The sequence below is a fragment of the Stenotrophomonas sp. Steno-C15 genome (assembly GCF_056393265.1).
The window spans coordinates 112,376-225,745 of the sequence record NZ_JBWJPF010000003.1 but is presented as its reverse complement, the minus strand read 5'-3'; the positions used below and the strand labels follow the sequence as shown (position 1 = coordinate 225,745).

The 113,370-nt window shown below is 67.2% G+C and carries 100 protein-coding genes, 1 pseudogene and 1 riboswitch (2 of these 102 only partly in view); of the genes and pseudogenes, 45 read left to right on the top strand and 56 right to left on the bottom strand.

Features of this window, described 5'->3' with window-relative positions; all coding sequences use genetic code 11:
• Both AC06FB_RS04535 and purL read right to left on the bottom strand, forming a co-directional pair.
• On the bottom strand, positions 1-3,976 hold the 5' portion of the coding sequence (locus tag AC06FB_RS04535; RefSeq protein WP_478053425.1) for an ESPR-type extended signal peptide-containing protein. The gene continues 4,481 nt to the left of window position 1, outside the view; the window shows 3,976 of its 8,457 coding nt (coding positions 1-3,976); the start codon lies at positions 3,974-3,976; the stop codon falls past the left edge of the window.
• 441 nt (positions 3,977-4,417) lie between these two features.
• Positions 4,418-8,302, bottom strand: coding sequence for a phosphoribosylformylglycinamidine synthase (gene purL / locus AC06FB_RS04530; RefSeq protein ID WP_263177266.1), 3,885 nt, complete (start codon positions 8,300-8,302; stop codon positions 4,418-4,420).
• 780 nt (positions 8,303-9,082) lie between these two features.
• Between purL and AC06FB_RS04525 the strand changes: the two genes are divergently transcribed.
• Positions 9,083-11,182, top strand: a complete 2,100-nt coding sequence (locus tag AC06FB_RS04525; protein WP_053516938.1) for a glycosyl hydrolase family 18 protein — start codon at positions 9,083-9,085, stop codon at positions 11,180-11,182.
• A gap of 119 nt (positions 11,183-11,301) precedes the next feature.
• Here the strand turns inward: AC06FB_RS04525 and AC06FB_RS04520 are convergent, their stop codons facing one another.
• Entirely contained in the window at positions 11,302-12,093 is a 792-nt protein-coding gene (locus tag AC06FB_RS04520; RefSeq protein ID WP_065175338.1) for a DsbC family protein, read from the bottom strand.
• A gap of 101 nt (positions 12,094-12,194) precedes the next feature.
• Positions 12,195-13,172 carry a site-specific tyrosine recombinase XerD gene (gene xerD, locus AC06FB_RS04515; protein WP_053516940.1) on the bottom strand — a complete coding sequence of 326 codons (978 nt, stop codon included), beginning with the start codon at positions 13,170-13,172 and terminating at the stop codon, positions 12,195-12,197.
• A gap of 56 nt (positions 13,173-13,228) precedes the next feature.
• Here xerD and AC06FB_RS04510 point away from each other — a divergent pair, with 56 nt between their 5' ends.
• Positions 13,229-13,720 (top strand): RDD family protein, encoded by a 492-nt coding sequence (locus AC06FB_RS04510; protein WP_065175339.1) that lies wholly within the window; start codon positions 13,229-13,231, stop codon positions 13,718-13,720.
• 41 nt (positions 13,721-13,761) lie between these two features.
• Here the strand turns inward: AC06FB_RS04510 and lptG are convergent, their stop codons facing one another.
• Positions 13,762-14,868, bottom strand: coding sequence for an LPS export ABC transporter permease LptG (lptG, locus tag AC06FB_RS04505; protein WP_053516943.1), 1,107 nt, complete (start codon positions 14,866-14,868; stop codon positions 13,762-13,764).
• Positions 14,865-15,947, bottom strand: a complete 1,083-nt coding sequence (gene lptF, locus AC06FB_RS04500; RefSeq protein ID WP_053516945.1) for an LPS export ABC transporter permease LptF — start codon at positions 15,945-15,947, stop codon at positions 14,865-14,867. The genes lptG and lptF overlap by 4 nt, the downstream gene beginning before the upstream one ends.
• Before the next feature lie 104 nt (positions 15,948-16,051).
• Between lptF and AC06FB_RS04495 the strand changes: the two genes are divergently transcribed.
• The 4 genes from AC06FB_RS04495 to AC06FB_RS04480 all read left to right on the top strand — a co-directional run bounded on the left by AC06FB_RS04495 (position 16,052) and on the right by AC06FB_RS04480 (position 21,839).
• Complete coding sequence (locus AC06FB_RS04495) at positions 16,052-17,530, top strand: leucyl aminopeptidase (protein WP_053516946.1); 1,479 nt, start codon at positions 16,052-16,054, stop codon at positions 17,528-17,530.
• An 82-nt stretch (positions 17,531-17,612) separates the two neighbouring features.
• Positions 17,613-18,038 (top strand): DNA polymerase III subunit chi, encoded by a 426-nt coding sequence (locus AC06FB_RS04490; RefSeq protein WP_004154132.1) that lies wholly within the window; start codon positions 17,613-17,615, stop codon positions 18,036-18,038.
• A 72-nt stretch (positions 18,039-18,110) separates the two neighbouring features.
• Entirely contained in the window at positions 18,111-20,954 is a 2,844-nt protein-coding gene (locus tag AC06FB_RS04485) for a valine--tRNA ligase (protein ID WP_197600669.1), read from the top strand.
• Between the two features lie 63 nt (positions 20,955-21,017).
• The gene (locus tag AC06FB_RS04480; RefSeq protein ID WP_111186577.1) at positions 21,018-21,839 is read left to right on the top strand and encodes an EamA family transporter; all 822 of its coding nucleotides are present in this window, start codon (positions 21,018-21,020) and stop codon (positions 21,837-21,839) included.
• A 75-nt stretch (positions 21,840-21,914) separates the two neighbouring features.
• Here AC06FB_RS04480 and rimI read toward each other — a convergent pair whose 3' ends face one another.
• The 3 genes from rimI to pssA are packed head-to-tail and all read right to left on the bottom strand — an operon-like array spanning position 21,915 to position 23,676.
• Positions 21,915-22,412, bottom strand: a complete 498-nt coding sequence (rimI, locus tag AC06FB_RS04475) for a ribosomal protein S18-alanine N-acetyltransferase (RefSeq protein ID WP_053516950.1) — start codon at positions 22,410-22,412, stop codon at positions 21,915-21,917.
• Complete coding sequence (locus tag AC06FB_RS04470; RefSeq protein WP_262101501.1) at positions 22,409-22,903, bottom strand: hypothetical protein; 495 nt, start codon at positions 22,901-22,903, stop codon at positions 22,409-22,411. Before AC06FB_RS04470 ends, rimI begins: the two co-directional genes overlap by 4 nt.
• Positions 22,900-23,676: a CDP-diacylglycerol--serine O-phosphatidyltransferase gene (gene pssA, locus AC06FB_RS04465; RefSeq protein WP_053516952.1), complete on the bottom strand. Its 777-nt coding sequence runs from the start codon at positions 23,674-23,676 to the stop codon at positions 22,900-22,902. Before pssA ends, AC06FB_RS04470 begins: the two co-directional genes overlap by 4 nt.
• Positions 23,677-23,756: 80 nt before the next feature.
• Between pssA and AC06FB_RS04460 the strand changes: the two genes are divergently transcribed.
• From AC06FB_RS04460 to AC06FB_RS04445, 4 genes are all read left to right on the top strand, one after another.
• Entirely contained in the window at positions 23,757-24,134 is a 378-nt protein-coding gene (locus tag AC06FB_RS04460) for a DUF4124 domain-containing protein (protein ID WP_262101500.1), read from the top strand.
• A 348-nt stretch (positions 24,135-24,482) separates the two neighbouring features.
• Positions 24,483-24,626: a hypothetical protein gene (locus tag AC06FB_RS04455; RefSeq protein ID WP_478053424.1), complete on the top strand. Its 144-nt coding sequence runs from the start codon at positions 24,483-24,485 to the stop codon at positions 24,624-24,626.
• 28 nt (positions 24,627-24,654) lie between these two features.
• Complete coding sequence (locus tag AC06FB_RS04450) at positions 24,655-26,346, top strand: proline--tRNA ligase (protein ID WP_053516953.1); 1,692 nt, start codon at positions 24,655-24,657, stop codon at positions 26,344-26,346.
• Positions 26,347-26,568: 222 nt separating this feature from the next.
• Positions 26,569-26,949 carry an H-NS histone family protein gene (locus AC06FB_RS04445; protein ID WP_053516955.1) on the top strand — a complete coding sequence of 127 codons (381 nt, stop codon included), beginning with the start codon at positions 26,569-26,571 and terminating at the stop codon, positions 26,947-26,949.
• A gap of 54 nt (positions 26,950-27,003) precedes the next feature.
• Here AC06FB_RS04445 and AC06FB_RS04440 read toward each other — a convergent pair whose 3' ends face one another.
• Entirely contained in the window at positions 27,004-28,263 is a 1,260-nt protein-coding gene (locus tag AC06FB_RS04440) for a threonine/serine exporter family protein (protein WP_065182498.1), read from the bottom strand.
• A 92-nt stretch (positions 28,264-28,355) separates the two neighbouring features.
• Between AC06FB_RS04440 and AC06FB_RS04435 the strand changes: the two genes are divergently transcribed.
• Genes AC06FB_RS04435 through AC06FB_RS04420 form a run of 4 tightly spaced genes read left to right on the top strand, consistent with a single transcriptional unit; the run spans position 28,356 to position 31,874 of the window.
• Complete coding sequence (locus AC06FB_RS04435; RefSeq protein ID WP_478053423.1) at positions 28,356-29,477, top strand: ABC transporter permease; 1,122 nt, start codon at positions 28,356-28,358, stop codon at positions 29,475-29,477.
• Between the two features lies 1 nt (position 29,478).
• Complete coding sequence (locus AC06FB_RS04430) at positions 29,479-30,306, top strand: ABC transporter ATP-binding protein (protein WP_053516958.1); 828 nt, start codon at positions 29,479-29,481, stop codon at positions 30,304-30,306.
• Positions 30,307-30,309: 3 nt separating this feature from the next.
• Positions 30,310-31,236, top strand: a complete 927-nt coding sequence (locus tag AC06FB_RS04425; RefSeq protein WP_053516959.1) for an MlaD family protein — start codon at positions 30,310-30,312, stop codon at positions 31,234-31,236.
• The gene (locus tag AC06FB_RS04420; RefSeq protein WP_065182499.1) at positions 31,233-31,874 is read left to right on the top strand and encodes an ABC-type transport auxiliary lipoprotein family protein; all 642 of its coding nucleotides are present in this window, start codon (positions 31,233-31,235) and stop codon (positions 31,872-31,874) included. Before AC06FB_RS04425 ends, AC06FB_RS04420 begins: the two co-directional genes overlap by 4 nt.
• 8 nt (positions 31,875-31,882) lie before the next feature.
• Here the strand turns inward: AC06FB_RS04420 and AC06FB_RS04415 are convergent, their stop codons facing one another.
• The 7 genes from AC06FB_RS04415 to rfbB all read right to left on the bottom strand — a co-directional run bounded on the left by AC06FB_RS04415 (position 31,883) and on the right by rfbB (position 37,382).
• On the bottom strand, positions 31,883-32,470 hold the full coding sequence (locus tag AC06FB_RS04415; protein ID WP_053516962.1) for an alpha-ketoglutarate-dependent dioxygenase AlkB family protein: 588 nt from the start codon (positions 32,468-32,470) through the stop codon (positions 31,883-31,885).
• 48 nt (positions 32,471-32,518) lie between these two features.
• A complete protein-coding gene (locus AC06FB_RS04410; protein WP_065175345.1) occupies positions 32,519-33,151 on the bottom strand; it encodes a CoA transferase subunit B in 633 nt (210 codons plus the stop codon).
• A 1-nt stretch (position 33,152) separates the two neighbouring features.
• Positions 33,153-33,884, bottom strand: coding sequence for a CoA transferase subunit A (locus tag AC06FB_RS04405; protein ID WP_053516964.1), 732 nt, complete (start codon positions 33,882-33,884; stop codon positions 33,153-33,155).
• Between the two features lie 90 nt (positions 33,885-33,974).
• Positions 33,975-34,874 (bottom strand): dTDP-4-dehydrorhamnose reductase, encoded by a 900-nt coding sequence (gene rfbD / locus AC06FB_RS04400; protein ID WP_478053422.1) that lies wholly within the window; start codon positions 34,872-34,874, stop codon positions 33,975-33,977.
• A complete protein-coding gene (gene rfbC / locus AC06FB_RS04395; RefSeq protein WP_253120241.1) occupies positions 34,871-35,428 on the bottom strand; it encodes a dTDP-4-dehydrorhamnose 3,5-epimerase in 558 nt (185 codons plus the stop codon). The genes rfbD and rfbC overlap by 4 nt, the downstream gene beginning before the upstream one ends.
• The gene (rfbA, locus tag AC06FB_RS04390; RefSeq protein WP_193396183.1) at positions 35,425-36,312 is read right to left on the bottom strand and encodes a glucose-1-phosphate thymidylyltransferase RfbA; all 888 of its coding nucleotides are present in this window, start codon (positions 36,310-36,312) and stop codon (positions 35,425-35,427) included. The genes rfbC and rfbA overlap by 4 nt, the downstream gene beginning before the upstream one ends.
• Positions 36,313-36,326: 14 nt before the next feature.
• Entirely contained in the window at positions 36,327-37,382 is a 1,056-nt protein-coding gene (gene rfbB, locus AC06FB_RS04385) for a dTDP-glucose 4,6-dehydratase (RefSeq protein ID WP_065175347.1), read from the bottom strand.
• A 259-nt stretch (positions 37,383-37,641) separates the two neighbouring features.
• On the opposite strand from rfbB, the gene AC06FB_RS04380 reads away from it, so the two are divergent.
• The 5 genes from AC06FB_RS04380 (at position 37,642) to AC06FB_RS04360 (ending at position 43,689) form a co-directional block, all read left to right on the top strand.
• On the top strand, positions 37,642-38,388 hold the full coding sequence (locus AC06FB_RS04380) for an electron transfer flavoprotein subunit beta/FixA family protein (RefSeq protein ID WP_478053421.1): 747 nt from the start codon (positions 37,642-37,644) through the stop codon (positions 38,386-38,388).
• Entirely contained in the window at positions 38,388-39,329 is a 942-nt protein-coding gene (locus AC06FB_RS04375; RefSeq protein WP_065182502.1) for an electron transfer flavoprotein subunit alpha/FixB family protein, read from the top strand. Before AC06FB_RS04380 ends, AC06FB_RS04375 begins: the two co-directional genes overlap by 1 nt.
• 143 nt (positions 39,330-39,472) lie before the next feature.
• Positions 39,473-40,831, top strand: a complete 1,359-nt coding sequence (locus tag AC06FB_RS04370) for a phosphohexomutase domain-containing protein (RefSeq protein WP_053516973.1) — start codon at positions 39,473-39,475, stop codon at positions 40,829-40,831.
• Positions 40,832-40,845: 14 nt separating this feature from the next.
• On the top strand, positions 40,846-42,255 hold the full coding sequence (locus AC06FB_RS04365) for a mannose-1-phosphate guanylyltransferase/mannose-6-phosphate isomerase (protein WP_065175349.1): 1,410 nt from the start codon (positions 40,846-40,848) through the stop codon (positions 42,253-42,255).
• A 3-nt stretch (positions 42,256-42,258) separates the two neighbouring features.
• Positions 42,259-43,689 carry a UbiA family prenyltransferase gene (locus tag AC06FB_RS04360; protein WP_197572361.1) on the top strand — a complete coding sequence of 477 codons (1,431 nt, stop codon included), beginning with the start codon at positions 42,259-42,261 and terminating at the stop codon, positions 43,687-43,689.
• Between the two features lie 109 nt (positions 43,690-43,798).
• Here the strand turns inward: AC06FB_RS04360 and AC06FB_RS04355 are convergent, their stop codons facing one another.
• The 15 genes from AC06FB_RS04355 to AC06FB_RS04285 all read right to left on the bottom strand — a co-directional run bounded on the left by AC06FB_RS04355 (position 43,799) and on the right by AC06FB_RS04285 (position 62,841).
• Positions 43,799-44,935 (bottom strand): glycosyltransferase family 4 protein, encoded by a 1,137-nt coding sequence (locus AC06FB_RS04355; protein ID WP_478053420.1) that lies wholly within the window; start codon positions 44,933-44,935, stop codon positions 43,799-43,801.
• 2 nt (positions 44,936-44,937) lie between these two features.
• Positions 44,938-45,285 (bottom strand): EamA family transporter, encoded by a 348-nt coding sequence (locus AC06FB_RS04350; RefSeq protein ID WP_065182504.1) that lies wholly within the window; start codon positions 45,283-45,285, stop codon positions 44,938-44,940.
• A 61-nt stretch (positions 45,286-45,346) separates the two neighbouring features.
• The gene (locus tag AC06FB_RS04345; RefSeq protein ID WP_065175351.1) at positions 45,347-47,545 is read right to left on the bottom strand and encodes a hypothetical protein; all 2,199 of its coding nucleotides are present in this window, start codon (positions 47,543-47,545) and stop codon (positions 45,347-45,349) included.
• 94 nt (positions 47,546-47,639) lie between these two features.
• Entirely contained in the window at positions 47,640-48,542 is a 903-nt protein-coding gene (locus AC06FB_RS04340) for a GDP-mannose 4,6-dehydratase (RefSeq protein WP_277381375.1), read from the bottom strand.
• Positions 48,526-49,560, bottom strand: coding sequence for a GDP-mannose 4,6-dehydratase (gene gmd, locus AC06FB_RS04335; RefSeq protein ID WP_053516980.1), 1,035 nt, complete (start codon positions 49,558-49,560; stop codon positions 48,526-48,528). Before gmd ends, AC06FB_RS04340 begins: the two co-directional genes overlap by 17 nt.
• The gene (locus tag AC06FB_RS04330) at positions 49,557-53,237 is read right to left on the bottom strand and encodes a glycosyltransferase (protein WP_478053419.1); all 3,681 of its coding nucleotides are present in this window, start codon (positions 53,235-53,237) and stop codon (positions 49,557-49,559) included. The genes gmd and AC06FB_RS04330 overlap by 4 nt, the downstream gene beginning before the upstream one ends.
• Complete coding sequence (locus AC06FB_RS04325; RefSeq protein WP_111186691.1) at positions 53,234-54,655, bottom strand: FkbM family methyltransferase; 1,422 nt, start codon at positions 54,653-54,655, stop codon at positions 53,234-53,236. Before AC06FB_RS04325 ends, AC06FB_RS04330 begins: the two co-directional genes overlap by 4 nt.
• Positions 54,656-54,664: 9 nt before the next feature.
• A complete protein-coding gene (locus tag AC06FB_RS04320; protein WP_053516984.1) occupies positions 54,665-55,927 on the bottom strand; it encodes an ABC transporter ATP-binding protein in 1,263 nt (420 codons plus the stop codon).
• Entirely contained in the window at positions 55,924-56,718 is a 795-nt protein-coding gene (locus AC06FB_RS04315) for an ABC transporter permease (RefSeq protein ID WP_111186692.1), read from the bottom strand. The genes AC06FB_RS04320 and AC06FB_RS04315 overlap by 4 nt, the downstream gene beginning before the upstream one ends.
• 37 nt (positions 56,719-56,755) lie before the next feature.
• Positions 56,756-58,054: a glycosyltransferase family 4 protein gene (locus AC06FB_RS04310; protein ID WP_478053418.1), complete on the bottom strand. Its 1,299-nt coding sequence runs from the start codon at positions 58,052-58,054 to the stop codon at positions 56,756-56,758.
• 8 nt (positions 58,055-58,062) lie between these two features.
• Positions 58,063-59,235: a cystathionine gamma-synthase gene (locus tag AC06FB_RS04305; RefSeq protein ID WP_065175355.1), complete on the bottom strand. Its 1,173-nt coding sequence runs from the start codon at positions 59,233-59,235 to the stop codon at positions 58,063-58,065.
• A gap of 123 nt (positions 59,236-59,358) precedes the next feature.
• The gene (locus AC06FB_RS04300) at positions 59,359-60,729 is read right to left on the bottom strand and encodes a pyridoxal-phosphate dependent enzyme (protein WP_053516986.1); all 1,371 of its coding nucleotides are present in this window, start codon (positions 60,727-60,729) and stop codon (positions 59,359-59,361) included.
• 304 nt (positions 60,730-61,033) lie between these two features.
• The gene (locus AC06FB_RS04295) at positions 61,034-61,270 is read right to left on the bottom strand and encodes an HP1242/YdcH family protein (RefSeq protein WP_053516987.1); all 237 of its coding nucleotides are present in this window, start codon (positions 61,268-61,270) and stop codon (positions 61,034-61,036) included.
• A gap of 324 nt (positions 61,271-61,594) precedes the next feature.
• Positions 61,595-62,479, bottom strand: a complete 885-nt coding sequence (locus AC06FB_RS04290) for an OmpA family protein (RefSeq protein WP_053516988.1) — start codon at positions 62,477-62,479, stop codon at positions 61,595-61,597.
• The gene (locus AC06FB_RS04285) at positions 62,476-62,841 is read right to left on the bottom strand and encodes a DUF4398 domain-containing protein (protein WP_053516990.1); all 366 of its coding nucleotides are present in this window, start codon (positions 62,839-62,841) and stop codon (positions 62,476-62,478) included. The genes AC06FB_RS04290 and AC06FB_RS04285 overlap by 4 nt, the downstream gene beginning before the upstream one ends.
• A 121-nt stretch (positions 62,842-62,962) precedes the next feature.
• Here AC06FB_RS04285 and AC06FB_RS04280 point away from each other — a divergent pair, with 121 nt between their 5' ends.
• From AC06FB_RS04280 to AC06FB_RS04270, 3 genes are all read left to right on the top strand, one after another.
• Complete coding sequence (locus AC06FB_RS04280; protein WP_053516991.1) at positions 62,963-64,090, top strand: PilT/PilU family type 4a pilus ATPase; 1,128 nt, start codon at positions 62,963-62,965, stop codon at positions 64,088-64,090.
• Positions 64,091-64,221: 131 nt separating this feature from the next.
• Positions 64,222-65,505 (top strand): putative DNA modification/repair radical SAM protein, encoded by a 1,284-nt coding sequence (locus tag AC06FB_RS04275; RefSeq protein WP_478053417.1) that lies wholly within the window; start codon positions 64,222-64,224, stop codon positions 65,503-65,505.
• Positions 65,486-66,982, top strand: a complete 1,497-nt coding sequence (locus AC06FB_RS04270; protein ID WP_478053416.1) for a UdgX family uracil-DNA binding protein — start codon at positions 65,486-65,488, stop codon at positions 66,980-66,982. Before AC06FB_RS04275 ends, AC06FB_RS04270 begins: the two co-directional genes overlap by 20 nt.
• Positions 66,983-67,014: 32 nt before the next feature.
• On the opposite strand, the gene maiA is transcribed toward AC06FB_RS04270, so the two are convergent.
• Both maiA and AC06FB_RS04260 read right to left on the bottom strand, forming a co-directional pair.
• Positions 67,015-67,683: a maleylacetoacetate isomerase gene (gene maiA / locus AC06FB_RS04265; RefSeq protein ID WP_461290067.1), complete on the bottom strand. Its 669-nt coding sequence runs from the start codon at positions 67,681-67,683 to the stop codon at positions 67,015-67,017.
• 14 nt (positions 67,684-67,697) lie between these two features.
• Positions 67,698-68,687, bottom strand: a complete 990-nt coding sequence (locus AC06FB_RS04260; protein ID WP_065175362.1) for a fumarylacetoacetate hydrolase family protein — start codon at positions 68,685-68,687, stop codon at positions 67,698-67,700.
• A gap of 878 nt (positions 68,688-69,565) precedes the next feature.
• Between AC06FB_RS04260 and AC06FB_RS04255 the strand changes: the two genes are divergently transcribed.
• Positions 69,566-70,978, top strand: a complete 1,413-nt coding sequence (locus tag AC06FB_RS04255; RefSeq protein ID WP_065175363.1) for a DEAD/DEAH box helicase — start codon at positions 69,566-69,568, stop codon at positions 70,976-70,978.
• Between the two features lie 113 nt (positions 70,979-71,091).
• Here the strand turns inward: AC06FB_RS04255 and AC06FB_RS04250 are convergent, their stop codons facing one another.
• Both AC06FB_RS04250 and AC06FB_RS04245 read right to left on the bottom strand, forming a co-directional pair.
• Positions 71,092-73,686: a M14 family zinc carboxypeptidase gene (locus tag AC06FB_RS04250; RefSeq protein ID WP_478053415.1), complete on the bottom strand. Its 2,595-nt coding sequence runs from the start codon at positions 73,684-73,686 to the stop codon at positions 71,092-71,094.
• Positions 73,687-73,759: 73 nt separating this feature from the next.
• Positions 73,760-76,399: a TonB-dependent receptor plug domain-containing protein gene (locus AC06FB_RS04245; RefSeq protein ID WP_197600654.1), complete on the bottom strand. Its 2,640-nt coding sequence runs from the start codon at positions 76,397-76,399 to the stop codon at positions 73,760-73,762.
• A 193-nt stretch (positions 76,400-76,592) separates the two neighbouring features.
• On the opposite strand from AC06FB_RS04245, the gene queD reads away from it, so the two are divergent.
• Together queD and AC06FB_RS04235 are read left to right on the top strand one after the other, a co-directional pair.
• A complete protein-coding gene (queD, locus tag AC06FB_RS04240) occupies positions 76,593-76,955 on the top strand; it encodes a 6-carboxytetrahydropterin synthase QueD (protein WP_053518296.1) in 363 nt (120 codons plus the stop codon).
• Positions 76,956-77,070: 115 nt separating this feature from the next.
• The gene (locus tag AC06FB_RS04235; RefSeq protein WP_262101484.1) at positions 77,071-77,424 is read left to right on the top strand and encodes a phasin family protein; all 354 of its coding nucleotides are present in this window, start codon (positions 77,071-77,073) and stop codon (positions 77,422-77,424) included.
• A 622-nt stretch (positions 77,425-78,046) separates the two neighbouring features.
• Here AC06FB_RS04235 and AC06FB_RS04230 read toward each other — a convergent pair.
• Together AC06FB_RS04230 and AC06FB_RS04225 are read right to left on the bottom strand one after the other, a co-directional pair.
• The gene (locus tag AC06FB_RS04230) at positions 78,047-79,522 is read right to left on the bottom strand and encodes a sensor histidine kinase (RefSeq protein ID WP_065175368.1); all 1,476 of its coding nucleotides are present in this window, start codon (positions 79,520-79,522) and stop codon (positions 78,047-78,049) included.
• Positions 79,519-80,238 (bottom strand): response regulator transcription factor, encoded by a 720-nt coding sequence (locus AC06FB_RS04225; RefSeq protein ID WP_065182516.1) that lies wholly within the window; start codon positions 80,236-80,238, stop codon positions 79,519-79,521. The genes AC06FB_RS04230 and AC06FB_RS04225 overlap by 4 nt, the downstream gene beginning before the upstream one ends.
• Positions 80,239-80,381: 143 nt before the next feature.
• On the opposite strand from AC06FB_RS04225, the gene msrB (AC06FB_RS04220) reads away from it, so the two are divergent.
• The 4 genes from msrB (AC06FB_RS04220) to AC06FB_RS04205 all read left to right on the top strand — a co-directional run bounded on the left by msrB (AC06FB_RS04220) (position 80,382) and on the right by AC06FB_RS04205 (position 85,078).
• Positions 80,382-80,960, top strand: coding sequence for a peptide-methionine (R)-S-oxide reductase MsrB (gene msrB / locus AC06FB_RS04220; protein WP_053518289.1), 579 nt, complete (start codon positions 80,382-80,384; stop codon positions 80,958-80,960).
• A complete protein-coding gene (locus tag AC06FB_RS04215; RefSeq protein ID WP_197600652.1) occupies positions 80,960-82,729 on the top strand; it encodes a cytochrome c biogenesis protein DipZ in 1,770 nt (589 codons plus the stop codon). The genes msrB (AC06FB_RS04220) and AC06FB_RS04215 overlap by 1 nt, the downstream gene beginning before the upstream one ends.
• A gap of 14 nt (positions 82,730-82,743) precedes the next feature.
• Positions 82,744-83,481, top strand: coding sequence for a peptide-methionine (S)-S-oxide reductase MsrA (msrA, locus tag AC06FB_RS04210; RefSeq protein WP_197600651.1), 738 nt, complete (start codon positions 82,744-82,746; stop codon positions 83,479-83,481).
• A gap of 154 nt (positions 83,482-83,635) precedes the next feature.
• A complete protein-coding gene (locus AC06FB_RS04205; RefSeq protein ID WP_478053414.1) occupies positions 83,636-85,078 on the top strand; it encodes an aminotransferase-like domain-containing protein in 1,443 nt (480 codons plus the stop codon).
• Positions 85,079-85,112: 34 nt separating this feature from the next.
• Here AC06FB_RS04205 and bioD read toward each other — a convergent pair whose 3' ends face one another.
• Positions 85,113-85,799 (bottom strand): dethiobiotin synthase, encoded by a 687-nt coding sequence (gene bioD, locus AC06FB_RS04200; protein WP_262100753.1) that lies wholly within the window; start codon positions 85,797-85,799, stop codon positions 85,113-85,115.
• A 67-nt stretch (positions 85,800-85,866) separates the two neighbouring features.
• On the opposite strand from bioD, the gene AC06FB_RS04195 reads away from it, so the two are divergent.
• Positions 85,867-86,349 (top strand): GAF domain-containing protein, encoded by a 483-nt coding sequence (locus AC06FB_RS04195; protein WP_053518280.1) that lies wholly within the window; start codon positions 85,867-85,869, stop codon positions 86,347-86,349.
• On the top strand, positions 86,346-86,708 hold the full coding sequence (locus tag AC06FB_RS04190) for a TfoX/Sxy family protein (RefSeq protein WP_253119835.1): 363 nt from the start codon (positions 86,346-86,348) through the stop codon (positions 86,706-86,708). Before AC06FB_RS04195 ends, AC06FB_RS04190 begins: the two co-directional genes overlap by 4 nt.
• Before the next feature lie 15 nt (positions 86,709-86,723).
• Here the strand turns inward: AC06FB_RS04190 and AC06FB_RS04185 are convergent, their stop codons facing one another.
• Positions 86,724-87,302 (bottom strand): histidine phosphatase family protein, encoded by a 579-nt coding sequence (locus AC06FB_RS04185; protein WP_065175373.1) that lies wholly within the window; start codon positions 87,300-87,302, stop codon positions 86,724-86,726.
• A gap of 152 nt (positions 87,303-87,454) precedes the next feature.
• Positions 87,455-87,676: riboswitch (cobalamin riboswitch) on the top strand.
• Positions 87,677-87,792: 116 nt separating this feature from the next.
• On the opposite strand from AC06FB_RS04185, the gene btuB reads away from it, so the two are divergent.
• Positions 87,793-89,634, top strand: coding sequence for a TonB-dependent vitamin B12 receptor (gene btuB / locus AC06FB_RS04180; protein ID WP_478053413.1), 1,842 nt, complete (start codon positions 87,793-87,795; stop codon positions 89,632-89,634).
• Positions 89,635-89,661: 27 nt separating this feature from the next.
• Here the strand turns inward: btuB and gph are convergent, their stop codons facing one another.
• Together gph and AC06FB_RS04170 are read right to left on the bottom strand one after the other, a co-directional pair.
• Complete coding sequence (gene gph / locus AC06FB_RS04175; RefSeq protein WP_053518272.1) at positions 89,662-90,330, bottom strand: phosphoglycolate phosphatase; 669 nt, start codon at positions 90,328-90,330, stop codon at positions 89,662-89,664.
• Positions 90,331-90,392: 62 nt separating this feature from the next.
• Complete coding sequence (locus tag AC06FB_RS04170) at positions 90,393-91,322, bottom strand: LysR family transcriptional regulator (RefSeq protein ID WP_065175376.1); 930 nt, start codon at positions 91,320-91,322, stop codon at positions 90,393-90,395.
• A 109-nt stretch (positions 91,323-91,431) separates the two neighbouring features.
• On the opposite strand from AC06FB_RS04170, the gene AC06FB_RS04165 reads away from it, so the two are divergent.
• On the top strand, positions 91,432-92,070 hold the full coding sequence (locus AC06FB_RS04165) for an NAD(P)-dependent oxidoreductase (RefSeq protein ID WP_065175377.1): 639 nt from the start codon (positions 91,432-91,434) through the stop codon (positions 92,068-92,070).
• Between the two features lie 47 nt (positions 92,071-92,117).
• Positions 92,118-93,029, top strand: coding sequence for an MBL fold metallo-hydrolase (locus AC06FB_RS04160; protein ID WP_478053412.1), 912 nt, complete (start codon positions 92,118-92,120; stop codon positions 93,027-93,029).
• Between the two features lie 13 nt (positions 93,030-93,042).
• On the opposite strand, the gene dinB is transcribed toward AC06FB_RS04160, so the two are convergent.
• Positions 93,043-94,137: a DNA polymerase IV gene (gene dinB / locus AC06FB_RS04155; RefSeq protein ID WP_478053411.1), complete on the bottom strand. Its 1,095-nt coding sequence runs from the start codon at positions 94,135-94,137 to the stop codon at positions 93,043-93,045.
• A 190-nt stretch (positions 94,138-94,327) separates the two neighbouring features.
• On the opposite strand from dinB, the gene fabA reads away from it, so the two are divergent.
• Both fabA and fabB read left to right on the top strand, forming a co-directional pair.
• Positions 94,328-94,843, top strand: coding sequence for a 3-hydroxyacyl-[acyl-carrier-protein] dehydratase FabA (fabA, locus tag AC06FB_RS04150; RefSeq protein ID WP_053518264.1), 516 nt, complete (start codon positions 94,328-94,330; stop codon positions 94,841-94,843).
• Entirely contained in the window at positions 94,843-96,051 is a 1,209-nt protein-coding gene (gene fabB, locus AC06FB_RS04145; protein WP_478053410.1) for a beta-ketoacyl-ACP synthase I, read from the top strand. The genes fabA and fabB overlap by 1 nt, the downstream gene beginning before the upstream one ends.
• Before the next feature lie 30 nt (positions 96,052-96,081).
• Here fabB and AC06FB_RS04140 read toward each other — a convergent pair.
• The 3 genes and pseudogenes from AC06FB_RS04140 to AC06FB_RS04130 form a co-directional block, all read right to left on the bottom strand.
• Positions 96,082-96,762: pseudogene (locus AC06FB_RS04140) on the bottom strand (HAD family hydrolase); the annotation flags it as partial.
• Positions 96,759-97,460, bottom strand: coding sequence for a pseudouridine synthase (locus AC06FB_RS04135; RefSeq protein WP_414487738.1), 702 nt, complete (start codon positions 97,458-97,460; stop codon positions 96,759-96,761). The pseudogene AC06FB_RS04140 and the gene AC06FB_RS04135, both read right to left, overlap by 4 nt.
• The gene (locus tag AC06FB_RS04130; protein WP_414487739.1) at positions 97,457-98,521 is read right to left on the bottom strand and encodes a class I SAM-dependent methyltransferase; all 1,065 of its coding nucleotides are present in this window, start codon (positions 98,519-98,521) and stop codon (positions 97,457-97,459) included. The genes AC06FB_RS04135 and AC06FB_RS04130 overlap by 4 nt, the downstream gene beginning before the upstream one ends.
• A 159-nt stretch (positions 98,522-98,680) precedes the next feature.
• Here AC06FB_RS04130 and AC06FB_RS04125 point away from each other — a divergent pair, with 159 nt between their 5' ends.
• Complete coding sequence (locus AC06FB_RS04125; protein WP_053518254.1) at positions 98,681-98,944, top strand: hypothetical protein; 264 nt, start codon at positions 98,681-98,683, stop codon at positions 98,942-98,944.
• Between the two features lie 73 nt (positions 98,945-99,017).
• On the opposite strand, the gene AC06FB_RS04120 is transcribed toward AC06FB_RS04125, so the two are convergent.
• Together AC06FB_RS04120 and AC06FB_RS04115 are read right to left on the bottom strand one after the other, a co-directional pair.
• Complete coding sequence (locus AC06FB_RS04120) at positions 99,018-99,311, bottom strand: DUF3247 family protein (protein WP_053518253.1); 294 nt, start codon at positions 99,309-99,311, stop codon at positions 99,018-99,020.
• 44 nt (positions 99,312-99,355) lie between these two features.
• Entirely contained in the window at positions 99,356-101,341 is a 1,986-nt protein-coding gene (locus AC06FB_RS04115; RefSeq protein WP_065175384.1) for a hybrid sensor histidine kinase/response regulator, read from the bottom strand.
• A gap of 248 nt (positions 101,342-101,589) precedes the next feature.
• Here AC06FB_RS04115 and AC06FB_RS04110 point away from each other — a divergent pair, with 248 nt between their 5' ends.
• Positions 101,590-102,156, top strand: coding sequence for a DUF3016 domain-containing protein (locus AC06FB_RS04110; protein ID WP_053518248.1), 567 nt, complete (start codon positions 101,590-101,592; stop codon positions 102,154-102,156).
• 104 nt (positions 102,157-102,260) lie between these two features.
• On the opposite strand, the gene alr is transcribed toward AC06FB_RS04110, so the two are convergent.
• Both alr and AC06FB_RS04100 read right to left on the bottom strand, forming a co-directional pair.
• Positions 102,261-103,331, bottom strand: coding sequence for an alanine racemase (gene alr / locus AC06FB_RS04105; RefSeq protein ID WP_053518246.1), 1,071 nt, complete (start codon positions 103,329-103,331; stop codon positions 102,261-102,263).
• The gene (locus AC06FB_RS04100) at positions 103,310-104,614 is read right to left on the bottom strand and encodes a D-amino acid dehydrogenase (protein ID WP_053518245.1); all 1,305 of its coding nucleotides are present in this window, start codon (positions 104,612-104,614) and stop codon (positions 103,310-103,312) included. Before AC06FB_RS04100 ends, alr begins: the two co-directional genes overlap by 22 nt.
• 149 nt (positions 104,615-104,763) lie before the next feature.
• On the opposite strand from AC06FB_RS04100, the gene AC06FB_RS04095 reads away from it, so the two are divergent.
• Complete coding sequence (locus AC06FB_RS04095) at positions 104,764-105,243, top strand: winged helix-turn-helix transcriptional regulator (protein ID WP_053518243.1); 480 nt, start codon at positions 104,764-104,766, stop codon at positions 105,241-105,243.
• A 45-nt stretch (positions 105,244-105,288) separates the two neighbouring features.
• Here AC06FB_RS04095 and AC06FB_RS04090 read toward each other — a convergent pair whose 3' ends face one another.
• A complete protein-coding gene (locus AC06FB_RS04090) occupies positions 105,289-105,450 on the bottom strand; it encodes a lana protein (RefSeq protein WP_262100746.1) in 162 nt (53 codons plus the stop codon).
• Between the two features lie 167 nt (positions 105,451-105,617).
• Entirely contained in the window at positions 105,618-105,992 is a 375-nt protein-coding gene (locus AC06FB_RS04085; RefSeq protein ID WP_111186593.1) for a classical arabinogalactan protein 4, read from the bottom strand.
• Between the two features lie 140 nt (positions 105,993-106,132).
• Between AC06FB_RS04085 and msrB (AC06FB_RS04080) the strand changes: the two genes are divergently transcribed.
• The 5 genes from msrB (AC06FB_RS04080) to AC06FB_RS04060 all read left to right on the top strand — a co-directional run bounded on the left by msrB (AC06FB_RS04080) (position 106,133) and on the right by AC06FB_RS04060 (position 109,408).
• Positions 106,133-106,600 (top strand): peptide-methionine (R)-S-oxide reductase MsrB, encoded by a 468-nt coding sequence (msrB, locus tag AC06FB_RS04080; RefSeq protein WP_053518238.1) that lies wholly within the window; start codon positions 106,133-106,135, stop codon positions 106,598-106,600.
• 92 nt (positions 106,601-106,692) lie between these two features.
• Entirely contained in the window at positions 106,693-107,547 is an 855-nt protein-coding gene (gene motA, locus AC06FB_RS04075) for a flagellar motor stator protein MotA (protein ID WP_053518236.1), read from the top strand.
• A 3-nt stretch (positions 107,548-107,550) separates the two neighbouring features.
• Positions 107,551-108,489 (top strand): flagellar motor protein MotB, encoded by a 939-nt coding sequence (motB, locus tag AC06FB_RS04070; RefSeq protein ID WP_262100745.1) that lies wholly within the window; start codon positions 107,551-107,553, stop codon positions 108,487-108,489.
• Positions 108,490-108,615: 126 nt separating this feature from the next.
• Positions 108,616-109,119 (top strand): hypothetical protein, encoded by a 504-nt coding sequence (locus AC06FB_RS04065; protein WP_065175386.1) that lies wholly within the window; start codon positions 108,616-108,618, stop codon positions 109,117-109,119.
• Positions 109,120-109,132: 13 nt separating this feature from the next.
• Complete coding sequence (locus tag AC06FB_RS04060; RefSeq protein ID WP_111186594.1) at positions 109,133-109,408, top strand: DUF4031 domain-containing protein; 276 nt, start codon at positions 109,133-109,135, stop codon at positions 109,406-109,408.
• A gap of 46 nt (positions 109,409-109,454) precedes the next feature.
• Here the strand turns inward: AC06FB_RS04060 and AC06FB_RS04055 are convergent, their stop codons facing one another.
• Entirely contained in the window at positions 109,455-109,997 is a 543-nt protein-coding gene (locus AC06FB_RS04055; RefSeq protein WP_053520273.1) for a DUF6630 family protein, read from the bottom strand.
• A gap of 89 nt (positions 109,998-110,086) precedes the next feature.
• Between AC06FB_RS04055 and AC06FB_RS04050 the strand changes: the two genes are divergently transcribed.
• Positions 110,087-110,335 (top strand): DUF3297 family protein, encoded by a 249-nt coding sequence (locus tag AC06FB_RS04050; RefSeq protein ID WP_053520274.1) that lies wholly within the window; start codon positions 110,087-110,089, stop codon positions 110,333-110,335.
• Between the two features lie 62 nt (positions 110,336-110,397).
• Here AC06FB_RS04050 and AC06FB_RS04045 read toward each other — a convergent pair whose 3' ends face one another.
• The 3 genes from AC06FB_RS04045 to AC06FB_RS04035 all read right to left on the bottom strand — a co-directional run.
• Positions 110,398-112,041: a Na+/H+ antiporter gene (locus AC06FB_RS04045; protein ID WP_053520275.1), complete on the bottom strand. Its 1,644-nt coding sequence runs from the start codon at positions 112,039-112,041 to the stop codon at positions 110,398-110,400.
• Positions 112,042-112,156: 115 nt separating this feature from the next.
• The gene (locus tag AC06FB_RS04040) at positions 112,157-112,945 is read right to left on the bottom strand and encodes a dioxygenase family protein (protein WP_065182531.1); all 789 of its coding nucleotides are present in this window, start codon (positions 112,943-112,945) and stop codon (positions 112,157-112,159) included.
• Between the two features lie 31 nt (positions 112,946-112,976).
• On the bottom strand, positions 112,977-113,370 hold the 3' portion of the coding sequence (locus AC06FB_RS04035) for a DoxX family protein (RefSeq protein ID WP_053520277.1). Its footprint extends 17 nt past the window's final position; 394 of the gene's 411 nt are visible here — the last part of the coding sequence; its start codon lies beyond the right edge, outside the window; it ends in the stop codon at positions 112,977-112,979.

Here is a 113,370-nt window from a genome sequence, read left to right as displayed (position 1 = left end):
TGCCACCACCACCGACCGATACCGTGTTGTCACGGTCTGCAATCGAATCGGCACCCAGCGCGACGCTGTTGGCGCCGCGCGACTCGGCCGCATTGCCGAGCGCGGTGCTGTTGATGCCCGGCGACCATGCGCCACCACCGACGGCCGTGGAGTAGTTGCCGGACGCCTCGGTGGCGAGAATGCCGAACAACGAGCCGCCGACAGCGACACTATTGGTACCGGTGGCCAAGCTGCCCTGACCGGTGGCCGTGCTGTAGTCGCCGGAGGCTTCCGAGTCGCCGCCCAGCGCCACGCTGTTGGAGCCGGAGGCATTGGCAAAATTGCCGAACGCGGTGGCGTTGAACGCCGAGGCGCTGGCGAAACCGCCGATGGCGGTGCTGTAGCCACCCGTGGCTTCCGCACCGATGCCGAATGCAGCCGAGGCCGTGCCGCTGGCCACGCTCTCGCTGCCGACCGCCGTGGCCGCTTCACCACTGGCGGTGCTGAAGTAGCCCACCGCCGTCGCCTCTTCTGCGGAGGCTTCGGACAGCACGCCGCTGGCGGTGCTGCCGGCGCCACTGGCGATCGAGGCAGCACCGAAGGCCGCGCTCTGTTCACCGCTGGCTTCGCTTTCCGCGCCATGCGCGGTGGCGTACTCGCCAGTCGCCTGTGCGTTGGCACCGATCGCGCTGGCGTTGGCCGCGGTGGCCACGGCATTGAAGCCCAGCGCCTGCGCGTTGTTGGCCAGTGCGTTGGCGCCGCTGCCCAGGGCGATGGCGCCGTCGCCGATGGCGTTGGATGCCTCGCCGGCAGCCAGTGCGTTGTCCCCTTCCACGTAAGCGCCAGCATCGCTGTCGGCACTGCCGCTGGCCTGGAAGTACTTGCCGGTGGTGGATGCTTCCGCCGCGACGGCATCCAGCTGTGCCTTGTTCACCGCATCGGTGGCCTGCGTACCTGCGGCCACGTGGGTCACCTGGCGCTCGTTGCCGGCAGCGCCAACCGCCACGCTGCGGTCACGATCAGCCACCGAGCCTGCACCCAACGCGACCGCGTTGCTGCCGCTGGCGTTGCTGCCGGCACCCAGCGCGATCGCGCTTTCACCGCCGGCCACCGTATTGGTGCCGATGGCGATGCTGTTGACCGTGTTGCCCAGCGCCTGGTAGCCCAACGCTACGCTGTAGTCGCCGTAGCCGAAGGCACCGCGGCCGACGGCGGTGGCGCTGGTGCCGTTGGCCCAGCTGTTGTAGCCGATGGAGGTGGCGCCACTGCCGCTGGCCCATGCTGCATTGCCGAAGGCGGATGCGTTGGTGGCGGTGGCCCATGCGCCCGAACCGAATGCGCTGGCGCCACTGGCGGTGGCCCAGCTGTAGCCGCCGACGGCGGTGCTGTCGTCGCTGCTGGCGAACGCACTGTCGCCCGCGGCGACCGCGTAGCTGCCGGTCGCACGCGACTTGCCACCGGCAGCCACGCTGTTGTCGCCGGTGGCCTTGGCCGCGCTGCCGAACGCATTGCCCGACGCACCCGTTGCCTGCGCACCATTGCCGACGGCGGTGGCATCGGCGCCGGCGGTGGTGCCGACACGTTCTGGTTGACCGTCATCGCCGATGATCGGCTGGTTGTACTGGTCGTAGGCCTGGCCCAGTCCACCGATGGCGACCCCGCCGTTGCCACTGGCACTGCTGTTGCGACCGATGGCGACGCTGTCATCGCCCACGGCGGAAGCACCCGCGCCCTGGGCGACGGCACCGGCGCCGATCGCGTTGCTGGACGAACCGGCGGCCACCGCACCCTCCCCCTCGGCAAACGCACCGGCATCGCTGCCGGCTTCCGGCTGGGCCTGGAAGTAATGGGCGGTGGTATCCGCGGTGCTGGCCACGGCGTCCAGCTGCGCCTTGTTCACTGCATCGGTGGCTTCACTGCCGGCAGCGACGCCGGTGATCTGCCGCTCGTTGCCGGCACTGCCCACGGCGACGCTGTTGTCACGGATGGCTTCAGAGTTCGCGCCCAGGGCGACACTGTTGGCGCCGCGCGCCGTGGCGTAGTAGCCGACCGCCGTGCTCTGCGCGCCGCTGGCCCAGGTCTGCGCGCCCAGCGCGCTGGCCCCTTCTCCGGGTGCGTAGGCGAAGTAGCCGATGGCCGTGGCTTCGGCGCCGGAGGCTTCGGTCAGGCTGCCGTTGGCCACGGTCCGGTCACCGCTGGCGATCGCGCCGGCACCCACAGCGGTGGCGGCTTCGCCGCTGGCCTGGGTCTGCACGAAGAAGCCCAGGCCGGGAATCAGGTCAGCCGGGCCACCCACGGCCACGCTGCTGGTGCCGGTCGCGTTGCTCTGGGTGCCGACTGCGGTGGCGTAGTCGCCGATGGCGTTGGCCACCGCGCCGAATGCGGAGGACTGCGCGCCGGCCGCATAGGCACCCACGCCATAGGCGGACGCAGCGAAGCCAGCCGCCTCTGCGCTGGCACCGACCGCAGTGCCGCCGACGCCGGCACTGGTCGCACCGGTCTCCACCGGCACGCCGCCGTTGGTGATGAGCGGATTGCCGTTCTCGTCCACGGCGGCGCCACCCACCGCGACGCTGCCAGGTCCTGCAGCCTGCGCGTTGTTGCCGAACGCGGCGCTGTTCTGTCCGGCGGCCAGGGCGTTGTTGCCGACCGCCGTGGCGTTCTGCGCGACCGCGGTGGCGCCGGCGCCGACTGCGGTGGTGCCATCGCCGAGCGCGTTGGCCGCTTCACCGGCAGCCAGCGCGTCATCGCCTGCGGCCAGCGCACCGGCGTCGCTGTTGCTGCTGCCGGTGGCCTGGAAACGCTTGGCCGTGGCATCGGCCACGGCCGCGACGTCCCGGAGTTGGCCGACATTGGCCGCATCGGTGTCTTCGGTACCCGCCGCGACACTGGTGATCTGCCGGGTCAGACCGTACTCGGCTGCGCCCACCGATACCGTATCGACCCGGTCGGCCAGCGAGCCGGCGCCCAGCGCCACACTGCCGGTGGCAACCGCTGCCGAGTTCGAACCCAGCGCGGTGCTGTATTCACCCACGGCGGTGCTGAACGCACCGACCGCGATCGATGCTTCATTGGCGGCCGTTGCGCCACGACCCACGGCGGTACTGCCCGGGCCCATGGCCACGGCTCCGCCACCGACCGCCGTTGCGCCGTCCGCACTGGCCTCGGACAACGCGCCCAGTGCGGTCGCTGCGCCGTTCTCGCTGGCCGCAACAGCGCTGGCACCGACGGCGGTATCTCCCAGTCCGAGCGCAACGGCACTCTGGCCGACGACGACGCTGGCATCGCCGATGGCCAGCGCGTTCTGGCCGAACGCACTGGCGCCCAGACCAGCGGCCACGGCCTGTGTGCCGACGGCCGTGGTGGCGTTGGCCAGCGACTGGCTGCCGCTGCCGACCGCAATCGCGCCCTGCCCTTCGATCTTCGCCGCGTCGCTGTCATCACCGGCGCCGTCGGCCTTGAAGTAGCGACTGCTCTGGGCTGTCGCTTCGGCCAACGCCGCCTGCGTGGCCCGCGCCTGTGCATCCAGCTGTGCCTTGTTCACCGCATCGGTTGCCTCGGTGCCAGCGGCGACGTGGGTCACCTGCCGTTCCTTGCCCGCATCACCGACGGCAACGGTATTGGCACGCGTTGCTTTCGAGCCGGCGCCCAGCGCCACGCTGTTGGCACCGGTTGCACGGCTGCCGGTGCCCACGGCGACCGCATTGGTGCCGGTGGCCGAAGCGCTGCCATCCACCAGGCACTTGTCGACGATCGAGCTGTTGAGCACCACGCAGTTGGCGTTGCCGCCGATCTCCACCGACTGTGCAGAGGCGACGCCGGTCATGCCCAATCCCAGTGCCAGCGCCAGTGCGGCAGCCAGTACAAAGGGCCTGGCCTGTGTCGCATCGCGGCGTTGGTCGACGACCCCGCCGCAACTGTCGGACGAGGCCAGTTCCGAGGCCACGACCAACTGACCCAGTGCTTTGTTCCAGACCTTGCGATAAATCCGATTCATCGGTACGGCTCCTGATTGGACTGGTTTTGGGCAAAGCAACGCCACCGCCGGACCTTCTGGTCCAACGTCCCCTGGGGGCGTTTATTCGCGTGATTTACTGCGGGGTATTGCCGAACGGCGCGCAGCGAAAGAAAACCGAGCGCATGCGCCAAGCGGTTACTGCGGGATGAATGGTTCTGAAACGGGGTTCAAGTGTTAACGGCAACTTTCCATATCGTCAAGACTTTGACACAGCAAATCACATTGCCGTGAAGCAGTTCACTCTTTCACGCGTTTATCAACCGATTTTGTTAGTTGCACGTGACGATTGTCTGGCGCATGGAAATGCATGTAACTCATGGTGGCGACAGGAGTTTCATCCGCGCAAAGAAAAACCCGCCGGCAACGCGGCGGGTTTTTCCATACGCATCGGCATCGACGCCTGCGCGAAGCGGTGCGCGATCAGCCGCACCACACCCGGGCATTGCGGAACATCCGCATCCACGGTGAATCACCCTGCCACTCGGCCGGCGCCCAGCTCAGATTGAGTGCGCGCGGGGTGCGTTCCGGATGCGGCATCATGATGGTGACGCGGCCGTCCGTGCTGGTCAGGCCAGTGATGCCATCCGGTGAGCCGTTCGGATTGAGCGGATACTGCTGGGCGATGGCACCGTTGCCATCGATGTAGCGCAGCGACACGCGCGCAGCGGCCTGGTCGACGGCGTTGTCGAACACCGCCTGGCCTTCGCCGTGCGCCACCGCCACCTGCAGGCGGGAACCGGCCATGCCACGCAGCAGGATCGACGGCGATTCCACTACTTCCAGCAGTGCGGTGCGGGCCTCGAACTGCTCGCTGGCATTGCGGCGGAACTGCGGCCAGTGTTCGGCGCCGGGGATGATGTCCTTCAGCTGGCTCATCATCTGGCAACCGTTGCATACGCCAAGGGCAAAGCTGTCCTGGCGCTCGAAGAACGCGGCAAAGGCATCGCGCAGCGCGCTGCGTTCCAGGATCGAGGTCGCCCAGCCACGGCCGGCACCCAGCACATCGCCGTAGCTGAAGCCGCCACAGGCGACCAGGCCGGTGAAGTCCTGCAGGGCCACGCGGCCCTCGATCAGGTCGCTCATGTGCACGTCGAACGCGCGGAAGCCTGCACGTTCGAAGGCGTTGGCCATCTCGATCTGGCCGTTGACGCCCTGTTCGCGCAGTACCGCCACGCGCGGACGCGCACCGGTGCTGATGAACGGCGCCGCCACATCCTCGTTGAGGTCGAAGCTCAGCTTCGGCTTCAGGCCCGGTGCGTTGAACGCGCGGGCGACATCGCGCTCGGCATCGGCGCTGGCCGGATTGTCGCGACGCTTCTGCATGGCATGGGTGACCGACCACCACGCATCGAACAGCTGCTCCCAGCGCCACTCGGCCAGGTTCTCGCCTGCCAGCGATACGCGCACCACCGGTGCGGTGGTCGGCCTGGCGATGCGCTGCGCGCATTCGGTAAGGGCGTGGCGCTCGACCAGGTCGGCAAAAGCGGCGCGATCTTCGCGGGCAATCTGCACCACCGCACCCAGTTCCTCATTGAACAGGCTGCGGAACGGGTCATCGCCCCACGCGTCGAGGGCGATATCCAGGCCCAGGCGCGAGGTAAACGCCATTTCGCACAGCGCGGCGAACGCGCCGCCGTCGCTGCGGTCATGGTACGCACGCAGCAGGCCGGACTGGCGCGCATCCCGGATCAGTTCGAAGAAGGCACGCAGGCGCTGCGGGTCGTCCAGGTCCGGCGCGGCACCGGCGAAGGCCGGCAGTTCGCTGTGGTCGGCGTGCACCTGCGCCAGGATCGAGCCGCCCAGGCGCTGCTTGCCGGCACCGAGACCGATCAGCCACAGCTCGCTGTCGACGTCGCGATCAAGCAGAGGCGTCAGCTGCTGGCGCACATCGGCAACCGGCGCGAACGCCGAGATCACCAGCGACACCGGCGACACGCTCTTGTGTGCCTCGCCCTGGTCATGCCACTGCGCCTGCATGGACAGCGAGTCCTTGCCGACCGGGATGCTGATGTCCAGCTGCGGGCACAGTTCCATGCCCACGGCCTTCACTGCGTCGTACAGCAGCGCGTCTTCGCCCGGATGGCCGGCAGCAGCCATCCAGTTCGCCGACAGCTTGATGCCATCCAGCGCATCCACCGGGGCCGCGCACAGGTTGGTCAGCGCTTCGCCCACGGCCATGCGCGCCGACGCCGCGGCGTCGAGCAGGGCCAGCGGCGTGCGCTCGCCGATCGACATCGCCTCACCGGCCACGCCATCGAAATCAGCCAGGGTGATGGCCACGTCGGCCACCGGCAGCTGCCACGGGCCGACCATCTGCTCGCGGGCGGTCAGGCCGCCGACGCTGCGGTCACCGATGGTGACCAGGAAGTTCTTCGAGGCGACGGTCGGGTGCGCCAGCACGCGCAGGCCGGCTTCCTGCAGATCCAGGCCACCGGTCTTCAGCGCCGGCCAGCGCGGTGCCGGCGGGTGCGCCGTGTCGCGGTGCATTTTCGGCGGCTTGCCGAACAGCACGTCCATCGGCAGGTCGATCGGTGCGTCGGCGGGAACATGGCCCGGCACCGCGCCGTACGCCACCACCAGATGCTCCTCGGCGGTCGCCACGCCCACGGCGGCGAACGGGCAGCGCTCGCGCGCGCACAGCGCGGCAAACTCGGCCAGTCGCTCCTGCGCGACGCCAAGCACGTAGCGCTCCTGCGATTCGTTGCACCACAGCTGCATCGGCGACAACGACGGATCGTCGGTGGGCACCTTGCCCAGGTCGATGATGCCGCCCACGTTCGAATCGTGCAGCAGCTCGGGAATCGCGTTGGACAGACCACCGGCACCGACGTCATGGAAGAACTTGATCGGGTTGTCGGCACCCATCGCCACGCAGCGGTCGATGACTTCCTGGCAGCGGCGCTCCATCTCCGGGTTGTCGCGCTGCACGCTGGCGAAATCCAGGTCTTCGGCGCTTTCACCGGAGGCCACCGAGCTGGCCGCACCGCCACCCAGGCCGATCAGCATCGCCGGACCGCCGAGCACGATGACCGCATCACCGGCCTGCAGCGGGATCTTGTCGACCTGGATACGGTCGATCGCACCGAGGCCGCCGGCCAGCATGATCGGCTTGTCGTACGCACGGACCAGGTCAGCGCCTTCAGGCAGCTCGAAGCTGCGGAAGTAACCGAGCAGGTTCGGGCGGCCGAACTCATTGTTGAACGCAGCGCCGCCGAGCGGGCCGTCGGTCATGATCTCCAGCGCCGGCGCCATCCGCGGATTCAGCGCGCGCGGCGCTTCCCACGGCTGCGGCAGCTCGGGGATGCGCAGGTGCGAGACCGAGAAGCCGGTCAGGCCGGCCTTCGGCTTGCCGCCGCGGCCGGTTGCGCCTTCGTCGCGGATTTCGCCACCGGCACCGGTGGAAGCCCCCGGGAAGGGCGCGATCGCGGTCGGGTGATTGTGGGTTTCAACCTTGATCTGGAAGGCGCTGGGCACCTGCGGCTCGCGGCGGTACTCGCCACTGGCCGGATCCGGACGGTAACGCGACGCCGGATGGCCTTCGATCACCGCAGCGTTGTCGCTGTACGCGCTCAGGGTGTGCTGCGGCGTCTGCTGGTGGGTGTTCTTGATCATGCGGAACAGCGAGCGTTCCTGCGCCTGCCCGTCGATGGTCCAGCTGGCGTTGAAGATCTTGTGCCGGCAGTGTTCGGAATTGGCCTGCGCGAACATCATCAGTTCCACGTCAGACGGGGAGCGCCCCAGTGCGGTGAAGCGCTCGCGCAGGTAGTCGATCTCGTCCTGGGCCATGGCCAGGCCAAGGCGCTGGTTGGCGGCTTCCAGCTGCGCCACAGGAACGCGCTCCAGTTCACCGCGGGCCGGCGCCGAGAACAGGGCCTGGCCCTGCTCGACGTGGTCCAGCACCGACTGCGTCATCGGGTCGTGCAGCACCTTCACCAGCGACTGCTGGGTGGCGGCATCGTCCGGCCAGCCCAGCACGTCGATACGCAGGCCGCGCTCGACCCGGCTGACCGGCTGACCGGCCCCGCGGACCAGTTCGGTGGCCTTGCTCGACCACGGCGACAACGTTCCCAGACGCGGCACCACGATGCGGCTGACGGCCCCTTCGGCGACCGTCCCGGCCTGCGGCTGTGCTTCCAGGATGCGGCACAGGGTGGCCTGATCGGGCACGGCCGAGCCTTCCGGCTGCACGAAGTAGACGTGCCAGGCACCACTGATGCGCAGGGAGGGAGCGATGGACTGCAGGCGGGATTCAAGACGTTCGCGGCGGAACGGCGACAGGGCGGGCGCGCCCTCGAGGACCATCATGTCCGGGGAACCGTAGTTGGGAAACGGGCCCGATATTGTACCGGAAGCGGGGGATGGGCTTGGGCCGGGCTGCGCCCGGCACCCGCCGAAGCAACGGCCGAAGCAACAGCAACGTCAAAAGCCGGTTTCCTGCAGGTTGGCGGGGTGGGTCCGGTGGCGGGGGACGCCGTGAACCCATCCCTGGGGGCTTGGCCGCGGCATCCATGCGGCGGACCCCCCCGCCACCGGACCCACCCCGCCTTCGACGGATCTCCGCGATCTGTATTCGGTCCACGCCATGCGCGGATGCTCCGCGGCAGTGCCGGCCGAATGAAGAGCGAAGCGACCGGCTCTTGCTTTTGATTTTGTTCTGTCTTTCGTGGCTGGCAGCCGCAGGAACCTGTCCGTGGCCGGGTGGGTGGGCTGCGCAGGGGCGTAAGCGCCATGGATGGCGCGCCCGAGCCTACAGGGACGTATTCACGGCGTCCCCTGCGCAGCCCACCCACCCGGCCAACCCCCACAAATCCGCTGTAAGCGACCAACCCCCCAGCCACGAAGGGGCTCCGCCGCTGGCCGCCGACCGCGCGCCAGCGCGCTCCGCCCGAATCCCGGAACCATGCGCTTGCTCACGGATTGACCACGCAATTGATGACAACGTTGTCCCTACCTGGCGCCGGACTCTCTCCCCGGCCTCCCAGGTGCCTCTGTCCGGCCCCTCCCGTCGCCTTCCCCGGCGACGCCCGGACCTGCGTCACGCGCGGCGCCATCGGGGCCCGCGCGCCCTTTGATCGGAGACACACCATGTACGACCCGATTGTGCGCAGTGCCGAACGTTCCACCCGAAGCTGTCGTCCCCGCCGCCTGGCCTGGCTGCTTGCCCTGGCCGCCGGTGCCGCCAGCCTGCCGGGCCTGGCCCAGGCCGCCAGCTGTGCCGGCGTGGCCGAATGGGACCAGGCCAAGATCTATCGCGCCGGCGACACCCTGCAGAAGGGCGGCGTGCTGTACCGGGCAAACCAGGACATCTGGAATGCCCCGCCAGACCATCCGGCCGGTGCGCCCTACTACACCAACCTCGGTGCCTGCGATGGCGGCGGCGTCAACCAGCCTCCCGTGGTCAGCCTGACCTCACCGGCCAATGGCGCTACCTTCAGCGCCGGCAGCACCATCAACGTCACCGCCAACGCCAGCGACCCGGACGGCAGCGTCAGCAAGGTGGAATTCTTCCGCGACGGCAGCTCGATCGGCGTGGATACCAGCGCTCCCTACAGCGCCAGCTGGGCCAATGCCAGCGCCGGCAGCCACACCCTGCGCGCGGTGGCCACCGACAACAACAACGCCACCACCAGCACCCCGACCATCACCATCACCGTCAACGCCGCCAGCGGCGATACCACCGCACCCAGCGTGCCCGGCGGGCTGGCGGTGGGCACCCGTACCGCCAGCAGCATCGCGCTGAGCTGGAGTCCGTCCACCGACAACGCCGGTGGCAGCGGCGTGGCCGGTTACGATGTGTACCGCAACGGCAGCCTGGTCGGTTCTCCGTCCAGCACCAGCTACGTCGATGGCGGCCTGACCGCGTCCACCACCTACCGCTACCGTGTGCGTGCCCGCGACAACGCCGGCAATGCGTCCGCCCAGGGCACGGAAATCAGCGCCACCACCCTGGCCGGCGACGGTGGCGGCACCGGCAAGCGGGTCATCGGCTACTTCACCCAGTGGGGCATCTACGGCCGCAACTACCGGGTGAAGAACATCGACAGCAGCGGTTCCGCCGCGCGGCTGACCCACATCAACTACGCCTTCGGCAACGTGCGCAACAACCGCTGCGAAGTGGGCGTGACCCAGCCGTCGGACCCGAACAGCGGCGCCGGTGGCGATGCGTTCGCCGATTACACCAAGGCCTTCAGCGCCGCCGAGAGCGTCAGTGGCAGCGCCGATACCTGGGACCAGCCGCTGCGCGGCAACTGGAACCAGCTCAAGCAGCTCAAGGCCAAGCATCCGGGTCTGAAGGTGCTGATCTCGCTGGGTGGCTGGACCTGGTCGCGTGGATTCTCCAGCGCGGCCCGTCCGGAGAACCGCCAGGCCTTCGTCGCCTCCTGCATCGACGCCTACATCAAGGGCAACCTGCCGGTGACCGACGGCGCCGGCGGCACGGGCGCAGCACTGGGCGTGTTCGACGGCATCGACATCGACTGGGAATACCCCGTGGCCTGCGGCATCGAGTGCGGCAAGCCCGAGGACAACGCCAACTTCACCGCACTCATGGCCGAGTTCCGCCGCCAGCTCGATGCGGTGCGTCCGGGCCTTCTGCTGACCGTGGCGGTGGGTGCCGGCATCGACAAGATCCGCGTCACCGACCCGGCGGCGTATCACCCGTACCTGGACTACATCAACGTGATGACCTACGACTTCCACGGTGCGTGGGATGCAAGGACCAATCACCAGTCGGCACTGTTCGATTCGCCGAATGATCCGTCCACCGGCGACCAGAAGCTGTACAACAGCAACGACGCCATCGAGGCCTTCATCAGCCGGGGTGTGCCGGCCGCCAAGCTCAACCTGGGCATCGGCTACTACGGACGTGGCTGGACGGGCGTGGCCAATGCCAACAATGGCCTGTACCAGACCGCCTCAGGCGCCGCACCGGGCACCTATGAGGCCGGCATCGAAGACTGGAAGGTACTGAAGAACCTGGCCTGGCCGGGCTACACCGACAACACCGCAGGCGCCACCTGGATCTACAACGGTAGCACGCTGTGGAGTTTCGACACTCCGGCCAACATCACCCGCAAGATGGGCTACGTGAAGACCCAGGGCCTGGGCGGCGCGTTCGTCTGGGAATTCAGTGGTGACGATGCGCAGGGCACGCTGACCAAGGCCGTCAGCGATGGTCTGAAGTAAGGAAAAGGCCGGGGGCGCCGTGCGCCCCCGGCCTTGATCGGATAAGGCATCCGCCGGGCATGGCCCGGCGCTACCGTGGTCGGGCGGGTAGCGCCGGGCCCTGCCCGGCGATATCCCGGTCAGCGCTGGGCCGACAGTTTCTCCAGCGCCGCACGCAGCTGCGCCGGCGGCAGGTAGCCGCCCAGCTGGGTGCCATCGGGCGCGAAGATCGCCGGGGTACCGTTCACCCCCAGCTGCTGGCCGAGCGCGTACTGCATCGCCACCGGATTGGTGCAGTTCTTCGCCGGCACGGTTCCACCACGCTTGGCATTGGTCAGCGCCTGGCGGCGATCGGCTGCGCACCAGACCGAAATCATGTCGGTGTAATCCTTGCTGCCCAGTCCCATGCGCGGGAAGGCCAGGTACTCGACGCTGATGCCGTTGCGGTTGAGTTCGGCGATGTCCTGGTGCAGCTTGCGGCAATAGCCGCACTCGATGTCGGTGAACACGCTGACCGTGTACTTGGCGTTGGGCGCGGCGAACACGATGCGGTCGCCGTGGTTGGCCTTGGCCAGCAGCGCGCGACGGTAACCGAGCAGGCCCTCGCTGTTGGCCGGCCCCTTGGCCCGGGTGTCATAAGGCTGCGACTGGAACAGGTAGCGGCCGTCGTCGGAGACATACAGCAGCTGACCGGAGACCACCACCTCGCGGAAACCGGGGAAGGGCGCGGCGCCGATGTAATCCACTTCGAAACCGGGGTTGAGCGCGGTCAGCGCGGCGCGCACCGCCTGCTCTGCCGGACCATTGGCAGCCGGGGTGGCCCGGGCGGAGGCGGCGGCAGGCGCCTTGGCCGCAGGGGCCGGCGGAGCCGGCTGGGCGCAGGCCGTCAGGCTGAGCGCGCCGAACACGGCGGCGATGGCGAATCGGAGCATGGAGCATTCCGCAGCAGAAGAGGACCACCGATTCTGACACAGCCGCCCGGGGCGGCGCCGTGGCCCGCTGACGGAAGCCGGACGGGGTTCATCCAGGTCGCTCAACCACGGGGATGGTGGCGAGCGTGCAGCTTCTGCAGGTGTTCACGCGCCACCAGCGTGTAGATCTGGGTGGTCGACAGCGAGCTGTGGCCAAGCAGCATCTGCAGCGCACGCAGGTCCGCGCCGCGGTTGAGCAGATGGGTGGCGAAGCTGTGCCGCAGGCCATGCGGGCTGATGCGGGCCGGATCGATGCCGGCGACCTGTGCATGGCGCTTGACCAGATGCCAGAACGCCTGCCGCGTGAGCGCGTGCAGCCGGGGCTCGATGAACAGCGGCGTCTGCCCATCGGCGAGTGCCTGCACCCTGCCCTTTCCCACCAGCTGCGGCCGCGAATGCTGCAGGTAACGCTCCAGCCAGTGCTGTGACTCTTCGCCCAGCGGCACCAGCCGCTCCTTGCTGCCCTTGCCGGTCACCCGCAGCACGCCCTGCCGCAGGTTCACCGCCGTTGCCGGCAGCAGTACCAGTTCGCTCACGCGCAGGCCCGCGGCGTACATGAGCTCCAGCATGGCCCGATCGCGCAGCCCCAGCGGACTGCCGACATCCGGCGCGGCCAGCAACGCATCGATCTGGCTTTCGGCCAGCGCCTTGGGCAGCAGGCGTGGCAGCTTCGGCGGATCCAGCAGAGCGCCGGGGTCCTCGCTGCGCTCGCCGCGACGCACGCCATCGGCGAAGAACGCACGCAGCGCCGACAGCAGGCGCGCATTGCTGCGTGGCGACCAGCCATGGCGCGTGCGCCAGGCCAGGTAGTCGAACAACCCGGCGCGTTCGACGCCGGCCAGGCCCCCTTCGCGGCCGTCCAGCCAGCGTGCCAACCCTTCCAGATCGCGACGGTAGCTGTCCAGGGTGGCCCTGGCCAGACCGTTCTCCGCCCAGATGGCATCAAGGAAGCGCTGGATGCGCATGCTGTCGTCGGCACGCAGTGCAGGCAGTTGCTGGACCAGCTGACGGCGCTCGGCGGGGGTGGAAATGACGGCCATGCGCGGAGGATACGAGGGTGACTGCGGACGCGGCCAGCTTTGCGTATGCTCGGCGCATGTCCAGCCCTGCCACCGACGTGTCTTCCACTGCCACGCCCGAGGCGCAGCGCCCCCGTGCGCTGCTGCCGTGGCGCGTGCTGGCGATGGTCTACGACGCGCTGCCCGTGCTCGCGCTGTGGATGCTGGCCGGCACGGCGTTCACCCTGGCCTACACCTTCAGTGGCCATGCACAGCGCGAGAACATCGCGCCCTTCAGTGCCTGGCAATGGCTGTTGTGGGCGGTGTGCTGGGTCGTCACCGGGGCCTATGCAACCGCCAGCTGGCGCCGGGGTGGGCAGACCCTTGGCATGCGGCCGTGGCGGCTGAAACTGGTGTCGGCCGACGGCACCGCGCTGCGGCGCGCGCAGCTGTGGCTGCGGTTCGCCGTGGCAACGCTGTCGTTGCTGCTGGGTGGGCTGGGCTTCTGGTGGGCCCTGCTGGATCGCCAACGCTTGGCGTGGCACGACCGTGCCAGTGGCACGCGTCTGGTGCGGATGCCCAAGCGCTGAAGTGTCCTGCTGGCGCCGGGCATGGCCCGGCGTTGCCGGAATCAGCCCGATTTCCGCCGGAACAGCAGGCCTGACACCACCAGCATCACGATCGGCGGCAGCGCGTAGGCGATGCGGTAATCAAACTTCAGTGCGCCGGCCATGCGCCCGAAGAACAGCTGCAGCAGCCAGAAGCCCAACGCGAACAGGATGCCGAGGAACAGGCGCTTGCCCATGCCACCACTGCGCAGCGAACCAAACGCGAACGGCACGGCGGCCAGGCACAGCGCCAGTACGTTCACCGGATAGAACCAGCGGCTCCAGTACACATCCTCGAAGTCACGCGCATCCAGGCCGTTGCGCTCGCGATAGGCGATGCTCGTGCTCAGTTCGGACACGCTCAGGTTGCGCGGCTTGGCGATACCGGTCGCCAGTGCCGCCGCGTCCAGCTTGGAATTCCAGGGCTCGCGCGCCACTTCCTCGCGCGTTGCCGAGCGCTCGCCGAAGGTATCGCGGCGCACGCCGGTCAATACCCAGCCGTCCTTGTCATGTTCGGCAGTGGCGGCGTGGGTCAGGGATGCGATCCGCCCGTCTTCGGCGATCCGGTACAGGCGGACGTCACGCAGGATCAACCGCGTTCCCGTGTTGCCGACCAGCTGTTCCTCACCGCTCTGCGCGTTGAGGAAGGTATCGCCTTCGCGTGCCCACATGCCGGAATAACGGGCCACGGCCATGTCCTGGCCCCATTTGGCACTCATCTTCAGCGAATCGGCACGGTTCTGCCCCCACGGGCCCAGCGTCTCGGCGCTGAACACCATCACTGCGGTCAGCAGCGACAGGGCAATCGCCACCGACACGCTCAGGCGTTTGCGGGACAGGCCCAGCGCACGCAGCGCGGTCAGTTCGGAGGTCGCCGCCAGCTGGCCCAGCCCCATCAGCGCGCCGATCACCGCCGCAGTCGGGAAGAAGGTGTAGGCGCGGCGTGGCACCGTATACAGCACCCACGCCGCGGCGTGTCCCAGGGTGTAGCCGTTCTTGCCGATGTCCTTGAACTCGCCGGAGAAGGCCATCACCACGTCCAGGCCGGTCAGCACCGCCCAGGTCAACAGCACGGTGCCGAACACCGCGCGCCCGAGGTAGAAATCGAACCGCATCGGTCGCAGCATCATGCGCGGGCCCCCTTGGGCAGGCTCATGCGTCCATCACGCGCATACATCCAGACCGCGAACGCCAGCAGTGGCAGGGTCAGCCACCACAGGCCCAGCATCGCCGGCAGCTTGCCACTGGCGATCCAGCCGGCGCCGATGAACGTCAGGTTGGTGCCGACCATGTAGGCCAGCAGGGCCAGCATCATGCGCCCATAGCGCTGCTGGCGCGGCGAGCTGCGCCCCAGCGGCACGGTCAGCAGGGCGAACGCCAGGGCGATCAGCGGCGGGGCCAGCCGGCGATGCAGTTCGGCCTGGGCCTGGGTGCGGCCGTCGCCCAGCAGCTGCAGGGTCGACATCAGTTCCGGATCGTCATCCTTGCGGGTCTGCGCACCGTCAGGCAGGGCCACATCGTTGCGGGCGAAGGTGGCCAGCCGGTAATCCAGCGCACCGGCCAGCGGACCCTCGACCTGGTGGCCCTTGTCCAGTTCCAGGAAGCGCTGCCGCTCGCCCTCGAAGTACATGCGGCCGCTGGCGGCAGAGACCACTTCCAGCCGGTCGTCCTTGGCACGCTGCAGGAACACCTTGCCCAGCTGGGTGCCATCGGGCGAAATCGAGGACAGGTAGACCACGCCGCCGTTGGGCAGCGGGGTGAAGCGCCCGGGTTCCAGGCCGGCCATCAGTACGCTGCGGTTGGCGTCCTGGATCATCTGCTCGGCGGTGCGTGAGGCCCACGGCCCCAGCCACAGCGAACAGGCGCCCACCACCGCCACCACCGGCACCACCAGCATCAGCAGCGGCCGCAGCAGGCGCCTGGGGCCCACGCCGATGGCGGTGATCACCGCCATTTCCGAGTCGCGGTAGAGGCGGGCGATCGCCAGCAGCAGGCCCAGCATCAACGCCAGCGGCAGGATCAGCGGCATGTAGACGATGAACTGCAGCGCCAGCTGCGAGAACAGCAGCCTGGCCGGCAGGCGCCCGTCGGCGATGTTGCCGAGGATGTCCACCAGCACGCCGCCCACGCTGACCACCAGCAGGACGATCAGGGTGGCCAGGAAACTCTGGACGAAATCGCCCAGCAGGTAGCGGTCGAGCTTCAACATGGGGCGGTGGTTTAAACTCTGGGGTTCGTTCGCGGTGCCGCCCAGTCTAGCGTCTGGGCGTAAACGGTCCGCGATTGTACGGACTTGCCAATGGAATCTGCTCAATGGCTCTCGAATTCACCCTGAACCACCTCGCCCCGGCCGCCGCCCCCGTTGACTGCCTGGTGGTCGGCGCATACGCCGACCATACCCTGACTCCGGCCGCACAGGCGCTGGATGCCGCCAGCGGCGGCCGCCTGTCGGCCCTCGCCCAGCGCGGCGACCTGTCCGGCAAGACCGGTGCCACCAGCCTGCTGCACGACCTGCCGGGCGTGGCAGCGCCGCGCGTGCTGGTGGTCGGGCTGGGTGAAGCCGCCCGCTTCGGCGTGCCGCAGTACCTGAAGGCCGTAGGCGACGCCGTTCGCGCGCTGAAGGCAGGCGCCACCCGCAGCGCGCTGTTCACCCTGTCTGAAGTGGCTGTGAAGGAGCGCGATGCGGCTTGGGCGATCCGCCAGGCAGTGATCGCCGCCGATCACGCGGCGTACCGCTACACCGCCACGCTGGGCAAGAAGAAGGCCGATGATGCCGGGCTGGCCCAGCTGGCCATCGCCGGTGACGACGCGCAGGCCCTGGCCCAAGGCCAGGCCATCGCTGCCGGTGTCGAGTTCGCCCGCGAGCTGGGCAACCTGCCGCCGAACTACTGCACCCCGGCCTACCTGGCCGAAGTCGGCGTGAAGTTCGCCAGCGAGCATGACGGCGCCGAGGCCGAGATCCTCGACGAGACCCAGATGGAAGCTCTGGGCATGGGCTCGCTGCTGGCCGTGGCCCGTGGTTCGGCCAATCGCCCGCGCCTGGTCGTGCTGAAGTGGACCGGCGCCGGCGATGCCAAGCCCTATGTGCTGGTCGGCAAGGGCATCACCTTCGATACCGGCGGCGTCAACCTGAAGACCCAGGGCGGCATCGAGGAAATGAAGTACGACATGTGCGGCGGCGCCAACGTCATCGGCACCTTCGTCGCTGCGGTCAAGGCCAGGCTGCCGCTGAACCTGGTGGTGGTGGTGCCGGCCGTGGAGAACGCCATCGACGGCAACGCCTACCGCCCGTCCGACGTCATCACCTCGATGTCGGGCAAGACCATCGAAGTCGGCAACACCGACGCCGAAGGCCGCCTGATCCTGTGCGATGCGCTGACCTACGCGCAGCGCTTCGAGCCGGCCGCGCTGGTCGACGTCGCCACCCTGACCGGCGCCTGCATGGTCGCCCTCGGTCACCAGACCGCGGGCCTGATGAGCAAGCACGACGACCTGGCCAACGAGCTGCTGGCCGCCGGCGAGCACGTGTTCGACCGCGCCTGGCGCCTGCCGCTCTGGGATGAGTACCAGCCGATGCTGGATTCGACCTTCGCCGACGTCTACAACATCGGCGGCCGCTGGGCTGGCGCCATCACCGCCGGCTGCTTCCTGTCGCGCTTCGCCGAAGGCCAGCGCTGGGCTCACCTGGACATCGCCGGCGTCGCCAGCGACGAGGGCAAGCGTGGCATGGCCACCGGCCGCCCGGTCGGCCTGCTGAGCCAGTGGCTGCTGGACCAGGCCGCCCGCGCCTGATGCTGTACCAGACCCTGGCCGGCCACCGCCGGTCAGGGCCTCGCCCGGCCAGACCGGGCCCCCGCCTGTTCCGGACCCTGCCATGCCCCGCGCCGACTTCTACCTGATCGCCAAGCCCCGTTTCCTGACCGAGCCGTTGCGCCTGGTCTGCGAGCTGGCACGCAAGGCCAACGATGCCGGCCTGTTCACCCTGGTGCTGGCGCGCGACCAGGCCCAGGCCGAGGAACTGGACGAACTGCTGTGGGCGTTCGATGACGATGCCTACATCCCGCATCAGATCGCCGGCGAGGACATGGACGAGGAAGAAGCGCTGGTGCTGATCGCCGTGCCCGGCACCGAGGCGCCGGCCCGCCCGCTGGTGATCAACCTGCGCGACGACCCCTGGCTGGGCCAGTGCGAGCGCGTGCTGGAAGTGGTCCCGGCCGACCCTGAAGCGCGCGAACCGCTGCGCGAACGCTGGCGCCAGTACAAGGCCGCCGGTTACGACCTGAACAAGCACGACATGTGAGCGCCCCGCGGCCCCCTTGATGGGCCACCCCTGCGCCCTGATCCTTCAACGATTACCTCCTGGTTCCCCCGCATGACCCAACTCGCCTCCAGCTACGACCCGAAGTCCTTCGAGACCGACCTCTACGAGGCCTGGGAGAAGGCCGGCCACTTCAAGCCGTCCGGCCAGGGCGAGCCGTACACCATCCTGCTGCCACCGCCGAATGTGACGGGCACGCTGCACATGGGACACGCCTTCCAGCAGACCCTGATGGATGCGCTGGTGCGTTACCACCGCATGCGCGGCTACGACACGCTGTGGCAGGTCGGCACCGACCACGCCGGCATCGCCACCGAGATGGTGGTCAGCCGCAACCTGGCGCTGGAAGGCAAGGGCGAAACCCGTGACTCGCTGGGCCGCGAAGGCTTCATCGGCAAGGTCTGGGAGTGGAAGCAGCAGTCCGGCGACACCATCGAACGACAGATGCGCCGCCTCGGCACGTCGGCCGACTGGTCGCGCAGCACCTTCACCATGGACCCGCAGCCCTCGGCGGCGGTGATCGAGGCCTTCGTGCGCTGGCATGAGCAGGGCCTGATCTACCGCGGCCAGCGTCTGGTCAACTGGGATCCGGTGCTGAAAACCGCCATCTCCGACCTGGAAGTGGAGAGCGCCGAAGAAGACGGTTTCCTGTGGTCGATCGCCTATCAGCTCGATGACGGCCTCAGCTACGAGCACGTCGAGCGCGACGCCGACGGTAACGAAACCCTGCGCGAGACCCGCGATTACCTGGTGGTGGCCACCACCCGCCCGGAGACCCTGCTGGGCGACACCGCCGTGATGGTGCATCCGGAAGACGAGCGGTACGCACACCTGATCGGCAAGACCGTGGTGCTGCCGCTGACCGGCCGCCGCGTGCCGGTGATCGCCGATGATTACGTGGACCGCGCGTTCGGTACCGGCGTGGTCAAGGTCACGCCCGCGCATGACTTCAACGATTACCAGGTCGGGGTGCGCCACAGCCTGCCGATGATCAACCTGTTCACTCCGGTGGCGGCGCTGAATGAGAACGCCCCGGAACGCTTCCAGGGCCTGGACCGCTATGAAGCACGCAAGGCCGTGCTGTCCGAGCTGGAAGACCTGGGCATCCTGGTCGAGACCAAGGCGCACAAGCTGCAGGTGCCGCGCGGCGACCGCACCGGCCAGGTGATCGAGCCGTACCTGACCGACCAGTGGTTCGTGAAGATGGACGAGCTGGCCAAGCGCGGCCTGGAGCTGGTCGAAGGTACCGATGGGAAGCCGGGCAGCATCTCCTTCGTGCCGCCGAACTGGATCAACACCTACCGTCACTGGATGGCCAACATCCAGGATTGGTGCATCAGCCGCCAGCTGTGGTGGGGCCACCGCATTCCGGCGTGGTTCGACGCTGCCACCGGCACCTGCTACGTCGGTCGCAGCGAGGATGAGGTGCGGGCAAAGCACGAGCTCGGCAGCGATGTCGTGCTGAACCAGGAAAGCGACGTGCTGGAAACGTGGTTCTCCTCCCAGCTGTGGCCGTTCTCCACCCTGGGCTGGCCGAACGAACAGGCCATGGCCGAGCGTGGCTTCGACCGCTACCTGCCGTCGTCGGTGCTGGTCACCGGCTTCGACATCATCTTCTTCTGGGTGGCCCGCATGATCATGGCCACCGACAACCTGACCGGAAAGATTCCGTTCAAGGACGTCTACTTCACCGGCCTGATCCGCGACGGACAAGGCCAGAAGATGTCCAAGAGCAAGGGCAACGTGCTCGACCCGCTGGACATCATCGATGGCATCAGCATCGATGACCTGGTCGCCAAGCGCACCGGCGGCCTGATGCAGCCGAAGATGGTGGAGAAGATCGAGAAAGCCACGCGCAGGGAGTTCCCGGACGGCATCGCCGCCCACGGCGCCGACGCGCTGCGCTTCACCATCGCGGCGCTGGCCACCCATGGCCGCGACATCAAGTTCGACATGAACCGAGCCGAAGGCTACAAGAACTTCTGCAACAAGCTGTGGAATGCCAGCCGCTTCGCGCTGATGAACACCGAAGGTGCGGCGTTCAGCGGCGTGCCGACACCGCGCACCGATGCCGAGCGCTGGATCCTTGCACGCCTGGCGGCCACCACCGCTGAAGCGCAGGGCCACTTCGCCGCCTACCGCTTCGACCTGCTGGCGCAGTGCCTGTACGAGTTCGCGTGGAATGCGTTCTGCGACTGGTTCCTCGAACTGAGCAAGCCGGCGCTGAGCGGCAGCGACGCAGCGGATGCCGAAAGCACCCGCCACACCCTGCTGTATGTGCTGGAAGCCCTGCTGCGCCTGCTGCACCCGTTGACGCCGTTCATCACCGAACAGCTGTGGCAGCAGCTCGCCCCGCGCCTGGGCCTGGCCGAAACCACGCTGTCGCTGCGCCCCTACCCGACCGCAGCCGAGTTCCAGGGCGATTTCGCCCAGGCCGAGGCCGACGTCGAATGGCTCAAGGCGGTGATCAGCGCGGTGCGCCGCGTGCGCAGCGAACTGAACGTCGCACCGTCCAGGCTGGTGCCCCTGCGCCTGCAGGCCGGCCAGCAGCAGGATCGTGCCCGCGTCGAACGCTTCAGTGCGTCGCTGTCGTTCCTGCTGAAGCTGGACAGCGTGCAGTGGCTGGGCGAAGGCGAAAGCGCTCCGCCTGCGGCCGCCGCCATCGTCGGTGAGTTGAAGCTGCTGGTGCCGCTGGAAGGCCTGGTCGATCTGGATGCCGAACGTGCACGCCTGGACAAGGAGATCAAGCGCGTGGAAGGCGAGCAGGAGAAGAGCGAAACCAAGCTGGCCCGGTTCACCGACAAGGTGCCGGCTGCGGTGGTCGAGCAGGAGCGCGTGCGCCTGGCCGACTGGAACACCCAGCTGGCCGGCCTGCGCGAACAACGCGCGAAGCTGTAACAGCCGACCGGCGGGTGCGGATCCAGGTCCGCACCCGCCCAGGTCTTTTGGCATCATCAGAGGATGCCGCTTTCGATCTTCCTGCTGGTTCTCGCCGCTGCCGCGCTGCATGCCAGCTGGAACGCCATCGTCAAGCGTGGCGCCGACAAGCTCCTCGGCACGGTGCTCGTCACCGGCAGCGCCGCACTGCTGTCCGCCGCGCTGCTGCCTCTCCTTCCTCTGCCGGACGTGACCAGCTGGCCGTGGCTGGCGGCCTCGGTACTGCTGCAGGTGGTCTATTACGCGCTGGTCGCGCGCTGCTATCAGCAGGTGGACATGAGCCTGGCGTATCCGCTCATGCGCGGTTGCGCACCGATCCTGGTCGCGCTGGCTGGCACCGTGCTCGGCGAATCACTGCCCGCAGCGGCGTGGCTGGGCGTGGCGCTGGTCAGCAGCGGCATCCTGGCCATGGCACTGGGCGCGCGCGCAGGCCAGCTCGGCCTGCCGCTGCTGACGGCGACGATGATCGCAACCTACACCCTGGTCGATGCGCACGGCGCGCGCCTGTCGGGCAGCCCGCTGGCCTACACGTTGTGGCTGTTCCTGCTGTCGGGCATCCCGCTGCCGCTGTGGGCGCTGTACACCCGCCGCAGCGCGGTGCTGACCTATGCGCGCCAGCATTGGCCGCTGGGCCTGGCCGGCGGCGTGGGCACCACCGCGTCCTACGCGATGGCACTGTGGGCGATGACCCAGGTACCGGTCGCGATGGTGTCGGCCCTGCGCGAGTCATCGATCCTGTTCGCCCTGCTGATCTCGGCATTCCTGCTGCGTGAACGGATACCGCGCGTGCGCTGGCTGGCGGCGTCGCTGATCGTCAGCGGAGTGCTGGCCCTGCGGCTGGCGTGAGCCACACGTGCCCGCCAAGGTTGGCACCTGCCGCCAGCGCCCGGCCGTACCGGCGGGCAACGCGGCGCATGCCGGTTACAGCGGCGGCATCGTCTGCAGGTCGCCCTCGACCAGCTCGATCGCCATCACCACCGCGTCCTCGCGCCCCTGCGCGGCCGGGTAATAGCGCGGACGCCGGCCGATCTCGTTGAACCCTTCGCTGTGATACAGCGCCAGCGCCGGCGCATTGGACGGGCGCACTTCCAGGAACACACGCTGGGCACCGCGATCACCAGCCAGCTGCACCAGCGCACGCAGCAGCTGCCGCCCCAGCCCGCGTGACTGCACCAGCGGATCGATGCAGATGTTCAGCACATGCGCCTCGTCGGCAGCGATGCTCAGCACGCCGTAGCCGAGCAGCTGGCCATCGCGCTCCATCGCCAGACCGGGATAACCCGCACGCAGGCAATCGATGAATATGCCGCGGGTCCACGGGAAGGGATAGCCACGCACCTCGATCGCCATCACCTCGGCAAGATCGCTCTCGCGCAGCGCCCGCAGGCGCACCGGACCGGGCTGGCTGACCGCACTCACGGCACGCCCCGCTTGCGCAGGGCGCGCAGCTGCGGCCACAGCGCGCGCTTGGCGGCTGGATCACGGCGCAGCTGCTCCAACGGCCAGCTGTCCATCAGCGCCTGCGTCGCGGCATCGTTCGGATTGCAGCCGGACGCGCGCAGCAGCGCGATCTGCAGGCGATCAGGCAGACGTACCGCCGGCTGCCGGGTGGTGCCCGCCGAGGCTGCGCGTGCCGCCTGCGGTTCGGTTGCCGGCACCACGGCGGGCGCGGTGCGAGGCGGCGGCGACGGACTCCGCGGCTGGCGCGGTGCCGGCTCCACCGCTGCCGGTTCGGGCTGGCGTGACGGAGACTGCGCTGCCGGGCTGGCCGCATCGGCGTCGGCCACGCTCAGCTGCAATGCAGCGTCCAGCTCCGCGGCGAGCTGGCCGTCGTGATAGACGGTATAGCCCATCGCCTGCAGCCAGGCCTGCTGGGCCGGTGACCACAGCACGGGCAGATCCTGGCTCACGCGGCCTCGGACTTCTTGCGCAGGCGCTGCACCGCCCACATCACCGGGCCGGACAGGGCATACAGGATGCCCACGGCGAACAGGACGCGCGGCAGGTCGATCACCGCGATCGCGATGGCCATCGGTACCAGTGCCAGGACCAGGAACGGCACCCGGTCGGATCGGGAATCCTTGGCGGCACCGCCCTTGAAGCTCCAGAAGCGGATGCGGCTGACCATCAGCAGCGCAGCGACCAGCGTCACCGCCAGCGCCACATAGCGCAACTGATTGCCATCCCAGCCCAGGTTGCCATCGGCGAAGGCCCAGACGAACGACATCATCAGCCCGGCAGCGGCCGGGCTGGCCAGGCCGACGAACCAGCGCTTGTCCACCACCGCGACCTGGGTATTGAAGCGGGCCAGACGCAGCGCCGCGCATGCGGCGTACAGGAAGGCCACGGCCCAGCCGACACGGCCCAGCAGGGGATCATCGAATTTCAGCCAGGACAGCGACCAGTGGTACATCACCAGTGCCGGCGCCATGCCGAAGCTGACCAGGTCGGCCAGCGAGTCGTACTGCACGCCGAACTCGCTGCTGGTGCCGGTCAGGCGCGCGACACGGCCATCCAGGCCGTCCATCACCGCCGCCACGAACACCGCGATGCTGGCATTGACGAAATCCCCGTTGGCAGCGGCGATGATCGCGTAGAAGCCCGCGAACAGGCCCGCAGTGGTGAACAGGTTGGGCAGCAGGTAAATCGTGCGCGAACGCGGCGGCGGTGTGATCGGGTCCATGGAATCCAGTTTAATCGACTTGCCAGCGGTCGGTGCCAATGCTGCAATCGGCGTTCTACGCCCATTCTGCGGAGTTTGCCATGCGTGCCCTGTCCTGCCTGGGATGCCTGCTGCTGTTGGCCAGTACCAGTGCCATGGCCGGCCCCGTCTACAAGTGGAAGGACGCCAACGGCGTCACCCAGTATTCGGAAACCCCGCCAGCAGGCAGGACCTACGAGACCCGGGCGCAGGCGCGCTCGGCGCCATCGGCTGACAGCGCCGAACGCCCGGTCGCACCCGTACCGGAGCAGTGCAGCACCGCCCGTGCCAACCTGGCCCTGCTGGAGGGGTCCGGCCAGGTGATGCAGGACACCGACGGCGACGGCAAGGGCGATACCGTGCTGACCGCAGAGCAGCGCACCGCGCAGAAAGGACTGGCTGAAGCCAGCATCAAGGCCTACTGCCCAGCCGCCGGTTGAGGGGTCGGCAGGGCTGCGCCCTGCACCTGCTTCAGGCAACCGCAACGTCAAATGCCAAAGCGGCTCTGGTTTTCTGCTGGTCTGGCGGGGCGGTATGGGCTGGCAGGACACGCCGTAAACCCATCCATGGGGCTACATGGAATCCAAAATGGGGTCAGATCCGTTTCCGCAGGAAAACGGATCTGACCCCAAGGCATGTCCTGACAGGTCGCAGAGATCCGTCGAAGGCGGGGTGGGTCCGGTGGCAGGGGTGTGAGCGGCATGGATGCCGCGACCAAGCCCCCATGGACGGGTTTACGGCGTCCCCTGCCACCGGACCCACCCCGCCATCCCACAGGAAGCCCGCTGTTGCTGTTGCTGTTGCTGTTGCTATTGCAGTTGCCGTTGCAGTTGCAGTTGCAGTTGCAGTTGCAGTTGCAGTTGACGTTGCCTGAGGCGGGTGCAGGGCGCAGCCCTGCCGATACCCTCCCCCCGCCCGGGCTGGCAGAATAGGGATCTCTGCCGTAGACCGAAGCCGACGATGCGCCTCTCCCAGTTCCACCTGCACACCACCAAGGAAACCCCCAGCGACGCGGAGCTGACCAGCCACCGCCTGATGCTGCGTGCGGGCATGATCCGCAAGCTCGCCTCCGGCCTGTACACCTGGTCGCCGCTGGGACTGCGCGTGCTGCGCAAGGTCGAACGCATCGTGCGGGAGGAAATGGATCGCGCCGGTGCCGTGGAGTTCCAGATTCCGACCATCCAGCCCAAGGAGCTGTGGGAGCAGACCGGCCGCTGGCAGAAGTTCGGGCCGCAGCTGCTGAAGATCAAGGATCGCAAGGACCAGGTGTTCTGCTACAGCCCGACCGCCGAGGAAGCCGCATGCGACTTCGCGCGCAGCGAACTGTCCAGCTACAAGCAGCTGCCGGTGAACTTCTATCAGATCCAGACCAAGTTCCGCGATGAGATCCGCCCGCGCTTCGGCGTGATGCGTGCACGCGAATTCCTGATGAAGGACGCCTATTCGTTCCACCTGCACGATGAGTGCCTGGTGCGCGAGTACGAGAACATGAAGGCCGCCTACAGCCGCATCTTCACCCGGCTGGGCCTGGACTTCCGCATGGTGCAGGCCGATTCCGGCGCGATCGGTGGCGACGCGTCGCAGGAATTCCATGTGATCGCCGATTCGGGCGAGGACGCGCTGGTGTTCTCCACCGGCTCGGACTACGCGGCCAACATGGAAGCGGCGATCGCCGCGGAACCGGCACCGCGCGCGGCAGCCGGCGAGACGATGCGCAAGGTCGAGACCCCCACCCAGAAGACCTGCGAGGACGTTGCCGCCCTGCTCGGCATCGCCCTGCAGCGCACGGTGAAGTCGGTGGCGCTGATGACCGCCGAAGGGTTCGTGCTGGTGCTGGTCCGTGGCGACCACGAGGTCAACGAGATCAAGCTGGGCAAGGTTGCCGGCCTGGAAGAGCAGCGCTTTGCCAGCGAAGCGGAGATCGCCGAGTACCTGGGCAGCGTGCCCGGCTTCCTCGGCCCGGTTTCACCGGCCAAGGCGATCCGCGTGGTGGCCGACCGCGAAGTGGCGGCGATGTCCGATTTCGTGGTCGGTGCCAATGAAGCGGGCTTCCACCTGGCTGGAGTCAACTGGGGCCGCGACCTGCCGGAACCGGAAGTGGTCGATATCCGCAACGTGCGTGCCGGTGACCGTGCGCTGGACGGCGGCGAGTTGAAGATCGCCCGTGGCATCGAAGTCGGCCACGTGTTCCAGCTTGGCCGCAAGTACGCCGAAGCGCTGGACGCGACCGTACTGGACGAGAACGGCAAGGCCGCAGTGATGGCAATGGGCTGCTACGGGATCGGCATCTCGCGCGTGGTCGCTGCCGCGATCGAACAGAATCATGACGATGCCGGCATCATCTGGCCGGACGCGATGGCGCCGTGGCAGGTGGTGGTGTGCGTCATCAACCCCAAGGGCGATGCCGCTGTGGCCGAAGCCGCTGCCGGCCTGCTGCAGGAACTGCGCGATGCCGGTCTCGATGCCGCGCTGGATGATCGCGGGCTGCGCCCGGGTGCGATGTTTGCCGACATGGAGTTGATCGGCATCCCGCATCGCGTGGTGGTCAGCGAGCGCGGCCTGGCGGCCGGCACGTACGAGTACCGCTCGCGACGTGCCAGCGAAGCCGAAAGCCTGGATAAGGCTACCCTGCTGCAACGCCTGCAGGGTTGAGTGACCGGACCGGGGCATGCCCCGGTCTTTTTCTTTGTACCGGCGGTGGGCCGGTGAATATGCAGCTGGACATAATCCGGTCAAAATGGTCACGATGCAGTCGGTCCATCGCCATACCCTGACCTGCATGATTTGTACTGGATTTAATTCATCATTATCCTGTGCGCCGACGCCACGGACCGGCTCGTCCCTGTCCCTTATTAGTTTCCGGAGTAACCGTAGATGAGCATCGACCTGACCGGCCTGTCGGCACGCGAGCTGGGCGCATTGATCCGCACCGCGAAAAAGCAGCAGACCATCGTCGCCAAGCGTCGCCCGATCGCCAAGGTGCGGGCCCAGCTGAGCAAGCTGGCCAAGACCGAGGGTTACACCATCGAGGAGTTGTTCGGTACCGCTACCACGGCTGCCAAGCCACGCGCCCGCAAGGCAGCGGCGCCGTCCAAGACCGCCGGCCGCAAGCTCGGCAAGGTCGCCCCGAAGTACCGCAACCCGGCCAACCCGAAGGAAACCTGGACCGGCCGTGGCAAGCAGCCGCGCTGGATGGCCGAGCTGACCGCCAAGGGCAGCAAGAAGCCGGAAGATTTCCTGATCAAGAAGGCCTGAGGCCGGATCGGAAAGAATGAAGAACGCCGGCGCAAGCCGGCGTTCTTCATTCCATCACAACGTCTTGCGCGCCGGCATCAAGAGGTTGCCGAACAGCAGGCCCGCCACCAGCGCCATCACCACGTTGAGCACGGTCAGGAACACGCTCTGGCCGGCACCGACATCCTGCTGCTGGACGAGCGTCAGCACGCCACGCAGGCTGGTGCTGCCAGGGACCATCATGATGATGCCCGGCAGGCGGATGATCGCACCCGGACGCCCGGCCAGCCGACCGAACAGGTTGCCGCCGGCGGTCAGCACCATCGCCGACAGGAAGATGCCTGCCGGTGCCCCCCAGGCGTGCCCGCCAAACTTGGAAATGGCATAGCCGGCCACGGACGCGGCAATCACCCAGGGATAATCGCGACGGCTGGCCTTGAACAGCATCGCGAAGGCGAAGGCCGCGGTCAGCAGCGACCCCCACTCCACCCACGGTCCCTGCGGTCGCGAGGCACGGATCACCGGGTCCAGGCCCAGCACATCGGCCAGGGTCACCGCGATCATCGCGCCGACGCTCAGTTTCATGATCGTGGTCAGCGCACCGGCAAACCGCGCGGTGCCTGACACCCAGTGCTGGCTGGCCAGTTCGTTGACCGCATTGGTCAGCGACATGCCGGGCAGCAGCACCACCAGCGAGGCGATGATCACCGTGTTGAGGTTGAGCGCGCCGACAAACGAAGCGATCAGGGTGGCAACCAGGCCGGCCAGCAGCGCGGCCAGCGCCTCGGCGGCCTCGCGGGTCGCCGGGCGACGGTCGGTGACCATGCCGAGCAGGCCGATCATCAGGCCGATGACACCGGCGGTGGCGATGTCCAGCCAGGGCAGCTTCCACATGCCGGCGACACCGGCCGCGCCGAGCGTGAACGAGAGGATGGTGCGGAGCTTGCCGCGACGGCCGGGATCCTTGTCCAGCTGACGCAGCGCGGTGTGCCCCTGCGCGATGCTCATCCGCCCGTTGGCCACTTCCTCGGCGATCCGGTCGGCGACACTGAGCTTGTGCAGGTCGTTCTCGCCCGGTGCCAGGCGGATCACGCGGGTGATGTCGCTGGAGCCGATCGCCTGGGCCGGGTCGCTGAAGCTGAGGATGATGCCGGTGGGGTTAGACCACGGTTCACAATCGAGATCGAGCTGTTTTGCCAGTGCGACCACGGCCGTTTCCAGACGCTGGGCCGTGGTGCCGTAGCTGTGGAGGCGGCCGGCGATCTCGGAAACGAAGGCCACGCGCTGCGCGTAGGTGGCCTGGGGCGTGGGGATCGTGTGAGCGTCTGCGGACATGCGCCGTAGTATTACCTAGGCCGGGCCCCGCCGGAGGAATTCATCCTGGTTCAACGCGAAGCACAATACAGAACGGTTATGCTGCGACCCGAATGGCCCACGTGACCCAGAACCTCGCCCCCCAGCTCGAACAGGACGCCCACGACCCCGGGCTGATCCGCCTGTCCGGCCACTGGACCTTGAAGACCGCGCTGGCCGCGGCCGAGGTGCTGCGCGCCGTTCCCGACAAACTGACCGGCATTGACGCCACGGGCATCGAGCAGCTCGATTCGGCCGGCGTACTGCAGCTGTTGCGCGTGGCCCATCGCGCCGACCTCGGTGAGGATGCGCTGCAGTTCCGGCCGGATCACCAGGCCCTGGTGTGCACCATCGAGGAAGTGGCCGACGACCGGCCCAAGCCCAAGCGCGACTTCGGCGTGCTGGCCGCGCTGGAACGGCTGGGCGTCAGCATGCATGGCACCGGCCACAACATCGTGGCCCTGGCCAGCTTCCTCGGCGAGGCGATGGTCAAGACCGCTCGCCTGGTCAAGCAGCCGCGTCGCTTCCGCCTCACCGCCACCGTGCATCAGATGGAGCAGGTGGGCCTGGACGCCGTGCCGCTGGTGGCGCTGCTGTCCTACCTGGTCGGTGCGGTGATCGCGTTCCTGGGCTCGACCATCCTGCGCGACTTCGGCGCGGAGATCTACGTGGTCGAGCTGGTCAACATCGCCTTCCTGCGCGAGTTCGCCGTGCTGCTGACCGCGATCGTGCTGGCCGGCCGCACGGCAAGCGCGTTCACCGCGCAGATCGGCGCGATGAAGGCCCGCGAGGAGATCGATGCGATGCGCACGCTGGGCCTGGACCCGATCGACCTGATGGTACTGCCGCGCCTGTTCGCGCTGCTGGTGACCCTGCCGCTGCTGACCTTCATCGCGATGATTGCCGGCCTGGCCGGCGGCATCACGGTCGGCGCGTTCGATCTGGACATTCCGCCGCAGATGTACATCGCGCGGATGCACGACACGATGGAGGTGCGGCACATGCTGGTCGGCCTGTCCAAGGCGCCCGTCTTCGCGGTGGTGATCGGCCTGATCGGCTGCCTGGAGGGCCTGAAGGTCACCGGCACCGCACAGTCGGTCGGCGAGCGCACCACATCCAGCGTGGTGCAGACCATCTCGCTGGTGATCATCATCGACGCCTTTGCGGCGTTGTGGTTCATGCATATGGACTGGTGACATGAACACGACCTCCGGTTCCGGTACCTTCGAGATGCGTGATGACGATGGCCATGACCTGGCCATCCGCGTGCGTGGGCTGGTCAACCGCTTCGGCAGCCAGACCGTCCATGAGGACCTCGACCTGGACGTGCGGCGCGGCGAGATCCTCGGCGTCGTCGGCGGCTCGGGCACCGGCAAGTCCGTGCTGATGCGCTCGATCCTGGGCCTGCGCGTGCCGGATGAAGGACAGATCGAAGTGCTCGGCCGCGATGCGCGTGCCGACGATGCCGAAAGCCGGCTGCATATCGAGCGCAACACCGGCGTGCTGTTCCAGGATGGCGCGCTGTTCTCCTCGCTGACCGTCGGCGAGAACGTGCAGGTTCCGCTGAAGGAGCATCATCGCGACCTTCCCGAACGCTGGCACTACGAGCTGGCACTGCTGAAGGTGAAGCTGGCCGGCCTGCCCGCCGATGCGATCAACAAGCTGCCCTCGCAGCTGTCCGGCGGCATGCGCAAGCGTGCCGGCCTGGCCCGCGCGCTGGCACTGGACCCGCCGCTGCTGTTCCTGGACGAACCGACCGCCGGCCTGGACCCGATCGGCGCGGCGGCCTTCGACCGGCTGATCAAGACCCTGCAGGAAGCGCTGGGCCTGACCGTGTTCCTGATCACCCATGACCTGGACACGCTGTACGCCATCTGCGACCGCGTCGCCGTGCTGGCCGATCACAAGGTGATCGCCAACGCACCGCTTGCGGAAATCGAGAAACTGGATCATCCGTGGATCCAGGAATACTTCCACGGACCACGTGCGCGTGCCGCGCGTGGCGAACAGATCGAGAGTGCCTGAGCCATGGAAACCAAAGCCAACTACGTGCTGATCGGCGCGTTCACCCTGATCACCGGCCTGGCCCTGCTGGCCTTCGGCCTGTGGGCGGCCAAGTACTCATCCGACCGCACCTGGCAGGAATACCGCGTGGTGTTCCGCGAGGCGGTGACCGGCCTGTCGGTCGGCAGCCCGGTGCAGTACAACGGCATCGCGGTCGGCTCGATCATCGAGCTGAACCTGGTACCGGACGATCCGCGCCAGGTGGTGGCGCGCATCCGCCTGAACTCCACCACGCCGGTGAAGACCGATACCCGTGCCAAGCTGGCGATCACCAGCCTGACCGGTCCGTCGATCATCCAGCTCAGCGGCGGCACGCCGCAGTCGCCGGCACTGACCACGGTCAACAAGGACCCGGCGCCGATCATCCCGACCACGCCTTCGGCACTGCAGAACATCACCGATGTGGCCAACCGCATCGTCGAGCGCATGGACCAGATCCTCAGCGATCGCAACGTGGCGTCGATCAACGCGACCCTGGCCAACCTGGAAACCATCAGCGGCGGACTGGCCGACCGCGACCAGGGCACGCAGGCGCTGCTGCTCAGCGCGCGCGATGCCGCACGCAGCCTGGACACCACGCTGAAGACCACCAACGGCACCATCGAGCGCCTCGACAGGAACCTGGTGCAGCAGCTGCCGGGCATCATCGACAAGCTCGACGCTACCCTGGTCAAGCTCGATTCGGCTGCCGGCAATGCCGATTCGATCCTTGGCGAGAACCGCGCCGCGATCAACAGCTTCGCCAATGACGGGCTCGGCCAGCTGGGCCCGACCCTGACCGAACTGCGTGGCCTGATCCGCGACCTGCGCCGGGTCAGCGACCGCCTCGAGAACAACCCCGCGCGCTATCTGCTCGGCCGCGATGCCCCGAAGGAGTTCGAACCCAAATGAGCCCGATCCTCTTCCCGCGCCTGCTGCTGCCAGGCCTGGCCCTGGCGCTGCTGTCGGGCTGCTCGATCCTCGGCAGCGGCGACAAGAATCCCGTCACCCTGTACTCGCCTGCCGTGCAGGTGAAGGTCGATCCCAGCTGGCCCCAGGTCGCCTGGCAGCTGGTGCTGGCCAAACCCAGCGCGGCGCGCATGGTCGACAGCCCGCGCATCAACGTGCGTCCCACGCCGTCGGAGCTGGAGATCTACAGGGGCGCCAGCTGGGCCCAGCCGGCCACCGACATGATCGAGGACACGCTGCTGCGCGGTTTCGAGGACTCCGGCCGCATCAACGGCGTGGCCCGCACCGCCGCCGGTATCCGCGCCGATTACAAGCTGTCCACGGACATCCGTCGTTTCGAATCGGACTACCAGGGCCAGACCACGCCGACGGTGGTGATCGAACTCAATGCCAAGCTGATCCACGTGGCCGACCAGCGCGTGGTCGCTGATCGCACCTTCCGTCAGGCGCAGCCCGTTGGCAGTACCGATGTGCCGGCGGTTGCGGCGGCGTTCGAACGTGGCCTGCAGCAGATCGCGCAGGACGTGGTCGGCTGGACGCTGGTCAGTGGGCAGAACGACAGCGCCGCAGCACCGCGCTGATCCCTCGCTCAGCGCGGCGTGATCCAACGGAATGTCAGGTTGATCCGCTCGCCCTGGGCCCGCGCCATCTTCGGCAACGCGTGCTGATAGAAGCGCTGGGTGCTGCCGGCCATCAACAGCAGATCGCCATGGCCCAGCAGGAACTCCGCCTTGCGTGCCGGCTCGTCGCGCCGTCGCAGCAGGAAACGCCGCGCCGCACCCAGGCTCAGTGAAGCGATCACCGGCGCCGGGCCCAGTTCGGGTTCGTCGTCGCTGTGCCACCCCATGTAATCGCCACCATCGCGGTATCGATTGAGCAGCACGCTGTTGAACCGGCCGATACCCTCTTCCTGCAATCGCACGCGCAGCGCCTGCAATGCCGGCAGCCAGGGCCGCGGGACGAACTCGGCGCCGGAATACCGGTAGCGCGCCTGCGGATCGCCGATCCAACTGCTCAGCCGCGGCGAATCCACCCAGTGACCAAACATCCGGATGCGGTGCACATCCCAGGCCACCTGTTCGCCCAGTGTCCGCTGCAGCGCATCCGCCCGATCCGGCAGCAGCCAGCCCGGAACATGACGGACGTCGGCATCGGGCAGCTCGTGTGGAAACAGCATCGGGATCGCCAGGCAGTGTCGGGGCGGCACGAGGCCGCTCCGCCGGACTCAGGCACGCCGGAAAGGCACGCCGGTCTTTTCCTTCAGTTCGTCCTCGTCAACCCCCGGCGCGGTCTCCACCAGCACCAGACCGGCATCGGTCACGTCGAACACAGCCAGATCGGTGATGATGCGGTCGACCACGCCCACGCCGGTCAACGGCAGCGTGCATTCGGCCAGCACTTTGTGCTCGCCGTTCTTCGCGGTGTGCTCCATCAGCACCACCACGCGCTGCACGCCGGCCACCAGGTCCATCGCGCCGCCCATGCCCTTGACCATCTTGCCGGGCACCATCCAGTTCGCCAGGTCGCCCTTGTCGGTCACCTGCATCGCGCCAAGAATGGCCAGGTTGATGTGGCCGCCACGGATCATGGCGAAACTGTCATGGCTGCCGAAGTAGCTGGCACCGGCGCGCGCGGTCACGGTCTGCTTGCCGGCGTTGATCAGGTCGGCATCGACCTCGGCTTCGGTCGGGAACGGGCCGATGCCAAGCAGGCCGTTCTCGGATTGCAGCCACACGTCCACGCCTTCGGGAATGTGGTTGGCGACCAGGGTCGGCAGGCCGATGCCCAGGTTCACATAGGCACCGTCGGTCAGTTCACGGGCGGCGCGGGCCGCCATCTCATCGCGGGTCCACGCCATGTCAGTTGCCCTCCGCACGCACGGTGCGCTGCTCGATTCGCTTTTCAGGATGCGCGTTGTGCACGATGCGATGCACATAGATCCCCGGCAGATGCACCTGGTCCGGATCGATCGCACCGACCGGCACCACCTCTTCCACTTCGGCGATGCACACCTTGCCGGCCATCGCGCAGGCAGGATTGAAATTGCGCGCGGTCTTGCGGAACACCAGGTTGCCGGCTTCGTCGGCCTTCCACGCCTTCACCAGGGCAACGTCGGCACGCAGCGCGGTTTCCAGCACATAGTGCCTGCCGTCGAATTCGCGGGTCTCCTTGCCTTCGGCCACCACCGTGCCGTAGCCGGTGGCAGTGAAGAAGGCAGGAATTCCGGCGCCGCCGGCACGCAGGCGCTCGGCCAGGGTGCCCTGTGGATTGAATTCCAGCTCCAGCTCACCGGCCAGGAACTGGCGCTCGAACTCCTTGTTCTCGCCCACGTACGACGAAATCATCCTGCTGATCTGGCGTGTTTCCAGCAGCTGGCCCAGGCCGAAGCCATCGACACCGGCATTGTTGGAGATCACGGTCAGGCCCTTGACTCCACTGTCGCGCAAGGCTGCGATCAGTGCCTCGGGTATGCCACACAGGCCGAAGCCGCCGACGGCCAGCGTCTGGCCATCGGCGACCACGCCCTCCAGCGCCTGGGCCGCGCTGGCATAGCGCTTGCTGCGCTTGCCGCCGGTATTGGACTTGTCCATCGCTTTGCTGTCCCACACGGTAAGGATGCCCGCATTCTAGCGGCACACCCGCATCCGGCTGGGATGCGCCGCAGCAATTGCGGCGTGCCCTCAGCCGCGCGCGATCGCGGCCATGACCTGCTTCAGGCCGTCCTGCCACGGCGGCAGCACGATGCCCAGCGCCTGCTGCAGGGCGCTGTTGTCCAGCACCGACCAGGCCGGCCGCCGCGCCGGGGTCGGATACTCGGCACCCGGAATCGCTTCAACCACCGGCACCCTGTGCAGGACACCGGTTGCCAGCGCTTCGGCGAAGATCGCTTCAGCGAAGCCGTGCCAGCTGGTCTGGCCACTGGCGGTGAGGTGCCAGGTACCGGAGAGCGCGGCAGGATGCTGCAGCGCGAGCGCGGTGACATCGGCGATCAGCGCAGCCGGCGTCGGCGTGCCGATCTGGTCGGCCACCACACGCAGATGGTCGCGCTCTGCGCCCAGGCGCAGCATCGTGCGCAGGAAGTTCGCGCCGTGCTCGGCATACACCCATGCGGTACGGAAGATCAGGTGGCGGCCACCGGCAGCGCGTACGGCGTCTTCGCCATCGCGCTTGCTGGTGCCATACACACCCAGCGGCGCGGTCGGCTCGTCCTCGCGATAGGGCGCGGAACCTTCGCCGTCGAACACGTAGTCGGTGGAGTAATGCACGAACGGCACGCCCTGCGCCTGGCACCAGCGCGCGATTACGCCCGGGGCCTGCGCATTGGCGGCGAAGGCGGCCTCGATGTCCTGCTCGGCGCGATCCACGGCGGTATAGGCCGCCGCATTGACCACCACCGATGGCTGCACGCGATCCAGCAGCGCCGGCAGGCTCGCGGGCTGGCCGAAGTCCGCCGTCTCGCAGGGGCTGCCATCAGGCAGCCGGCCACTGCGGGTGGTGGCGACCACCGGCCCCAACGGCGCCAGCGCGCGCAGCAGCTCCTGGCCGACCTGGCCGTTGCCACCCAGCACGAGAACCGTCATGGCGCGAAGACCGGCAGACGTTCCTCGGCGATGTCCTTCAGGAACGGCGCATGTTCGTCCTTGGGCGAGAGCGTCGGCACGCCCACCGGCCAGTCCACTGCGATGTCCGCGTCGTTCCAGCGCACTCCGGCATCGGCTTCCTTCACGTACACATCGGTGCACAGGTAGTGGAACAGCGCGGTGTCGGACAGCACGGCAAATCCGTGCGCGAAGCCTTCCGGAATCCAGAACTGGCGCTTGTTCTGCGCGCTCAGCACCACCGCTTCCCATTGGCCGAAGGTGGGCGATCCGCGGCGGATATCGACGGCCACGTCGTACACCTCGCCTTCCAGCACGCTCACCAGCTTGCCCTGCGGTCGCGGCCACTGGTAATGCAGGCCGCGCAGCACGCCCTTGCTCGATGAGGAGACATTGCTCTGCACGAAGCGGTCGGGCAGGCCCAGCTGGCCGAATCGCGCCGCGTTCCAGCCCTCGAAGAAGAAGCCGCGCTCGTCACCGAACACCGCCGGTTCAATCACCACACATCCCGGCAACCGGGTTTCAATCACTTTCACGGAACCACTCCACGCAATGCGAGTGTGTGCAGGTACTGGCCGTAGCCATTCTTGATCAACGGAGCGGCCAGCGCTTCCAGCTGCTCGGCATTGATCCAGCCCTGCCCGAACGCCACTTCTTCCGGACAGCAGACCTGCAGGCCCTGGCGCGTCTGGATGGTCTCGATGAAGTTGGACGCTTCCAGCAGCGACTGGTGAGTGCCGGTATCCAGCCATGCATAGCCACGCCCCAGCGCCTCCAGATGCAGGCTGCCCGCACCGAGATAGCGCTGGTTGAGATCGGTGATTTCCAGCTCGCCGCGCGGCGAAGGCCTCAGCTCGGCCGCATAATCGCTGGCGTTGCCATCATAGAAATACAGGCCGGTGACCGCGTAGTTGGAACGCGGGTTCTGCGGCTTTTCGACCAGGCCGACAACCCGGCCGTCCTTGTCGAATTCGGCCACGCCGTAACGCTCGGGATCGTTGACCCAGTAGCCGAACACGGTCGCGCCATCGGCGCGGGCGTCGGCCCGCCGGAGCACGTCGCGCAGGCCGTGGCCATGGAAGATGTTGTCGCCGAGGACCAGGCAGCTGGGCTTGCCGGCGACGAACTCGCGGCCGATCAGATACGCCTGCGCCAGCCCATCCGGACTGGGCTGCACGGCGTACTGGATGTCCATGCCCCATTGCGAGCCATCACCCAGCAGCTGCTGGAACAGGGCCTGCTCATGCGGGGTGTTGATGATCAGCACTTCCCGGATGCCGGCCAGCATCAGCACGCTGAGCGGGTAGTAGATCATCGGCTTGTCGTACACGGGCAACAGCTGCTTGCTGACGCCCTTGGTGATCGGATACAGCCGGGTGCCGGTTCCGCCGGCGAGGATGATGCCCTTGCGCTGGGTCATGACGTCTCCTGGGTTCAGGCCGTAGTGCCGATGCGCTGCAGGCGGTAGCTGCCGTCAAGCACGCCCTCGACCCAGTCCTGGTTCTCCAGGTACCAGTCAACAGTGAAGGCGATGCCCTGCTCGAATGTGTGCGCCGGCTGCCAGCCCAATTCGTTCTTCAGCTTGCTGGCATCGATCGCATAGCGACGGTCATGGCCGGGGCGATCGGCCACATGGGTGATCTGGCTGCTGCGCGGCTGCCCGTCAGCGCGCGGACGGCGCTGGTCCAGCAGAGCGCAGATCGCATGCACCACCTCGATGTTCTGCCGTTCCGAATTGCCGCCCACATTGTAGGTCTCGCCCACCCGGCCCTTGGCCAGCACGGTGCGGATCGCCTCGCAGTGATCTGACACGAACAGCCAGTCACGCACCTGCCTGCCGTCGCCGTAGACCGGCAGCGGTTCGCCGGCCAGCGCCTTGGCGATCACCAGCGGGATGAGCTTTTCCGGGAAGTGATAGGGGCCGTAGTTGTTGGAGCAGTTGGTGGTCAGCACCGGCAGCCCGTAGGTGTGGTGGAACGCACGCACCAGATGATCGGACGCGGCCTTGGACGCCGAGTACGGCGAGTTCGGCGCGTACGGGGTGGTCTCGCTGAACGCGCCGGTCTCGCCCAGCGTGCCGTACACCTCGTCGGTGGACACATGCAGGAAGCGGAACGCTGCGCCGCGCTCGGCCGGCAACGCCTTCCAGTAGTCGCGCACCGCTTCGAGCAGGCCCAGGGTCCCCACCACATTGGTCTGGATGAAGGCCCCGGGGCCATCGATGGAGCGGTCGACGTGGCTCTCGGCTGCGAAGTTCAGCACCGCATCGGGCTGATGCTCGGCGAGCAGGCGGGCGACCCGCTCACGGTCGCCGATGTCGCCGTGCACGAACACATGGTCCGGATTACCTTCCAGGCTGGACAGCGTCTGCAGGTTGCCGGCGTAGGTCAGTGCATCGAGATTGACGACCTTGACGCCACGAGCCACGGCCTCGAGGACGAAATTGCCGCCAATGAACCCGGCGCCGCCGGTGACAATCCAAGTTGGCACTACCCGTTACTCCTGTTCGATCAAGGCTCCCGCGCCGCCTGGCAGTCGGGTGCAGCGCAGCAGGATACATCGGGCCCACCTTTACCACTGCCTCTGACGGGTGAACAGAGCCCCTTCCCTGAGAGAGCATTAGTGCGCCGCAGCACAACCATACGCATTCGCATGGTTGCCCCAAGCCAGCTAGAATCGGGATCCCACCCCCGAACCGGTTGCTGTCAGGACCGGACGTTCTCCCTGTTACTGAAGGACCCCGTACCAGATGAAAATCCTCGTCGCATACAAGCGCGTGGTGGACTACAACGTCCGCATTCAGGTCAAGCCGGACGGTTCCGGCGTGGTCACCGATGGCGTCAAGCTGTCTCCCAATCCTTTCGATGAAATCGCCCTGGAAGAAGCCCTGCGCCTGCGCGACAAGGGCATCGCCACGGAGGTGGTGGTGGCCACCATCGCCCCGGCCGACGCCCAGGCGCATCTGCGCAACGGCCTGGCCATGGGCGCCAACCGTGCCGTGCACGTGGTCACCGACCAGGCCATCCAGCCGCTGACCGCCGCGCGCACCCTGCTCAAGCTGGTCGAGAAGGAGCAGCCGGACCTGGTGATCCTCGGCAAGCAGGCCATCGACGATGACGCCAACCAGACCGGGCAGATGCTGGCCACGCTCTGGGGCCGCCCGCAGGCGACCTTCGCCAGCAAGCTGGACATCGCCGATGGCAAGGCCACGGTGACCCGTGAGGTCGACGCCGGCCTGGAAACACTGGAAGTGGATCTGCCGGCGGTCGTCACCACCGACCTGCGCCTGAACGAGCCGCGCTTCATCAAGCTGCCGGACATCATGAAGGCCAAGGCCAAGCCGCTGGAAACCCTGCATCTGGCCGACCTCGGCGTTGAAGCCGCCGACACCTTCAAGACCACCCGGTACGCTGCGCCGTCCAAGCGCAGCAAGGGTGTAATGGTCAAGGACGCGGCCGAACTGGTGGCCGCACTCAAGCAGAAGGGGTTGCTGTAATGAGCAAGATTCTCGTCATCGCCGAGCACCACGACGGCAAGCTCAACGCCGCCACCGCCAAGACCGTCAGCGCCGCCGCTGCCATCAGCGGTGCCAGCATCGACGTGCTGGTGCTGGCCGCCGATCCGACGGCCGTCGCCGCCGAGGCCGCCAGGATCGCCGGCGTCGCCAAGGTCCTGACCGTGGCCAACGCCGCCAACGCACAGGCCCTGGCCCAGGTGCTGGCGCCGCAGATCGCACAGCTGGCCAAGGGCTACAGCCACGTGTTCGGCCCGTCCACCACCTTCGGCAAGGACCTGATGCCGTGCGTGGCCGCCCTGCTGGGTGTCAACCAGGTCTCCGACCTGATGGCCGTGGAAGGCAGCCACACTTTCAAGCGCCCGATCTACGCCGGCAACGCCATCATCACTGTGGAGGCCCCGGCCGACCAGGTCGTGGTCGCCACCGTGCGTGCCGCGTCGTGGCCGGAAGCCGCGCAGGGCGGCAGCGCTGCCATCGAAGCGGCCAGCGTGGATGCGGCACTGCCGACCCACACCCGTTTCGTCGGCCTGGCCGCCGGTGCCAGCGACCGTCCGGACCTGCAGAGCGCCAAGCGCGTGGTCTCCGGTGGCCGTGGTGTCGGCTCGGAAGAGAACTTCAAGGTCGTCTTCCAGCTGGCCGACAAGCTAGGCGCCGCCGTCGGCGCCTCGCGCGCCGCCGTCGATGCCGGCTACGTGCCCAGCGACCTGCAGGTCGGCCAGACCGGCAAGATCATCGCGCCGGAGCTGTACGTGGCCGTCGGCATCAGCGGTGCGATCCAGCACCTGACCGGCATCAAGGATGCCGGCACGATCGTGGCGATCAACAAGGACGGCGATGCGCCGATCTTCGAGATTGCCGATATCGGCCTGGTCGGGGATCTGTTCACGATCCTGCCCGAACTCGAGGCCGCGCTGGGCTGAGCGCCCGCCCGGGGTGCCGCGTAATCAACAGGTTACGCGGCATTCCCTTCCTTCTGGGCCCCGCAGGGACGCTGGCCTGGCTCACCCGTCCTTGCAGTGCCTGTCGCTATAATCCGGGGTCAACCCGTGTAAGGACTGCATTGATGACGCTCCCGTGTTTCAAGGCCTATGACATCCGTGGCCGCGTTCCGGATGAACTGGATGAACGCCTTGCCCGCCGCATCGGCGCCGGCACTGCCGCGTTGCTGGGCCCGGGACCGGTGGTGGTGGGACACGATATCCGCCTGAGCAGCCCCGCCCTCCTGCAGGCCGCCATCGAAGGCCTGACCGCCAGCGGCCGCGATGTCATCGACATCGGCATGTGCGGTACCGAGGAGGTCTATTTCCAGACCTTCCACCGCAAGGCCGCCGGCGGCATCATGGTCACCGCCAGCCACAACCCGATGGACTACAACGGGATGAAGCTGGTGCGCGAGGAGTCCAAGCCGATCAGCGGCGATACCGGCCTGTTCGACATCCGCGACTTCGCCGCCTCGGAGGCGCCGCTGGGAACCGGCCAGGGCGAGGTCCGCCAGGACACCGACAAGTCCGCCTACATCCAGCACCTGCTGGGCTACGTCGACGTGGCCGGCCTGAAGCCGCTGAAGATCGTCACCAACCCCGGCAACGGTGGCGCTGGCCTGGTGATCGACGAACTGGCGCCGCACCTGCCGTTCGAGTTCATCCGCATCCAGCACGAGGCCGATGGCAGTTTCCCGAATGGCATCCCCAATCCGCTGCTGCCGGAGAACCGTGCGGCAACGCGCGATGCCGTGCGCGCGCACGGTGCCGATTTCGGCATCGCCTGGGACGGCGATTTCGATCGCTGCTTCTTCTTCGACGCCGACGGCAACTTCATCGAGGGCTACTACCTGGTCGGGCTGCTGGCGACGGCACTGCTGGCCCGCCAGGCGGGCGGCAAGATCATCCACGACCCGCGCCTGACCTGGAACACCGTGGAAATGGTCGAGCAGGCCGGCGGCGTGCCGATCATGAGCAAGACCGGGCATGCGTTCATCAAGGAGCGCATGCGTGCCGAAGATGCCATCTACGGCGGCGAGATGAGCGCCCACCATTACTTCCGCGAGTTCGCCTACTGCGACTCGGGCATGATCCCGTGGCTGCTGATCGCGCAGCTGGTTTCCACGACCGGCAAGTCACTGGGCGAGCTGGTGGCCGATCGCATGAAGGCCTATCCGTGCAGCGGCGAGATCAACTTCCGTGTTGACGATGCCAAGGCGACCGTGGCGCGCGTGCTGGCGCATTTCCAGCAACAGCAGCCGGTACTGGACCATACCGATGGCGTCAGTGCGGATTTCGCCGACTGGCGCTTCAACCTGCGCAGCTCCAACACCGAGCCGCTGCTGCGCCTGAACATCGAAACCCGTGGCGATGACGCCCTGCTGCGCGAACGCATCGCCGAGCTGACCGCCCTGATCGGCGGCACGCCGGCAAACCATTAACCGAAGGACGCACCATGAATCCCATCGTTCCCGTCATTCTTTCCGGCGGCTCTGGCACGCGTCTGTGGCCGCTGTCGCGCGAAGCGTATCCGAAGCAGTTCCTGCCGCTGGTCGGCAACGACACGATGCTGCAGGCGACCTGGAAGCGCGTTGCGTCGATTGCCGGCGCGGCACCGATCGTGGTCGCCAACCAGGAACACCGTTTCATGGCGGCCGAGCAGCTGCGCGAATGCAAGGTGCTGCCGCAGGCGCTGATCCTCGAGCCGGTCGGCCGCAACACCGCGCCGGCGATCGCCATCGCCGCGCTGCAGGCACTGTCGGCCGGCGATGACGCGCTGCTGCTGGTGCTGCCGTCGGACCACGTGGTCCGCAACGAGGCGGCGTTCCATGCCGCGGTCAAGCAGGCCGCCGTCGCGGCCGAATCCGGCAAGCTGGTCACCTTCGGCATCGTGCCGACGGCGCCGGAGACCGGCTACGGCTACATCAAGGCCGCCACGGGTGAAGGCGTGCGTGCCGTCGACCGCTTCGTCGAGAAGCCCGACCTGGCTACCGCCGAACAGTACGTGGCATCCGGCGAGTACTTCTGGAACAGCGGCATGTTCCTGTTCAAGGCCTCGCGCTACCTGAAGGAACTGGAGACGCTGCAGCCGGCGATCCTCGCCGCCTGCCGCAATGCGCTCGACAAGGCCGCACGCGACAACGACTTCATCCGCCTCGACGCCGAGGCCTTCGCTGCCAGCCCGAACGACTCGATCGACTACGCGGTGATGGAAAAGACCGCCGATGCCGCCGTGGTACCGCTCGACGCGGAATGGAATGACGTCGGCTCGTGGTCGGCATTGTGGGAAGTGTCCGACAAGGATGCCGACGGCAACGCCTGCCATGGCGATGTCATCGCCCTGGACTGCAAGGACAGCTATGCCTATGGCAACCGCCTGATCGCGATGGTCGGCCTGCAGGACGTGGTGGTCGTGGAGACCGACGACGCCGTGTTCGTCGGCCACAAGGACCGCGTGCAGGACGTCAAGGAGATTGTCGGCCGGATCAAGCGTGAGGGCCGCAGTGAAGCTGCCGCGCACCGCAAGGTGTACCGTCCGTGGGGCGCCTACGATTCCATCGACAACGGCGACCGCTTCCAGGTCAAGCGCATCACCGTCAAGCCTGGCGCGACCCTCAGCCTGCAGATGCATCACCACCGCGCCGAGCACTGGATCGTGGTCAGCGGCACGGCCGAGGTGACCCGGGGCGACGAGGTCATCCTGCTGTCGGAAAACCAGAGCACGTACATCCCGCTGGGCGTCACCCATCGCCTGAAGAACCCGGGCAAGCTGCCGCTGGAGTTGATCGAAGTGCAGTCGGGCAGCTACCTGGGCGAGGACGATATCGTTCGTTTCGAAGACCAGTACGGCCGCGCGGGAGGCTGATCGGTGAGTGCTTCGGGTGCCGGCCGTTCGAGGCCGTTGTGTGTTGATCTGGACGGCACCCTGCTGCGCAGTGACCTGTTGTACGAGACCTTCCTGAGGATGCTGGCACGGCAGCCCTGGATGCTGTTCGTGCTGCCGTTCTGGCTGCTGCGTGGCAAGGCGCACCTGAAGCACCAGCTGGCAGTGCACGGTGCCGGCGATCCGGCACTGCTGCCGTACGACCCGCGCGTGGTCGAACTGCTGCGGACCAGCAGTGATCGCAGGCGGGTCCTGTGCACGGCATCGGACGCCGCACTGGTGGAGCCGATCGCGCGCCATCTGGGCGTGTTCGACGACGTGTTCTGCAGCGATGGACACACCAATCTTGCCGGCCATCGCAAGGCCGATCTGCTGGTGGAGCAGTTCGGCGAGCGCGGTTTCGACTACATGGGCAACGCGCGGGTCGATCTGGCCATCTGGAAGCACGCGCATTCGGCCTGGGTGGTCAACGCCAGTGCCGGTGTCGCCCGCGCTGCGGCGCACTGTTCGGAGCTTGCCGCCCACTGGCCCCGCGAAGGCGGCGGCCCACGCGCCTGGCTCAAGGCGATGCGTGTCCACCAGTGGCTGAAGAACGTGCTGGTATTCGTGCCATTGCTGGCGAGTCATCGTTTCCTGGAGCTGGAGACCACGCTCAACGCGGTGCTGGCGTTCATCGCCTTCGGGCTGTGCGCATCCGGCGTGTATCTGTTCAATGATCTGCTGGACCTCGACTCGGACCGGCAGCATCCGCGCAAGCGCAAGCGCCCGTTCGCCTGTGGCCGGCTGGATCTGCGTTCGGGGCTGCTGGCCACGCCGGTACTGACCCTGGCCGGCTTCCTGCTGGCGGCCATTGTCGCCCCTGCATTCCTGCTGGTACTGGCCATCTATTTCTGCCTCACCCTGGCCTATTCCCTGCGGATGAAGCAGGTGGTGATGATCGATGTGGTGATGCTGGCCGCGCTCTACACCATCCGCATCGTCGGCGGTGCCGCGGCAATCGACGTCACGCTTTCGTTCTGGCTGCTGACCTTCTCGATGTTCATCTTCCTCAGCCTGGCCATGCTCAAGCGCTACACCGAACTGCGCATGACGCTGGCCAGCGGCAAGGAGAAGCCCAGCGGGCGTGGCTACCACGTCGAGGACCTGGGACTGGTACAGGCCCTGGGTACCGCGTCGGGCATGGCGTCGGTACTGGTGCTGTGCCTGTACATCAACGCGCCGGAAAGCCAGGAGCTCTACGGGCATCCGCTGTTCCTGTGGCTGCTGTGCCCGGTCCTGCTCTACTGGATCTGCCGCACCTGGCTGCTGGCCCACCGTGGACAGATGCACGACGACCCGGTCGTGTTCGCAGTGAAGGATCCCGGCAGCCTGATCACGGTGCTGGTGGGTGGCCTGTCGGTACTGGCGGCGATCTGACTCAGGCACATCACGGCTGCGCCACCGGCGCGCAGCCCGTCATTCGAGCGCGGGGAATGACGGTGCCAGCGCTGCCCGCAGGCAGCGCTGGCAACCCGGCCAGGTGGGATCAGGCCGGACGCTCGGACCCGGTACGATCCAGCAGCATGGCTTCCTGCAGGTCGTAGAAGCGCCGCAGCGGATAGGCCTGCAGTGCCTGTGCGCGTACCTCGGCACGGCTTGCCGCATCGCGGCTGGCCATCAGGCGCAGCATCGCTGCCGCCAGTGCCGGTGCATCACCGACCGGCACCACTTCGCCATTGCCGGTGTTCTGCACGATGGTGCGCACGCCCGGCAGGTTCGACGCGATCACCCGTGAACCACTGAGCATCGCCTCCAGCTGCACCATGCCGAACGCTTCATAGCGGTTGACGCTGGGCAGTACCAGCACATCGAGCTGCGCATAGAACGCCTGCAGTTCCTGTTCGCTGACGCGACCGCGCACGTCCACCGCATCCCCCAGCGCGGCGATGCTGCCGTGGATGGCATCCATGATGCCGCCGCCGGCGATGTTGTGGGTATCGCCGACCAGCACCAGGCGGACACGGTCGCCATGCAGGGCATGGACCTGGCTGAAGGCGTCCAGCAGGACAGGCAGGCCTTTCTCGGCGACGAAGCGGCCCACGAAACCAAAGCGGAACACCCCGTCGGTGCTCGCCGGGCGATCCTGCCAGGGCATCGCCTTCATCGGTGCCAGCACTTCATGCTGCTTGTGGCGGATGCCGGACAGCCAGGCCGAGGAGCTGGCGTAATCGTGGGTGAGCACCCCGACATCACGGGCGCGCCGCGTGGCCAGCCAGCAGGACACACGGGTCACGTTCACCGCCAGCCGGTCCAGCAGTCCACCGACCACGGCCATGTCGCACTGGTAGTTCACCACCAGCTTGCGGGCGGGGACCAGCAATGACAGCAGGCCCGATTCCAGCATCGGCATATGCAGGTTGACCACATCATGCTGCCGCGCCAGTCGGCGGAACCAGGTGATGAACTTCCAGCTCAGGACGCCTTTGTGCATGCGGGCGAACACCGGTGCGCGCACCACGCGCACGCCGTTGATGGTCTCTTCCACCGGCAGGGATGCATCGTGCTGGGTGGTGAGCACGGTGACCTCGTGGCGATGGGACAGGTCCTCGGCGAGCATCCGCGCGAATTCAGTCACCCCGCTCATGTAGGGCGTGTAGTAGGTCAGGACGATCAGGATCTTCATGCTCAGCTCGCGCTCACCAGGACCACGCCCAGCACGATCAGGCCGATGCCGGCCATCCGCAGTGGACCGATGTGCTCGCCCAGGAACAGCACGGCAAGCACCGGTGTCACTACGTAGGTCAGGGCGATCATCGGCTGCAGCTTGGTCAGTGGCATGTACTTGAGCAGCACCACCCACGACACCAGCGGGATCATCTGCAGGATGAAGCCGGTCACCAGTGGCAGGTTGAACGCGGACGTCAGCATCGGCAGGATGCCGTCGGAATAGGTGACACGCCCTGCCCCGACCTTCAGCAGGACGGTTCCACAGGCGCCGAGGATGACCAGGCCGAAGACGATCAGGAGTTGCATGGGAGACCTCTCGCGCCGTGGCCGTGGCCCGACGCTGTTCGATGGATGATTGCGAAGACCGTCATTCTGCCGGCTCGGCAGGCACGCCGCAGCTGATGCGGGCGTGGGACACGTTGGCGAACAGAGGCCGGGGATCGGTTGATAGACCCAACGCCTGCGGCGACGCAACCGGCCAATCCGGCGCGAGGACGACCACCGAGCTGCCGCCGGCCAGCGACAAACTGACCTCGCCCTGGTGCCCGTCGACGGTTGCTGCTTCCACACCGTTGACGGTCACATGGATACGTCCCTCGGCGGGTGGCTGCAGCAGATCCAGATCAACCTGCAGTCGTGCGCCCGCACATCCTTTGGGCACGAAGGTTTCAAGGCTGAAGGCGCCGCGGGTCCAGCAGTGATCCTGTTCGCAGGTGTGCCAGCCCGTACCCGCCTGGGCCAGCGGCAACTGACCGGACTGCAGCGAGAACAATGCGAATGTGGGATCTTCCAGGAGCGGGGCAGTACCCGGCGGCAGCGCTGGGCCCGTCCCGGGCTGCCTGAGTACCAGCAGCCAATCGGGTGATTCGGCACCGCGCAGGCTGTCATTGAACAGGGCATCGCTGTACCCCACCGGAGCGTCGCCACGGTCGGCAATGCGCGCGCGCACCCCGCGCCGATGCAGCTCCAGCACAGCAAAGTCCTGCTTGACGTAGCGCTCCGGCCCGTTGACCCCGGACGTGTCGATGACAACCTCATCTCCCTTCTGCGGCAGCCTGATCGCTTCCGAGAGGGCATGGGTGATACCCGAAGGCACATGCGAGACCAGGATCGATCGCGAACGCACGGCGTAGGCCGCCGACAGCGCCCCCAGCGTCGCCATCAGCAGCAGTACCACACCTGTGCGGCCGCGACGGCGCGCATGGCGCAGCAGAAGCCAGCTCAACAGCGCCACCCATGCCGGCCCGAGCACCTGCACCAGCTTGTGCTCGCCGTACTGATAGCCATGGCTCTGCACATAGGCAACCAGCACCATGCTGGCTGCCAGCAAGCCGACGAAGAACCGCCAGCGTCCTTCCCGGATGGAAAGCCATGCAGTGGACGCCATCAGCACCAGCCCGAGCATGATGGCTTCCGGATTCACGGCAGGTTCGCCGGTCATCAACAGGCCGGCGAAGGGAGCCGACAGCCACCAACCCCAGAAGGGCTGCCGGATGTACCAGCTGGGCCACGACGACTGCGCGACGATGCCACTGACCTGGGCATAGGATGCCATCAGCTCGGGCAGCATCCGGTTGAGGACGATCGCGCAGGCCAGCATCGCCAGCAGGCCGCCCAGCAGGAACACCCGCCAGGAACGCAGCCACATGGCCGTCACCAGTACGGCCAGGGCCACGATCATGCACGCATGCACCGCCGCTTCGCCGTATGCCATGCCGGTACAGCCCGCAGCTGCACCCAGCATGATCCACTTTGCACCCAGCGACTGCATCGGCGTAAGTGCCCACAGCACGATCATCATCAGCAGGGCGCCCGCCATTGCCGTACCGATGTTCTCGTTGACCACCGCAAGCATCATGCCGGTACCCAGCATGCACAGCACCGCCAGCAGGAAGGCCACCGCGGTTCCCCGCGGCCAGCGACGCGCGCCGCCGAAGCGGCCTGCCATCGAGGGCAGCATGCCGAGCACCGGGAACAGTGCGGCGGTGCCGATCATCGCCCGCACCTGGTTCGGGCCTGCCTCCGGCACGAAGCTGGACGCCAGTGCCAACAGGCTGTACGCCCCATTGCGCTGCACGATGCAGCCGTTGCCGATGAACTGCATGCCCTGACCGCATTGCCCCAGCGCCCACTCGCGGGCCACCGTGGCCTGCTCGACCCAGAGCGGGTGTTGCATGGCCCATTTGGCACCGCCGTAGAAGAACACCAGATCATGGTTGGTGCCTTCAAGCATCCACAGATGCCGGGAAGCGAACATGAGATTCCACCATGCGACCAGCAGAACGCCCGCAAGCAGACTGATGGTGAACGCCCAGATCGACGCATGGGCGAGCGGATCGGCGAAGCCACGGCGAAGCGCCACGAGGGCTCCCACGGCCCCGCTGATCAGGAAACAGGGAAACACCACGTAGCCGGGCAGCCACGCATTGGCATTCATCAGCAGGGCCAGTACGCACACGCTCGCAAGCAGCAACGCCTGGACCGGCCCGATCCGCCGCAGATGCGGGCTCACGCGGATGCCGGCGACGGCCAGCAGGGTCGAGCTGCCGATGACAGCAAGACACATCGCCAATACCGGCGCAATCAGTTGCCAGACATAATGCACTGCGTGTTCTCCCTGCACTGAAGGCGGGATCCGCCGAAGCGGACCCCGCGCTCTTTCAGGCCTCCGCGCGGGCCTGGTACATCCAACGAAGCGTCTCGCCCAGATCGAAGTCCGGCAATGACCCGACCGCGGCCCGCAGCTTGCCGTTGTCACCACGCAGCGACTTGACCTCGTTGGCGCGGACGAAGGCGGGATTCACTTTCACTTCGATGTCACGGCCAGAGATGCCACGCATGCGTTCGATGACCTCATGCAGCGAATGCTCCTGGCCGGAGCAGACGTTGTAGGTCTGGCCATTGCCCGGCAGTGCCAGCAGGCCTTCGTAGGCAGCGGCCACGCCCCGCACGTCATTGAAATCGCGCGAGACATCGGTGTTGCCCAGCTCGATCACATCGGCACCGCGGCGGAAGTGCGCCACGATCTTCGGGATCAGGAACTTCTCGTCCTGGCCCACGCCGGTGTAGTTGAATGGACGCACCAGGGTCAGCGGAAGCTGATCGATCCACAGCGCCGCCATGGCCTCCATCGCCATCTTGCTGACCGCGTAGTCGTTCTGCGGCGAAAGCGGCGCCTGCTCGTCGAGCACGCCGGACGCGTTGCCGTAGACATTGGCACTGCTGGCCAGCAGTACATTGCTCGGCGCCTCGTCCAGAGACGCCAGCGCTTCCAGCAGATTGCGCGTACCCACCACGTTGACCCGGTAGATCTCGTCGGCATCACCGTGGGCGACGAACGAGATCGCAGCCAGATGGACCACGCGCTGCGGACGCACTCTGGCGACGTGCTGCTTGAGCGCAGCACGGTCGAGCAGATTGACCGATGTTGAGGTGTCGCCGGAATGCAGATCATGCACATCGCAACCGGCAGCACGCAGGCGCTCGATCACGTAGCGCCCGGTGAACCCGGACGCCCCCGTGACCAGCACGCGCTGGCCTGACAACTCAGAACGAGAAGCCACGCTCGTTCCTCTTGAGGTCAGCCTCGACCATCATCTGGCACAGCTGTTCCAGGCTGGTCTGCGGCTTCCAGCCAAGGATGCGCTCGGCCTTTTCCGGGTTGCCGATCAGCAGATCGACTTCGGCCGGGCGGTGGAACTTCGGATTGATGCGCATCACGGTCTTGCCGGTGGCGGTGTCCACCGCGACTTCGTCCACGTCCTTGCCCTTGAACTCGACATCGATGCCGGCGCCCTTGAACGCCATCGCCACGAAGTCGCGCACGGTCTCGGTACGGTTGGTGGCCAGCACGAAGGTGTCCGGCTGCTCGGCCTGCAGCATGCGCCACATGCCTTCCACGTATTCCTTGGCGAAGCCCCAGTCACGCTTGGCGTCCAGGTTGCCCAGTTCCAGGACGTCCAGCTGGCCCAGCTTGATCTTGGCAACCGAGTCGGTGATCTTGCGGGTCACGAACTCGCGCCCGCGCAGCGGGCTTTCGTGGTTGAACAGGATGCCGCTGGAACCGAAGATGTCGTAGCTCTCGCGGTAGTTGACGGTGATCCAGTGCGCGTAGAGCTTGGCCACGCCGTACGGGCTGCGCGGGTAGAACGGGGTGTCCTCCACCTGCGGCACGGCCTGCACCTTGCCGAACATTTCCGAGGTCGACGCCTGGTAGAAGCGGATCTTCGGATTGACCAGGCGGATCGCTTCCAGCAGGTTCAGTGCACCCACGCCGGTGATCTGCGCGGTGGTGGTCGGCTGGTCGAAGCTGACGCCGACGAAGCTCTGTGCGGCCAGGTTGTAGATCTCGTCCGGCTGGATCTTCTGCACCATCGCCAGCGACGTGCCGAGGTCGGTCAGGTCGTACTCCACCAGGTGCAGGTTCGGGTGGTTGGTCACGCCCAGCTCATCCAGGCGCCAGAAATTGACCGAGCTGGTGCGGCGGTAGGTGCCGTGCACTTCATAGCCCTTCTCCAGCAGCAGCTGGGTGAGATAGGCGCCGTCCTGACCCGTGATGCCTGTGATGATTGCCTTCTTCATTGCTTCTCGTCCTGATGATTGAGTGTATTTGCAGCCAGAACCTGCCGACGCGTGCGGAGGATCTGTCGAGCCATGGAGTCCAGACGGCGGGCCAGCGCAGGATACCGGTGTTCGGCGCGCCATTGTGCGGCACGCTGCTGCACTTCGGCCAACACTGGATCGCCGTCACGGCTGGCACGCAGCAGTTGCCGCAGACCGGCCGCAAGATCGGCCGGGGAGGTCCCGGGCAGACGGTGAACGACGTCGCCGACGTTGTCGAAGATCGCCAGCGGCGTGACGGCCACCGGGCGGCCTGAGGCCAGCCCGTAGCGGACTGCCGCGCTGGAGGATTCGCCGGTGCCCTGGTATGGGAACACCACCACATCGGCCTGCACCAGCTCCTGCATGCTCTCCTGGTCACGCAGGAAACGGGTCACCATCCGCACACGCGACTGCAGGCCGTGCTGCACGACGCGCGCCACCGCCTGGTCGATCTGCTGCCGCGAGACATCCACTGGATATTCGGCATTGATCATCGCCAGTTCGACGTCCACGCCCTGGGCGACCATCAACGCAACAGCGTCGATCAGTTCCAGCAACCCCTTGTGCGGCAGGAAGAATCCGTAGGAAACGACGCGCAGCCGTGCACCCGTGTTTGCCGCCGCCGGCTCAGCCGGTTCCAGGATGCCGTGCGGGAACATCGCGGTGTTGCGCTCCACGCCGATGTCCTTGAGACGGTTGAGGTCGTGTATGGAGTGCACCAGCACGCGATCGCAGCCGGCCAGTGCCGGCCCCAGGTCGCGCAGCCGCTTGCGCGGATTCTCCGCGGCATCAACGGTTGCATGCATCATCACGATCAGGCCCCTGCCGGCCGCCTGCTGCCGCTCAAGGAAGGCCGAGAAAGCGGGGAAGTCAAAGAAGCCGTACTGGAACTGGATGATCAGCGTGTCCAGCTTCAGACGCTCGATCTGCTGTTCCAGCCGCTCAAGCATGTCGCCTTCGCCCTGCCGCCAGCAGCGGACAACCTCTGGCCCATCGCGGAACGTGCGGTCATCGGCCTCGGCCGCCAGGATCGCCACCGGTGTTCCGCCGCTCTCCACGAGATAGCTGGCGTAACTGGCCACGCCGCAGCGCGTATTCCAGGTCGTGATCCAGCCGATGCGCGCATCGGGCAGCGTCGGCTGCGCCGCGAACGCGCGTACGTCCTGCTCCAGTCTCCGCGCGGCATCGGACCACGTGAAGCGCGACTTCAGAAGTCGCCGCGCGGCCTCGACCTTGTCCCGCACACGCGCCGGATCGGCGCCGTGCACCTCACGCATTGCGGCGGCCAGCGCGTCGACATCGGGTTCGGCCCAGACCGAATTGCGCAGATTGAAGTGGGTCTGCGCCGGGACGAAGCGGTAATCCACCATCCAGGCGGTTTCTTCGCTGCAGAAATCCAGCTGCCCCCCCCAGTTGGTGGTGATCACCGGCAGGCCGCCCAGCATCGCTTCGGCCAATGGCAGGCCAAAGCCTTCAGCCCGGCTCGGCGCCAGCAGCGCGTTGCAGCTCGCGTACAGATGCTTGAGCTGGGCGTCGCTCACATCCTCCTCGATGATGTGCACCTCCGGATAATCGGGGTTGTCACGGCGGGCGTCAGCCAGCCAGCGATGCACTTCATTGTGCGGATTGGCGAAGGTCTTGATGACGAGGCTGACATCGTCGGCGGCGCTGAACGCCTTGCCATAGGCCAGAAGCATCGCGTCAACGCCCTTGCGCGGGAAGCACGAGGACACGTGGAGGAAGCGGAACCCCCTGCCCGGCACGGGATACGTCGCATCGGCAACAATCTGCTCCCAGTGATCCACGCCGTTCCAGCAGACGCCAAGGGGAACCGACACGCCGTTGTCCACCATGATCTTCTCGACATGATGCGAAACGCAGGAGATCCCCTGCAGGCTGTCATTGAACTCCTCGACCCACTCCTGCGGAAAACCGCTCTCCTCCCACGGATAGGCGTGCAGCAGATTCATCCTTGCGCGTGCATCGGCAACCCGTGGCGGATACAACAGTCGGCTGGTCACCTCGGCCTGGTCGACCGGAATCGCGGCGACGGCAGCATGCAGCGCCGCCACGCGCGGATTGCGCGCAAGGAACTGCGGTGACGGATCGAAATCACCCGGGCCTTCGGTCGAATGCAGACCCACGTGGTGGCCACGGTCGGCCAATGCTTCCGCGAGGCAACGGTTCACCAGGGCCAGGCTGTAGCTGCTGTCGAATGGCCCTTCCACGCGCCAGGACAGCGACGCGGGCAGTTCACCGCCGCGTGCGAGCGCCTCGTTGGCCGCCATTCCGGAGGAGATCAGCGCTGCCGCCTGCTGCAGTTCGAAGGGTTCCGGCTCGCAGCCGACGTCCAGCCCACCCACCGCCTGGACCAGGGTACGGTAGCCGGCGTCGAGTGCAGGCGACGCGGCCACCCAGCGGCGATCGCGTGGCGCACGACGCGATGCGACCGCTTCCATGGCCTGCAGCGCGGCCTTGGCCGAATTGTCCCACGAGAACTTCGCCGCCTGTCGGGGAGCATGGGCACGCAGGGAATCGGCGAATGCGGTGTCGGTCAGAACCTTCTGCATGGAGCGGGCGATCGAAGCAGGCTCCGTTGGATCGAACAACGCATCTTCACGACCGATCACCTCGGGGATGCTGGTCGTGCCCGAGCCAATGGTCGGTGCTCCGCAGGACATGGCCTCCAGCGCGGGCAGGCCAAAGCCTTCATGCAACGAGGGGAACACGAAGGCCGCCGTCGCGCTGTACAGCGCAATCAGCTCTTCGTCGGTGATATAGCCGGTGAACACCACCTGGTTGCTCACGCCGAGCTGCGCTGCCAGCACATCGAAATTGCGGCGGTCGTGCTCGGACACTTTGCCGGCGATGACCAGCTGCGTCGACGCACGTACGGCCGGATCCATCAGGGAGAATGCCCGCAGCAGACCCTCTGCATTCTTGCGCGGCTCCATTGCCCCGCTGTACATCACGTAGCGGCCACGCAGGCCGAAGCGCTCGCGGAACAGGGTCTGCTCGCGTTCGCCGATGGCCATCGGCACGAAGTGCGGCGAGATTGCCGAGGAGATGTTGACCACACGCGCCGGATCGATATCCAACGCCTGCAATGCCTCCTGCCGCGCGTGCTGGGAGATCGACAGCAGCAGGTCGGCGCGCTTGAGCGACTCGACCTTGTCCATGTACCAGGACCGGACCCAGTCCGATGCCAGATAGACGTCGGGATTGAGCAGCGGAATCAGGTCATAAAGGGTCAGCGCAGTCGCCGCCCGTACGCCCGGCAACTTGCCGATCGAGCCGACCGCACCGCCCTGGGAACCTTCGAACAGGCTGGATACGTGGATGAAGTCGGGCTGGAGGCCATCCAGGAACGCTTCCCACATCAGCTCGGATGCACCACGCCGCCACGCATCCGCGGCGTTCGGCCAGCCTACCCGGCTGAAGGTATCGAACTGACGGATCCGTTCCTGCGGGACCAGGCCATCCAGGGCCTGGCGGATGTCGCCGATGCCATCGGGGAAGGTGCCGTTGACCGCCACCCAGATCTCATGGTCGCCCGCATTGCGGGCCATCGCTTGCGCCAGCGAGGTCGAATAGCGCCCGATGCCCCGGAATCGGCTCTCGGTCTGTGCACCCTGCAGATCAATCAGCACTCTCATCGGGCAGCCCTTTCATTCCTTGAACGCTTCAGGTCTTCCAGCACGCGCCGGGCCCGTCGATCCAGATGGACGACAGTGACTTCGTGCTCGTTGCCCTCCATTGCAGCCAATCGCGCCCGCTCGATCTCGAACAGCTGTTCGCTGATGGCGATCTTCTGCAGGCGCTGGTGAAGGAAGGGAATGCGCGTAACCAGGGGCTTGGCCAGGCGTCGCAGCCACGGTGCGGCCATGGCGACCTTCAGCGCGCGCACGACCGCCGGCCGCAGCGCACGTTTCATGCGGCCCAGCACGCTGGACGACAGGCGTCGGCGCACGGCCCGGAACGGCCGCGTGAGCTGCCACGAACGGCTGCGTTCGATCGCATCCAGCTGCGCGCGCACCTGCTCATGCGCCAACCACCAGCGATGGGCCTCGTGCTTGCCCTTGGTGACCTGCTCAGTCAGCTCATGCAGTTCGGCCAGCGCCTTCCTGTCGAGCAGGCTGCGCTCACGCTCATGCTTGCTCACCAGTTCCCGCTGGGCCACTGCCATCGCACGGACCGCGCCCTCGTGCTCGCTGCGCAGCCTTTCCATTGCCCGGGCGTTGTGCTCGGTTGCCTCGGCGGATTCTTCCTGCGCCCGCTGCAGTGCCGCGTCCAGATCCTGGATCCGCTCGTTCAGTTCGACCTCGCGTCGATCCGCCAGCGTCTGCAGTTCGTGATAGGCCAGGTTGATCTGCGAGCAGAACTGCGAGCCCGAACTCAGACTGAAATCATCGAACACATTGGGTCCGCTCTCGAATGCCGCATCCAGTTCGGGATGCTGCGCACTGGCGTAGAACCGGTTGAGGCCGTCGAAATAGACGAACCGGTACCCCTTGTCGAGCAGGATCGGTTCCCAGCTCTGGTGGGATTGTTCCGAACTCAGCGGACGCGTGCTTTCCACCACGACCAGCCAGGGCAAGCGGGTATCGCGCTGCCAGCCGCGCAGCACCAGTTCCTCGGCGCCCTCGACGTCGACCTTCAACCAGTGGATGTCGGTGGCTGGCACCTGCTCCAGCACGGTGTCCAGCGTCAGCGCCGGCACACGCACGTCGGAGACGTTGAAGCCCGCCTCCCGATGTTCGGCAGCGATGGCCGGATCCGTGGTGCTCAGGCCGGTATCGGCGATGTTGAAGAACTGCAGTATCCCGGGTTGATCGCTTACGGCAACCTGCAGCACCACCTCATCCGGCCGGCGATCGCGCAGCAGGTTGGCATACTGCGGCGTGGGCTCCACGTGCACACCGCGCCAGCCATGCTCGTAGAACATCCGGCTTACCGAGTCGGTATCGGGGCTCTGTGCGCCCACATCGACATAGCAGCCATTGACCACATGTGACAGCGCGCGCCAGAGCATGACGTCTTCGAAATTCTGCGCGTAGGAAATCAGCTTTGACATGGTTGTCCGTCAGTCCGCCTGCACACCATCGGCCGATGCGCGGCTGCGTTCGACGCTGAAGGCAGCATCGAGCCAGTTCGATCCGATGAACGTGGTCCTGTCGGCATTCATCACGTCGAACACCAGCAGGTTGTCCACCCACTCGAAGTTGTCGACCATGTGCGTTTCGGTGCTGACCAGCGCCGGCGACACCGAGTAGGAACCCGGGCCCAGCGTACAGGTGAAGTCCAGGTGGTAGACCACCTGTTCTCCGCCCCGTACATCTCGCTGGACCTGACCGGTATGCCAGGTATTGCTGCCCCAGATGATGTGGCCCTGCTTGTCGCGCAGCATGAACCCCAGTACCAGGCTGGGCAGGTCGGCACTGACCTGTGCCTTCAGTTCAAGCCGGAGCTTCTGGCCAACGGTTGCCAGCTTGACCTCCTGGCTGCTTTCGCCATCGAGCAGTCGCAGCGATTCCACGCGGGCCTGGCCGGTCCCGCTCCGGGTAGTCACCCAGCCGGATTTGCCACGGCGCTGCTCGACCGCAAGCGTCTCGTTTTCCTTCTTCGCGATCAGCGCGTTGTAGAAATCGATGACCTCGTCCGGCTCGCCATCCTTCAGCACTCGTCCCTTGTCCAGCAGGATCGCGCGGTCGCACAGTGCCTTCACGTCGCTGAGGCTGTGCGAGACCAGCATGATCGACGTGCCCTCCTCGCGGAAGCGACGCATGCGGTCGAAGCTCTTGTGCTGGAAGTAGCTGTCGCCGACCGACAGGGCCTCGTCGACGATCAGCAGGTCCGGGGTGAATGCAGTGGCGACGGCAAACGCCACGCGCACCTGCATGCCGCTGGAATAGGTACGCACGGGCTGGTCGAAGTACTCGCCCACTTCGGCGAAGGCCTCGATCTCCGGCATCGCGGCTTCGATCTGCTCCTGCGAGTAGCCCATCAGGCCTGCGGAGTGGAACGCGTTCTGGCGACCGGTGAGGTCGGGGTTGAAGCCCATGCCCAGCTCGAGAATCGCCGCAACGCGGCCGGTCCGCGTCACCTGGCCCTCGGTGGGCTGGGCGGTTCCGGTGATGAGCTTGAGCAGGGTGCTCTTGCCCGCGCCGTTCTGGCCGATCACGCCCACGGCTTCGCCGGGCGCGATGGTGAAAGACACATTGCGCAGCACCCAGTTCTCTTCCTTGGGCCGCGTCGGCACACCGAACCAGCGGGCCGCGCGCAGCCACTCACTCGTCCAGACACGATACGCCTTGCCGACGTTGTCGACCTTCAGTTCACCACTCATAGCGCATCCACCATTTCCGGGCTGGCACGACGGAACATCACCAGCGAAGCCAATGCCAGCACCACCGTGGCGATCATCAGCCACAACAGGTCACCCCAGACCGGCGGCTTGTCGAACAGCAGCACGTTCTGGTAGCTGGTAACCAGCGGCAGCAACGGGTTGAGCCGGAAGATGGCCTGCACGCGCTCGGGCAGAATGGTGATGTGGTAGACGATGGGGGTCAGCCAGAACAATGCCTGCAGGACCACCGGGACGACCTGGCCGATATCGCGCATGAACACGTTGAGCACGCCCAGCAGCAGGCCCAGCGCCATCGAGAAACTCAGCGTCAGCAGCATCAGCGCCGGCAGCCACAGGGCCTCGGCAGTTGGCATGTGGCCCATCACCGCGAACACCGCGAAGATCGCCACCAGCAGCAGCACGTTGTTGACCAGCATCGTGCCACCGGCGATGAACGGCAGGCAGATGCGGGGGAACGACATCTTCTTCATCAGGTTGCCGCTGTCGACGAACAGGTTCACCGACTTGCCGATGGTCTCGGAGAACATCGTCCAGCACAGGGTGCCGGACATCAGGTACAGCGCGTAACCGTACTTGTCATCGATGCCCGGCAGCTTGGCGGCCAGCACCTCGGACAGGATCGTGGCGAAGATCAGCACCTGCATCAGCGGGTGGATGATCATCCACAGGGCGCCCAGGCGGCTGCGGATGAAGCGCAGCCGCAGCTCGTTCTTGATCGAGGAAAAAATGAAATAGCGGTAGTTCCACAGGGCTTTCAGCATACCCAGCATGTCCAATCCTCGTGCCCGGTGGTGGTGGTTCTTGGGTTCATCGGTCGTGTCGTTCCAAAGACTGCAATCGAGCGCGCATGGCCGTTGCGGCGGCCTGCAGGCTCATGGTTTCCAGGATGTCGCTGCGTGCCTGCACGCCGATCCGCTGCGCCAGGCCCGGTTCACGGGCGAGCCGGCGCATCCACGCTGCCGCGGCCGGCACGTCGGCCTCGGCCCAGGTGCCGCCATCGGCGAAGGGATACTCCCCAGGGCGGATCGGCACCGTGCGGAACGGCACCAGGCAGCTGTTGCCCTCGTTCATGAAATCGAGATTGCCCGACCAGGCGGTGGCGATCACCGGCTTGCCACGGGCCATGCTCTCGGCCAGTCCGAGCCCCAGCCCCTCCGCGCGGTGCAGCGAGACATAGGCATCGGCGGTTTCCTGCAGCGCGTGCAGCTGCGCGTCGTCGAGCACCTGGTCGCGTACCAGGATGCGCGGATCGCCGGCAGCCTGCTGCATCAGCTCGCGCAGCCGCTGCGGATGGCGGAAGCCGTTGCTGCACTTCATCACCAGTTGCACGTTGTCCGGTGCACCATCGAAGGCCGCGCGGAACGCCGCCAGCACCGCCCACGGATTCTTGCGGTGGATCGACGAATTGAAGTCGAAGCTGCACAGGAACACGAACGCGTCGTCGTCCAGGCCGAAGCTGGACCGGGCCAGGTCCGCGCCGGGCTGCGGCACGATCGGATGCGGAATGCGCACTACCGGCTTGCCGGTCGCGCGCCGGAAGGCATCCTCGACGAAGCGGGTGGAGACCCAGACTTCGTCGACCTGCTCCAGCGTTCGCTGCCATGCGGCCGGCACGGTATCCAGTTCCCAGAACCAGAACGCGATGGTGTAGGTATCGCGCGGCAGGCGGGGCGCCAGTTCACCGAACAGGTCCGGATTCACGAATACCAGGTTGAATGGATACGGCGCGCCCCGTCCAAGCTGACCGGACAGGCTGTGGTCATTGCACGCGTGCGGGATGCGGAGGGCGGCATCGTTCACCGCAACCGGATATCCCTCACCCAGCAGGGCCCGGGCATACATCCGTGCCGTCTGCCCCAGGCCGAACTGGCCGTGGATGTAGCCGTACAGATTGACGCCCGGCCCCAGGGTGGGGTCGGTCGGCGGGAAGACCAGCGTTTCACCGCGCGCGTCGCCAGCGGCCGGTGCGGGCAGCTTGGGGAAACGTGCCTGCTCCAGTCCGCAGGCAAGCCACCAACGGCGCAGCCCGCCCAGGCGGGCGCGCAGGGCGTGGACGATGCGACGTGGCGCCCGCCTCCCTCCCCTGCTTTCGTCGTTGCTGGCCATGGTGCGGCTCAACCCAGCGCCCGTTCCAGGTCCAGCTGCAGGTCGCCCAGGTCTTCCACCCCCACGCTCAGGCGCACCAGCGCATCGCTGATGCCCAGCTGCTCGCGGCGCGCGACCGGGATCGACGCATGGGTCATCACGGCAGGATGGTTGACCAGGCTCTCCACGCCGCCGAGCGATTCGGCCAGGGTGAACAGCTCGGTCTTCTCGCAGAAGCGCTTGGCCGCCTCGAAACCGCCCTTGAGGACGATCGAGACGATGCCGCCGTAGCCGCCCATCTGGCGGGTCGCCAGGTCATGCTGCGGGTGCGAGGCCAGGCCGGGGTAGATCACCTTGTCCACCGCCGGGTGCTTTTCCAGCCATTGGGCCAGGGCCAGCGCATTGGCGCAGTGCGCCTTCATGCGCAGCGGCAGGGTCTTCAGGCCGCGCAGAGCCAGGAAGCTGTCGAACGGCCCCTGCACGCCCCCCACCGAGTTCTGCAGGAACGCCATCTGCTCGGCCAGTTCGGCGTTGTCGCCGACCACGACCATGCCGCCGACCATGTCCGAATGCCCGTTGAGGTACTTGGTGGCCGAGTGCAGGACCAGGTCCGCCCCCAGTTCCAGCGGACGCTGCAGCATCGGTGAGGCGAATGTGTTGTCCACCACCACGATCAGGCCATGGCGCTTGGCGATGGCGGCGACCGCAGCGATGTCCACGATCTTCAGCATCGGGTTGGTCGGGGTTTCGATCCATACCATGCGCGTGGCCGGCGTGATCGCAGCCTCGAACGCGGCCAGGTCGGTCAGATCGACGAAGCTGAAGTCCAGCCCGGCGGTACGACGGCGCACGCGCTCGAACAGGCGGAAGCTGCCGCCATAGATGTCATCCATCGCCACCACGTGGCTGCCGGCGTCCAGCAGTTCGATCACGGTCGAGCTGGCGGCCATGCCGGAAGCAAAGGCGAAACCGCGGGTTCCCCCCTCCAGCGAGGCGACGCAGCGCTCATAGGCAAAGCGGGTCGGATTGTGCGTACGCGAGTATTCGAAGCCCTGGTGCTCGCCCGGGCTGGACTGCGCATAGGTCGAGGTGGCGTAGATCGGCGGCATCACCGCACCGGTGCTCGGATCGGGCGACTGGCCGCCGTGGATGGCCAGGGTGGCCAGGGCGAGCGCGCGATCCTGGGAAGAAGCGTTGGACATGTTGATTCCTGATGGGCACCGGTGGACGGTGCCGTCGAAGGAGCGGAAGTCTATCAGCGCGGCCTTAACAACCTTTGACGCGAATAAACGTGAATTCAGCTGCGATCGTCTGCGATCTTCGCGTTACTGAACGCGACGCCGCAGGTAGTTGAGCAGATCGATCCGGGTGATCAGGCCGAGGAAGGCATTGCCGTCCATGACGATCGCCACCTGGCCACGATCGAACACGGGCAGCAGGGCTTCGATCGGCGACTTCACGTCCAGCCGGTCCAGCTTGCTGACCATGGCCGTGGCCACCGGATCCCGGAAGCGCGCCTCGTCGCCGTAGACATGCAGCAGTACGTCGCTTTCATCGACGATGCCGACCAGCTGGTCGCCCTCCATCACCGGGAGCTGCGAGACGTCGTACAGCTTCATCCGCTGGTAGGCGGTGGTCAACAGATCATTCGGGCCGATCACGACGGTGTCGCGCTGGCCGTACGGGCGCAGGATCAGGTCGCGCAGGTCGCCGTGCTGCGGGCGCTCGAGGAAGCCGTTGTCCAGCATCCAGTAGTCGTTGTACATCTTCGACAGGTACTTGTTGCCGGTGTCGCACACCAGCACCAGCACCTTCTTCGGCGTGGTCTGCTCGCGGCAGTACTTCAGTGCGGCGGCGAGCAGGGTACCCGTGGAGGAGCCACCGAGGATGCCTTCCTTGCCCAGCAGTTCGCGTGCGGTGTGGAAGCTCTCGGCGTCGCTGATGGCATAGGCCTTGGTGACACGGCTGAAATCGGAGATCGAGGGCAGGAAATCCTCGCCGATGCCTTCCACCAGCCAGCTGCCCGACTTGTCATTGAGCACGCCATCGTTGATGTACTCGGCCAGGATCGACCCGACCGGGTCGGCCAGCACCAGCTCGGTCTTCGGCGACAGCGTGGCGAAGGCGCGCGACAGGCCGGTCATGGTGCCCGAGCTGCCGCAGCCGAACACGATGGCGTCCAGATCGCCGCCCATCTGCTCCAGGATCTCCGGGCCGGTGCCGAATTCGTGGGCGGCCGGATTGTCGGGGTTGCCGAACTGGTTGATGAAGTAGGCGCCCGGCGTCTGCTCGGCGATGGTCTTTGCCAGATCCTGGTAGTACTCCGGGTGGCCCTTGGCCACGTCCGAGCGGGTCAGACGCACTTCAGCGCCCATCGCCTTCAGATTGAAGATCTTTTCCCGGCTCATCTTGTCGGGAACGACCAGGATCAACTTGTAGCCCTTCTGCTGGGCGACCAGGGCCAGGCCCAGTCCGGTGTTGCCCGCGGTGCCCTCGACCAGCGTCGCGCCCGGCTTCAGGTCCCCGCGCTTCTCCGCTGCCTCGATCATCGACAGGCCGATGCGATCCTTGATCGATCCACCCGGGTTGGCGTTCTCGAGCTTCAGATAGAGCTCGCAGACACCGGTGTCCAGGCGCTGGGCCTTGACGATCGGGGTCTGGCCAATGAGTTCGAGGACGGAAGAATGGATGGGCATTCGCAGGACTTTCGGTTCGCGCCACACAGGGCCGGACAGATGATTATCCGACGGATGGCGCTGAAAGTCAGGTCAGTCCGGGCATGGGCGCGACGCTGCCGGAAAAGGGATGCGGACGGCCCCGGATCGACGAGGAGACCGGTACCGTCCGCATCGATGAGACAGGGACGTGCGGGCCAAGGCACCACCGCCTGTGGTGCCTTGGCGCGGCCGCCGTCATCGGCGGTACCGCGACGCCAGGGCGCGAGCGCCTGGCCGGGCCTTCTGTGGCCGGATCACGCCGTTCCGGGCGTGACGAGGTGCGTCACAGCGTGGCGGACGTCGTTGGGAGCGGTGTTTCGTACATTCGCAGAAGTCGTTGCTTGGCCAGCAGCTTCTCACGCTTCATGCGACCCAGGGTGACATCATCGATCGGGAGTACACCCAACTCCGCGTCCATGCACTTCTTGTTCAACTTGCGGTGCTGGTCATGGAGTGCCCTGAACTCCGGATCACGCGCGCGACGTGCGTCGATCTCGCTCTGGGGCTGATCTTCAAACATGATGGACCTCCTTCGACAGATACGCGAACGCCCCGGCCGCAAGGCACGGGGCGTTGTTCATGGAGGAGCGCCGTTCGATGGCTGCATGGGTGCGCACAACGACCTGCGGCACTGGCCTGCGCACGTCGGTCTGCTGCGGTTCGCGCCCTGCTTGCATCGGCCCGGCCCTCCCATCGTCCGGTCCGCGGCATTGCGTCCCGGACGATTGACCCTACGCCTGCTCCGGGCGGGGTACAAGACCCCTGCGACAAAAAGACCGAACCCCGCCGGGGCGGGGTTCAGGCTGAATGCTCAACGCAACGAAAAACAAACAATATCAATCAATTACGGGGCGATGATGACCTCGGCCGAGCGCGCCCGGGTCGACGCCGCCTTCTTGCCGCTGATCTGGATGCGGTTGCTGGCGACACCGCCCGCCACCAGTGCATCACGCAGGGCCTCGGCGCGCTTCTGCCCGACGCCGTTGGCGCTGTCGTAGGCCTCGATGCGCAGCCGGCCCTTCTTGCCGATGTTCAGGTACTCGGCCAACGCCTTGGCCTGGTTGCGCGCCCCGGCGGACAGACTGGAGCCGCCCGCTCCGAAAGCATCACCGGCGAAGGTGAAGACCTCGCCGCGTCCGTCGAACTTCGAGCCCGGCAGCTTCTGCCCGGACACCAGCTCGGCCTCCTCGCGGGCCAGTTTCGCCGCATTCTGCTGGGCCGCGCTCAATCGCTGCTGCTGCTTGCCGGCCACGCTGGTCAGCGCGTTCTCGGCGTCCTGCCGCGCCAGCGTCTCGGCCTCGGCAGCCTGACGCAGGCGTTCGGCTTCCTCGGCCTGCATCTGCGCCTGCATGCGCAGCTGTTCGGCCTCCTGGCGGGCGCGGGCGGCATCGCGGCGGCTCGCCTCGATCAGCAGGTCACTGCGGGTCCGCTCGAGCCGATCGACCTCACGGGCGGCCAGGGCCGCGCGTACGGCGGTCTCGGCGATCTCGACCCGGCGCTGGGCCAGGTAGGTCGCCAACTCCTGGTCGCGGCGCTTGGCCTTGTCCAGGGTGGCAATGGCCTGCTGGGCCTGCATGCGCTCGAAGGCGCCCAGTTCGGCGGTGTCCGGATTGGCCTGGATGGCCATCAGGCGCTGGCTCAGCTGGGCCACCACGGGGTTGTCGGCCGCCAGGGCAAGGGTCGGCAGAGCCAGCAGTACGGCCAGGGTTGCGGCGTTCACGGGTTTCACCGGCGGTCCTCCCCGGTCGAGAGCTGGCGCTGCAGCTGGTTGACCTCGTTGCGGCGCAGCTGCAGCTGCGCGGTGGCAGTGGCCTCCTCGCTGCGGGCGCGGGCCAGGTCGGCATCGGCCGCCGCGCGCAGGGCCATGGCCGGGGCGTTCTTGCGTTCGCGGCGATCGCCAGCGGCGCGCTGCGCCTGCTCCAGGCCCTGCCGGGCCAGATCGATCAGGTCCGGGGCGTACTGGTCGGCATCGGCCTGGGTGGCCTTGTCCACCGCCTGCCGGGCCTGGGCCAGTTCCAGCGCACCGTCCTGCGCCCAGGCGGGGGCAGACAGTGCGAATGCAAACGCCATCACATACAGGCCGTGGCGCATTCGTGCGAAGCTAGGTCGTTTCATTGGGGAGGCCGTACCGGTTGTCGGTTCACGGCCATTGTCGTCAAGCCAGCGCCGTGCTTGCAACGGGCGCCGGCAGTTTCGTTGGGGAAAATTCGCGATGGATATCGGCTACTTCCTGAAGCTGATGACCGAAAAGAACGCCTCGGACATGTTCCTGACCACCGGAGCACCGGTCTACATCAAGATCGAGGGGAAGCTTTACCCGCTGGGCAACACCGGCCTGCCGCCCGGCATGGTCAAGAAGATCGCCTATTCGCTGATGGACGAGGGCCAGGTGCCGCAGTTCGAGCGCGAGCTGGAGCTCAACATGGCCATCGCCCTGGCCGATGCCGGCCGTTTCCGGGTGAACGTGTTCAAGCAGCGGGGCGAGGTCGGCATGGTCATCCGCGCCATCCGCAGCCGGATCCCGAGCATCGAGGAGCTGAACCTGCCGCAGGTGCTGAAGGACGTCATCATGACCCCGCGCGGGCTGGTGCTGGTGGTGGGGTCCACCGGTTCCGGCAAATCAACCTCGCTGGCGTCGATGATCGACCATCGCAACAGCACCACGACCGGACACATCCTCACCATCGAGGATCCGATCGAGTACCTGCACAAGCACAAGATGTCCATCGTCAACCAGCGTGAAGTGGGGCTGGACACCCATGCCTTCCACAATGCCCTGAAGAACGCCATGCGCGAGGCACCGGACGTCATCCTGATCGGCGAGATCCTGGATGCCGAGACGATGGAAGCGGCCATCGCCTTCGCCGAGACCGGCCATCTGTGCCTGGCCACGCTGCATTCCAACAATGCCGACCAGACCATCGAGCGGATCCTCAACTTCTTCCCTGAAAGCGCGCACAAGAACGTGCTGATGAACCTGGCGCTGAACCTGCGTGCGGTGATCAGCCAGCGCCTGGTGAAGAACAAGGACGGCCGCCGTCTTCCAGCCACCGAGGTGCTGATCAACACCCCGATGATCCGCGACCTGCTGCGACGCGGCCAGGTGCACGAGATCAAGGCAGCGATGGAAGCCTCGCTGGAAGAAGGCATGGAGAGCTTCGACCAATGCCTGTTCCGGCTCGCCAAGTCTGGCGTGATCGAGCAGGAGGAAGCCTTGCGCGCTGCCGATTCGCGCGACGGCCTGGCGCTGAAGTTCCGCCTCTCCGAAGGCAGCAGCGGCGAGCACGACCCGTACGCCGACTATTCAGCAGGCCAGCCGAGCATCACCCACGGCTTCTGATCCACCCCCGCCGGGCCATGCCCGGCGGTGGTGCCAGTGCATCGGTAGCGCCGGGCCATGCCCGGCGGCAGATCCTGAAGAGTTCAGGGGCTGTCTCACCCAATGAGACAGCCCCTGCGTAGCGTGCCGTCATGGACACCCTCCGCAAGCTGGCCATTCTTGCCGACGCCGCCAAATACGACGCCTCCTGTGCTTCCAGCGGGTCCGGCAAGCGCGACTCCCGGACCAGCGGTGGCATCGGCAGCACCGAGGGCATGGGGATCTGCCACAGCTACACGCCGGACGGCCGCTGCGTGTCCCTGCTGAAGATCCTGCTCACCAACTTCTGCGTCTACGACTGTGCGTACTGCATCAACCGCGTCTCCAGCAACGTGCCACGCGCGCGTTTCAGTGTGGATGAGGTGGTCGCGCTGACCCTGGACTTCTACAAGCGCAACTACATCGAGGGCCTGTTCCTTTCCAGCGGAATCATCCGCAATGCGGATTACACGATGGAGCGCCTGGTGGAAGTCGCCCGCCGGCTGCGCGAGGAACATCGCTTCGCCGGCTACATCCACCTCAAGACCATCCCCGAAGCATCGCCGGAACTGCTGGCAGCGGCCGGCCGGCACGCCGACCGTCTTTCGATCAATGTCGAACTGCCCACCGAGGCCGGATTGACGAAACTGGCTCCGGAGAAGACCGTCGGCTCGATCCGCGGCGCCATGGGCGAGCTGCGCTGGCGCATCGAGGAAGCCAAGGAGGCCGGCAAGGCATCGCGTGCGGTCACCGCGGGCGCGCCGCGCCGGACGCGAGCGAAAGCCCCGCGCTTCGCACCGGCGGGGCAGAGCACGCAGATGATCGTCGGTGCCGATGGCGCCAGCGACAGGCAGATCCTCTGCAGTGCCGACAATCTGTACGGCAGCTACCGGATGCGCCGCGTCTACTACTCGGCGTTCAGCCCCATTCCCGACGCCAGTCTGCAGTTGCCGGTGCAGCCGCCGCCACTGCAGCGCGAGCATCGGCTGTACCAGGCGGACTGGCTGCTGCGCTTCTATGGCTACGGCGTGGAAGAGATCACCGACACCGCGCAGGGGGGCATGCTGGATCTGGACATCGATCCGAAGATGGCCTGGGCGATCCGCCATCCCGAGCGCTTCCCGGTCGACCTCAATCGTGCGCCGAAGGAACTGCTGCTGCGGGTTCCCGGGCTCGGCGTACGCAATGTGAAACGCGTGTTGATGGCGCGCCGCCATGGCCGGCTGCGGGTGGCGGACATTGCGAGGCTGAAGGCACCGATGGGCAAGCTGCTGCCGTTCGTGCTGCTGGCTGACCACCAGCCACGCAAGGCGCTGGAGGATCCTGTGGCATTGCGTGCGCGTTTGGCGCCGCCGCCCCGCCAGGGATCGCTGTTCGATGCACCGCCGGCGGCCTGACGCCCAGCGCTGGTCGCTGCGGGTCGATCCCCCATGGTCGCTCGATGCCTGGCGGGGTGCAGCCCGCGAAGCGCTGCTGCGCGGGCTGTCGCCCGAGCAGCTGGACTGGTTGGAAAGCACCGCCGGGTCGTTGCTGGATGCTCCGGCAGCGACCCAGGCCCCGCTTCTGGAAACGCCCTCCGTGCCACATGTGCCGAGTGCGTTCCTTGAGCTGGCCTCCACCTGCCTGTGCCATGCCGATGCGCAGCCGATGCCACTGCTGTACCGGCTGCTGTGGCGGATCGTGCACGGCGAGCGCGCGCTGCTCTCCAATCCAACCGACGCCGATGTGCTGCGCGCGATGACGATGGCGCAGGCGGTCCGCCGCGACACGCACAAGATGAAGGCGTTCGTGCGCTTCCGCGAGATCCCCGGCGAGCAGGATGCCTTCATCGCATGGTTCGAGCCGCAGCATCGGATCGTCGACCGGGTCGCGGCGTTCTTCGCACGCCGCTTCGCTGGCATGCGCTGGGCCATCCTCACCCCCTACCGGAGCGTGCACTGGGATGGCCAGGCGCTGTCCTTCGGCGCTGGCGGGCACCGCGAGCAGGCGCCGGCGGAGGACGCACGCGAGACGCTCTGGCAGACCTACTACGCAAGCATCTTCAATCCCGCACGCCTCAACACGCGGATGATGCAGCAGGAGATGCCTGCCCGGTACTGGCGGCACCTGCCCGAGGCGCAGCTGCTGCCCGGGCTGATCCGCGATGCTGGCGACCGCGTGCAGGCCATGCACGATCGTCCGGCGCAGCCACCCCAGCGGCGGATTCCATCACGGCAGGCGACATCCCCGGTCCCCTCACCCTCCAGTGATCTGGCTACCCTGCAGCGCCAGGCAGCGGGCTGCCGGCAGTGCCCCCTGTGGGAGTCCACCACCCAGGTGGTGTTGGGTGAAGGGCCTGGCGATGCACGGGTGATGCTGGTCGGCGAACAGCCGGGCGACACCGAGGACCTGTGCGGACGCCCCTTCGCGGGACCTGCCGGCGCGCTGCTGGACCGTGCCCTCTCCGAGCTGGGTATCGCCCGCTCCACGCTGTACCTGACCAACGCAGTGAAGCATTTCCACCACGAGAGGCGCGGCAAGGTGCGCCTGCACAAACGTCCGCAGGGCCGCCATGTGCAGGCCTGCCGTCCGTGGCTGCTCGGCGAGATCGAGCGGGTGCGGCCGGAGATCATCGTGTGCCTGGGCGCAACGGCGGCGTCGGCGGTGTTCGGCAGCCATTTCAGCCTGACGCGTGATCGCGCCCGTTGGCACACCCTGCCGGATGGCACCCGTGGCTCTGCCACGGTGCATCCCGCATGGGTGTTGCGGCAGGCCGACGAGGTCCGTCGAGAAGACGCCTACCGGCTGTTCCGCGATGACCTGCGGCAGTTGCTCATCGGGGATGCGGAATCCACCGGGCGTCGCCCCGCGCTGCCACCAACCAGCGAGGGGTAGCGCCGGACCATGCCCGGCGATCGCAGCGGCAATCAGGCCGCGTCGACCTGGTTTTCGGGGCGCGCACGCTCGAATGCGTCCAGCGCCTGGCAGGCGGCTTCGATGCGGCGCAGGGTCGGATACGGCGACAGATCCAGACCAAAGCGATGTGCGTTGTACACCTGCGGCAGCAGGCAGATGTCGGCCAGGCCGGGCCGGTCGCCATGGCAGAAGGTGCCGGTGTCGCTGCTCCCGGCCAGCAGGGTTTCCAGGGCCGCAAAGCCTTCGGCGATCCACTGCAGCGTCCACTGGGTGCGGACATCAGCGGACAGGTGCAGGCCGCGTTCCAGATGCTGCATCACCCGGAGGTTGTTCAGCGGATGGATGTCGCAGGCGACCAGCTGCGCCAGCGCACGGACGCGGGCGCGGCCGGCCGCATCGGCCGGCAGCAGCGGCATCTGCGGAAAACGTTCGTCCAGATACTCCAGGATCGCCAGCGACTGGGTCAGCACCTGCCCCTCGTGCAGCAGGGTCGGCACCCGCTCCTGCGGATTGAGTGCGCGATAGGCTTCGCCGTGCTGTTCACCACCGTCGCGCAGCAGATGAACCGGGCGCGCCTCCCAGCGCAGGCCCTTCAGCTCCAGGCCGATGCGCACGCGGTAGGCGGCGCTGGATCGCCAGTAGGTGTACAGCACGATGCCGTCGTCGACCGGGATCTCCATCGCCGCGTCCCTCCTCAGGGCCTGGCCGCCTGCTCGATGCGCTGCTCGATCGCACCGAAGATGCTGTTGCCGGCGGCGTCGAACATTTCAATCCGCACCACGTCGCCGAACGACATGAACGGTGTGCTCGGCTTGCCGTCGCGCAGGGTTTCCACGGTGCGCTGCTCGGCAAAGCACGAAGCGCCCTTGCTGGTGTCCTCGTTGGCGATGGTGCCCGATCCCACGATGGTGCCGGCGCCCAGCGGACGGGTCCTGGCCGCATGCGCCACCAGCTGGGCGAAGTTGAACTGCATGTCCACGCCTGCCTCCGGCGCACCGAACCACGCACCATTGATATGGGTGACCAGCGGCAGGTGCACCTTGCTGTCCTGCCAGGCGTCACCCAGCTCGTCAGGGGTGACAAACACCGGCGACAGTGCCGAGCGCGGCTTGGACTGCAGGAAGCCAAAGCCCTTGGCCAGCTCGCCCGGAATCAGGTTGCGCAGCGAAACGTCGTTGACCAGACCCACCAGCTGGATGTGGCCGGCGGCCTGCTGCGGGGTGACCGCCATCGGCACGTCGTCGGTGATGACCACCAGTTCGGCCTCCAGATCGATGCCGTACTCCTCGCTGACCACCTTCACCGCGTCGCGCGGGCCGTAGAAACCGGCACTGGTGGCCTGGTACATCAGCGGGTCGGTGTAGAAGCTTTCCGGAACCTCGGCCCCGCGGGCGCGGCGGACGCGCTCGACGTGCGGCAGGTAGGCGCTGCCATCGACGAATTCATAGGCGCGCGGCAGGGGCGCCGCCAGCGTCTGCGGGTCCAGGTCGAACACGCCATCGGCGTCACCGGCGTTCAGTGATTCGTAGAGCGCGTTCAGGCGCGGTGCGACACGGCTCCAGTCCTCCAGGGCCTGCTGCAGGGTGGCCGCGATGCCGGTGGCGCGGACGCCGTGGCGCAGATCACGCGAGACGACGATCAGGGTGCCGTCGCGGCCGCCTTCCTTCAAAGAACCAAGCTTCATGGGTGGGTGTCCGGAGTCATGGGCAAACAAGTTTCAAGTGTAATCAAATATGGGGCGGCGCCAAGCTGCAGCGCCGCATCGCTCCACCCTACCGTAGCGGGGGTCAGGCAGGGCTGCGCCCTGCACCTGCTTCAAGCCAGGGCAACGTCAATGGCAACAGCCGGCTCTGGGTTGTCTGCGGATTTGGCGGGGCGGTGTGGGCGGGCAGGACACGCCGTAAACCCATCCCTGGGGGCTCGATGGCGCCATCCATGGCGCCAACGGTCCTGCCCGCCCACACCGCCCCACCTTTGGCAGTTTCCCGGTGACGGTCAGTAGATCCACGCCAGGCGTGGATGAAATCTTCCGGATATCGAAATCCAAACGGGGGTCAGATCCGTTCCGCCAGTTCGCAGGAAACTGTCGAAGGCGGGGTGGGTCCGGTTGCGGGAGTGTCCGCGGCATGGATGCCGCGGCCAAGCCCCCAGGGACGGGTTTACGGCGTCTCCCGCAACCGGACCCACCCCGCCTACCTTCAGGAAGCCCGCTTTTGACGTTGACGTTGACGTGGCTTCGGCCTCTGCGGGTGCAGGGCGCAGCCCTGCAGAGAGAACCCTTACCTGAACAGGCCTTTTTGCGTGAAGTCTCAAACATCGTTTAGACTTGCGGAGTCTGCAGCGGCCGTCCGTTTCCCTCCGGGATCGCCGGCGACCAGGGTCCGCCCTCTTCGCCCGCCCCCACTCCGACGCCGTTCGTCACGCATTCCAGCCTGCGCTTCGTGCCGGCTGCACCCAATTCTCGCAGCGCGGTTCACGGGAACGCTCCGAGTCAGCCGATCAGTTTGATCTGCCCCCGTCTGTCCATTCGGACAGGCGTTTCTTGTACTTGGAGCACACTCGATGTCTTTTGAATCGCTGGGCCTGGCGCCCTTCCTGCTGCGTGCGCTGGCCGAGCAGGGCTACGAAAACCCGACCCCGATCCAGCAGCAGGCGATCCCGCTGGCGCTGGCCGGTCGCGACCTGCTGGCCGGCGCACAGACCGGTACCGGCAAGACCGCAGCCTTCGGCCTGCCGCTGCTGCAGCATCTGGGCACCGCGCCGCAGGAAGTGCGTGGCGGTGGCCCGCGCAAGCCGCGCGCACTGATCCTGGCCCCGACCCGCGAGCTGGCCACCCAGGTGCATGACAGCCTGCGCGGCTACAGCAAGTATCTGCGCATCCCCAGCGCCTGCATCTACGGCGGCGTCGGCATGGGCAACCAGCTGGACATCCTGCGCCGTGGCGTGGACCTGCTGGTGGCCTGCCCGGGCCGCCTGATCGATCACCTGGAGCGTCGCAGCATCGACCTGTCCGGCATCGAACTGCTGGTGCTGGACGAAGCCGACCGCATGCTGGACATGGGCTTCCTGCCGTCGATCAAGCGCATCCTGGCCAAGCTGCCCAAGCAGAACCGTCAGACCCTGCTGTTCTCGGCCACGTTCGAGGACAACATCCGCCAGCTGGCGCTGGAGTTCATGCGCAACCCGGAACAGATCCAGGTGACGCCGAAGAACACCGTGGCCGAGACCATCACCCATCGCGTGCATCCGGTCGACGCCGGCCGCAAGCGCGACCTGCTGCTGCACCTGCTGGCACAGGACAGCCGTGAGCAGACCCTGGTGTTCGCCCGGACCAAGCACGGCAGCGACAAGCTGGCCGCGTTCCTGGAGAAGTCGGGCATCAAGACCGCGGCGATCCATGGCAACAAGAGCCAGGGCCAGCGGCTGCGTGCGCTGGGTGACTTCAAGGCCGGTCGCGTGACCGTGCTGGTGGCCACCGACATCGCGGCACGCGGCATCGACATCAACGAGCTGCCGAAGGTGATCAACTTCGACCTGCCGATGGTCGCCGAGGATTACGTGCACCGCATCGGCCGCACCGGCCGCAACGGCTCCACCGGCCAGGCGATCTCGCTGGTGGCGCAGGACGAGGTCAAGCTGCTGCGCGCAATCGTGCGCCTGCTCGGACGCGACATGGACATCCGCGATGTGCCGGGCTTCGAGCTGCAGGTGCCGATCCGCTGGGGCAACAGTGCACCGGGCAAGGCCGAGCACGACACCGGCGAGCGCGCCCCGCGCAAGAGCCACGCGCGACGTCCGCACGGCGATGCGCCGCGCCATGCCCACGCCGGCCCGAAGAAGGCCGGTGGTGGCCGTCGTGAGGGCGGTGGCAACGGCCAGCAGCGTGCCGGCGCTGGTCAGGGCCAGCGTCGTGGCGGAGGCGGCAACGGCGGTGGTCGTGGCCGCGGCCAGGGCGGCGGCGGTCGCGCCGGCTGATCCTGACTGACAGGAATGAGGGCGTCCCGCTGCGCGGGAGGCCTTACATCGGGGACGGCGCTCGCGCGCCGTCCCTTTTTGTTGCCCGCGCATCAATCAAGGCGCCAGACGCCTCATCCGCGTGCTTTCGCCGGATTCGCCAGATTCCCGAAGAAGATCGCATTGATCAGCAGTCGATCCGTGCCATGCCAGTACTTGCGGTGTGCCGGATCATCGGCGAACAGCACCACGTTGCCCTTTCCCTGGGCCGACACCAGCAGCCACGCACTGCCTGCCACCCGCGCACGATTGCGCTCGGACAGGTAACCGTTGACCCGTGGTGACGCGTCGATGCGCACCACCGTCGAGAACGGATTCGCACTCGGCTGCAGCGTCACGCTGTTTTCCTTGTTCACCGCCAGCTGCCGGCCCGGCACGCCGAACGCCAGGGGATGGCTGGTATCGACATCGGCGCTGAGGATGTTGCCGCTCACCCGCTCGATCGCAGCGATGTCGCGCTGGTCACCGAAGGCGCGACGGGATTCGTCGCCGGCCTCTTCATCCTTGCCGGTCTTCTCGCCATCGGCGAGCTTCTGTTCGATCGCCCACTTCGACGCGCTGCCATAGGTCACCAGCGAGCCGCCGGCCTGCACCCAGCGCTTCAGTGCGGCCACCGCGGTCGCATCGACACTGCTGTAGGCGCCACCGGACAACACGAGGGTGGTGTAGCGATCCAGCGGAACCTTGCCCAGCTGCTGCGGATCCAGCTTGCTGGCCGGCAGGTGCAGGTGCTGGTCCAGCAGGAACCAGGCCGATCCGATCTCGGTGGCCGCCACGCCTTCGCCCATCACCAGTGCCACGGCCGGCTTGCGCAGTGCCTTCACGCCATCGCTGCCGAGATCGATGCCCTCGCGGCTGCGGCCACTCGACAACGCATGCACCTGTACGCCTGAAGCACGTGCCGCCGCGGCCACCGCGTCGAGCAGGGCCGCCCCCTGCAGTGGCTGGCCGGCGACCGGAACGACGATGCTGCCGGCCGCGAAAGCCACATCGCCCTGTGCGGTTCCGGCGGTGAACGGCTGGAATGCAGCGCGGGCGGCCAGTCCCCTGCCCTGCAGCTCGGCCAGCGCACGGCTGGCGTTGTAGTCACGCCAGTCGATGGCATAGGCGAACCCTGCCTGGCCGCCGACGATCGCGCCCTGCAGCGGTGGCAGCTCGCTCACCTGAGCACCGCCGTCGATGCGGCTGCGGCTGCCGGCGAAGGTCACGCCGTAGGCTGGCGCAATGGCGTAGCTGGTGCTGCCATAGAACACGTCGCCCTTGATCGGCGGCGTCTCGGCGAAGATCGAGTGCACCAGGCGGAACTGCGCCTGCTGCACGGGCACGACATAGGCACTGCCTGCCTGGAAGCGCTTCCCCTCGACGGTGACATCGCGATCCAGCGCGCGTACCTCGATCCGGTGCAGGAGCAGCAGTTCAAGCAGGCGCCGGGTCAACGCCGGATCATGCGCGTCGCCGAACACGAAGCTCTTCTGCGGCTGCTGCGCGGCCTGTTTCAATGCGCTCTGGAAGAAGGTCTTCTGCAGGTCGAACAGGCCACTGCGCTCGGCCACCGCACCGCGCACCGTGCCCAGGCCGGTGGCGACCTGGTTGCGGATGGTGAACGGGAAGGTCAGCAGCCCGTTCACCGACTCCTGCACCCGTCCCCGCGAACTGGCCTGCTCGACGGTGACACCGACCGCGCCATGGAAGTCCGGATAGGTCGAGCCATACACCGGCGAGAAGTTGTCGAAGTTCTCACCCGTGTAGTACAGCGACCCCAGTGCGTCCAGCGCCTGTGCGTGGTACGTGGCCAGCGTCCTGTTGAACTCGTAGGAGGCGGCCGGGATCAACGGGCTGTGCATGCTCTTCGGCGAAGGCTCGAAGTAGTACGTGCTGTCCTTGCCCATCTCGTGGAAGTCGATCTGCACGTTCGGGTACCACTGGTGGAAGCCGGCCACCTTCGGCCGCGAATCCTGCTGGGTCAGCGCCAGCCAGTCGCGGTTGAGATCGGTGAAGTAATGGTTGGTACGGCCCTGCGGGAACGGCTCGACATGCTCCTTGTCAGCCGGATCGGCCGAGGCCGGGTCCGATGCCCAGGCGTTGTGCCAGTTGGCGGCACGGTCGCGTCCGTCCGGATTCTGCGCCGGGTCGAACAGCACCACCGCCTGCTGCAGCCATTGCTGGGTTTCACTGCTGCGATTGGCCACCAGGTAATACGCGGTGAGCATCGCCGCTTCGCCGCTGGAGGTTTCATTGCCGTGCACACTGTAGCCCAGCCAGACCACCACCGGGCTGTCACCGGCTGCGCTGCGCGGTTGTGCCGGATCGACCAGGGTCGCGTGCTGCTGGCGGATCTGTTCCAACCGCGCCTGGTTGCTGGCCGCGGTGATGGTGGCAATCAGCAGGGGGCGGCCTTCATAGCTGCGTCCAATGTGCTGGACGCGGATCCTGTCCGAATGCCTGGCCAGTTCCTCGAAATAGGCGACCAACTGGTCGTGGCGGGTGTAGCGGCTGCCGATCGGATAGCCGAGGAACTGCTCCGGCGTGGGAATGGCGCTGTCGAACGCGCCGGCCTCGCTGGCCTGCGGGAAGAAATAGGCGCTCTGCGCCTGCGCGGACAACGCGGGGAACACTGCGCTGGCAGCGGCGATCAGCAACGGAAGAACGGCACGGCGGTGGAAGGACACGGTGACTCCCCGGAAACAGGACGGCAGAGGGCAACGTGGCCGGTCACGGCAGGTGACCGGCCACGGCGTTGGATCAGAAGCGGTAGTCGAAGCCCAGCGTGAAGTAGCGACCGCGCAGGTCATACTGGGTGAAGTCATACGGCGCACGGATGCCCGGGAACGACGCATCGTAGGGCGGCGTCTTGTCACCCAGGTTCTGCACCTTGGCGTACAGGGTCAGGCTGTCGATGCCGGTGTACCCCAGGTACAGGTCGTACTGGCTGTAGCTGCCGACACGCTGCTGCACGGCCTTGGCGGCGGTACTGGCTTCCTGCCGATAGCTGCTGGTGTAGTACCAGGTCACTGCCGCGTTGAAGTCGCCGTACTTCCAGTCCAGCGTGGTGGTGGCCTTGTCCTTGGGCAGGGTGGCGCCGAGGTTGCTGCCGGCGTAGTCGACCAGGGGCCCACCGACCACGGTCGGACGGCGGTAGTCACGGACGTGGGTGTAGGCCGAAGACAGGGTGAAATCTCCCAGGCGCGCCGTCGGAATGCGCTGGCGCAGTTCCACGTCGATGCCCGATGTCTTCAGCTCGCTCAGGTTCTGGTAGCGGTTGTAGACGGCCTGCAGCTTGCCGCGCTCGTCGCGCTGCACGGCACCGGCGACGTTGTCGTTGATCAGCGTCTGGGTGTTGTTGGTGCCGACCAGGTTGTCGAGCTGGATACGGTAGTAGTCGACACTCAGATTGGTGTTCGCCCACGGTGACAGCACCACGCCGAAGTTCACGCTCCGGGTGCGCTCCGGCTTCAGGTCACTGTTGCCCACGGTGAAGAACGTCGGGCTCTGCCGCGAGCCGGGCACATCCGGGTCACGCGGATCGACCACGCTGCCGTAGGAGATGCTGGTGCTGTTGGAGTTCTCCGACAGCGAGGGCGCACGGAAGCCCTTCGAGGCCGACGCGCGCACCAGCAGGAAGTCCAGCGGTTGCCAGCGCAGTCCGAGCTTCGGCGAGAACGCATCGCCGAAGTCATCGTAGTGATCGGCGCGCGCAGCGGCGGACAGTTCCAGGGTCGAGGCCAGCGGCACGTTCACTTCCGCGTACGCAGCGCTGACCTGGCGCTCGCCGTGCACCTCGGCGATGGCCGGACGCACCTGCAGGCCGGCATCGATCTGCCAGGGGTTGTTCGAATCGAGCTTCTCGCGGCGCCACTCGGCGCCGGCGGCAAAGCCGATGTCACCGGCCCAGGTGCGGCCCAGGCTGCCCGAGATCTTCGCATCGACACCCTGCAGCTTCGATTCGGCCGGACGCAGCGTGGCGATGTTGATCGCATCACGCACCGACTGCGGGGTGGCCGCTGGGTCGAGCAGATTGTAGCTGCCGCTGGCCAGCGCATCGGCCAGCGCCCAGCGGTTGGCGAAGCCGCCCGAGACGGTCTCACGCTCGCTGCTGCGCGCACCGAACGCCGCCACTTCCCAGTCCCAGTTGGCGGTGGTGCCGCGCAGGCCGAACACGCCGCGATAGGCGGTGGAGCGGTTGGTCTTGATGGTGCCGCCGAGATCGAAGAACGTGTACTCGATCGGCACGGCACGCCCGTACGGATTGTACGGATTGCCCGCCGGCAGCTGCGACGACACCGGCTCGGCCAGGCCGGTCTCGGCATTTAGGGCGAAGCGGCCGCTTTCCAGGGTGAAGAACGGGCTGCTGCCGAACCAGGCCGCGCTCTTGATCTGGCTGTACAGCACTTCACCGAACGCTTCGACGTTGTCGCCCAGGCGGAAGGTGCCGTTGGCATAGGCCTGGTAGCGCTTCGTGGATGGAATCAGCGTGGTGTACGGCGCCTGATTGAAGCCGCAGGTGTCGCCAGCCAGGCCGTCGATCGGAGCGCTCGCAACGCGCGTGGTCCCGGTGGGGCAGTTGCCATTGGCGTCGAGCATCGGCACGGACACGCCATTGATCAGATAGCGCGCCCCCTTGGCTGACCAGCCGTTCCAGCGCCCGCCCGGCAGGTCGGTGTAGATGCCGCTCTTGGTCAGATCGCGCTCGTCCTGGTCCAGGCGATCGCGGTTGTAGCCCTGCAGACTGAACAGGATGTTGTAGCCATCGCTGTCCAGATCACCGAGGCCACCGACGAACTTCAGGTTCTGCTCGCGCAGGCCCCCTTGGTCGGCGCCTCCGAAGCTGCCACCGATCTCGGCACCTTCGAAGTTCTGGCGGGTGATGATGTTGACCACGCCGGCCACGGCATCGGAGCCGTACACCGCCGAAGCACCATCCTTGAGCACTTCGATGCGCTCGACCGCGACCAGCGGCAGGGTATTGAGGTCGACGAAGGTATCGGACAGGCCACCGGCCGGGAAGCCGTAGTTCGCCACGCGACGGCCGTTGAGCAGCACCAGTGTGTTCTTCGGAGACAGGCCGCGCAGGCCGATGCTGGCCGAGCCGGAGGCCCAGCCGTTGTTGGTGGTCTCGTTGTTGGCATTGCCGGTGTTGGCGGAGATCGAGCGCAGCACATCGGCGACGGTGGCCTTGCCGGTCTGTTCCAGCTGCTGGCGGCCGATCACCTGCACCGGGTTGGACGCCTCGGTATCGGCGCGCTTGATGTTGGAACCGGTGACGCGGACGGCGGCCAGGGTACTGGCTTCGCCACTGGCGGCAGCGGTGGTTTCGGCGGCGGCGGACAATGGCGCGGCCAGAGCGGCGGCCAGGGCCGCCACGAGCAGGGTGTGCTGGGGCATGACGATGTGTGGGGTGGTGGTAGGGCGACGAAGTTCCGCAGTAATCCATGACTGGCCGGGGCCCGACCAATAACATCTCTTCATACGGATATAAGAGAAGCTAACATCTCTTCATCCGGATGGAAATAGTCACCCCACTTCGAGGCCGACGCGATCCCGGTCGGATGCGACAGCAGCGGCGTACAATCCGCTCATGGAAATCTTCAAAGTCTTCATGCTTGAGGCGGCCCACCGCCTCCCGAACGTACCGCCCGGGCACAAGTGCGCGCGCCTGCATGGCCACTCCTTCCGGGTGGAACTGAAGGTCGAGGGCGAACCCGGCGCGCAGACCGGCTGGATCATGGATTTCGGGGACGTGAAGGCGGCCTTCCAGCCGATCTACGAACGCCTGGACCACCACTACCTGAATGACATCCCCGGCCTGGAAAACCCGACCAGCGAGAACCTGGCGGTGTGGATCTGGAACGAACTCAAGCCCGCGCTGCCGGCGCTGAGCGAGATCACGGTCCACGAGACCTGCACCTCCGGCTGCCGGTACCGGGGCCCCGGCACCTGAACAACTCATTGATATCCAAAGATTTCTAAAGGCGCCTTGGGCGCCTTTATGATTTTTGTTGCAATGCGGCATCATCGGCGTATGCTGCAATGCATCAAGTCCTTTCCTGACGCCCATGACCGCCGCCTTCAGCGATCGCTTCAGTGATGCCACCCGCCAGCTGGCCGCCGCCGCAACGCGCGCGAACCGGTTGGCGCTGGAGAACGCTGAAAGCATGTTCGGCGTGCAGCTGAAGGCACTGGAACGCAACCTGACCGCGACCGGTGGCTGGCTCGGCGAGCTGGCACGAAGCGAAGATCCGGCCGGATTGCTGTCGCAGGGCGCTCAGCTTTGGCAGGACAACCTGCAGCGGTTTGGGCAGGCCCAGCAGGACGTGGTCGGTCTTGGCCTGCAGGCTGGACGCTCCTGGTCCGAGCTGGTGCAGGGCTACAACGAATCAACAGCGGACGCGACCGGCCACACGCCCTGACGCGACGCTTTCGCTCATTGCATGGGTCCCTCCCCCCATGCAATCCGGACCCGGCAGATCCCTCCCTCTGCCGGGTCTTTTTTTATTCCTCGCCTGCGTGCAGATGCGCGTCTTCGCCCGAGCAGATCGCGAGCGCAAAGGCCTCGCGCCGGCCCGCAACGTGTGGGCAAATGTCCCCGGCGCATTTTCGCACCTCTGCGCACCGATAACCCCTGCACGCCGGGTGGATGCCCTTGCGTGCGAAGTAGAGGAGGAGGTGACGGCCACCGGCCGGCGCCGGGGGACATTCGCACGCAAGGGCATCCGCCCGGCGCCACACGGAAAACGCACGCACCTGCGCACAGGCAGCCTCAACCCGAGCGATCCCATGCTAGCGCGGATACCACACCCGGAGGTGTCCCACCTGCCCACCCAACACGGTGCCGTCGTCCGCACACCGCTGCGTGCCGATAACCCCTCAACGCCGGGCGGATGCCCTTGCGTGCGAAGTAAAGGAGGAGGTGACGGCCAACGGCCGGCGCCGGGGGACATTCGCACGCAAGGGCATCCGCCCGGCGCCACCCGGAAAAACGCACATACCTGCGCGAAGGGGCAAACACCGCCACCCGGAAACCAGCTGCGCCTAGGCCACCGCCGCCGACTCCGCCCGCGGCAGCTCGAACACGAACGTCGCCCCTGCCTCACTGTCGCGCAGCGCGATGCTGCGGCCATGCAGCTGCACGATACGCTGCACGATCAGCAGCCCCAGGCCACCGTTCTCGCCCCGTCGCGCCCCCAACGCAGCAGGCGCCTGGAACAGCTGCGCACGCACCGCAGCAGCAACGCCGGGACCGTCATCAGAGACGATCACCTCCACGCTGTCAGCCACCGCGCGCAGCCGCACCTCGATCCGCCCTCCCTCCGGCGCATGGCGCAGGGCGTTGTCGAGCAGGTTGGTCAGCACCCGCTCCACCAGACCCAGGTCCGCACGTACCAGCGGCAACCCCTGCGGGAAATCCGCGTGCAACTGCTGGCCGCGCGCCTGCGCCGCCAGCTCGAACTTCTGCAGCACGTCCTGCAGCAGCTCGGGCAGCGCGAACACCTCCCACTCCAGCCGCACCTCGCCGTGTTCCAGGCGTGCCAGCTCGAACAGCGCGCGCGCCAATCGCCCGACCTTCGCACTCTGCGCCAGGGCAATGCCGAGATAGCGCCGGCGCTCCTCCGGCGACAGCGTCGCATCCTTCAACGCCATCGTCTCAAGGTAGCCATGCAGTGAAGACAGCGGCGTGCGCAGATCGTGCGAAATGTTGGCCACCAGCTCACGCCGCTGCAGGTCCTGCTGGCGCAGCTGCTGCCACTGCTCACCCAACCGCTGCGCCATCTGCGCATGTGCATGTTCGAGGATGACCAGTTCATCGCGCTCACCCGGCCGCAGCGGGCCGGGCGGCGGCAGCGGCGTCGGCGCATCGATGTCGAATGCCTGGATGCGACGTGTCAGGCGGCGCAGCGGCCGGGTCACCCAGTAGAACGCCACCAGGCCGGCCAGCAGGCCCAGGCTGCCCACCAGCATCACCGACCACAAAGTGGTGTTCCACTGGTTGCTGGCGGCGAGGTCGTCGGCGAGCATCTGCCGGTGCTCGCCCACCAGCACCACGTAGACGTAGCCGGCCTGCCGCCCCTGCACCACCAGCGGCGCCACGCTGAACACCTTGCGACCCTCGCTACTGCGCGGATCGTCGCCCAGGATGGGCAGCGGCGCGCCCGCCAGCAGCCGGCGCAGCGGTGCCACGTCCACGCGGTTGCGCATCAGGTGCCCGCTGGGTGCGTCGTGGCCGAGAATGCGGCCCTGGTCGTCCAGCAGGTACACCTCGACGCTGGGGTTGACCGCCATCAGTTGCCCGAACAGCGCACGCACCGCCGCATCGCGCATGCCGCTGGTATCCATCAGCTCGCTGCGCTGCGCGATGTGCTCGGCCAGCCCCAGCGACAGCCGCTGCACGACTTCCTGCTCGTGCCGTGTGTTCGAGCGCATCTGCAGCGCCAGCAGCGCCATGCAGCACATCAGCATCAGCGCCGCGATCACCGCCGCCAGCTTCTGCCACAGGTTTGGCCGGATCATGCCGCCGCCCCGGCCGGGTCCACCAGCTTGTAGCCCCGGCCCCAGACCGTCAGCAGCCGCCGCGGGTTGGCCGGATCCGTTTCGATCTTGCTGCGCAGGCGGTTGATATGGGTATTGACCGTATGCTCATAGCCATCGTGCTGGTAGCCCCAGACCTGGTTGAGCAGTTCCATCCGCGCGAACACCTGGCCGGGATGGCGCGCGAAGAACAGCAGCAGGTCGAACTCGCGCGGCGTCAGTTCCAGCGGCCTGCCATCCACGTCGGCAGTACGCGCGACCGGGTCCAGCTGCAGTCCTCCCAGCTCGATGGCACCGGCATCGATGCGCGCGTTCTGCGCCATGGCCTCGGCGCGACGCAGCAGGGCACGCACGCGCGCGACCAGCTCCGGCATGGAGAATGGCTTGGCCAGATAATCGTCGGCGCCGAGTTCCAGGCCGACGATGCGCTGGGTTTCGCTGCCGCGTGCACTGATGATGATGATCGGGACATAGCGCGCCATCGCCCGTGCGCGCTGGCAGACCTGCAGGCCATCGACACCGGGCAGCATCACGTCCAGCACCAGCGCGTCCCACGGGCCTTCCTGTTCGAGCAGGCGCAGCCCGCCATCACCGCTGTCGGCGTGGGCGACCTCATACCCCTCATCGCCCAGGTGCATGCGCAGCAGGTCGGCGATGTGGGCATCGTCTTCAACGATCAGGACACGTTTCGGGGACATCGGCAGCTCGGGCCAGGGGGTAGGCTGAGCGCATTGTGGCGCGGGATCGCCGCCGATACCTCACGAAAAGTTGAATCCTGCGTGAGGATTCGTTGACCGGAGCAGGCGCAGCATGGCCCCGTCGCCCCTTCCCGGAGTCCGCCATGCCACTCACCCGCCGCCATCTGCTGGGTCTGGGCGGTATCGCCACCACCGCCGGCCTGCTCGGTCTCGGGGCCTGCAGCCGCGCCGCGCCAGCGGCAGCAGAAACGCGCCCTGCGCGACAGTTCGAGATCATGCGCAGTGATGCTGACTGGCGCCAGCGGCTGACCCCCGCCCAGTACGCAGTGCTGCGCCAGCAGGCGACCGAACGCCCTTGGAGCAGCCCGCTCAACAAGGAACACCGGCAAGGCACGTTCACCTGTGCCGGCTGTGCGCTGCCGCTGTTCTCTTCGTCCACCAAGTTCGAGAGCGGTACTGGCTGGCCCAGCTTCTGGGCACCGTTGCACAACGCTATCGGTGAGGACCGCGACGTCACCTTTGGCATGCTGCGGGTGGAAGTGCATTGCCGCCGCTGCGGCGGCCATCTGGGCCATGTCTTCAACGACGGCCCACGCCCTACCGGCCTGCGCTACTGCATGAACGGCGCGGCGCTGGCCTTCCAGCCCGGACCTGCTGCGCATGACAGCGATGCGGGCTGGCGCGTGCCGGTGGGATCGTCCCCTGCTTCTGGAGCCCGATGATGCTGCTGTTGCTGCTTGCCTATCTTGGCGGTGTGCTGACCCTGCTCAGCCCCTGCATCCTGCCGGTGCTGCCGTTCGTATTCGCGCGTGCTGACCGCCCGTTCCTGCGCAGCACCCTGCCGCTGCTGCTGGGCATGGCGCTGACCTTCACCCTCGTCGCCAGCCTGGCGGCGGTCGGCAGCCAGTGGGTGGCGCAGGCCAACCAGATCGGTCGCTGGATCGCCCTGCTGCTGATGGCGCTGTTCGCGGTGGCGTTGCTGTGGCCCGCACTGGCAGACCATCTGCTGGCGCCGTTGCAGCGTGTCGGCGCGCGCTTGAGCGCACGCGCGGACGCTGCCGATGCCGCCGGGCGCGGCGGTGCCTGGACGTCGCTGCTGATCGGCATCGCCACCGGCCTGCTGTGGGCGCCGTGCGCGGGCCCGATCCTTGGCCTGGTACTGACCGGGGCTGCGCTGCATGGCGCCAGCGCCAGCACCAGTACGCTGCTGCTTGCCTACGCGCTGGGTGCGGTCACCGCGCTGGCATTGGCGGTCTGGATCGGCGGCCGGGTGTTCCGCGCCCTGCAGGCACGGCTGGGGCTGGGCAATCTGCTCCGCCGCGTGCTCGGCGTCGCTGCGCTGCTGGCGGTCGTGGCCATTGCCCTGGGCTGGGACACCGGCCTGCTGACCCGGCTGTCCACCGTCAGCACCGCGCGTATCGAGCAGGGCCTGCTCGATGCGGTACCCGGCGCGCAGCCTTCCGCTCCACCGATGATGATGATGGGCCCGGCCACTGCAGGCAGCGAGGCACCGCTGCCGGTGGAAGGCACGCTGCCCGCCCTGGACGGCGCCACCGGCTGGCTCAACAGCCCACCGCTGGACGCCGCCCAGCTGCGCGGCAAGGTGGTTCTGATCGACTTCTGGACCTATTCCTGCATCAACTGCCTGCGTGCGATGCCGTTCGTGCACGAGTGGCAGCGGCGCTACCGCGATCACGGCCTGGTGGTGATCGGTGTGCACACCCCCGAGTTCGCCTTCGAACGCGACCCGCGCAACGTCATGAAGGCCGTGCAGCAGTTGAAGGTCGACTATCCCGTCGCGCTGGACAACCAGTACGCGATCTGGCGTGCGTTCAACAACCGCTACTGGCCCGCGCACTACTTCGTCGATGCGCAGGGCAACATCCGCGGCCATCAGTTCGGCGAGGGCAACTATGCGCGTTCGGAGCAGGTGATCCGCCGCCTGCTGGCCGAAGCCGGCCAGACCCGGCTGCCACCGCCGGCCGATCCGGCCGCAGCGGACCTGAAGGGCGTGGCCGCGCAGGCGGACATGGGCAACCTGCGCTCGCCGGAGACCTACCTGGGGCATGCGCGCGCCGAGCAGTTCGCCTCGCCAGGCGGGCAACGTACGGACACGGCATTCGACTACGCGCTGCCACCCGCGCTGGCGCTGAACCAGTGGGGCCTGTCCGGCCGCTGGATCATCGACGACGAGGCGGCACGGCTGCAGCAGCCCGGAGGACGCATCGCCTTCCAGTTCCATGCCCGCGATCTGCATCTGGTGCTCGCGCCACGCCAGGACGGCACGCCGGTGCGCTTCCGCGTCTGGCTGGATGGTCGGCCGTTGCCCGCGGCCGACGCCGGCAGCGACGTTGGCAGCGATGGCAGCGGCGTGATCGACGAACACCGTCTGTACCAGCTGGTGCGCCAGCGCGGCGCCGTCGCGCCACACCGCTTCGAGATCGAATTCCTCGATGCCGGCGCCCAGGCCTACGCCTTCACCTTCGGTTGATCCGGGAGGACACGATGAAGATTTCGTTCGAACAGGGGATCGCCGCCGGCATTGCCGGGCTGGTCGCTACCGCACTGATTGCCGGGGTACTGCTGGTTGATCACGGTGCCATCGCCGCGCCGCTCGAGCGCAGCGCACAGGTGCAGGTGTTGCCTGCGCCCACCGGTGAAGCCGCATTCCGCGATGACGGCACGCACGCCAGCGTAGTGTTTGCCGGCGGCTGCTTCTGGGGCGTGCAGGGCGTGTTCCAGCACGTCAAGGGCGTGAGCAACGCAGTCTCGGGCTACGTCGGCGGCAGCGCGGCGGATGCGCGCTATGAGCGTGTCAGCAGCGGACGCACCGGCCACGCCGAGGCGGTGAAGGTCGACTACGACCCGCGCCAGGTGAGCTACGGCCAGCTGATGCAGGTGTTCTTCTCGGTGGTGCATGACCCGACCCAGCTCGACCGGCAAGGCCCGGACCATGGCAGCCAGTACCGCTCGGCGATCTTCGTCGATGATCCCCGCCAGCAGGCGGCCAGCCGTGCCTACATCACCCAGCTGGGCCAGGCCGGAAGCTATCGCGCGCCCATCGTCACCCAGGTGGAGAGCGGCCAGCGCTTCTATCCGGCCGAGAGCTACCACCAGAACTACATGAGCAACTATCCGCAGGCGGCCTACATCCGCTACTACGATGCTCCGAAGCTGGCGGCACTGGGCAGGCAATTCCCTGCCCTGTATCGCCGGGATCCGGTGCTGGTGCCGATGCGTTGACTGCATGGTGCGCCAGCCCATGCAAAAAAAAGGGGCGCGCGGCCATCCAGCCGCACGCCCTTGAAATATCGGCGGGCACCGATCAGGCCCTGCCGACGAGGACATGCTAGGCTCGGAATCTTCATGGGTACAGCACCAGATGCGGCCGGAACCGATGGATACAGATCAATGCAGCAGCGCGTCCGCTCCTCGCTACCAGCGGCTGTCCGATGAGCTGGCCGAGGCCATCCAGGGAGGGCGCCTGCCGGTCGGCAGCCGCCTGCCATCGCTGCGGCAGATGGCAGCACAGCGTCAGCTCAGCCTCAATACGGTGATCGCCGCCTACCGCCAGCTGGAAGACGCCGGCCTGGTGGTTCCGCGGCCAAAGGCAGGTTTCGAAGTGGCGCCGCGACTGTCAGTGCCGCAACGGTCGCTGCGCGATACCCCGTCGGCCCCCACCGCGCCGTTGCAGCAGGTGCTGATGGCACGCGTGCTGGAGGCGCAACGCCGCTCCGGCGTGATCGACCTCGCCTTCGCCGGGCCACGCGGGCGCCAGTTCTATCCTGGCGCCCAGCTGGCCCGGCACACCGCCCAGGTATTGCGCCACGGCCAGCAGACGGTCGAAACCTACGCACGCCCCAATGGCTCGCCGCGGCTGCTGGCGCAGATCGTGCGGCGCGGCCCGCGCATGGGCCTGCACACGCACAGCGATCGCCTGCTGCTGACCCACGGTGCGATGGAGGCGCTGCAGCTGGCACTGCGTGCGGTGACTCAGCCCGGCGATTCAGTGGGTATCGAAGCACCGTCGTACTTCAACCTGTATCCGCTGCTGGCCAACCTGGGCCTGCAGGCCATCGAACTGCCGACGCATCCGCAACAGGGCCTGGACGTCGATGCGTTGGAGGCGATGCTGGAGCACACACCGCTGGCCGCGCTGGTGCTGATGCCGACCGTGCACAATCCATTGGGCTGCACCATGCCGGTGGCGGCCAAGCAGCGTCTTGCCGAGCTGGTCAACGCGCGGCAGCTGCCGCTGATCGAGGATGCCGTGTACGCGGAACTGCAGTTCTGCGAGCCACCTGCGCCGCTGCTGAAGGCCTTTGACCGCGACGGCTGGGTGATGGTGGTCGGTGGTTTCTCGAAGACGCTGGCCCCGGACTATCGCATCGGCTGGCTCGACGGCGGGCGCTTCGCTGAACGCATCGCCCTGCTGAAGTTCCAGTCCACGGGCGGCGAGCCGCAGCTGCTGGGTGATGCCGTGGCCGCGTACCTGGAAGGGAGCGGATACGAACATCACCTGCACCGCATGCGGCGCCTGTATCGCGAGCAGGTGGGACGGCTGCGCCAGCTCGTGGCCGAGCATTTCCCGCCTGGCACACGCGCCACGGAACCACAGGGTGGCTTCCTGCTGTGGCTGGAACTGCCGGGCGTGGACACCCGCGCACTGTTCGAGCGGGCGCTGGAAGAGGGCATCGTGTTCATGCCCGGCCAGGTGTATTCGCGCGGTCCGCGCTACCGGCACTGCCTGCGGCTGTCGTGCTGCCAGACCTTCGACGCACGTTTCATCGCTGCCGTGGAGCGCCTGGGCGCCCTCGCGCGGGAACTCGCGGCCGGTTGATCGCAGCGGGTCGCAGGCTCCGCTCTACGGGAACTCAGCCCTCATGCAGGTGCATCGCCAGGGCCTGAGCATCGGCGCCCGGCAGGTGCGGCAGCCGTCCCCAGCATGGCATCGGCAACCGCTGCACCAGCGTGGCCACGTTCTCGTCCTGGCGCTGCATGGCCGGATCGATGTGATTGCCGATCCAGCCCAGGCACTCCACGCCGCTGGCCTGCAAGGAGTGCGCGGTCAATCTCGCGTGGTTGACGCAGCCCAGCCGCAGGCCGACCACCAGCACGACCGGCAGGTGCAGTGCCCGCACGATGTCGAGCTGGTCCAGGTGGACGGAGACCGGCGCCAGCCATCCCCCTACGCCTTCCACCACCACCACGTCGGCGGTGGCACGCAGGCGCTCGAACGCGGCGACGATCGGTGCCAGGGCGATGTCCACCCCGTCCTCGGCCGCCGCCAGTTCGGGGGCGATCGGCTGCCGCAGGGCATAGGGATTCACGTCGACGTAGTCCGGCAACGGCCGACTGGCCGCCTGCAGCGCCAGCGCATCCTCGTTGCGCAGGCCCTGCCCCAGATCCTGGCTGCCACTGGCCACAGGCTTCATTCCGACCGCTCGCAGGCCACGCCGGCGCAGGGCGTGCAGCAGCGCGGTGCTGGCCGCCGTCTTGCCGATCTCGGTATCGGTGCCGGTGACGAACAGCGCGGATGGCAGGGCAGCGGGCAACGGCATCAAAGGCTCCAGCGGGGCAACAGAGCGTGCATTATCGCTGGCCCGGCACGCTTGCTAGACTGCGGTCATGTTCGCCAATGCCTCGCTTACCGGCAGCAAGCCGGAACAATACGCCCAGTTGCTTGAACAGGCCCGTGGCCTGGTCCATGGAGAGTCCGACCGCATCGCCAACGCGGCCAATCTCTCGGCGCTGGTCTTCCACGCCCTGCCCGACCTGAACTGGGTGGGTTTCTATCTCTACGATGGCCAGGAGCTGGTGGTCGGCCCGTTCCAGGGGCTGCCGGCCTGCGTGCGCATTCCGCTGGACAAGGGCGTGTGTGGTGCCGCGGCCCGCCAGCGCGTGACCCAGCGCGTCGACGATGTCGATGCCTTTCCGGGCCACATCGCCTGCGACTCGGCCTCCCGCTCGGAACTGGTCGTTCCGCTGCTGCGCGGCGATGAACTGATCGGAGTCTTCGACATCGACAGCCCGAAGACCGGTCGCTTCGATGCCGATGACCAGGCCGGACTGGAAGCCATCGCGCGCGTCTTCGTCGAGGCGCTGGGATGAGTGCGCCGAAGCTGCGCAACATCGGTCCGAAAAGTGCGGCGTGGCTGCGCCAGGTCGGTCTGCGCAGCCGTGACGATCTGGCCGCCGTCGGCGCGGTGGGTGCCTTCGTCAAGGTCAAGCGCGCCGGCTTCAAGCCCAGCCTGAACCTGCTCTACTCGCTGGAAGGGGCCCTGCTGGACTGCCATTGGCAGGAACTGGGCGAGCCGCAGCGCGAGGCGCTGGTGCAGGACTACGAAGCGCGCATCGCCGCGCACCCGCTGAAGGCGGCCGGCCCGGCCTCGGGGCCGGTGCACGAGCAGCGTTTCGACGCAGACGACGACGCAGAAGAAGACGTGGCCGGAAGCGCCGACGAGGACTGATCGGCGCCGGCCGGATCAGGGCTGCTGCAACTCCAGCAGCTCGCCCACCAGGCCTGCCTCGCCACGCTCCAGCCTGACCCGCAGGCGCGTACCGTGGTCGATGCGCAGCGCCCAGCACAGCGACATCGGCAGGCCGCAGACCTGTGACAGCACCATGCGCAGCGGGCCACCGTGGCTGACCACGACGGTCGGCAGCGGGTCGTCATCGTCGAGCAGGCGGTCGAGCGCACGCGCGATGCGCCGCTCGAAGTGCCCCCAGCTTTCGCCGTTGGGCGGCGGATACGCATGCGGATCAGCATGGAATGCCGCCAGCGCCTGCTCCGGCAGGTCGAACAGTGCCTGCCCGTCCCAGTCGCCGAAGTCGAGTTCTTCCCACTCCTCGTCTGCATCCACGTCCAGCCCGCGCGGGGTGGCCAGCGCCATCGCTGTGTGCAGTGACCGCAGGCGGGGCGAGCTGATCACCCGCTCCCAGGGCTGCGTGGCGTAGGCCTCCACCAGTTCCTGTGGCAGGCGGGCCAGCTGCGGTGGATCGCTGCGGCCATCGAGGTACTCGTCGCGACCGTTGCCAGCGTGGCGGACCAGGTCGAGGATCATGCATGCGTCCTGTGCAGGCAACGCGGGGACAGCGGAAAACGGGCGGACATCGGCAACGGCACCACGGGATCAAGCAGCAATTCTAGTGGCTGGGGATCATCAGCTCCACAGACATTGCCGCATATACGCCGCACCGGGCATGCCGATGCCGTAGACTGCGCGCACTTCCAGGTGACCTGCGGCATGGCCGGCAGGTTGAAACGGGAAGCCGGTGACGCGTGAACCCACGCCATGCCGGCGCTGCCCCCGCAACGGTAAGCACGTCAGTTCCAGGCAACACCGCCACTGTGCCAACAGCATGGGAAGGCGCCTGGACGGTGGCCTCGCGCCGCCTGGCGGCAAGCCCGGAGACCGGCCCGGAAGCCTCAGGTCGCGATGCGGTGGGCATGGCGCTGGATGTCCGCAGCACTGCCTGCGGCATCGGCGCTTGCCTGCCTCCGCGGCTCCTCCCCTTCGCCACGCGGGCGTGCGTGGCACCTGGAGTCCCACGATGAAGCTGCAGTCCCGATTGCTTTCCCTGGCCGTATTGGCCGCCCTGCCCGCGTTGGCCCAGGCCGATGATGGCGCCCGCGCGCTCGATCCCATCCTGGTCACGGCCACCCGCACCCCCATCGCCCTGCAGGACAGCATCGCGCCTGCGCAGGTGATCGACCGGACGCAGATCGAGTCCAGCCAGGCCACTTCGCTGCAGGACCTGCTGCGTGGCCGCGCCGGCATCAACCTCACCAACGCCGGCGGCCTGGGCAAGCAGAGCTCGCTGTTCCTGCGCGGCACCAACTCCGGCCACACGGTGGTGCTGGTCGACGGCGTGCGCATCAACAGCGCCGATCTCGGCCTGGCGATGATCCAGGACCTGCCGCTGGCGCAGATCGAACGCGTGGAGATCGTGCGCGGCCCGCAGTCCAGCCTGTATGGCGCCGACGCCATCGGCGGTGTGATCCAGATCTTCACCCGCCGCAACCAGGGCGACTTCGCGCCACATCTGCAGCTGGGCGGTGGCAGCAATGGCCTGCGTGAGGCCAGCGGCGGCATCGGTGGCAGCAGCGAACGCGGCTGGTTCGGCGCCGACATCGCCTACCAGCATTCCGATGGCATCGATGCCTGCCGGGGCTCGGCCACGCTGTTCACCGGCTGCTTCGCCGACGAACCCGACCGCGACGGCTACCGCAACCTCTCCAAGAGCCTGCGCGGCGGCTACAACTTCAACGAGCAGTGGACGGTGGAGGGCAGCGCGCTGCGCGCCGACGGCCAGAACCACTACGACGGCTACTACAACTACTCCGAGACGCGCCAGCAGGTACTGTCCGGCAAGGTCCGCTACACGCCGGCCGAACGGCTGGTGCTGACCGCCAACGTCGGTCGCAGTGACAACGAATCGGACAACGTCGGCGCGGACGGCGTGCATGGCAGCGCGCAGACGCATCGTGACAGCGCGTCGCTGCAGGGCGACTTCGGCGTGGCCGAAGGCCAGCTGCTGAGTGCCGGTGTGGACTGGAGTGAGGACAACCTGGACGGCAGCAGTGCCGGCTATCGTGTCGACAGCCGTCGCAACACCGGTGTGTTCGTGCAGTACCAGGGGCGCTTCGGCCGGCACCAGTTGCAGGCCAGCGCGCGCAACGACGACAACCAGCAGTTCGGCAACCATGCCACCGGCAGCATCGGCTGGGCGATGGAGCTGGATCACGGCCTGCGCATCAACGCCAGCTACGGCACGGCCTTCAAGGCACCCACCTTCAGCGACCTGTATGACCCGTGGAGCGGCGTGCCGACACTGGATCCTGAGAAGTCGAAGAGCGCCAACCTGGGCATTTCGCAGCAGTCCCAGGGCTGGCGCTGGGGCCTGGATGTGTACGAGACCCGCATCGATGACCTGATCACCTACGATGCAGCCACCTTCAGGATGCAGCAGGTGGAGAAGGCGCGCATCCGCGGTGCCGAACTGACCGGCAGCGTCGTGCTGGCCGGCTTCGACATCGCTGCACAGCTGAGCTACACCGACCCGCGCAACCGCACGAACGGCAGCAGCCAGTTCGACAACTGGCTGCCGCGCCGTGCACAGCAGACGGCACGGCTGGATGTGGATCGCCGCTTCGGCGCATTCCGTGCCGGCCTGACCGTACAGGGTGCGGGCAAGCGCTATGACGATGCCGCCAACACGGTGAAGGTCGGCGGCTATGGCACGTTGGATCTGCGCGCCGAGTACGCGCTCACGCCATCGTGGTCGCTGCTGGCCCGGGCAACCAATGTGTTCGACCGCAGGTACGAGACCGTGGCGTGGTTCAACCAGCCGGGCCGCGAGTATCAGCTGAGCGTGCGCTACCAGCCGAAATGAGCAGGCGCGCCGGGCGCAGGCCCGGCGCTATACCGGGATGCGCGCGGCCAGGCCCGGCAGTTCGCGCAGATCGTCGATCACCGCCACCGCAGCTGCGGTGGCCAGGTCCAGGCCACGCGGATAACCGTAGCGCACCAGCACGATCGGCATTCCCGCGTCTTCCGCCGCGCGGTAGTCGGTCAACGAATCACCCACCATCAGGCATGCATCCACCGGCACGCCGAAGTGTGCCGCGATGTGCCGCAGTGGTTCGCCGCTGGGCTTGCGCTGCGGCAGCGAATCGCCGCCCAGCACCAGCGCGAACGCATCGCCGATGCCCAGATGCTGCAGCAGCGGCGGCACCAGCGCTGCAGGCTTGTTGGTGCAGATGGCCAGCGGCACAGCGCGTTCCCGCAGCTGCGCCAATGCTTCGGCCACACCGTCGAACAGGCGTGGGCTGCGCAGCAGGCACTCACGGTAATGCACCATGAACACCGGCATGACCTCGGCCAGATCGACCTGCCGCCCTGCGGCGTGCACGGCCTGCTCGACCAACCGGCGGACACCGTCGCCAATCCAGCCCAGCACGGTGGCTTCCGGCACACGGGCCAGGCCGATGTCCTCCAGCGTGCGGTTCAGGGCTTCGGCGATATCGGCGGCGCTGTCGACCAGCGTGCCATCGAGGTCGAACACGACCAGCGGATAGGGATACGACACGCAACGCACCTGTACGACGTGGGGCTGCTCATTGTATGCCGTGTGCGCATCGCACCGGGATGTCATGCAGGTTCCACACGCGCCGGTCGCCAGTCCAGGTCCTGGAAGGCCGGGCTGGCGAAGCACTCGCCCAGGAAGTCGAGGAACCGCCGCATGATCGCCGACTGCTGGCGACGCGATGCGTACACCGCATGAATGCCCAGCTCGTCCAGGGTATACGCCGGCAGCAGTTCCACCAGCTCGCCACTGCGCAGCAACGGCGCCACCTGGTAGGTGGGCAGCATCGCGATGCCCGCGCTGGCGCGAACGGCTTCCAGCAGCAATGACGCTTCGTTGGCGCTGATGTTGCCGCCCACCGCCACCGACTGCGAACGTCCGTCGCGGTGCAGGTGCCACAGGCTCTTGCCCACGTAGTGATGGGTCAGGCAGTTGTGTGCCGCCAGATGTTCCGGGGCGGTCGGCGTGCCGCGCACCTCCAGGTAACCGGGCGTGGCGCACAGCACCGAGCGGCACGTGGCCAGCCGTCGCGCGATCAGGCTGGGATCGATCTGCCGGGCGATGCGTACCGCCAGATCCACCCGCTCCTCGACCAGATTCACCGTGCGATCGACCAGCAGCAGTTCGATGCGCGCCGCCGGATGACGCTTGACGAAGTCGGCCACGGCGCGCGCCAGATGGCTCTGCCCGAACGAGACGCTGGCGGTCACCCGCAGCGTGCCATGCGGTTCGGGATCGTCGCTGGCCAGTTCGCCCTGCAGCGCCTCGCCGATCTCCAGCATCTGCCGGAAGCGCGCCAGCGCCGCCTCCCCCGGGCCGGTCAGGCTGACCCGGCGCGTGGTCCGGTGCAGCAGGCGCGCCCCCAGCCAGGCCTCCACCTCGGCGAGGTAACGGGTGACCATCGCCCGCGACATGTCCAGCACCTCAGCGGCGGCCGTGAGGCTGCCGCGCTCGGCCACCTCGATGAATACGGTCATGGCAGTCAGTCGATCCATCTGCTCGATTCATGCAACAAACAAGCGCGTTATACGCTGTTTTTCGGACAATTACAGCGTCCTACAGTGGCCCTGTCGTCTTCCCCTCCCCTTGCTTATGGAGTTCGCCATGAAAATCGCCCTCGTCGGTGCCACCGGCAACATCGGCCGCCAGATCGCGCGCCACGCGCTGGCCGCTGGCCACGAATTGACCCTGATCGTGCGCAGCACGCAGGACCTGCCGGCGGAGCTGGCCGGTGCCCATCCGGTGATCGCCGCGCTGGATGATCCCGACGCGCTGGCCGCGGCCATCGCCGGCCACGACGTGCTGGCCAGCGCCTACGGGCCACGTCCGGGCGATGACATCAGCCGCGTCGGCGAAGTGGCCGGACAGCTGGCAGCCGCGGCACGCAAGGCCGGGGTGCCGCGCCTGGTCGTGGTCGGCGGTGCCGGCAGCCTGGAAGTGGCACCGGGTGTGCAGCTGGTCGATACACCGGATTTCCCGGAGGCGTACAAGCCTTATGCACTGGCCCACCGCGAAGCACTCAAGCGCCTGCAGGCGGTAGACGACCTCGACTGGACGTTCTTCTCGCCGGCCGCGGAAATCGGACCGGGCGAAGAGCGTGGCCAGTACCGCGTGCAAGCCAAGGCCTTCCTCGCCGACGCCAGCGGCCACAGCCGCATCAGCTACGCCGACTATGGCGCTGCCTTCGTGGCCGAACTCGAGGCACATGCCTACCCGAAGCAGATCATCACTGCGGCGTACTGATCGACCTACATGCCGGGCATGGCCCGGCGCTGCACAAGGAGTTCCGCATGCGTTCCGTTGCCCTGCTGCTTCCGCTTGCACTGGTCACCAGCTTCGCCAGCGCCCCGCTGCTGGCCGCGCCGGCTGCCCCGGCGCCGGCCACGGCGGCGAAATCACAGCTGCACCTGCAGTACTTCCATCCTGGCCCGCAGGCGATGTTCTCCGTGTCATCGGTGCTGATCGAAGGCCGCCACGATGCGATCCTGGTCGACGCGCAGTTCGCGGCCAGCGACGCGCGCAGGCTGGTCGAGCTGGTCCGTGCCAGCGGCAAGCAACTGACCACGATCTACATCAGCCATGGCGATCCGGATTACTACTTCGGCCTGGCCACGCTGCAGGACGCCTTCCCGCACGCACGCATCGTCGCCACGGCGCAGACCGTGGCCCACATCCAGCAGACCCACGCCGGCAAGCGTGCCTACTGGGGCCCGAAGATGGGGGCCGACGCACCGGCGCGCATCGTTGTGCCGCAGGTGCTGGAGGGCGACGCGCTGCTGCTGGAAGGGCAGCGCCTGCCCTTGATCGGACTCGATGGCCCTACGCCGGACCGCAGCGTGCTGTGGGTGCCTTCACTGCGCGCGATCGTCGGTGGCATCCCGGTGGTCGCCGGCGAGCATGTGTGGATGGCCGACACGCAGACCCCGAAGTCGCATGCCGACTGGCTGCAGGCCCTGCAGCGACTGCAGGCACTGAAGCCGCAGGTGGTGGTACCGGGCCATTACGCGCAAGGGGCGGCGCTGGACGCCAGTGCGCTGCGCTTCACCGCCGGGTACATCCGTGCGTTCGACGCGGAAGCGGCCAAAGCGAAGGACAGCCAGGCGCTGGTGAAGGCGATGCAGGCGCGTTACCCGCGGGTGGAGGGCGTGGAATCGCTGCAGCTGAGCGCGAAGGTGGCCAAGGGCGAAATGCAGTGGCCGTGAGGCAGGACCGCGGTCAGGGGCGGTGCGGATCGTTCGACGCCTGCTCGAACAGCTCCCCCTGCACCACCGGTTCCTTGTCGCGGAAACCGCCCAGGCCGACGCCCACCAGGCGATAGCGCGTGTCGGCCGGCAGGTCCACGCGCGCGCGCAGCGCCAGCGCGGCATCGCGCAGCTCCTCCATCGATTCCGGCGGGCGGTCCGGGGTGAAGCTGCGGGTAAGGATGCGGAACTGCGCCGTCTTCAGCTTCAGCACCACGGTGTGGCCCACGCGTTCCGTCCGGCGCGTGGCGTTCCAGGTCCTCTCTGCCAGCTGCACAATGGCCTCGCCCAGGTCTTCAAGCAGCAGGTCCTCGGCAAAGGTGTCCTCGGAAGAGATCGACTGCACCGGCTGGTCCGGCTCCACCGGCCGTTCATCGACACCGCGTGCACGGTTGTAGAGGCTGCGGCCAAAGCTGCCGAACGCGTCCTCCAGATCCGCCAGCGCCCATTGCCGCAGGTCACCGCAGGTGATGATGCCGCGCGCCGTGAGTTTGCCTTCCATCACCTTGCCCACGCCGGGCACGCGGCTGACCGGCAGCGGCGCCAGGAATGCGTCCACCCGTTGCGGTGGAATAACGAACTGGCCGTCGGGCTTGCGCCAGTCCGAGGCGATCTTGGCCAGGAACTTGTTCGGCGCGATGCCCGCTGAAGCGGTCAGCTGGGTCTCGTCGCGGATCTGTGCGCGGATCGTGCGTGCGATCTCGGTCGCCAGCTCGATGCCACTTTTCGGCTCGGTCACGTCCAGATAGGCCTCATCCAGCGACAGCGGCTCGACCAGGTCGGTATGGCGCAGGAAAATCTCGCGCACCTGGCGCGACACGGCCTTGTAACGCGCGAAGTCCGGCGGCACGAAGATCGCGTCCGGGCACAGGCGCTCGGCACGCATCGCCGGCATCGCCGAACGCACGCCGAACACGCGCGCTTCGTAGGACGCCGCGCATACCACCGAGCGCGCACCGCGCCACGCCACCACCACCGGCTTGCCGCGCAGTGAGGGATCGTCGCGCTGCTCCACCGACGCGTAGAAGGCGTCCATGTCGACGTGGATGATCTTGCGCAGTCGGGTCATGTCAGGTGTACGGGGCGGGTTCGGCGTGGGTGGGCCACACGCCGAGGTATGGTCGTTGCACATCAACAGGATGCGCGTATTCCATTGAAAACACTACGGTTGCGTACGGTTGAAATGTTTGATCGGCAGCGCTTCCAAGGGCATTCTCGAGCACTTGTATCCCTGTTCGTCGCTTCCAGGATTGCGTTTCATGACTCGTCTCCACGCGTTCAACCGCGACCAGCTGCTGGCCAGCGCACGCGGTGAACTGTTCGGCGCCGCCGCCGGCCGTCTGCCCAACGACCCGATGCTGATGTTCGACCGCATCACCGACATCCGCGAGGACGGCGGCCCGCATGGCAAGGGCATGGTACGCGCCGAACTGGATATCCGCCCGGACCTGTGGTTCTTCGGCTGCCACTTCATCGGCGACCCGGTGATGCCCGGCTGCCTGGGCCTGGATGCGATGTGGCAGCTGACCGGCTTCTACCTGACCTGGCTGGGTGCTCCCGGCAAGGGCCGCGCCCTGGGCTGCGGCGAGGTCAAGTTCACCGGCCAGGTACTGCCGGACGCCAAGCGCGTGCGCTACGAGATCGACATCACGCGCGTCATCAACCGCAAGCTGGTGATGGCCCAGTCCGACGCCCGCATGTATGTGGACGATCGCGAGATCTACAACGCTCGCGACCTGCGCGTGGGCCTGTTCACCGAAACCGGGAGCTTCTGATGCGTCGTGTCGTCATCACCGGCATGGGCATCACGTCCTGCCTCGGCAATGATCTGGATACCGTCTCTTCCGCACTGCGCGACGGGCGTGCCGGCATCACCGCATTGGCCGACCACGCCGAAGCGGGCCTGCGCAGCCAGATCGGCGGCCGTGTCGACCTCGACCTGGACGCCCTGATCGACCGCAAGCAGAAGCGCTTCATGAGCGATGCAGCAGCGTTCGCCTACATCGCCATGCGCGATGCCATCGCCGATGCCGGGCTGGACGAGGCGCAGGTCAGTGGCCTGCGCACCGGCCTGATCGCCGGCTCCGGCGGCGGCTCCAGCGAGTGGCAGATCGGCGCGGTCGATCTGCTGCGTGCACGTGGCGTGCGCAAGGTCGGCCCGTACATGGTGCCGCGCACGATGTGCTCCACCGTGTCGGCGTGCCTGGCCACCGCGTTCCAGATCAAGGGTGTGAGCTACTCGCTGTCGGCGGCCTGCGCGACGTCGGCGCACTGCATCGGCGCCGCCGCGGACATGATCCGGCACGGCGCGCAGGACATCATGTTCGCCGGCGGTGGTGAAGACCTGCACTGGTCGATGAGCGTGATGTTCGATGCGATGGGCGCGCTGTCGACCAGTTTCAACGACACCCCGGCCAGCGCGTCGCGCCCCTACGACAAGGACCGCGACGGCTTCGTCATCGCCGGTGGTGGCGGCATGCTGGTGCTGGAAGACTACGATCATGCGGTTGCGCGCGGCGCACGCATTTATGCCGAGCTGATCGGTTATGGCGTGACATCCGATGGTGCGGACATGGTGGCACCGTCCGGCGAGGGCGCGGTGCGCTGCATGAAGATGGCACTGCAGAACGTGGACCGCCCGCTGGACTACCTCAACACGCACGGTACCTCGACCCCGCTGGGCGATGTCACCGAACTCAACGCGATCCGCGAGGTGTTCGGCGAGGCCGTGCCGCCGCTGTCCTCGACCAAGGCGCTGTCCGGCCATTCGCTGGGCGCGGCCAGCGTGCACGAAGCCATCTACTGCCTGCTGATGATGCGCGATGGCTTTGTTGCCGGCTCGGCCAACATCAGCGAGCTGGACCCGGCGGTGGAAGGCTTCCCGATCCTGCGCGAAAGCCGCGCACAGGTGCTGGACACGGTGATGTCCAACAGTTTCGGCTTCGGCGGCACCAACGCGGCCCTGGTGTTCGGTCGGGTCTGATCGCCCGCCATTGGCCTGCACGGTCGCCGGGCGCGGCAGCAGCGGCAGCAGCAGGGCGTGCGCGTCGCGCAGCGAGCCGACGATGCGATGGCCGAGCGCGCGCAGTTCCTCATCGGGATGCACCAGGTCCGGCACCTGGATCACGGTCATGCCTGCGGCCAACGCCGCACGGGTCCCCGCAGGTGAGTCCTCCAGCGCCAGGCAGCGCTCCGGCGCCTGCCCCAGCCGCTGTGCGGCCAGCAGGTAGATGTCCGGCGCCGGCTTCGGCCGCGCCACGTCGCCACTGGTGATCACTGCATCGAAGTACGGCAGCAGGCCGGCAGCGCCCAGCTTGCGGTTGGCCCGTGGCTGACGCGTGGTGGTCGCCACCGCACGCGGAATCGCATGCGCCTTCAGCAGTTCCAGCAGCTCCAGGATGCCCGGCCGCAGAGGCAGGCCGGTCTGCGTGCGTTGCTCATACAGATCATGGCAGCGCAGCGCCATCGCCTCGATCACACTGTCCTCCACGCCCTGCTGGCGCAGCAGCGATTGGCTGTCGCGATCGCCAAGGCCGACCATGCGCACGAAGAAGGATGCATCCAGCGGCAGGCCGAACGCTTCGGCAGCCTCACACCAGCAGGCGATGGACACCCGCTCGCTGTCGATCATCAGGCCGTCCATGTCGAAGATGACGGCGTCGGGAAGAAACGGCAGCGCAGCGATGACAGTCATGGAGCGAACAGCGTATCCAGGTCGGTGGAGGTCAGCAGCCGCCATTGCCCCTCGGCCAGCCCCTCCAGGTCCAGGCCACCGACGCGGCTGCGGTGCAGTGCCTGCACATGGTTGCCGGTAGCGGCGAACATGCGGCGCACCTGATGGTAGCGGCCTTCATGCAGTACCAGGCGCGCCTTGCGTGGACCCAGCACCTCCAGTTCAGCCGGCAGCAGGGCGGTCTTCTCCGACTCCAGCATCAGCGTGCCGCTGGCGAACAGGGCCACTTCGTCGCCGCGCAGGTCTTGGGCCAGCTCCACCTCGTAGACCTTGGGCAGTTTCGACTTCGGCGAGATGATCCGGTGCAGCAGGCCGCCATCATCGGTCAACAGCAGCAGGCCGCTGGTGTCGCGGTCCAGCCGGCCGACCGTGGACAGCACCGGGTCGCGGTCGCGGAAACGCGGCGGCAGCAGATCGTAGATCAGGCGGCCGGTGTCCTTGGTCGAGCAGGTGTAGCCGGCCGGCTTGTGCAGCGCGATCGACAACCCCGGCGGCGGATCCAGCGGCTCGCCGTCGACCCGCACGGCCTCGTGCGACACCTGGTCGTCGGCATACAGCACCTCGCCGTCGGCATCGGTGATACGGCCTTCGCGGAACATCCACTGCACCTGCTTGCGGCTGCCATAGCCCAGGTTGGCGATGTGCTTGACCAGCTTCATCGGCCCTTCCCCTTTACCGCTTCGACCAGCTTGAACCCGTCACGCTCGGCGACCACGCGCACCGCGCCGAAGCTGTCGTTGAGCGTGTGTTCGTACGGCAGGTGGCGGTTGGCCACCACATACAGGCGACCACCCGGGCGCAGCGCCTGCGCCGCCACGGCGATGAAGCGCTGGCCGATATCCGGCCGGTCCGCGCGCGACGGGGTATGGAACGGCGGATTGCTGATGATGACGTCGTACCCCGGCTCGATGCCGGCGGTGACGTCCCGCCACAGGAAGCGCAGCGGCAGCGGGCGCGGCGGTGGTGCAAGATTCAGCTCGGCCAGTGCCAGGGCCCGCTGCTCGGCTTCGTACAGATCCAGCGCGGTGATCTTCGGGCAACGCTCCAGCAGCTCGCGCGACAGGTAGCCATAGCCGGCCCCGAGGTCGGCCGCGCATCCGGCCAGATCGGCCGGAAGGTGCTCGGCCAGCAGCGCCGAAGCCGGGTCGATGCGGTCCCAGGCGAACACGCCCGGGCGGCTGAGGAAGCGGCCACCCACGATCGGCCGCACCGCATCCAGCGCGCTCCAGCGCTTGGCCAGGTCGGCATCGTGCTGGCCCTGCAGTGGCGGGGTCCAGTACACCCGGCAATGGTTCTTGGTCAGGCTGCCGCCGAGGCCGGCCAGCTGCTTGAGGTCGCCTTCGCCGGAGCGCGCGCCCTCGTTGTTGGACTGGCAGGCGACGATGCGGCCCCCTTCTGCGGCCAATGCCAGGGCACGGGCGAACAGCGCGCGGGCCTCCTCGCGCTGGCGCGGCGGCAGCACCAGCACCAGCGGGTAGCGGCCCCGGCCCGCGACATCGTCAAGCTGGCCGCTGACGGTCCAGCCGGCGGCCTGCTGCAGGGGCTGCGCGAACGGCGCAAAACTCTGCTCGCAGTGCACCTCACGCCCGCCGGCCTGCTCACGCAGTGGCCAGCCGTCGCGGGCACGCAGGAACGCAACCGGCCCGTCCGGCCAGCGCAGCGCGCCCTGGGAGAACGGCAGGAACAGGGTCTGCAGGGGGGCGTCGTCGCTGGCGGCCATCGGCGCGGTTACTTGAAGCGTGAGGGCCGTCCATTGTACCGGCTCGCGCGGTCCGGCCCGGCAGGCCACTTTGCGAAACTTCAACGGGGCATTGATGCCCCAGCAACATCGGACCCTTCAGGGTAGAGGTCCCCCGAGACTTCCAGCAGGAGAATCCGCATGCGTGCCTTGTTCGTCGGTGGCGTGGTCGACAACAGCGAAATGGACCTGGAAGGCAGCCATCCTCCCGTGCACTACCCCGAGGACACCGGCGGTGGACATTCACGCTACCGGCTGCACCAGGTCGGCCACGGCGCCGATGGCAGCGTGGCATACGCGGTATACGGCGCACCGGACCTGGCCGACGACGAGGTGGCGCGGGTGGCGGAGGAGCGCGCCTATGCCCGGCGGTTCGAGGCAACCCCGACGGTGTTCGAGCACTGACGTGCCAGTCGCGCCCGAGCCGAGGCCCGGGCGTGCGGACCGCAGCCGGGCGTGAGCCCGGCCCCCTGCCGGATCACGTCGTTCTGGGTGGCAGCTGGCGGATGCTGGCGATCTCGTCGAGCCAGACGTGATGCTGCTGCACCGGCGTGTCGTAGTCGTCCAGGCGCAGCTGGCCGTTGCTGCCTTCATCGCCGGCGTCGTTGCGGTACTGCTGCACCGTTGGGCGCACGGCGACCGTGCCCAGCAGGCGGCGGCCATCAAGCAGGGTCAGTTCGACCTGCGTTTCGCCGTCGAGCTGCGGCAGCAGGGCCTCCAGGCGCGCGATCTGGGCCGGGTCGGTATGGATGCGTGGAGCAATACGGGACATCGGAGAACCTCCTGCGTGCAGGGTCGCCGATCCACCGTGAATGCTCAGTGCAGCGCGCTGTCGGCGCGCGGCACCTGCACCTTGCGCACCGCAGCCACCAGCTGGGCCACCGAGTACGGCTTGGCCACATGCTCCTGGAAGCCCGAGGCCAGCGCGCGACGACGGTCATCCGCACGCGCCAGCGCGGTCACGGCCACCGCCGGCAGGGTCGCCGCATCCACGCCCATGTCTTCGCGCAGGGTGCGCACCAACCCATACCCATCCATACCCGGCATGCCGATGTCGGTCAGCATCACGTGGTACTGCAGGTGGCCGGCATCGGCCAGCAGCGCCAACGCTTCGCCGGCCGAACTGGCAGCCGACACCGTCGCGCCCTGCTCTTCCAGCATGCGCCGCAGGTACTCCAGCACTTCCGGCTGGTCTTCCACGGCCAGTACGTGCATGCCCCGCAGCGGATAGGGCTCGACGACCACCGGCTCCAGAATCGGCCCGCTGATCACCTCGCGCAGCGGCCGCCGCTCGGCATCGGGCAGATGCTGCGGCAGGCGTACGGTGAACGTGGCACCGTGGCCATGGCCTTCGCTGGCTGCAGTGACCGTGCCGCCGTGAAGCTCGACCAGCTGCTGCACGATCGCCAGGCCCAGGCCGAGCCCACCATGGCGGCGGGTGGTGGTGCCGTCGGCCTGCCGGAAGCGGCTGAACAGATGATTGAGGAACTCCGGAGCAATACCATCACCGGTATCGCGCACGGTGATCTCCCAGTGCTTGCCGTCGGCCCGCAGCTGCATCTCGATGCGGCCCTCGGCCGGCGTGAACTTGATGGCGTTCGACAACAGGTTCCAGAACACCTGCTGCAACCGCGTCGCATCCCCCAGCACCAGGCTGGGCTGCTCAGGCAGCCGCAACTGCACGTCCAGTGCCTTGCCCTCGGCCACCAGCTCCTGCGCGCCGATCGCCTCGCCCAGCAGTTCGCGCAGGTCCAGTACTTCCACTTCCAGCTGCACCTTGCCCAGCAGCATGCTGCTGAGGTCGAGCATGTCCGAGATCAGCCGCTTCTGTGCACCGGCGCTGTTGGCGATCACGCCCAGCCCCTTGTACAGCGGGCTGGTGTTGTCGACACGCTGCAGCAACAGCTCGCTCCAGCCAAGGATGGTGGTCAGCGGCGTGCGCAGTTCGTGCGACAGGGTCGCCAGGAATTCATCCTTCAGGCGCGCCATGTTCTCGGCGGCACTGCGTGCGGCGCGCTCGGACTGCAGCAGCTCTTCACGGGCCAGTTCGATCTCGCGGCGCTCGGTCACGTCCGGACTGCTGCCGGCCAGGCCGATGAATCGACCCATCCGCGAGAACCGCGGACGCGCGTTCATTTCCAGCCATCGCCACTGTCCGTCCGCACGCCGTGCGCGGACGAGGGCATGCATCGAGCGTTGCGCCTTCAACGCTTCCTGCAGTTCGTACTCGAACACCGACGCATCATCCGGATGCACCAGGCCGCGCCAGACATCCTCCGGCACACGCGTCTCGTCGCCACCAAAGAACTCACTGAAGGCGCTGTTGACGAAGCGCGCATGTCCGCGCTCATCCAGCACCCAGACCGGCATCGGCAGGCCATCGGCCAACGCGCTGAACCGGGCCTCGCTCTCGCCCAGCTCCAGCTCCATCTGCTTGCGTGCGGTGATGTCGAAGAACAGGATGCCGACCTTGTCCTCGCCGGGGCGGCCCACACGGACCGCGTCCACCGCGAACGAGCGCCCCAGCGCCCGGGCTTCCATCTCAAACTGCGCCGGCCGTCCGCTGCGCGCGACCTCACCGTAGATGCGGTACCAGTCGCTCTCGTGGTTCGGTTCCAGCGCGCTCATGCACTTGCCGCGGGCGTCCTTGAGACCGGTGTGGCGCTCGAAAGCGTCATTCACCTCAAGGAAGCGGTAATCCACTGCGCGATCGGCGTCGAACATGACCTGGATCACACAAAAGCCGGCGTTGATGCGTTCAAGCACACCGCGATGCAGGTCGGGTTCGGGCGCCGGAACCATCAAGGGCGGGCGCTCCGCGAGGGGCGGCAGTGTGGACAAGGGCGTCTGGGGCGTACCGGATGGAGGCACAGCATCTTCCAAAGGACGTATTCACAGCGTCAAGCGCCGTCAGTCATGGTTGACGACCATGAATTGGCGGCAACCGCCGACGCTGTTGACGCATTCGGCCATTGCTGGGCCCCGCCAGCAGGATCACACTCGATGCGAGATCAACATCCGCCCCCATTCCGGGGACGCAGGAGACCGCCATGAACCGCTCTCTGTCCGCCACCCTGCTGCTGGCCGCGGCCCTTGCCGCGGGTGCTGCGAACGCCGCGCCGCGCACCGTCACCAGCCCGGATGCGCCGCGCACGCTGCAGGCCGACGGCCCGGTCAACGTGCAGTGGAACGATCCGGCGACATTCACCGAGATCCGCCAGAGCCACAACCGCTTCGAGGCCGAACGCGGCGACTGGGTGCAGCAGCTGGCGCGCTACCTGCAGACCAGCGCCGCCAAGCCGCTGCAGGCCGGGCAGACGTTGGACATCACCCTGGTCGACATCAAGCGCGCGGGCGACTACGAACCGTGGCATGGCCCGCGCGCCAATGACATCCGCGTGATGCGCGACATCTATCCGCCGCGCATCACCCTGCAGTACACGCTGAAGGACGCCAGCGGCCGCATCGTCGACGAGGGCGAGGCCAAGCTGACCGACACCGGCTACCTGCACACGCTCGGGCTGCGCAGCGACAGCGATCCGCTGCGCTACGAGAAGCGGCTGATCGATGACTGGGTGAAGCGGCAGTTGACCGCCCAGGCCACCGCCGCGCGTTGACCGATAACCGCCGGGCATGGCCCCGCGCTACCTGTGCATTTCCGACACCCGCCGGGCATGGCGCTTTGGACATCCGGTAGCGCCGGGCCATGCCCGGCGGCGCATCAATCGCGGTAGACGCGGGCGACCCGCTTGACCGCGCAGGGCAGCTGGTAGGCGCTCACCCCGCAACGTGGCGCCAGTTCCGAAAGCGTCGGGGCCTGCCCCCACAGCTCCACCACACTGCCAACGCCGGCCTGTGCATGTGCGGTCAGGTCCACCGTCAGCATGTCCATCGAAACCCGGCCGATCAGCACGCCAGGCTGGCCGTCGATCAGCACCGGGGTGCCGTTCGGCGCGAACTGGGGATAGCCGTCGGCATAGCCCAGGGCCACCACGCCCACGCGTGTACGCGCCTTGGCCACGAAGCGCGCGCCATATCCCACCGGCTCACCGGCTTCGATCCAGCGCTCGGCAATCACCTTGGACTGCATGGTCATCACCGGGCGCAGCCGCGCGGTCAGATCCGTGTCGTCCGGCATCGGGTTGGCGCCGTACAGCATGAGCCCCGGGCGCACCCAGTCGCTGCGCACGTCGGGCCACCCAAGCAGGGCCGGCGAATTGCACACGCTGGTCTCACCCTGCAGGCCCTCGATTGCACGTGCGAAGGTGGCGGCCTGCTCGTGGGTACGTTCGCTGTCCAGTTCATCGGCACGCGCCAGATGGGTCATCAGCACGATCCGCTCCACCTGCGGCATCGCCTGCAGGCGCGCGTGTGCGGCGCGGAAGGTCTCCACGTCCAGACCCAGGCGATGCATGCCGCTGTCCAGCTTCAGCCAGACCGTCAACGGATGCGGGCTGTCGAAGGCAGCCAGCGCTTCCAGCTGCCACGGCGAGCCGACCGAGAACCACAGCGAATGCTCGGCCACCAGCGCCATCTCGCTGGCTTCGAAAATGCCTTCCAACAGCAGGATGGGCGCGCGGATACCGGCCTTGCGCAGCTCCAGCGCCTCTTCGATGGTCGCCACCCCGAAGCCGTCGGCCTCGTCTTCCAGGGCCTGCGCGCAGCGCACGGCGCCATGGCCATAGGCATCAGCCTTGATGATCGCCAGCGCCTTGCCGCCCCCCAGCTCGCGGGCGAGCCGGTAGTTGCTGCGCAGCGCGTGCAGATCGATCAGCGCGCGGGCAGGACGCATGTGCGGCTCTCGTGTTGCGGGGCATGGCCGAACTGGCCGTAGCGGAAGATGTCCAGGCCTTCAGTGCTGATCTGTGGCTGGCGTGCACTCATCAGGTCGGCCAGGTAGCGACCTGAACCACACGCCATGGTCCAGCCCAGGGTGCCGTGACCGGTGTTGAGATACAGGTTGCGGAAGGGCGTGGCGCCGATCACCGGCGTGCCATCCGGCGTGGCCGGGCGCAGGCCGGTCCAGAACTGCGCGCGCGACAGGTCCCCGCCCTTCGGGTAAAGGTCACGAACCACCAGCTCCAGGGTCTCGCGGCGACGCGGTGACAGCGACAGGTCGAAACCGGCCACTTCGGCCATGCCACCGACACGGATGCGGTTGTCGAAGCGGGTTACAGCAACCTTGTAGCTCTCATCGAGGATGGTCGAGGTCGGAGCCATGGCCGGATCGGTGATCGGCAGGGTCAACGAATACCCCTTCAGCGGGTACACCGGCAGGCGCATGCCCAGCGGCGCGACCAGCGCCGGCGAGTAACTGCCCAGCGCGACCACATAGCGGTCGGCAGTCTCCAGCTTGCCGGCGATGCGCACGCCGGTGATGCGCTCTCCATCCGACTCGATGGCGCTGATGTCCTGGTCGAAGCGGAACTCGACACCGGCATCGGTGCACATCTGCGCGAGGCGGCGGGTGAACAGCTGGCAGTCGCCGGTCTGGTCACGCGGCAGGCGCAGCGCACCGACCAGGCCATCAACGTGCGCCAGCGCCGGTTCCGCGGCGATGATGCCGGCGCGATCCAGCACTTCGTACGGCACGCCATAGCGGGCCAGGATCTCGATGTCCTGTGCCGAGGCATCCAGCTGCTGCTGGGTGCGGAACAGCTGGGTGGTACCCAGGTCGCGCCCCTCGAACTCGATGCCGATCTGCGCGCGCAGCTCGTTCAGGCAATCGCGGCTGTACTCGGACATGCGCACCATGCGCGCCTTGTTGATCGCATAGCGCTCGTGGGTGCAGTTGCGCAGCATCTGCCACAGCCAGCGGTACTGGGCCAGATCCATGCCGGGACGGATCGCCAGCGGCGCATGCTTCTCGAACAGCCAGCCGATCGCCTTCTTCGGCACGCCGGGCGCGGCCCAGGGCGAGGTGTAGCCGAATGACAGCTGGCCGGCATTGGCGAAACTGGTCTCCAGCGCGGGGCCGGGCTGGCGGTCGACGACCGTGACATCAAACCCGGCCTGTCGCAGGTACCAGGCACTGGTGGTGCCGATCACGCCGCTGCCGAGAACTAGGACTCGCATGGAAATTCTCCAACCCGATCATTCCCTGCGTTTGAGCACGACAGGGCCATAATCGGGGAAGTATATTCTTCCATTCATAGGCGATTTGCCTGTTTTTCACGCTGCGGGCAAGATGTTTCCCCGTGATTTACTTCCCCAGGTTGACGCCCATGGCCGCCCGCCCCCGTGAACTGGACAAGATCGACCGCAGGATCCTGCGCATCCTCCAGGCCGAAGGCCGCATTTCCTTTACCGAGCTGGGCGAGCGCGTGGGCCTGTCGACCACCCCGTGCACCGAGCGCGTGCGCCGGCTGGAGCGCGAGGGCGTGATCACCGGCTATCACGCCCACCTCGATCCCACGGCCCTGAAAGCCAGCCTGCTGGTGTTCGTGGAGATCAGCCTGGCCTACAAGTCCGGCGACATCTTCGAGGAGTTCCGGCGTGCGGCGCTGAAGCTGCCGAACGTGCTCGAGTGCCATCTGGTGTCCGGCGACTTCGACTACCTGCTGAAGGCGCGGATCAGCGAGATGGCCTCCTACCGCAAACTGCTGGGCAGCACCCTGTTGACCCTGCCGCACGTGCGCGAATCGAAGAGCTACATCGTCATGGAAGAGGTCAAGGAGACGCTCAGCCTGCCGATTCCCGAATGAAGGGCCAGAGCCCGCGCTGCGGGTTCCGGCCCTGTTCCAGGGGCGTCAGCGCTGCTGCGGGTGCTTCATCGAGCCCTGCTGCTGACCTGTCTCCTGCTGTTTGCTGCCCTTCTGCGGCCGCTGCGGGTCCATCTGCTGCTGTTGCTGCTGTTGCGGCTTATGGCTCTGCGCTTCCTTGCCGGGATGACGGTTCTGCGGATTCTTCATGATCGCGATCCAAAGGACAAAGGACACGCGACGGCGGGATGCCGGCGCAGGGCCACGGTGGTCCTGCGGCGGTTAATCACAGGCGAAAAAGCCGTGAGCAGCAGCAGTGTGTTTTCAGGCGTTCAGCCGGCGCGGTCACCACCCGCCGCGGGCGGTGGCGGACTGCCCTATGGCTTGACCTGCTGGCCACTGCCGGCCGGCACACTGTCGTAGTAGCGGCCGGTACGGGAGTCGAACACACGGTTCGGGCCGACCGGCTTGACGCCGGGAACGATGCGCCCGTTGCGGTCATAGACCTTGTCCGGCAGCTTCGGCGCCGGCGTCGGCACCACCTGCGCCGGGCCGGTGGACTTGATCGGCTGCGTCGGCTGCGGTGACGGCAGGACCTGCGGCTGCGGTCTTGCCGGCTGTGGGGGCGGCGGCACCGGCGCTGGCGCCACGGTGGTGGTGCTGCGGGTGGTGGTCGGCGATGTGGTGGGCACCTGGGCCTGTGCCGACAGGGGCAGCAGAGCCGACAGCACCCAGATGGAAAGGGTCTTCATGGCACGCTCCAGCAGGAATCCTCCCCACCATGCGCCCGCGCCCGTGTGCCGCCCATGAACGCAGCTCACACTTGCAAGACGGCGGTCACACCCCCACGTCTGCAGGCATCCCCAGGCCATCGACCCCACGGAGAGCCAGCATGAGTGCCTTCGACCTGACGCCCCCTACCGCCTCCCAGACCGACACCCTGGTCGCCGGCCTCAGCAGCGAAGAACGCCGCGTGCTGCTGCAGCACGGCACCGAAGCACCGTTCTGTGGCGTGTTCCTGGACAACAAGCGTGAGGGTGTCTACTGCTGCCGGCTGTGTGGGCTGCCCCTGTTCCGCTCCAGCACCAAGTTCGATTCCGGCACCGGTTGGCCGAGCTTCTTCGCCCCCTACGACGCGGCACACGTGCGTGAGATCCGCGATACCAGCCACGGCATGATCCGCACCGAGATCACCTGCGCCCGCTGTGGCAGCCACCTCGGCCACGTGTTCCCGGACGGGCCGCCGCCCACCCATGAGCGCCACTGCCTGAACTCCGTCTCACTTTCGTTTGCCGGCAACGGCGAGGCCTGGCCCAACCCGTTGCAGCGTGGCGGTGCGGAAAGCGGCGTGGCGGGCTGAGACAACCCCGCCGACCGGTTTCACAGAATTCCCTCTTCAGAAATCCGCAGGGTGGGCCGACAAGGAGATATCCCCCCTCCCTGCGTTGCCCCATGCTCATCATCGTTGGATTCCTGGTCGTCATCATCAGCGTGATCGGGGGCTACCTCGGTGCCCACGGCCGCCTGGGGGCTCTCTGGCAGCCCTACGAACTGGTCATCATCGGCGGTGCCGCGCTGGGTGCGTTCCTGGTCGGCACCCCGGCCAAGACGGTCAAGCAGACGCTGCAGGCCATCGTCGGCGTGTTCAAGGGCCCGCGCTACAAGCAGCAGGACTACATCGACGTCCTCAGCCTGCTCTACGAACTGCTCAACAAGGCGCGCCGGGAAGGCTTCATGGCGCTGGAGGACCATGTCGAACGCCCGGCCGAGAGCGCCGTGTTCGGCAACTATCCGAAGGTGCAGGCCGACCACCACCTGATCGATTTCATCACCGACTGCCTGCGCCTGATGATCGGCAGCAACATCGAGCCGCATGAACTGGAGCCGCTGCTCGAACTGGAGCTGGAAAAGCACCACGCCGAAGCGATGGCCCCGTCGCAGGTGCTGACCAAGGTGGCCGACGGATTGCCCGGTTTCGGCATCGTCGCGGCGGTGCTGGGCATCGTCATCACCATGGGCTCGATCGGCGGCGACATCGTCGAGGTCGGCGGCCATGTCGCCGGTGCACTGGTCGGCACCTTCCTGGGCATCCTGCTCGGTTACGGGTTCGTCGGCCCGATGGCAGCGGCGATGGAAGCACGTGCCGAGCAGGACAGCCGCATCTACGAATCGGTGAAGACCGCACTGCTGGCCTGCCTGCGCGGTTACAACCCGAAGATCGCGCTGGAATTCGCCCGCAAGACGTTGCCGTCGAACGTGCGCCCGGCCTTCTCCGATTTCGAGCAGCACCTGAAGACGGTCAAGTAAGCCATGGCCGAGAGCAAACCCACCGTCATCGTCCGCAAGGTCAGGAAGGCCGGCCATGCCGCCCACCATGGCGGCTCGTGGAAGGTGGCCTATGCCGACTTCGTGACCGCGATGATGGCCTTCTTCCTGGTGCTGTGGCTGATGGCCACCACCAGCAAGAACGATCGTGCGGCCATTTCCGAGTATTTCCGCAACCCCAGCCCGCTCAGTGGCCAGAGCGCCACGCCGGCCCCTGGCATGGCCGGGCCGGGCGGTGCCAGCACGTCGATGATCAAGCTCGGCGGCGCCACCGACATCTCGCGTGGCAGCAGCAACGATCCCTTCCAGAACCAGCAGGAAGCCGTGCCGCACCCGGTGGACCAGCAGCAGCGCGACAAGCAGCAGCTGGAACAGCTGATGAAGGAACTGCAGGAAGCGATCAGCCGCAGCCAGGCGCTGGAGCCGTTCAAGGACCAGCTGCTGCTGGACCTGACCCCGGAAGGCCTGCGCATCCAGATCGTGGACAAGCAGAACCGGCCCATGTTCGACCTCGGCAGTGCCACGCTCAAGCCGTACACGCAGCAGATCCTGCATGAGCTGGCCGAGTACCTGAACCACGTGCCGAACCGGATCAGCCTGACCGGCCACACCGACATCACCGCCTACACCGCCGCCCGCGGCTACGGCAACTGGGAACTGAGCGCCGACCGCGCCAATGCGGCCCGCCGCGCCCTGATCGGTGGCGGACTGGAGGACAGCAAGATCACCCGCGTGGTCGGCCTGTCCTCCTCGGTGCTGTTCGACCGGGCCGACCCGCAGAACCCGATCAACCGCCGCATCAGCATCGTGGTGATGACCCGCGCCGCCGAGCAGGCCGCGCTGGCCGGCGCCGGTCCACAGGTGGGTCTGTCGGCGCCGGTCATCGACGCGGACGTACAGGCGGCGCAGGGTGAGGCAAAGTAGACGGTGGGTGCGGACCTTGGTCCGCACATCCGGGAAAGCATGCGGACCAAGGTCCGCACCCACCAGGGGCATGGCCCGGCGCACCCGGTACAATGGGGGTCTTTCCGTTTTCAGGTGACACCCCCGATGTCCAAGTCTTCCAAGGCCAAGCGCGACCAGCGCAAGAAGCAGCAGGCCAAGCGCCCGTTCCTCCGTCTGAACGCACAGCAGCAGGTGCAGAACCACGCCGTGCTGACCAGCGAGGACGGCCAGGTGGTCGCCGCCATCGGCCTGCAGGGTCGCGAGTGGCTGCTGGCCATCGGCGGTCAGACCATGGGCAATGCCGAGAACCCGGTGCCGATGCTGGCCATGCTCAAGCACCTGGCCAACGTGCAGGAGAAGGAAGGCCGCAAGGTCAGCCTGGAGTATTCCGAACTACTGCAGAAGCTGCTGGATACCCTGGCCGCCGAAGCGGGCCAGACCGCCGACGAGTACCTGGACGCGCTGGTCGCCGAGTTCGAAGGCGTGGAAGCTGAGGGCGAGACCGCTGAAGGCGATGTGGCCGAAGAAGCCAGCGCTGCCGAAGGTACCGCTGACGCCGAGGCTGCTCCGGCCGCCGACGCCGACGCCGACGGCAAGCCGCAGGCCTGATCCGGCCGCGGCGGTGACGGTCTACGTCGATGACGCAGTGCATGCCTGGCGCGACCAGCGCTGGGCGCATCTGATGGCCGACACCCTGGCCGAGCTGCACGCCATGGCGGCGCAGCTCGGCATCCCCCGCCGGGCCTTCCAGAACAAGGCCAGCGGCGCGCACTACGACGTCACCACCGAGCTGCGCGCACAGGCGATCGCACTGGGTGCCGTGGCGATTTCACGGCACACCGACCGCGCACAGGTGAAAGCGGTGATCGCCAACGCGCGGGCGCAGTACCGGCCGTAGGCCGCAGCGCCCCCGCCGGGCATGGCCCGGCGAACCGGGATGACGCTCAGAACGGGTCGCTGCCCAGGCGGATTTCCACGTTCAGCAGCGAGCACAGCGCCAGCATGGCGTCGTCGTCACGGGTCAGTGCCATCCAGCCGGTGAAACCCGCGCTGCCGGCATCCACGCTCCACAGCGTGTAGTTGTGCTCGCGCAGGCGGTCGAAGGCGGTGGACATCAGCTGCACGCCATCCAGGTCTTCGGTGAAATCCTCATCGTCCAGGTCGCCGCCCCAGTCAAGCTGCAGGTTGAAGCGCGCGGACAGCTCGTTCACCGCCGATATCAGCGTTTCCAGGTCATCCCGCTCCACCTCGAAGCCGGATTGCCAACCGATCGCGGACAGCAGTGGCGGCAGCCAATCGGCGTCTGCTTCCAGCGGTTCGCCGGCTTCGGCCAGCAGCTCGCGCCAGCGGTTGAACTGCTGCAGCGCCAGTTCCTCGTCGCCCGGGTTGATCAGTACCAGCAGGTTCCAGACCCGCGCTTCGAAGCCATCCTCGTCGAAATCATGGACGTCCTCCTCGAAGTCGAAGTAGTCGCTGTTGTCGGGCATGGCGGGAACTCCTCGGGGCAGGCCGGCATTCTACGGTTTATCCTGTATCGCTGAAGCCGGCCTTGGTGGCCGTCACTGTGAATGATGCGATGAGCGATACCCCTCCCGACCACCTGGCGATCAATCCGGCCAGCCCCTTCCATGATGCGCAGGCGCTGGAGCGCGGCGTCGGCGTGCGCTTCAACGACGTCGAGCGCGACAACGTCGAGGAATACTCGGTCAGCGAAGGCTGGATCCGCGTGCAGGCCGGCAAGGCCCGTGACCGTCGCGGCAACCCGATGACGATCAAGGTCAAAGGCAAGGTCGAGGCCTACTTCCTCGACCAGAAGCCGGCCTGACGGAGCCCGGGGTCAGATCCCTTTCCGCGGGAAAGGGATCTGACCCCGATGCACAGGGCCGGTCACTCGCGCTTGCGCGACTCCAGCAGATCCAGGTTGCGGATCAGGCGCCTCGAGATCTCGTCGGAGATCACTCCGCGCCGGGTGAGGCGGAACAGTTCCTCGCGCTCGGCAGTGAGGCCGGCGCTGCGCAACTGGCGATAGCCCTCCTCCATCCGCTTCACCTTCTCCGGATCCACGTCAGGGTTCTCGCGATCCAGGTGCCGCTGATACAGCAGGCTGACCCGCGAGGCCGCGTCGTTGTACAACTGCACGTTCTCGGTGTTCTGGTTCAGCACCAGCTGCTGCCGCTTGCGCTCCACCCCGGCCAGCGCCGCCTTCGAGGACAACCGGCGGGCCAGATCCTCTTCCTTGCGCTCACCGGAGTCGGCCGGCAACTGCAGGCCCTTCAGCAGCTGCGGCAGCGCCACGCTGGCGCCGACCAGCGAGAACAGGATCACCGCTGCAGCCAGGAAGATCACCAGGTCGCGTGCGGGGAACGGGCTGCCATCGGGCAGGAACAGTGGCAGCGTCAGCACGCCGGCCAGGGTGATCGCACCGCGCACGCCCGCCACCGAGGTGGCCACCACGATGCGCCAGTTCGGCGCCTCGCCCCGCTCCAGGCCACGCCGACGCGCACGCAGCAGGTTCCAGCGCAGTGACAGCCACACCCACAGCAGGCGCAGGGCGATCAGGCTGGCATTGATCACCAGCACGTACACCAGCAGCCACCACGCGCTCTGGTGACCGGTCTCGTTCATCGTGGTGGTTGCACGCTCGACGATGCCCGGCAACTGCTCGCCCAGCAGCACGAACATGATGCCGTTGAAGCTGAACTGCAGCATGTTCCACACGCCCGCGCGCTGCACGCGCATGCTGCCGGAAACACGGCCGGTCATTTCCACGTAGCTCATCGAGATGCCGGCCGCGACCGCCGCGAGGATGCCCGAGGCATTGATCTCTTCGGCCAGCAGGTAGGCCGCGAACGGGATCAGCAGGTTGACCAGCATTGCCGCACCCGGCTCTTCACCGAAACGGCGCCACAACCAACGCTGGAAGGTCGACACGCCCAGCGTCACCGCCACGCCCACCGCCAGGCCCGCCACCGCCACCCACAGGAAGGTCAGCGAAGCGGTGGCCAGCGAGAAGGTACCGGTCATCACCGCCGCCACCGCGAAGCGGAAGCAGACCAGACCGGAGGCGTCGTTGAGCAGTGATTCGCCCTCGAGGATGTGCATCAGCCGCTTGGGAATGGGGGCCTTGGAGGCGATCGCTCCAACGGCCACCGGATCGGTCGGCGAAACAATCGCCGCCAGCGCGAAGCACACCGCCAGCGGCATCACCGGGATCATCCAGTGGATCAGCAGGCCGGCGCCGATGACGGTGAACACCACCAGGCCGAACGCCAGCTCGAGAATCGCGCCCTTGTCGCGGAACAGGCCCTGCTTGGGGATGCGCCAGCCGTCAAGGAACAGCAGGGGCGGCAGGAACAGCAGGAAGAACACTTCCGGCTCCAGCGCATGGCCGCGGTTGAACACGCCCGCAATGACCGCGCCCAGACCGATCTGCACCAGTGGCAGCGGCAGTGAGAACGGCAGGACGCGGACGAGGTATCCGCTGGCGACGACCGCCACCAGCATCGCCAGCACGACTTCAATGGTATGCATGCTTCTTCCAGGAAGCGGCGCGCGGGGGGCATGAAGCCAGCGCCGGAAACCCGGAAAAAACTACCACAGGCGACCGCGGCTGCGACAACCGCAGCGATGCTGCGTCAGCACAGGCTCATGCCCCGTCGAAGCGGTAGATGTCCATCGCCAGGAAGCCGCCATCGACGCCGGCATCGATGCGACGTGCGCCGAAGCGGTCGTCACCGGCCGCACCCATCGCGAAGAACAGCGGCAACAGGTGTTCATCGGTGGGATGGGCGCGTTCGGCGAACGGTGCCTGCCGGCGGTAGTCCAACAGCGCCGGGCGATCATCGGCCGCCAGCCGCTGCTCTACCCACTCGATGAACGGCCGCACATAGGGCGCTTCCTTGCCGTCCTGGTAGTCGCCCCAGTCGTGCAGGTTGTGGGTGATGCTGCCCGAGCCGACCAGCAGCACACCCTGTTCGCGCAGAGGTGCCAGCGCGCGGCCCAGCGCAAACTGGTGCGCAGGCCCCAGCAACGGCTGGATCGATACCGGCACCACGGGAATGTCGGCCTGCGGACGCAGCAGGCGCAGCGGCACCCAGGCGCCGTGGTCGAGACCACGCTGGGTATCGATGGCCACCGGCAGGCCCGCCGCGGCGATGCGCCCGGCTACGTCTTCGGCCAGCGCAGGATCGCCCGGTGCCGGGTACTGCAGTTCAAACAGCGCGCGCGGGAAGCCGCCGAAGTCATGGACGGTCGGCGGTTGTGGGTGGGCGCCGACCAACGGCTGCCGCCCCAGCCAGTGGGCCGAGGCGATGACGATGGCGCGCGGCGTGGGCAGGTCGCGGGCCAGTTCGGCCAGACGCACGCCCACCTCGCCCGGCTGCAGCGCAGTCATCGGGGAACCGTGCGAGATGTACAGCGAAGGCAGGCGGGACATGGAATTCTCCGTTTGCAGTATCAGCCAGCGCTCAACGCGAACGCAGGGTCCAGCGGCCGTCACCGACCAGGAACAGCACCACCAGCGCCAGCGCCCAGAAGGCCGGGTACTCCCAGCCACCGCCGGCATTGGCAAAGCCGAAGCCGTTCGCGCCGTGCACGGTGACGATGGTGCCCAGCAACAGGGGCACACCGGCCAGCCCGACCCAGCGCGCGTAGATTCCGAGCAGCAGGGCTGCGGAAATCACCAGTTCTGCCGCGAGGGTGAGGTAACCCAACACACCCGGCAGACCGAGCGACTCGAAGAACGCCGCGGTGCCGGCCGGGGTGAACACCAGCAGCTTGGTCAGCCCATGGATCAGGAACAGGACGCCGAGGGCCAGGCGTAGCAGCGTCGCCCCATAGGGCGCCAGCGGGGGAGCGGAA

What these genes read in the sequence shown, in the direction of transcription:
- purL (WP_263177266.1), bottom strand. Translation starts at nt 8,302, where the DNA reads ATGATGGTCCTCGAGGGCGCGCCCGCCCTGTCGCCGTTCCGCCGCGAA.
- AC06FB_RS04525 (WP_053516938.1), top strand. Translation starts at nt 9,083, where the DNA reads ATGTACGACCCGATTGTGCGCAGTGCCGAACGTTCCACCCGAAGCTGT.
- AC06FB_RS04520 (WP_065175338.1), bottom strand. Translation starts at nt 12,093, where the DNA reads ATGCTCCGATTCGCCATCGCCGCCGTGTTCGGCGCGCTCAGCCTGACG.
- xerD (WP_053516940.1), bottom strand. Translation starts at nt 13,172, where the DNA reads ATGGCCGTCATTTCCACCCCCGCCGAGCGCCGTCAGCTGGTCCAGCAA.
- AC06FB_RS04510 (WP_065175339.1), top strand. Translation starts at nt 13,229, where the DNA reads ATGTCCAGCCCTGCCACCGACGTGTCTTCCACTGCCACGCCCGAGGCG.
- lptG (WP_053516943.1), bottom strand. Translation starts at nt 14,868, where the DNA reads ATGATGCTGCGACCGATGCGGTTCGATTTCTACCTCGGGCGCGCGGTG.
- lptF (WP_053516945.1), bottom strand. Translation starts at nt 15,947, where the DNA reads ATGTTGAAGCTCGACCGCTACCTGCTGGGCGATTTCGTCCAGAGTTTC.
- AC06FB_RS04495 (WP_053516946.1), top strand. Translation starts at nt 16,052, where the DNA reads ATGGCTCTCGAATTCACCCTGAACCACCTCGCCCCGGCCGCCGCCCCC.
- AC06FB_RS04490 (WP_004154132.1), top strand. Translation starts at nt 17,613, where the DNA reads ATGCCCCGCGCCGACTTCTACCTGATCGCCAAGCCCCGTTTCCTGACC.
- AC06FB_RS04485 (WP_197600669.1), top strand. Translation starts at nt 18,111, where the DNA reads ATGACCCAACTCGCCTCCAGCTACGACCCGAAGTCCTTCGAGACCGAC.
- AC06FB_RS04480 (WP_111186577.1), top strand. Translation starts at nt 21,018, where the DNA reads ATGCCGCTTTCGATCTTCCTGCTGGTTCTCGCCGCTGCCGCGCTGCAT.
- pssA (WP_053516952.1), bottom strand. Translation starts at nt 23,676, where the DNA reads ATGGACCCGATCACACCGCCGCCGCGTTCGCGCACGATTTACCTGCTG.
- AC06FB_RS04460 (WP_262101500.1), top strand. Translation starts at nt 23,757, where the DNA reads ATGCGTGCCCTGTCCTGCCTGGGATGCCTGCTGCTGTTGGCCAGTACC.
- AC06FB_RS04450 (WP_053516953.1), top strand. Translation starts at nt 24,655, where the DNA reads ATGCGCCTCTCCCAGTTCCACCTGCACACCACCAAGGAAACCCCCAGC.
- AC06FB_RS04445 (WP_053516955.1), top strand. Translation starts at nt 26,569, where the DNA reads ATGAGCATCGACCTGACCGGCCTGTCGGCACGCGAGCTGGGCGCATTG.
- AC06FB_RS04440 (WP_065182498.1), bottom strand. Translation starts at nt 28,263, where the DNA reads ATGTCCGCAGACGCTCACACGATCCCCACGCCCCAGGCCACCTACGCG.
- AC06FB_RS04435 (WP_478053423.1), top strand. Translation starts at nt 28,356, where the DNA reads ATGGCCCACGTGACCCAGAACCTCGCCCCCCAGCTCGAACAGGACGCC.
- AC06FB_RS04430 (WP_053516958.1), top strand. Translation starts at nt 29,479, where the DNA reads ATGAACACGACCTCCGGTTCCGGTACCTTCGAGATGCGTGATGACGAT.
- AC06FB_RS04425 (WP_053516959.1), top strand. Translation starts at nt 30,310, where the DNA reads ATGGAAACCAAAGCCAACTACGTGCTGATCGGCGCGTTCACCCTGATC.
- AC06FB_RS04420 (WP_065182499.1), top strand. Translation starts at nt 31,233, where the DNA reads ATGAGCCCGATCCTCTTCCCGCGCCTGCTGCTGCCAGGCCTGGCCCTG.
- AC06FB_RS04415 (WP_053516962.1), bottom strand. Translation starts at nt 32,470, where the DNA reads ATGCTGTTTCCACACGAGCTGCCCGATGCCGACGTCCGTCATGTTCCG.
- AC06FB_RS04410 (WP_065175345.1), bottom strand. Translation starts at nt 33,151, where the DNA reads ATGGCGTGGACCCGCGATGAGATGGCGGCCCGCGCCGCCCGTGAACTG.
- AC06FB_RS04405 (WP_053516964.1), bottom strand. Translation starts at nt 33,884, where the DNA reads ATGGACAAGTCCAATACCGGCGGCAAGCGCAGCAAGCGCTATGCCAGC.
- rfbD (WP_478053422.1), bottom strand. Translation starts at nt 34,874, where the DNA reads ATGACGGTTCTCGTGCTGGGTGGCAACGGCCAGGTCGGCCAGGAGCTG.
- rfbA (WP_193396183.1), bottom strand. Translation starts at nt 36,312, where the DNA reads ATGACCCAGCGCAAGGGCATCATCCTCGCCGGCGGAACCGGCACCCGG.
- AC06FB_RS04380 (WP_478053421.1), top strand. Translation starts at nt 37,642, where the DNA reads ATGAAAATCCTCGTCGCATACAAGCGCGTGGTGGACTACAACGTCCGC.
- AC06FB_RS04375 (WP_065182502.1), top strand. Translation starts at nt 38,388, where the DNA reads ATGAGCAAGATTCTCGTCATCGCCGAGCACCACGACGGCAAGCTCAAC.
- AC06FB_RS04370 (WP_053516973.1), top strand. Translation starts at nt 39,473, where the DNA reads ATGACGCTCCCGTGTTTCAAGGCCTATGACATCCGTGGCCGCGTTCCG.
- AC06FB_RS04365 (WP_065175349.1), top strand. Translation starts at nt 40,846, where the DNA reads ATGAATCCCATCGTTCCCGTCATTCTTTCCGGCGGCTCTGGCACGCGT.
- AC06FB_RS04355 (WP_478053420.1), bottom strand. Translation starts at nt 44,935, where the DNA reads ATGAAGATCCTGATCGTCCTGACCTACTACACGCCCTACATGAGCGGG.
- AC06FB_RS04350 (WP_065182504.1), bottom strand. Translation starts at nt 45,285, where the DNA reads ATGCAACTCCTGATCGTCTTCGGCCTGGTCATCCTCGGCGCCTGTGGA.
- AC06FB_RS04345 (WP_065175351.1), bottom strand. Translation starts at nt 47,545, where the DNA reads ATGTGTCTTGCTGTCATCGGCAGCTCGACCCTGCTGGCCGTCGCCGGC.
- gmd (WP_053516980.1), bottom strand. Translation starts at nt 49,560, where the DNA reads ATGAAGAAGGCAATCATCACAGGCATCACGGGTCAGGACGGCGCCTAT.
- AC06FB_RS04330 (WP_478053419.1), bottom strand. Translation starts at nt 53,237, where the DNA reads ATGAGAGTGCTGATTGATCTGCAGGGTGCACAGACCGAGAGCCGATTC.
- AC06FB_RS04325 (WP_111186691.1), bottom strand. Translation starts at nt 54,655, where the DNA reads ATGTCAAAGCTGATTTCCTACGCGCAGAATTTCGAAGACGTCATGCTC.
- AC06FB_RS04320 (WP_053516984.1), bottom strand. Translation starts at nt 55,927, where the DNA reads ATGAGTGGTGAACTGAAGGTCGACAACGTCGGCAAGGCGTATCGTGTC.
- AC06FB_RS04315 (WP_111186692.1), bottom strand. Translation starts at nt 56,718, where the DNA reads ATGCTGGGTATGCTGAAAGCCCTGTGGAACTACCGCTATTTCATTTTT.
- AC06FB_RS04310 (WP_478053418.1), bottom strand. Translation starts at nt 58,054, where the DNA reads ATGGCCAGCAACGACGAAAGCAGGGGAGGGAGGCGGGCGCCACGTCGC.
- AC06FB_RS04305 (WP_065175355.1), bottom strand. Translation starts at nt 59,235, where the DNA reads ATGTCCAACGCTTCTTCCCAGGATCGCGCGCTCGCCCTGGCCACCCTG.
- AC06FB_RS04300 (WP_053516986.1), bottom strand. Translation starts at nt 60,729, where the DNA reads ATGCCCATCCATTCTTCCGTCCTCGAACTCATTGGCCAGACCCCGATC.
- AC06FB_RS04295 (WP_053516987.1), bottom strand. Translation starts at nt 61,270, where the DNA reads ATGTTTGAAGATCAGCCCCAGAGCGAGATCGACGCACGTCGCGCGCGT.
- AC06FB_RS04285 (WP_053516990.1), bottom strand. Translation starts at nt 62,841, where the DNA reads ATGCGCCACGGCCTGTATGTGATGGCGTTTGCATTCGCACTGTCTGCC.
- AC06FB_RS04280 (WP_053516991.1), top strand. Translation starts at nt 62,963, where the DNA reads ATGGATATCGGCTACTTCCTGAAGCTGATGACCGAAAAGAACGCCTCG.
- AC06FB_RS04275 (WP_478053417.1), top strand. Translation starts at nt 64,222, where the DNA reads ATGGACACCCTCCGCAAGCTGGCCATTCTTGCCGACGCCGCCAAATAC.
- AC06FB_RS04270 (WP_478053416.1), top strand. Translation starts at nt 65,486, where the DNA reads ATGCACCGCCGGCGGCCTGACGCCCAGCGCTGGTCGCTGCGGGTCGAT.
- maiA (WP_461290067.1), bottom strand. Translation starts at nt 67,683, where the DNA reads ATGGAGATCCCGGTCGACGACGGCATCGTGCTGTACACCTACTGGCGA.
- AC06FB_RS04260 (WP_065175362.1), bottom strand. Translation starts at nt 68,687, where the DNA reads ATGAAGCTTGGTTCTTTGAAGGAAGGCGGCCGCGACGGCACCCTGATC.
- AC06FB_RS04255 (WP_065175363.1), top strand. Translation starts at nt 69,566, where the DNA reads ATGTCTTTTGAATCGCTGGGCCTGGCGCCCTTCCTGCTGCGTGCGCTG.
- AC06FB_RS04245 (WP_197600654.1), bottom strand. Translation starts at nt 76,399, where the DNA reads ATGCCCCAGCACACCCTGCTCGTGGCGGCCCTGGCCGCCGCTCTGGCC.
- queD (WP_053518296.1), top strand. Translation starts at nt 76,593, where the DNA reads ATGGAAATCTTCAAAGTCTTCATGCTTGAGGCGGCCCACCGCCTCCCG.
- AC06FB_RS04235 (WP_262101484.1), top strand. Translation starts at nt 77,071, where the DNA reads ATGACCGCCGCCTTCAGCGATCGCTTCAGTGATGCCACCCGCCAGCTG.
- AC06FB_RS04230 (WP_065175368.1), bottom strand. Translation starts at nt 79,522, where the DNA reads ATGATCCGGCCAAACCTGTGGCAGAAGCTGGCGGCGGTGATCGCGGCG.
- AC06FB_RS04225 (WP_065182516.1), bottom strand. Translation starts at nt 80,238, where the DNA reads ATGTCCCCGAAACGTGTCCTGATCGTTGAAGACGATGCCCACATCGCC.
- msrB (WP_053518289.1), top strand. Translation starts at nt 80,382, where the DNA reads ATGCCACTCACCCGCCGCCATCTGCTGGGTCTGGGCGGTATCGCCACC.
- AC06FB_RS04215 (WP_197600652.1), top strand. Translation starts at nt 80,960, where the DNA reads ATGCTGCTGTTGCTGCTTGCCTATCTTGGCGGTGTGCTGACCCTGCTC.
- msrA (WP_197600651.1), top strand. Translation starts at nt 82,744, where the DNA reads ATGAAGATTTCGTTCGAACAGGGGATCGCCGCCGGCATTGCCGGGCTG.
- AC06FB_RS04205 (WP_478053414.1), top strand. Translation starts at nt 83,636, where the DNA reads ATGGATACAGATCAATGCAGCAGCGCGTCCGCTCCTCGCTACCAGCGG.
- bioD (WP_262100753.1), bottom strand. Translation starts at nt 85,799, where the DNA reads ATGCCGTTGCCCGCTGCCCTGCCATCCGCGCTGTTCGTCACCGGCACC.
- AC06FB_RS04195 (WP_053518280.1), top strand. Translation starts at nt 85,867, where the DNA reads ATGTTCGCCAATGCCTCGCTTACCGGCAGCAAGCCGGAACAATACGCC.
- AC06FB_RS04190 (WP_253119835.1), top strand. Translation starts at nt 86,346, where the DNA reads ATGAGTGCGCCGAAGCTGCGCAACATCGGTCCGAAAAGTGCGGCGTGG.
- AC06FB_RS04185 (WP_065175373.1), bottom strand. Translation starts at nt 87,302, where the DNA reads ATGATCCTCGACCTGGTCCGCCACGCTGGCAACGGTCGCGACGAGTAC.
- btuB (WP_478053413.1), top strand. Translation starts at nt 87,793, where the DNA reads ATGAAGCTGCAGTCCCGATTGCTTTCCCTGGCCGTATTGGCCGCCCTG.
- AC06FB_RS04170 (WP_065175376.1), bottom strand. Translation starts at nt 91,322, where the DNA reads ATGGATCGACTGACTGCCATGACCGTATTCATCGAGGTGGCCGAGCGC.
- AC06FB_RS04165 (WP_065175377.1), top strand. Translation starts at nt 91,432, where the DNA reads ATGAAAATCGCCCTCGTCGGTGCCACCGGCAACATCGGCCGCCAGATC.
- AC06FB_RS04160 (WP_478053412.1), top strand. Translation starts at nt 92,118, where the DNA reads ATGCGTTCCGTTGCCCTGCTGCTTCCGCTTGCACTGGTCACCAGCTTC.
- dinB (WP_478053411.1), bottom strand. Translation starts at nt 94,137, where the DNA reads ATGACCCGACTGCGCAAGATCATCCACGTCGACATGGACGCCTTCTAC.
- fabA (WP_053518264.1), top strand. Translation starts at nt 94,328, where the DNA reads ATGACTCGTCTCCACGCGTTCAACCGCGACCAGCTGCTGGCCAGCGCA.
- fabB (WP_478053410.1), top strand. Translation starts at nt 94,843, where the DNA reads ATGCGTCGTGTCGTCATCACCGGCATGGGCATCACGTCCTGCCTCGGC.
- AC06FB_RS04135 (WP_414487738.1), bottom strand. Translation starts at nt 97,460, where the DNA reads ATGAAGCTGGTCAAGCACATCGCCAACCTGGGCTATGGCAGCCGCAAG.
- AC06FB_RS04130 (WP_414487739.1), bottom strand. Translation starts at nt 98,521, where the DNA reads ATGGCCGCCAGCGACGACGCCCCCCTGCAGACCCTGTTCCTGCCGTTC.
- AC06FB_RS04125 (WP_053518254.1), top strand. Translation starts at nt 98,681, where the DNA reads ATGCGTGCCTTGTTCGTCGGTGGCGTGGTCGACAACAGCGAAATGGAC.
- AC06FB_RS04120 (WP_053518253.1), bottom strand. Translation starts at nt 99,311, where the DNA reads ATGTCCCGTATTGCTCCACGCATCCATACCGACCCGGCCCAGATCGCG.
- AC06FB_RS04115 (WP_065175384.1), bottom strand. Translation starts at nt 101,341, where the DNA reads ATGGTTCCGGCGCCCGAACCCGACCTGCATCGCGGTGTGCTTGAACGC.
- AC06FB_RS04110 (WP_053518248.1), top strand. Translation starts at nt 101,590, where the DNA reads ATGAACCGCTCTCTGTCCGCCACCCTGCTGCTGGCCGCGGCCCTTGCC.
- alr (WP_053518246.1), bottom strand. Translation starts at nt 103,331, where the DNA reads ATGCGTCCTGCCCGCGCGCTGATCGATCTGCACGCGCTGCGCAGCAAC.
- AC06FB_RS04100 (WP_053518245.1), bottom strand. Translation starts at nt 104,614, where the DNA reads ATGCGAGTCCTAGTTCTCGGCAGCGGCGTGATCGGCACCACCAGTGCC.
- AC06FB_RS04095 (WP_053518243.1), top strand. Translation starts at nt 104,764, where the DNA reads ATGGCCGCCCGCCCCCGTGAACTGGACAAGATCGACCGCAGGATCCTG.
- AC06FB_RS04090 (WP_262100746.1), bottom strand. Translation starts at nt 105,450, where the DNA reads ATGAAGAATCCGCAGAACCGTCATCCCGGCAAGGAAGCGCAGAGCCAT.
- AC06FB_RS04085 (WP_111186593.1), bottom strand. Translation starts at nt 105,992, where the DNA reads ATGAAGACCCTTTCCATCTGGGTGCTGTCGGCTCTGCTGCCCCTGTCG.
- msrB (WP_053518238.1), top strand. Translation starts at nt 106,133, where the DNA reads ATGAGTGCCTTCGACCTGACGCCCCCTACCGCCTCCCAGACCGACACC.
- motA (WP_053518236.1), top strand. Translation starts at nt 106,693, where the DNA reads ATGCTCATCATCGTTGGATTCCTGGTCGTCATCATCAGCGTGATCGGG.
- motB (WP_262100745.1), top strand. Translation starts at nt 107,551, where the DNA reads ATGGCCGAGAGCAAACCCACCGTCATCGTCCGCAAGGTCAGGAAGGCC.
- AC06FB_RS04065 (WP_065175386.1), top strand. Translation starts at nt 108,616, where the DNA reads ATGTCCAAGTCTTCCAAGGCCAAGCGCGACCAGCGCAAGAAGCAGCAG.
- AC06FB_RS04055 (WP_053520273.1), bottom strand. Translation starts at nt 109,997, where the DNA reads ATGCCCGACAACAGCGACTACTTCGACTTCGAGGAGGACGTCCATGAT.
- AC06FB_RS04050 (WP_053520274.1), top strand. Translation starts at nt 110,087, where the DNA reads ATGAGCGATACCCCTCCCGACCACCTGGCGATCAATCCGGCCAGCCCC.
- AC06FB_RS04045 (WP_053520275.1), bottom strand. Translation starts at nt 112,041, where the DNA reads ATGCATACCATTGAAGTCGTGCTGGCGATGCTGGTGGCGGTCGTCGCC.
- AC06FB_RS04040 (WP_065182531.1), bottom strand. Translation starts at nt 112,945, where the DNA reads ATGTCCCGCCTGCCTTCGCTGTACATCTCGCACGGTTCCCCGATGACT.